This window comes from Prosthecobacter sp. (genome assembly GCF_044232965.1).
Lineage (GTDB): Bacteria > Verrucomicrobiota > Verrucomicrobiia > Verrucomicrobiales > Verrucomicrobiaceae > Prosthecobacter.
Genome location: NZ_JBIIKX010000008.1, coordinates 1 through 115,343, shown reverse-complemented (window position 1 = coordinate 115,343; position 115,343 = coordinate 1). Strand labels below are relative to the sequence as shown.

The 115,343-nt window shown below is 58.0% G+C and carries 101 protein-coding genes and 1 tRNA gene (1 of these 102 running past the window's edge); 36 read left to right on the top strand and 66 right to left on the bottom strand.

Annotated elements, in window-relative coordinates:
• From ACILSI_RS05730 to ACILSI_RS05715, 4 genes are all read right to left on the bottom strand, one after another.
• Positions 1-186 carry the 5' portion of a hypothetical protein gene (locus ACILSI_RS05730; protein WP_395720893.1) on the bottom strand. Its footprint begins 3 nt before the window's first position, so the window shows 186 of its 189 coding nt (coding positions 1-186); its start codon is at positions 184-186; the stop codon falls past the left edge of the window.
• 204 nt (positions 187-390) lie between these two features.
• On the bottom strand, positions 391-2,493 hold the full coding sequence (locus tag ACILSI_RS05725) for an acetate--CoA ligase family protein (RefSeq protein ID WP_395720892.1): 2,103 nt from the start codon (positions 2,491-2,493) through the stop codon (positions 391-393).
• 84 nt (positions 2,494-2,577) lie between these two features.
• Entirely contained in the window at positions 2,578-4,653 is a 2,076-nt protein-coding gene (locus ACILSI_RS05720; protein ID WP_395720891.1) for a prolyl oligopeptidase family serine peptidase, read from the bottom strand.
• Positions 4,654-4,707: 54 nt separating this feature from the next.
• The gene (locus tag ACILSI_RS05715) at positions 4,708-5,649 is read right to left on the bottom strand and encodes a sulfotransferase (RefSeq protein ID WP_395720890.1); all 942 of its coding nucleotides are present in this window, start codon (positions 5,647-5,649) and stop codon (positions 4,708-4,710) included.
• A gap of 153 nt (positions 5,650-5,802) precedes the next feature.
• Between ACILSI_RS05715 and ACILSI_RS05710 the strand changes: the two genes are divergently transcribed.
• Positions 5,803-6,519, top strand: a complete 717-nt coding sequence (locus ACILSI_RS05710; protein ID WP_395720889.1) for a class I SAM-dependent methyltransferase — start codon at positions 5,803-5,805, stop codon at positions 6,517-6,519.
• A gap of 26 nt (positions 6,520-6,545) precedes the next feature.
• Positions 6,546-7,361: a hypothetical protein gene (locus ACILSI_RS05705; protein WP_395720888.1), complete on the top strand. Its 816-nt coding sequence runs from the start codon at positions 6,546-6,548 to the stop codon at positions 7,359-7,361.
• A gap of 188 nt (positions 7,362-7,549) precedes the next feature.
• Here the strand turns inward: ACILSI_RS05705 and ACILSI_RS05700 are convergent, their stop codons facing one another.
• Positions 7,550-7,789: a hypothetical protein gene (locus ACILSI_RS05700; protein ID WP_395720906.1), complete on the bottom strand. Its 240-nt coding sequence runs from the start codon at positions 7,787-7,789 to the stop codon at positions 7,550-7,552.
• Here ACILSI_RS05700 and ACILSI_RS05695 point away from each other — a divergent pair.
• The gene (locus ACILSI_RS05695; protein ID WP_395720905.1) at positions 7,781-8,518 is read left to right on the top strand and encodes a glycosyltransferase family 61 protein; all 738 of its coding nucleotides are present in this window, start codon (positions 7,781-7,783) and stop codon (positions 8,516-8,518) included. The two genes, ACILSI_RS05700 and ACILSI_RS05695, sit on opposite strands and share 9 nt — an antisense overlap.
• Before the next feature lie 15 nt (positions 8,519-8,533).
• On the opposite strand, the gene ACILSI_RS05690 is transcribed toward ACILSI_RS05695, so the two are convergent.
• The 37 genes from ACILSI_RS05690 to rfbF form a co-directional block, all read right to left on the bottom strand.
• The gene (locus ACILSI_RS05690; protein WP_395720887.1) at positions 8,534-9,250 is read right to left on the bottom strand and encodes an FkbM family methyltransferase; all 717 of its coding nucleotides are present in this window, start codon (positions 9,248-9,250) and stop codon (positions 8,534-8,536) included.
• A complete protein-coding gene (locus ACILSI_RS05685) occupies positions 9,247-10,227 on the bottom strand; it encodes a glycosyltransferase (RefSeq protein WP_395720886.1) in 981 nt (326 codons plus the stop codon). Before ACILSI_RS05685 ends, ACILSI_RS05690 begins: the two co-directional genes overlap by 4 nt.
• Positions 10,224-11,240 carry a putative lipopolysaccharide heptosyltransferase III gene (gene rfaQ / locus ACILSI_RS05680; protein ID WP_395720885.1) on the bottom strand — a complete coding sequence of 339 codons (1,017 nt, stop codon included), beginning with the start codon at positions 11,238-11,240 and terminating at the stop codon, positions 10,224-10,226. Before rfaQ ends, ACILSI_RS05685 begins: the two co-directional genes overlap by 4 nt.
• A gap of 38 nt (positions 11,241-11,278) precedes the next feature.
• The gene (locus ACILSI_RS05675; protein WP_395720884.1) at positions 11,279-13,192 is read right to left on the bottom strand and encodes an ABC transporter ATP-binding protein; all 1,914 of its coding nucleotides are present in this window, start codon (positions 13,190-13,192) and stop codon (positions 11,279-11,281) included.
• Between the two features lie 246 nt (positions 13,193-13,438).
• Positions 13,439-14,776, bottom strand: coding sequence for a TIGR04372 family glycosyltransferase (locus ACILSI_RS05670; RefSeq protein ID WP_395720883.1), 1,338 nt, complete (start codon positions 14,774-14,776; stop codon positions 13,439-13,441).
• A 57-nt stretch (positions 14,777-14,833) separates the two neighbouring features.
• Positions 14,834-15,523, bottom strand: a complete 690-nt coding sequence (locus tag ACILSI_RS05665; RefSeq protein WP_395720882.1) for a nucleotidyltransferase family protein — start codon at positions 15,521-15,523, stop codon at positions 14,834-14,836.
• A complete protein-coding gene (locus ACILSI_RS05660; protein WP_395720881.1) occupies positions 15,520-16,998 on the bottom strand; it encodes a PfkB family carbohydrate kinase in 1,479 nt (492 codons plus the stop codon). The genes ACILSI_RS05665 and ACILSI_RS05660 overlap by 4 nt, the downstream gene beginning before the upstream one ends.
• Positions 16,999-17,056: 58 nt before the next feature.
• Positions 17,057-17,785 carry a hypothetical protein gene (locus tag ACILSI_RS05655; protein WP_395720880.1) on the bottom strand — a complete coding sequence of 243 codons (729 nt, stop codon included), beginning with the start codon at positions 17,783-17,785 and terminating at the stop codon, positions 17,057-17,059.
• 87 nt (positions 17,786-17,872) lie between these two features.
• Positions 17,873-18,874, bottom strand: a complete 1,002-nt coding sequence (locus ACILSI_RS05650; RefSeq protein WP_395720879.1) for a hypothetical protein — start codon at positions 18,872-18,874, stop codon at positions 17,873-17,875.
• 76 nt (positions 18,875-18,950) lie between these two features.
• Entirely contained in the window at positions 18,951-20,807 is a 1,857-nt protein-coding gene (locus tag ACILSI_RS05645; protein ID WP_395720878.1) for a hypothetical protein, read from the bottom strand.
• Positions 20,808-20,869: 62 nt separating this feature from the next.
• A complete protein-coding gene (locus tag ACILSI_RS05640; protein WP_395720877.1) occupies positions 20,870-21,949 on the bottom strand; it encodes a TylF/MycF/NovP-related O-methyltransferase in 1,080 nt (359 codons plus the stop codon).
• Positions 21,946-22,773, bottom strand: coding sequence for a hypothetical protein (locus tag ACILSI_RS05635; RefSeq protein WP_395720876.1), 828 nt, complete (start codon positions 22,771-22,773; stop codon positions 21,946-21,948). The genes ACILSI_RS05640 and ACILSI_RS05635 overlap by 4 nt, the downstream gene beginning before the upstream one ends.
• Before the next feature lie 18 nt (positions 22,774-22,791).
• Entirely contained in the window at positions 22,792-24,336 is a 1,545-nt protein-coding gene (locus ACILSI_RS05630) for a hypothetical protein (RefSeq protein ID WP_395720875.1), read from the bottom strand.
• 91 nt (positions 24,337-24,427) lie between these two features.
• Entirely contained in the window at positions 24,428-25,969 is a 1,542-nt protein-coding gene (locus ACILSI_RS05625) for a hypothetical protein (RefSeq protein WP_395720874.1), read from the bottom strand.
• Complete coding sequence (locus ACILSI_RS05620) at positions 25,944-27,380, bottom strand: MBOAT family O-acyltransferase (protein WP_395720873.1); 1,437 nt, start codon at positions 27,378-27,380, stop codon at positions 25,944-25,946. The genes ACILSI_RS05625 and ACILSI_RS05620 overlap by 26 nt, the downstream gene beginning before the upstream one ends.
• A 165-nt stretch (positions 27,381-27,545) precedes the next feature.
• Positions 27,546-28,865, bottom strand: a complete 1,320-nt coding sequence (locus tag ACILSI_RS05615; protein WP_395720872.1) for a putative sugar O-methyltransferase — start codon at positions 28,863-28,865, stop codon at positions 27,546-27,548.
• A 63-nt stretch (positions 28,866-28,928) separates the two neighbouring features.
• Positions 28,929-30,194: a class I SAM-dependent methyltransferase gene (locus ACILSI_RS05610; RefSeq protein ID WP_395720871.1), complete on the bottom strand. Its 1,266-nt coding sequence runs from the start codon at positions 30,192-30,194 to the stop codon at positions 28,929-28,931.
• 28 nt (positions 30,195-30,222) lie between these two features.
• Positions 30,223-31,098 carry a sugar nucleotide-binding protein gene (locus ACILSI_RS05605; RefSeq protein WP_395720870.1) on the bottom strand — a complete coding sequence of 292 codons (876 nt, stop codon included), beginning with the start codon at positions 31,096-31,098 and terminating at the stop codon, positions 30,223-30,225.
• Between the two features lie 24 nt (positions 31,099-31,122).
• A complete protein-coding gene (locus tag ACILSI_RS05600) occupies positions 31,123-31,809 on the bottom strand; it encodes a class I SAM-dependent methyltransferase (RefSeq protein ID WP_395720869.1) in 687 nt (228 codons plus the stop codon).
• Between the two features lie 78 nt (positions 31,810-31,887).
• Positions 31,888-32,403 carry a WbuC family cupin fold metalloprotein gene (locus ACILSI_RS05595; protein WP_395720868.1) on the bottom strand — a complete coding sequence of 172 codons (516 nt, stop codon included), beginning with the start codon at positions 32,401-32,403 and terminating at the stop codon, positions 31,888-31,890.
• 36 nt (positions 32,404-32,439) lie between these two features.
• Positions 32,440-33,645, bottom strand: a complete 1,206-nt coding sequence (locus tag ACILSI_RS05590) for a class I SAM-dependent methyltransferase (RefSeq protein WP_395720867.1) — start codon at positions 33,643-33,645, stop codon at positions 32,440-32,442.
• A gap of 12 nt (positions 33,646-33,657) precedes the next feature.
• A complete protein-coding gene (locus ACILSI_RS05585; RefSeq protein ID WP_395720866.1) occupies positions 33,658-34,320 on the bottom strand; it encodes a class I SAM-dependent methyltransferase in 663 nt (220 codons plus the stop codon).
• A 16-nt stretch (positions 34,321-34,336) separates the two neighbouring features.
• Complete coding sequence (locus tag ACILSI_RS05580) at positions 34,337-35,908, bottom strand: phosphotransferase family protein (protein WP_395720865.1); 1,572 nt, start codon at positions 35,906-35,908, stop codon at positions 34,337-34,339.
• Positions 35,905-36,831 carry a transketolase family protein gene (locus ACILSI_RS05575; protein ID WP_395720864.1) on the bottom strand — a complete coding sequence of 309 codons (927 nt, stop codon included), beginning with the start codon at positions 36,829-36,831 and terminating at the stop codon, positions 35,905-35,907. Before ACILSI_RS05575 ends, ACILSI_RS05580 begins: the two co-directional genes overlap by 4 nt.
• On the bottom strand, positions 36,828-37,652 hold the full coding sequence (locus ACILSI_RS05570; protein ID WP_395720863.1) for a transketolase: 825 nt from the start codon (positions 37,650-37,652) through the stop codon (positions 36,828-36,830). Before ACILSI_RS05570 ends, ACILSI_RS05575 begins: the two co-directional genes overlap by 4 nt.
• A gap of 5 nt (positions 37,653-37,657) precedes the next feature.
• Positions 37,658-38,686, bottom strand: a complete 1,029-nt coding sequence (locus tag ACILSI_RS05565) for a zinc-binding dehydrogenase (protein WP_395720862.1) — start codon at positions 38,684-38,686, stop codon at positions 37,658-37,660.
• A gap of 18 nt (positions 38,687-38,704) precedes the next feature.
• Positions 38,705-39,661 (bottom strand): NAD-dependent epimerase/dehydratase family protein, encoded by a 957-nt coding sequence (locus tag ACILSI_RS05560; RefSeq protein WP_395720861.1) that lies wholly within the window; start codon positions 39,659-39,661, stop codon positions 38,705-38,707.
• Between the two features lie 34 nt (positions 39,662-39,695).
• Positions 39,696-40,697, bottom strand: a complete 1,002-nt coding sequence (locus ACILSI_RS05555; protein WP_395720860.1) for a GDP-mannose 4,6-dehydratase — start codon at positions 40,695-40,697, stop codon at positions 39,696-39,698.
• Between the two features lie 35 nt (positions 40,698-40,732).
• Positions 40,733-41,314, bottom strand: a complete 582-nt coding sequence (locus tag ACILSI_RS05550; protein ID WP_395720859.1) for an SIS domain-containing protein — start codon at positions 41,312-41,314, stop codon at positions 40,733-40,735.
• 485 nt (positions 41,315-41,799) lie between these two features.
• Positions 41,800-42,993, bottom strand: coding sequence for a glycosyltransferase family 2 protein (locus ACILSI_RS05545; RefSeq protein WP_395720858.1), 1,194 nt, complete (start codon positions 42,991-42,993; stop codon positions 41,800-41,802).
• A gap of 24 nt (positions 42,994-43,017) precedes the next feature.
• Positions 43,018-43,785, bottom strand: coding sequence for a cephalosporin hydroxylase family protein (locus ACILSI_RS05540; protein ID WP_395720857.1), 768 nt, complete (start codon positions 43,783-43,785; stop codon positions 43,018-43,020).
• Between the two features lie 3 nt (positions 43,786-43,788).
• Complete coding sequence (locus ACILSI_RS05535; protein WP_395720856.1) at positions 43,789-44,820, bottom strand: class I SAM-dependent methyltransferase; 1,032 nt, start codon at positions 44,818-44,820, stop codon at positions 43,789-43,791.
• Positions 44,821-44,972: 152 nt separating this feature from the next.
• Positions 44,973-45,854, bottom strand: a complete 882-nt coding sequence (locus tag ACILSI_RS05530; RefSeq protein ID WP_395720855.1) for an NAD-dependent epimerase/dehydratase family protein — start codon at positions 45,852-45,854, stop codon at positions 44,973-44,975.
• Entirely contained in the window at positions 45,851-46,387 is a 537-nt protein-coding gene (gene rfbC, locus ACILSI_RS05525) for a dTDP-4-dehydrorhamnose 3,5-epimerase (RefSeq protein ID WP_395720854.1), read from the bottom strand. The genes ACILSI_RS05530 and rfbC overlap by 4 nt, the downstream gene beginning before the upstream one ends.
• Positions 46,384-47,634, bottom strand: coding sequence for a methyltransferase domain-containing protein (locus tag ACILSI_RS05520; protein WP_395720853.1), 1,251 nt, complete (start codon positions 47,632-47,634; stop codon positions 46,384-46,386). Before ACILSI_RS05520 ends, rfbC begins: the two co-directional genes overlap by 4 nt.
• Complete coding sequence (gene rfbG / locus ACILSI_RS05515; protein WP_395720852.1) at positions 47,622-48,716, bottom strand: CDP-glucose 4,6-dehydratase; 1,095 nt, start codon at positions 48,714-48,716, stop codon at positions 47,622-47,624. Before rfbG ends, ACILSI_RS05520 begins: the two co-directional genes overlap by 13 nt.
• On the bottom strand, positions 48,716-49,489 hold the full coding sequence (gene rfbF / locus ACILSI_RS05510; protein ID WP_395720851.1) for a glucose-1-phosphate cytidylyltransferase: 774 nt from the start codon (positions 49,487-49,489) through the stop codon (positions 48,716-48,718). The genes rfbG and rfbF overlap by 1 nt, the downstream gene beginning before the upstream one ends.
• A gap of 195 nt (positions 49,490-49,684) precedes the next feature.
• On the opposite strand from rfbF, the gene ACILSI_RS05505 reads away from it, so the two are divergent.
• Complete coding sequence (locus ACILSI_RS05505) at positions 49,685-50,842, top strand: glycosyltransferase family 4 protein (RefSeq protein ID WP_395720850.1); 1,158 nt, start codon at positions 49,685-49,687, stop codon at positions 50,840-50,842.
• Positions 50,835-51,680, top strand: a complete 846-nt coding sequence (locus ACILSI_RS05500) for an RsmD family RNA methyltransferase (RefSeq protein WP_395720849.1) — start codon at positions 50,835-50,837, stop codon at positions 51,678-51,680. Before ACILSI_RS05505 ends, ACILSI_RS05500 begins: the two co-directional genes overlap by 8 nt.
• 18 nt (positions 51,681-51,698) lie before the next feature.
• Here ACILSI_RS05500 and ACILSI_RS05495 read toward each other — a convergent pair whose 3' ends face one another.
• On the bottom strand, positions 51,699-55,346 hold the full coding sequence (locus ACILSI_RS05495; protein ID WP_395720848.1) for an ATP-binding cassette domain-containing protein: 3,648 nt from the start codon (positions 55,344-55,346) through the stop codon (positions 51,699-51,701).
• 135 nt (positions 55,347-55,481) lie between these two features.
• Positions 55,482-56,570 (bottom strand): hypothetical protein, encoded by a 1,089-nt coding sequence (locus ACILSI_RS05490; RefSeq protein WP_395720847.1) that lies wholly within the window; start codon positions 56,568-56,570, stop codon positions 55,482-55,484.
• A gap of 148 nt (positions 56,571-56,718) precedes the next feature.
• On the opposite strand from ACILSI_RS05490, the gene ACILSI_RS05485 reads away from it, so the two are divergent.
• From ACILSI_RS05485 to ACILSI_RS05465, 5 genes are all read left to right on the top strand, one after another.
• Entirely contained in the window at positions 56,719-57,192 is a 474-nt protein-coding gene (locus ACILSI_RS05485) for a GNAT family N-acetyltransferase (protein WP_395720846.1), read from the top strand.
• A gap of 10 nt (positions 57,193-57,202) precedes the next feature.
• Positions 57,203-57,517: a hypothetical protein gene (locus tag ACILSI_RS05480; RefSeq protein ID WP_395720845.1), complete on the top strand. Its 315-nt coding sequence runs from the start codon at positions 57,203-57,205 to the stop codon at positions 57,515-57,517.
• Between the two features lie 7 nt (positions 57,518-57,524).
• Entirely contained in the window at positions 57,525-59,153 is a 1,629-nt protein-coding gene (locus ACILSI_RS05475) for a PrsW family glutamic-type intramembrane protease (protein WP_395720844.1), read from the top strand.
• A 174-nt stretch (positions 59,154-59,327) separates the two neighbouring features.
• Positions 59,328-60,728, top strand: coding sequence for an MBL fold metallo-hydrolase RNA specificity domain-containing protein (locus ACILSI_RS05470; protein ID WP_395720843.1), 1,401 nt, complete (start codon positions 59,328-59,330; stop codon positions 60,726-60,728).
• A 640-nt stretch (positions 60,729-61,368) separates the two neighbouring features.
• Positions 61,369-62,679, top strand: coding sequence for a Gfo/Idh/MocA family protein (locus ACILSI_RS05465; protein WP_395720842.1), 1,311 nt, complete (start codon positions 61,369-61,371; stop codon positions 62,677-62,679).
• Positions 62,680-62,821: 142 nt separating this feature from the next.
• Here the strand turns inward: ACILSI_RS05465 and ACILSI_RS05460 are convergent, their stop codons facing one another.
• On the bottom strand, positions 62,822-63,223 hold the full coding sequence (locus tag ACILSI_RS05460) for a hypothetical protein (protein ID WP_395720841.1): 402 nt from the start codon (positions 63,221-63,223) through the stop codon (positions 62,822-62,824).
• Positions 63,224-63,351: 128 nt separating this feature from the next.
• Here ACILSI_RS05460 and ACILSI_RS05455 point away from each other — a divergent pair, with 128 nt between their 5' ends.
• The 3 genes from ACILSI_RS05455 to ACILSI_RS05445 all read left to right on the top strand — a co-directional run bounded on the left by ACILSI_RS05455 (position 63,352) and on the right by ACILSI_RS05445 (position 66,699).
• On the top strand, positions 63,352-65,373 hold the full coding sequence (locus ACILSI_RS05455; protein ID WP_395720840.1) for an ATP-dependent helicase: 2,022 nt from the start codon (positions 63,352-63,354) through the stop codon (positions 65,371-65,373).
• Positions 65,374-65,569: 196 nt separating this feature from the next.
• A complete protein-coding gene (locus ACILSI_RS05450) occupies positions 65,570-65,806 on the top strand; it encodes a hypothetical protein (RefSeq protein ID WP_395720839.1) in 237 nt (78 codons plus the stop codon).
• Entirely contained in the window at positions 65,803-66,699 is an 897-nt protein-coding gene (locus ACILSI_RS05445) for a DUF2971 domain-containing protein (RefSeq protein WP_395720838.1), read from the top strand. Before ACILSI_RS05450 ends, ACILSI_RS05445 begins: the two co-directional genes overlap by 4 nt.
• A 63-nt stretch (positions 66,700-66,762) precedes the next feature.
• Here ACILSI_RS05445 and ACILSI_RS05440 read toward each other — a convergent pair whose 3' ends face one another.
• Positions 66,763-67,563 carry a type II toxin-antitoxin system RelE/ParE family toxin gene (locus tag ACILSI_RS05440; RefSeq protein ID WP_395720837.1) on the bottom strand — a complete coding sequence of 267 codons (801 nt, stop codon included), beginning with the start codon at positions 67,561-67,563 and terminating at the stop codon, positions 66,763-66,765.
• 124 nt (positions 67,564-67,687) lie between these two features.
• On the opposite strand from ACILSI_RS05440, the gene ACILSI_RS05435 reads away from it, so the two are divergent.
• The 3 genes from ACILSI_RS05435 to ACILSI_RS05425 all read left to right on the top strand — a co-directional run bounded on the left by ACILSI_RS05435 (position 67,688) and on the right by ACILSI_RS05425 (position 69,425).
• Positions 67,688-67,909 carry a hypothetical protein gene (locus ACILSI_RS05435; protein ID WP_395720836.1) on the top strand — a complete coding sequence of 74 codons (222 nt, stop codon included), beginning with the start codon at positions 67,688-67,690 and terminating at the stop codon, positions 67,907-67,909.
• A 123-nt stretch (positions 67,910-68,032) separates the two neighbouring features.
• Positions 68,033-68,731, top strand: coding sequence for an alpha/beta hydrolase (locus ACILSI_RS05430; RefSeq protein WP_395720835.1), 699 nt, complete (start codon positions 68,033-68,035; stop codon positions 68,729-68,731).
• 478 nt (positions 68,732-69,209) lie between these two features.
• Positions 69,210-69,425 carry a hypothetical protein gene (locus tag ACILSI_RS05425; RefSeq protein ID WP_395720834.1) on the top strand — a complete coding sequence of 72 codons (216 nt, stop codon included), beginning with the start codon at positions 69,210-69,212 and terminating at the stop codon, positions 69,423-69,425.
• A 191-nt stretch (positions 69,426-69,616) separates the two neighbouring features.
• Here the strand turns inward: ACILSI_RS05425 and ACILSI_RS05420 are convergent, their stop codons facing one another.
• The 5 genes from ACILSI_RS05420 to ACILSI_RS05400 all read right to left on the bottom strand — a co-directional run bounded on the left by ACILSI_RS05420 (position 69,617) and on the right by ACILSI_RS05400 (position 73,040).
• Complete coding sequence (locus ACILSI_RS05420) at positions 69,617-69,745, bottom strand: FeoB-associated Cys-rich membrane protein (protein ID WP_395720833.1); 129 nt, start codon at positions 69,743-69,745, stop codon at positions 69,617-69,619.
• Between the two features lie 11 nt (positions 69,746-69,756).
• Positions 69,757-71,841 (bottom strand): ferrous iron transport protein B, encoded by a 2,085-nt coding sequence (feoB, locus tag ACILSI_RS05415; protein WP_395720832.1) that lies wholly within the window; start codon positions 71,839-71,841, stop codon positions 69,757-69,759.
• On the bottom strand, positions 71,838-72,068 hold the full coding sequence (locus ACILSI_RS05410; RefSeq protein ID WP_395720831.1) for a ferrous iron transport protein A: 231 nt from the start codon (positions 72,066-72,068) through the stop codon (positions 71,838-71,840). Before ACILSI_RS05410 ends, feoB begins: the two co-directional genes overlap by 4 nt.
• 149 nt (positions 72,069-72,217) lie before the next feature.
• Positions 72,218-72,913: a ubiquinone/menaquinone biosynthesis methyltransferase gene (locus ACILSI_RS05405; protein WP_395720830.1), complete on the bottom strand. Its 696-nt coding sequence runs from the start codon at positions 72,911-72,913 to the stop codon at positions 72,218-72,220.
• A gap of 42 nt (positions 72,914-72,955) precedes the next feature.
• Positions 72,956-73,040: transfer RNA gene (locus ACILSI_RS05400), tRNA-Leu, on the bottom strand.
• A 110-nt stretch (positions 73,041-73,150) separates the two neighbouring features.
• Here ACILSI_RS05400 and ACILSI_RS05395 point away from each other — a divergent pair.
• The gene (locus ACILSI_RS05395; protein ID WP_395720829.1) at positions 73,151-74,038 is read left to right on the top strand and encodes a prenyltransferase/squalene oxidase repeat-containing protein; all 888 of its coding nucleotides are present in this window, start codon (positions 73,151-73,153) and stop codon (positions 74,036-74,038) included.
• A gap of 57 nt (positions 74,039-74,095) precedes the next feature.
• Here ACILSI_RS05395 and ACILSI_RS05390 read toward each other — a convergent pair whose 3' ends face one another.
• From ACILSI_RS05390 to ACILSI_RS05380, 3 genes are all read right to left on the bottom strand, one after another.
• Entirely contained in the window at positions 74,096-75,430 is a 1,335-nt protein-coding gene (locus tag ACILSI_RS05390) for a DUF1501 domain-containing protein (RefSeq protein ID WP_395720828.1), read from the bottom strand.
• Positions 75,431-75,545: 115 nt separating this feature from the next.
• Positions 75,546-76,760: a hypothetical protein gene (locus tag ACILSI_RS05385; RefSeq protein ID WP_395720827.1), complete on the bottom strand. Its 1,215-nt coding sequence runs from the start codon at positions 76,758-76,760 to the stop codon at positions 75,546-75,548.
• A 75-nt stretch (positions 76,761-76,835) separates the two neighbouring features.
• Positions 76,836-77,708 (bottom strand): D-alanyl-D-alanine carboxypeptidase family protein, encoded by an 873-nt coding sequence (locus ACILSI_RS05380; RefSeq protein WP_395720826.1) that lies wholly within the window; start codon positions 77,706-77,708, stop codon positions 76,836-76,838.
• A gap of 220 nt (positions 77,709-77,928) precedes the next feature.
• On the opposite strand from ACILSI_RS05380, the gene ACILSI_RS05375 reads away from it, so the two are divergent.
• Positions 77,929-78,819 (top strand): peptidylprolyl isomerase, encoded by an 891-nt coding sequence (locus ACILSI_RS05375; RefSeq protein WP_395720825.1) that lies wholly within the window; start codon positions 77,929-77,931, stop codon positions 78,817-78,819.
• Positions 78,820-78,953: 134 nt separating this feature from the next.
• Here ACILSI_RS05375 and ACILSI_RS05370 read toward each other — a convergent pair whose 3' ends face one another.
• The gene (locus tag ACILSI_RS05370) at positions 78,954-79,505 is read right to left on the bottom strand and encodes a hypothetical protein (RefSeq protein ID WP_395720824.1); all 552 of its coding nucleotides are present in this window, start codon (positions 79,503-79,505) and stop codon (positions 78,954-78,956) included.
• A 51-nt stretch (positions 79,506-79,556) separates the two neighbouring features.
• On the opposite strand from ACILSI_RS05370, the gene ACILSI_RS05365 reads away from it, so the two are divergent.
• Complete coding sequence (locus tag ACILSI_RS05365) at positions 79,557-80,690, top strand: PQQ-binding-like beta-propeller repeat protein (RefSeq protein WP_395720823.1); 1,134 nt, start codon at positions 79,557-79,559, stop codon at positions 80,688-80,690.
• A 302-nt stretch (positions 80,691-80,992) separates the two neighbouring features.
• On the opposite strand, the gene ACILSI_RS05360 is transcribed toward ACILSI_RS05365, so the two are convergent.
• Together ACILSI_RS05360 and ACILSI_RS05355 are read right to left on the bottom strand one after the other, a co-directional pair.
• Positions 80,993-81,433: a type II toxin-antitoxin system VapC family toxin gene (locus ACILSI_RS05360; protein ID WP_395720822.1), complete on the bottom strand. Its 441-nt coding sequence runs from the start codon at positions 81,431-81,433 to the stop codon at positions 80,993-80,995.
• Complete coding sequence (locus tag ACILSI_RS05355; protein ID WP_395720821.1) at positions 81,433-81,669, bottom strand: hypothetical protein; 237 nt, start codon at positions 81,667-81,669, stop codon at positions 81,433-81,435. The genes ACILSI_RS05360 and ACILSI_RS05355 overlap by 1 nt, the downstream gene beginning before the upstream one ends.
• A gap of 189 nt (positions 81,670-81,858) precedes the next feature.
• Here ACILSI_RS05355 and ACILSI_RS05350 point away from each other — a divergent pair, with 189 nt between their 5' ends.
• From ACILSI_RS05350 to tatC, 9 genes are all read left to right on the top strand, one after another.
• Positions 81,859-82,329: a nucleoside deaminase gene (locus ACILSI_RS05350; RefSeq protein WP_395720904.1), complete on the top strand. Its 471-nt coding sequence runs from the start codon at positions 81,859-81,861 to the stop codon at positions 82,327-82,329.
• A gap of 148 nt (positions 82,330-82,477) precedes the next feature.
• On the top strand, positions 82,478-83,059 hold the full coding sequence (gene rsmD / locus ACILSI_RS05345) for a 16S rRNA (guanine(966)-N(2))-methyltransferase RsmD (RefSeq protein ID WP_395720820.1): 582 nt from the start codon (positions 82,478-82,480) through the stop codon (positions 83,057-83,059).
• Positions 83,040-84,362, top strand: coding sequence for a 3-deoxy-D-manno-octulosonic acid transferase (locus tag ACILSI_RS05340; protein ID WP_395720819.1), 1,323 nt, complete (start codon positions 83,040-83,042; stop codon positions 84,360-84,362). Before rsmD ends, ACILSI_RS05340 begins: the two co-directional genes overlap by 20 nt.
• Before the next feature lie 43 nt (positions 84,363-84,405).
• Positions 84,406-85,341, top strand: coding sequence for an amidohydrolase family protein (locus ACILSI_RS05335; RefSeq protein WP_395720818.1), 936 nt, complete (start codon positions 84,406-84,408; stop codon positions 85,339-85,341).
• A 31-nt stretch (positions 85,342-85,372) separates the two neighbouring features.
• A complete protein-coding gene (ruvB, locus tag ACILSI_RS05330) occupies positions 85,373-86,401 on the top strand; it encodes a Holliday junction branch migration DNA helicase RuvB (RefSeq protein WP_395720817.1) in 1,029 nt (342 codons plus the stop codon).
• Positions 86,402-86,406: 5 nt separating this feature from the next.
• Positions 86,407-86,895, top strand: coding sequence for a hypothetical protein (locus ACILSI_RS05325; RefSeq protein ID WP_395720816.1), 489 nt, complete (start codon positions 86,407-86,409; stop codon positions 86,893-86,895).
• Between the two features lie 69 nt (positions 86,896-86,964).
• Positions 86,965-88,332: an argininosuccinate lyase gene (gene argH, locus ACILSI_RS05320; protein ID WP_395720815.1), complete on the top strand. Its 1,368-nt coding sequence runs from the start codon at positions 86,965-86,967 to the stop codon at positions 88,330-88,332.
• Positions 88,333-88,338: 6 nt separating this feature from the next.
• Entirely contained in the window at positions 88,339-88,941 is a 603-nt protein-coding gene (locus ACILSI_RS05315; RefSeq protein ID WP_395720814.1) for an NUDIX hydrolase, read from the top strand.
• 37 nt (positions 88,942-88,978) lie between these two features.
• Entirely contained in the window at positions 88,979-90,124 is a 1,146-nt protein-coding gene (tatC, locus tag ACILSI_RS05310; RefSeq protein WP_395720813.1) for a twin-arginine translocase subunit TatC, read from the top strand.
• 78 nt (positions 90,125-90,202) lie between these two features.
• Here the strand turns inward: tatC and ACILSI_RS05305 are convergent, their stop codons facing one another.
• Positions 90,203-91,456: a hypothetical protein gene (locus ACILSI_RS05305; RefSeq protein WP_395720812.1), complete on the bottom strand. Its 1,254-nt coding sequence runs from the start codon at positions 91,454-91,456 to the stop codon at positions 90,203-90,205.
• Positions 91,457-91,534: 78 nt separating this feature from the next.
• Between ACILSI_RS05305 and ACILSI_RS05300 the strand changes: the two genes are divergently transcribed.
• The 3 genes from ACILSI_RS05300 (at position 91,535) to ACILSI_RS05290 (ending at position 94,599) form a co-directional block, all read left to right on the top strand.
• Entirely contained in the window at positions 91,535-92,257 is a 723-nt protein-coding gene (locus tag ACILSI_RS05300; RefSeq protein WP_395720811.1) for an isoprenyl transferase, read from the top strand.
• A gap of 57 nt (positions 92,258-92,314) precedes the next feature.
• Positions 92,315-93,787 (top strand): sigma-54-dependent transcriptional regulator, encoded by a 1,473-nt coding sequence (locus ACILSI_RS05295; RefSeq protein ID WP_395720810.1) that lies wholly within the window; start codon positions 92,315-92,317, stop codon positions 93,785-93,787.
• A 113-nt stretch (positions 93,788-93,900) separates the two neighbouring features.
• Entirely contained in the window at positions 93,901-94,599 is a 699-nt protein-coding gene (locus tag ACILSI_RS05290) for a DUF1080 domain-containing protein (RefSeq protein ID WP_395720809.1), read from the top strand.
• Between the two features lie 17 nt (positions 94,600-94,616).
• Here the strand turns inward: ACILSI_RS05290 and ACILSI_RS05285 are convergent, their stop codons facing one another.
• From ACILSI_RS05285 to ACILSI_RS05275, 3 genes are all read right to left on the bottom strand, one after another.
• Entirely contained in the window at positions 94,617-96,893 is a 2,277-nt protein-coding gene (locus ACILSI_RS05285; protein WP_395720808.1) for a bifunctional SulP family inorganic anion transporter/carbonic anhydrase, read from the bottom strand.
• Between the two features lie 113 nt (positions 96,894-97,006).
• On the bottom strand, positions 97,007-99,499 hold the full coding sequence (locus tag ACILSI_RS05280) for a YbcC family protein (protein WP_395720807.1): 2,493 nt from the start codon (positions 99,497-99,499) through the stop codon (positions 97,007-97,009).
• Between the two features lie 23 nt (positions 99,500-99,522).
• Positions 99,523-101,103: a proton-conducting transporter membrane subunit gene (locus ACILSI_RS05275; RefSeq protein ID WP_395720806.1), complete on the bottom strand. Its 1,581-nt coding sequence runs from the start codon at positions 101,101-101,103 to the stop codon at positions 99,523-99,525.
• A gap of 84 nt (positions 101,104-101,187) precedes the next feature.
• Between ACILSI_RS05275 and ACILSI_RS05270 the strand changes: the two genes are divergently transcribed.
• A complete protein-coding gene (locus ACILSI_RS05270) occupies positions 101,188-102,066 on the top strand; it encodes a LysR family transcriptional regulator (protein ID WP_395720805.1) in 879 nt (292 codons plus the stop codon).
• A gap of 63 nt (positions 102,067-102,129) precedes the next feature.
• Here ACILSI_RS05270 and ACILSI_RS05265 read toward each other — a convergent pair whose 3' ends face one another.
• The 5 genes from ACILSI_RS05265 to ACILSI_RS05245 all read right to left on the bottom strand — a co-directional run bounded on the left by ACILSI_RS05265 (position 102,130) and on the right by ACILSI_RS05245 (position 108,102).
• Positions 102,130-102,432, bottom strand: a complete 303-nt coding sequence (locus tag ACILSI_RS05265) for a P-II family nitrogen regulator (protein WP_395720804.1) — start codon at positions 102,430-102,432, stop codon at positions 102,130-102,132.
• A 6-nt stretch (positions 102,433-102,438) separates the two neighbouring features.
• Positions 102,439-103,344 (bottom strand): sodium-dependent bicarbonate transport family permease, encoded by a 906-nt coding sequence (locus tag ACILSI_RS05260; RefSeq protein ID WP_395720803.1) that lies wholly within the window; start codon positions 103,342-103,344, stop codon positions 102,439-102,441.
• 75 nt (positions 103,345-103,419) lie between these two features.
• Positions 103,420-104,973: a right-handed parallel beta-helix repeat-containing protein gene (locus ACILSI_RS05255; protein ID WP_395720802.1), complete on the bottom strand. Its 1,554-nt coding sequence runs from the start codon at positions 104,971-104,973 to the stop codon at positions 103,420-103,422.
• The gene (locus ACILSI_RS05250; RefSeq protein ID WP_395720801.1) at positions 104,966-107,026 is read right to left on the bottom strand and encodes a WD40/YVTN/BNR-like repeat-containing protein; all 2,061 of its coding nucleotides are present in this window, start codon (positions 107,024-107,026) and stop codon (positions 104,966-104,968) included. The genes ACILSI_RS05255 and ACILSI_RS05250 overlap by 8 nt, the downstream gene beginning before the upstream one ends.
• Before the next feature lie 116 nt (positions 107,027-107,142).
• A complete protein-coding gene (locus tag ACILSI_RS05245; RefSeq protein WP_395720800.1) occupies positions 107,143-108,102 on the bottom strand; it encodes a LysR family transcriptional regulator in 960 nt (319 codons plus the stop codon).
• Between the two features lie 88 nt (positions 108,103-108,190).
• Between ACILSI_RS05245 and ACILSI_RS05240 the strand changes: the two genes are divergently transcribed.
• The 4 genes from ACILSI_RS05240 to ACILSI_RS05225 form a co-directional block, all read left to right on the top strand.
• Entirely contained in the window at positions 108,191-109,651 is a 1,461-nt protein-coding gene (locus ACILSI_RS05240; RefSeq protein WP_395720799.1) for a DUF1501 domain-containing protein, read from the top strand.
• A gap of 8 nt (positions 109,652-109,659) precedes the next feature.
• Entirely contained in the window at positions 109,660-112,185 is a 2,526-nt protein-coding gene (locus ACILSI_RS05235) for a DUF1592 domain-containing protein (protein ID WP_395720798.1), read from the top strand.
• A 17-nt stretch (positions 112,186-112,202) separates the two neighbouring features.
• On the top strand, positions 112,203-113,516 hold the full coding sequence (locus tag ACILSI_RS05230; protein ID WP_395720797.1) for a DUF1552 domain-containing protein: 1,314 nt from the start codon (positions 112,203-112,205) through the stop codon (positions 113,514-113,516).
• 16 nt (positions 113,517-113,532) lie between these two features.
• Positions 113,533-115,343, top strand: a 1,811-nt coding sequence (locus tag ACILSI_RS05225) for a DUF1549 domain-containing protein (RefSeq protein WP_395720796.1), incomplete at its 3' end; no start/stop codon positions are given.

Here is a 115,343-nt window from a genome sequence, read left to right as displayed (position 1 = left end):
GTGCTTGGCAGCCTCTTTTTTCTCGCCGTGCGGAGCTTCCTTCGCATGCGCGTCACCGTGGCCTTCGCCGTGCGCTTTGTGCATGCCTTCATGCAGCACCTGAGTCTCTTTCCACGAGTGCTGGTCGCAGGACGTGGAGACACAGAGGATGGCGGCGGCGCAAAGGAGGATCGAGGCGGTTTTCATGGGGAATTAGGTCCGCCATCCTATCGCCCGAAGCCCCTCGCGCAAATGGCAATTCAATGCCTCAACACGGAGCACGAGTATGGCGAAGCCTACTCGCCACTTGCAGCACCCAGTGCCTTCAATTAGCCACGTCGTTCCCTTTTTCGCCCCTCTGGTGGCCTTCCACGCATCAGGAAAGTCAGGCGAGTAGAATACTCGCGCTCCTCAGGCCCGCACCACGATCCGTGCATCCAGCGCCACGATGCCCTCCGGCGACGCCAGCAGCGGATTGATGTCCAGCTCCACAATGCGCCGCTCGTGCTGCACCAGCCGCGCAAATTTCACCAGCACCTCGTCCAGCGCGGCCAGATCGACCGCAGGCTGGCCGCGCACGCCGCGCAGCACCTTCGCGATCTTCGTCTGCTCGATCCAGCGCCGTGCCAGCGCATGATTCAGCGGCGGCAGGACCAGCGCACGATCTTGAAACACCTCCACCAACGTACCACCGGCTCCAAACAGCAGCACGGGCCCGAACTGCGCATCCGTGCTCGCGCCGAGGATCAATTCGGTGCCTTTGCGTGTGATCATGCGCTGCACGGTCACGCCTTCAAAAGCCGCCGCGCCATGCAGATTCGTCACGTTGTCACGAATCAAGCGCCACGCGCGTCTCATGGCCATGGCATCAAGGAGATTAAGCTGCACGCCGCCGCAGTCGCTTTTATGCGTGATCGTGGGAGAGAGCAGCTTCGCCACCACGGGAAATCCCAGCGCCTCCGCCGCAGCGACAGCGGCGTCTTCGTCGTAAGCCCCATGCGTCTCCACAATCGGAATCCCGGCGGCAAAGAGCACCTGCTTGGCCTCCAGCTCAGTCAGCAACGTGCGCCCGCTCTTCAGCACAGCGTCGATCATGTCGCCGATCACCGAAGGCAGTTCTTCCACATCCGCCGCATGCGCGGCGAGCGATTCATTGAGCCAGAACAACCGCAGCCGCCGCTCCCGCATGCGCACAAAGGCCAGCGCCGCCTCATCGGGATAATCATACGTCGGAATGCCCGCCGCGTTCAGGAGTGCGCGTCCTTCATTCACGCTCTGCGCTCCCATCCAGCTCGCCAGCAGCGGCTTGCCGTTCTCTTGCGCGATCTTCACCACCTCGCGCGCAATCGCCGTCGGATTCGTCATCGCCTGCGGCGTCAGCACCGCCAGCACACCGTCCACATTGGCGTCATTTTTCACGACCCGCAGCGCGGTGGCAAAACGATCGGCATCCGCATCGCCCAGCACATCCACCGGATTGTGATGGCTCCAATGCGCGGGCAGCACCTCATTCAACGCCTCCAGCGTGTCGTCTGAAAGCTCCGCCACCTCGCCACCGCCGAGCACCAGCGCATCCGTCGCCAACGCACCGGGGCCGCCCGCGTTCGTCACGATGGCCAGACGTGGCCCCGCCGGCAGTGGCTGTTTGGAAAGCACCTCCGCCATGTCGAACAACGCCTCCACCGTGTCCACGCGCAGCACGCCGCTTTGCCGCAACGCTGCATCCAGCACCGCGTCGCTGCCTGTCATCGCACCGGTGTGCGAGGCCGCTGCTTTCGATGCCTCCGCAGTACGACCGACCTTGATCACCACGATCGGCTTGTGCGCCGCCACCTCACGCGCCGCCTCCAGGAACGAAGTCGCATCGCCACCCACGGACTCTATGTAGATCACGATGCTTTCCGTGTGCGGATCATTGCCAAAATGCCGGATCAAATCGCCCCAGCCGACATCCGTCATCGCTCCGGTCGAGACAAACGCGCTGAAGCCCACATGCTGGTCATGACTCCAGTCCAGGATCGCCGTGCACAGTGCCCCGCTCTGGCTCAAGAAGGCCACACGGCCCGGTCGCGCCATGCTGCTGGCAAAGGTGGCGTTCAATCCCGCATGCGGATTCATCAGCCCGAGGCAGTTCGGCCCGATCAAACGCACACCATGCCTCTTCGCGGCTTCGAGCACCTGCGCTTCGAGCTTGGCACCTTCCGCACCGGTTTCCTTGAATCCCGCCGAAATCACCACCACTGCCTTCACACCCGCCACACCGGCTTCTTCGACGATCTGTGGCACCGAGATCGCTGGTGTGACGATGATCACCAATTCCGGCACCTCCGTCAATGCTGCGATATTCGGAAACGCTTTCACCCCAAGAATTTCCGCACGCTTCGCATTCACCGGAAACACCGCGCCACCAAACCCACGCAAATTCTCCCAGATCGCCCGCCCCACACTGCCCACACGCTCCGTGGCTCCGATCAAGGCGATGCTGCGCGGTTGAAAAAACGCTTCAAGTGACATGAGGCAACCTACGCAGCAAGCACATGGCGTCTCATCGAGAGTTGCGCATCTCACGACTCAATCTGCCAATCAATCATTGCTCTTCTAGCGAGCGGCGGGCGGGGATTTCACCTGCCAGTGTTCGTCAAAGAAGTCCGCCGCCACGACTTTCCCGGCGCTTTCAGCGCTCGGAGGCTGGGTGATGTCGAGGATGGCCCAGTCGGGCAGTTTGGGGTTTTGCAGGGAGTTGGTGCGGTCGTGCGCCTCGCGGAAGGTGAGGCCGGAATTGATGACGACCTCAAAGCCGGGGGACCGGAGGCAGGGATAGGTGAGCAGCGGCACATGCGTCTTCGCATCAAAGGTCTGCCCGCCCATACCAACCTTTTCCGCGTTCCATTGGACCGGCAGCGCGGCGGCGAGTTGTTTGAGGCATGAGTTGGACTCCGGCGTGCCCCAAAGGATGAGACTTTGTGTTTTGCCGGCCTCAATCACGTCTTTGATCTCCGAAGCTTTGATCACGCGCGCATCACCGCGCATCAAACCACGCCAACGTGTGAGGAAATGCGCCGACTCGGCCGCCACCCAGGCATCCACCGCAGGCGATGATGATTTGCCATCTGGCAGCACCACGAGGAAACGCTTCAGGAAGGCCATGTCCATGAGACCTGGATGCGAGGAGGGCTTGCCACCGGCTGGCCCCTCGTGTTGAAACGGCTGGTCATTGCCAAAATCACGCCACACGCCGTTCTCTTTGATGAGCCGACACATGGAGCCGGCCACCTTCGGGCCGGGACTCATGAAGGTCTCGAACTTCGGCAATTCCGGCCCCACGGTGAGTTTCAACTCCGTGCCGTCCACGATCACCTTCAGCGCTCCCCTGCCCTTCCGCGCCTGCGGCGGCGGGTAGAAGACGATGCGCGTCACATTCTGCGTTTTGAACTCCACCGTCTGCCCGTCGAGCACTTTGGCGTCCAGCCGCGCTTCCTTCCAACTTTCCTCCAGTCCATGCAGATTCAGCCATTTCACGCGGCCATAGAACGGTGTCTTCGTCTGGATGTGAATCTCGTCGGGAAACAGATCGCGGCCCTTCGCAACGGCTTTCTCGATCCATGCCTGCACTTCCTTGATCACCTCGGGATGATACTTGTGCCCCATGCCGGGGCCGATGAGGTGCGGCGGCTTCAATCCCTCTTTGCCGAGCACCTCCATCATGTACTCGGCTGAATCACGCTGCGCATCCAACTCCCCGCTGTAGCTGATGAGCGGCACGTTGAAAAAATTCCGCGCGTAGTCCGGCACGTCATACACGCCCCAGAGCTTTTGCTCATACCATGAAGGATACTTGTCCGGCGTGAGCTTCTGGTAGCGCTTCACATCCGCAAATCCGGCCCCGGTGTGGACACAGGCCCACTGATCGGGGTAATGCGCGCCGAGATGCCAGGCCCCTGCCCCGCCCATGCTGAAACCAGCCAGTGCGACGCGGTTGGTGTCGATGTTGAAACGCTTCATCGCATCATCGCGGCATTCAAAGACATCCGCCTCCCCCGCGCTCTTCCAGCCGTTGCAGTAGCGACCGAAGGGATGAATCACAATCGTCCCCGTCGGCTGAAACTGCCCCGGTTTCTTCGCCATCAGGCGTGAATAGACGAAGGGCAAGTCGGTCGCCGTGTCTCCCCGGCCATGCAGCCAGATCCACATCGGGGTCTTCTTCGCCTTGTAGTCGAGTCCTTCAGGAATCTCGACGCCGTAGGGCTGCGGTGAGTCGTCGATCTTCGAGTAAAAGCCCAGCACCTTCATCCCGCCGCCGTTCATCCACGGCGTCTCATTTTTCGACAGCGACGCGATGCGATTCTTCGCCTCATCGAGCAGCGCCGTCGCCTTCTTCACGCCGTCCTCGGGCTTCTTGTCATACCACTCGTCAAACTCCAGCGCATAGCGCACCGCTTTGATAAAAATCTCCGCGTCCGCCGCCCGTGCGTGCTTCTTCACTTCGGCAAAGGATTGCGTCACCGCTTTCAAATCATCTTCGATCACCGCTTCCTGCTCTGTAGAAAGCGCCGCAGTTGGTTTCGGCGGCAGACTGCCTTTGAAAGAGGCCGTGGCACCAGTGGGGCTGAGCTGCGCATGAGCCGGCAGCATCGCCGCGGCAAACAGGATGGAGTGGAAAAAGAGTGGTTTCATCAAAGATGAGCTTAAACGCAGCCTCAGACTGTTTTTAACCACTCACTTGAGCGATCACTTCTCACCAGCCAACCGGTTCAGCTCGGCGGAGAGAGCCGTGTAATCACGCATTTTCCATTTCCCGACCTTGAACGAGTAATAATTGTTCAACACCCAGTAAACCAGGGACATCCACAAGATGTGCATCATTCCCAGACCAGTCTTCCAGTCCTTCTCCGGCTCAAAGACCTCCGTGGTTTGCTTGGAAGAGGTGCCGACCACGGCCTTCTCACCAAACAGAGTCGGACCAAGCACCACCGGCTCGAATTCGACACCCAGAAAATCGCACAAGTGCTGCATCAAGTCCTGCTTATCTGGTGAGGTGAGTTTTTCATACACGACCGGAAACGCCCATGGCTCACTGGCACGGCTGGCACAGTCCCAGGTGACACGCAGCGTGTCATTCAACGCCCTGTAAGTGCGATGCAGGCTCATGCTCTTCCCCGTTCTCAGACGCAGCAGCACAATGCTGCGCACCACATGCAAGGGGTGCCGCAGAATAAACACGACTTTGCCATCATAAAACAAATGCCTCCAGGCGTTGAGCACCGGCCCGGTTCTGCCTCCCACCTCCTTGGCCAGCCACATCTGAGGTTGTCGTGGTGCGACAGCCGCGCATTGCCAGGAGACCCAGGCCATTCCCTGAATGTAGCCGCCCAGCCCTATGCAAGTTTCATACAGGTCCTTTTGCAGGTTCATGAATTTCTCACCGTCCCATTTCTCATGGGCAAAACCTTGAAGCTGGCAAAATTTTTGGTTCGCCACCGCCGCATCAAGACGCGAAGCAGGCGGGGCCAGCGTCATGAATTTGAGTTTTAACTCCATCGGGTAGCACCAAATGGAGGAATGGCCGTCCAGCAGCCGCTGCAACAGTGTGCTGCCAGACTTGTGCGGTCCATAAATCAAAACCGGACGAGCGGTCCAAAATGGCAACGAATTTTCGTGTGTGCTCAACATTTGTCTCCCGTTATTCAAAAAACCAAACTACGCCCCCCTTAAAGCATTCATCAAACCATGTAAAAAGCGATTTTCGAGGCGGTGCCTCATGCAGCTTGAGAGGTTGACGGTCCGGCATGTTGATGCAACCTGCGCAGCTTATTTTAGCAACGCATGAAACACAGCTCCCCGATCGCCTACTCTCTGAGACACCCAGGAAAAGCCGCCTGGAAGCTCCTGCGCATCCTGCGCGGTCAGGTGGCCCCTGCTCACACCGTGGCCCAGTCGAAGCTGCCCGAGGGTTTGGAACCGCTTTTCCTCCTGAATCAACAACGCCAGTTCAACCAAAACTGCGAAAACATGTACCTCTTCGGCGGCAGCCTCCAGCGTGAGCGCCTGGACAACTTCGCTCGCTGGTCCGCCGCCCACTATCCAGGCGATTTTGTCGAGATCGGTGCCTTCCGTGGGGAAACCAGCAAACTGCTGGCCAAAGCAGCGGCGGAGACCGGACGCAGGCTCATCGTCATCGACCCGTGGATGACGGGCTCCCAGGACTGTGACGGCACGGAGCATGAGCAGTTCCTCGCCAACATCGCTCCCTGGCGCGATAGTGTGGATGTCTGGCGTGAATCATCTTTGAACGCGGACATCATCGCCAAACTCAAGCCCCGCCCCCTTTGCTTTGCCTTTGTGGACGGGCTCCACACGCTCAGCGCCTGTTTTTCCGATCTCATGGCCGTGGGACACGCCAAAGGCATCATCGCCACCGATGACGTGCGGTACAATCAAGACCTGGCATTCGCCCACCAGCATGCCGCCCGCCTCCTCGGGCGCGAACCCATCATCGACCCGGACATGCGCGAGGCCTACATCCTGCCTGCCAAAGCCTGATTTCAGTCCGCCGCAGCCACCACGACATGCCCTTATCCAACCAGTCCGTGCCGCCATGTGCCGTGGTCATCTCGTCCTGTGACGCCTACAGCGATTTGTGGCCGTATTTCTTCCACTTCTTCTTCAAACACTGGCCCACGGCTCCCACGCCCGTGTATCTCATCGCCAATGAGCGCACCTATGGCGATCCACGCGTGAAGACGATCAATGTGGGCCCAGATCAGCAGTGGGGCAGCAACACCCGACTGGCCATCTCACAGATTGACGAGGAACTCGTCGTCCTGCTGCTAGATGACTTCTTCTTCGATGCTCCATTCCCCACTGAAACCTTCCGGCAAACACTGGAGCAATTTACTACCGCCAAAGGACGCCTGCTGGAATTGCGCCTGCATGGTGAGGCTGGCGAGGCCGTGCACGGAACCGGCTTCCGACGTGCGGATCCACAAAATCTCTGTGCTGGCATCAATTCCAACCTGTGGCGGCGAGATCTGCTGCTGGAGATCGCCGAGCCGGGACTGAACATCTGGCAGTGCGAGAGCCTCGTGCGCAAAAAGCTGCGGGAGGGGGAAAAGAACTTCTTTTTCATGGACCAGCAGGCACCGAAGCAGATTTCATTCGTCGAAGGGGTTCGCGGTCGCTTCTGGAAGCCCGAAGGCCTTGCCTACATGCGCAAAAACGGCATCGAGCCTGACCTCGGCTGGCGTCCCTGCCCTCCTCAAGGGAACAGCTTTTTCGCCAAACTCATCCGAAGCTGGCAAAAACGCGGCATGGACCGCCGCCGGGCTGCCATGGTGACACCTTCCTCTTTGGAAATTCTTCCACTCGCGAGCTTGGAGTCATGAAACGCCGCAGTTTGGCCCATCGCACCGAACGTGCCCTGCACGACGCTAACACAAGCATCCGCAAGCCGCCGCCTATGCTGGGCGACCCAGCGCAGGTTGGAGTTGAGCAAATCCCCCTCATCAAGGCAGGTTCCACAACGGTCATGCTCGACGATGAGAGCGAATTTCATCAGATGGAGCTGCCCCCTTCAGTGACGAGCTGGGGTGATGCCAGCTGCCATGTCATCAATAACGCCTTTGTGGTGGGTGATCAGGGCCATGTCTTCACGAGTGACGGCCACTTTGTGAATCTCTGCCCAAGCCACAACCGGCTGGATCCGGCCAAAATAAGGCACCCCATCCCACTGCTGGCAAAACACCTCTCTGGGCCGGTGTTTCACCTCACCGGACGCGATCACGAAAATCACGGCCACTTCCTGATGCAGCATCTGCCTCGGCTGATGGCGGCGCGTGCTTTTCTTGAAAGCCGAGGAGTGAAGCCTGCCATCCTCGTGCCCCCCGGTCATGAAAAATGGCAGGGACGCTATCTGCGCACGCTTGGCAGCCTTGGCGAAAGTGTCATACCCTGCCGCAAAGGCACAGTGAGTGTCGAACAGCTTCATTATGTGCCGATGCTTTGGAAGGAAGGCTTTCTGGGACCTCCACTGTACTACCAGCAGATGCAGGCCAGCTTCCGCTCTTTCGCAGGCGTAGATGACGCAGCTCCGCCATCAGGCAGACCTATTTTTGTGACCCGTCAGGACGCCCCGACACGACGCCTGATCAATGAGGCTGAGATTATTGAGATCTGCCGCCGTCAGTTTGGCGACATCGACGTGATGAGCCTTCCCAAGGTGCCGTTTGCAGAGCAGATCCGCCGCTTTGCGGATGCGCCGCTTGTCATCGGCCCTCAAGGCCAAGGAATGACTAACATCATCTTTTCCCGGCAGACACGGATGCTCATCCTTGAGGCTGGCGAGTCCCCCATCACATATGGCTGGGTAAACTCCTACCGTGATTTTGCGCTCATGACCGGCAACTCGGCCCTGCGCCTCTTCTCAGGCCTTCCCTGGCCCAACGATGGCGACTGGGCTTTCCCGTCCGAGTTATTTGCCAAACAACTCCAGCGCATCGTGTCGCTGGGTTTTCATCTGCACCGTCCTGCGGTTGTTAGATGAACAATTTGCGTATTCTCAAGCCCTGAGGTCGGGCCTGAAATAAAAGGCGTTCGCGTAAATCATGACGCCTTCCTCGTTACGACGGACCTCTTGCATGAAGCCAAGCTTGAAGCCCGCTTGCTCCAGAAAAGTGTGTGTGTCGCAAAATACCGCACCGTCCTTGTAGAGAGAACAGAAATTCACTTCGATGTAAATGGACTGGATGCGCTGCAACAGATCGCCGCAGCCACGCAGGACTTTGAGTTCGGCACCCTGCACGTCAATTTTGGCGATGTCGAATCGCTCAATCTCCGACATGCCTGGCACCTCGTCGAGCCTTCGCACCTCAATCTGAGTCTGCTGCACGGCATGGAAGGGCTTGTGAAGCAGATCGCCGGCCTCGCTATCGGGATCAAGCAGAGAGCTGGAATCGGCGTTGTTGAGCACGCGGAGCGTGGAAGAGCCGGACTGATCCGAAAGGGCGAAGGGGAAAACTTTGCAGCGAGGCTCGGCACGATAGCGCTGTTCCAGAAACGCGATGGAGTCGACGAAAGGCTCGAAGAGAAAGACTTTCTCCACCGGATGATGACGCAACACACGGTCCGCGAACTCTCCGTGGTAGGCGCCGATGTCGAGAATGGTGCGTAAGGGGACGCGAGGGAACTGGCGGAAGAAGCGGAAGTCTCGGCGGCTGTTTTTTTGAAGACAGAGTAGGGCCTTGCGGAGCGGAGACGCGTCGATTTGAGGTTTCATGACCTTGAAGAGGCGGTTTGCTGAAAAATCACCGCCAGCCGCCGCGCTGCGGCCTCGGCAGTAAAATGGGATTCAAATCGCACACGACCTGCCCCGCCCATTTTTTCTCTCAAACCGGCATCGCCAGCCAAGGTTAGCAGATGTTGCGTCCATGCGGAAGTATCACTAGCAAACAAGGCACTGCCATGCTCGCCAAGCATTTCGACAGTGCCGGAAAGAGCGGCAGCCACACAAGGGATACCAGCCGCCATGTACTGCAGGGCCTTGATGGGTGATTTACCATGATTGAAGGCCGTATCAGGCAGCGGAAGCAGTCCGATAGAGAAGGAATTGAGCACCTCGACCTGCTTTTCGGCTTGGAATGGCACAAAATCGATCTCCGCTTTCATATCAGGCCGCTTTCCACTGAAGATGCGGATTACGACCTCCGGCATTGCATGCTTCACCTCGCATAATGCCTCATCGATGGTGCGAAGCTGGAAGTGGTTACCTGGAGCACCAGCCCATCCAATCACCACAGGTCCTCGTGAGGGCGGAGCGGAACGCCATTCCGAGAGGGGAAGAGTCATCGGCATCACTTCAACATTGCCAACGTGCTTTCGCAAATGCCGACCAAGATATTCATTGGCAGGCAACGCCAGCGTTGAAAGCCGCAAACTAGCGACGAGGCGGCGGTTCGTGCGCCAGCTGGTAATGAAACTGTGCCTTTTCTCCAGTGGATGCCAAGTGGCATCGTCGATGTCGAAGATAACTGGCAATCCAGAGCGGGCAATACGGCGGCGGCGAGACCAGGAGAGGAGCTTTTTCTGAAGTAGAATGCCGTCGTAGCCTTCAAAAGTCGTCATGGCATCTAATAGCGACGCAGGCTGGCATTCCAGTTCAATGCCAACCACGCGCAACATCGGCATATACTGCATCACACGAAAATGTGTGCTCGCACAAGAGTCGTCCCCAAAAGTGAGCGCAAGCCATTTCATGCGGAGCAAGCGAGCATACGCCGACAAGCGGATATCACCTCCTCAGTTTGAATGTCCAGCATGGAGCGCTTTTCAGCGTCATATAGAAATGCAGGATAATTACGGTGCAATAAACCTCCAGAGCTTACTATTTCATAAGGCGATTTCCATGGATGCCAATGATGCTCGATGGAAGGGCCGAACAAAGCCACCACCGGACACTGACAAGCAGCCGCTAGGTGCATTGCAGCCGTGTCTAATCCGACAAAAAGTGACGAATGTTTAATCAACCTTGCTAATTCGCTCCAAGATCTAGACCCTTGTATTGAAATGGACGATGGCCCAAGCTCATCAGTGATGCGTTTTACTATCTCTATCTCGCCTGGGTCCGGACCTGCGGATACGATTAAAAACAAACCGCAAGAAATCAATGCCCTGCCTGTTTCGATCCAACGCTCTACCGGCCACCCTTTGCGTTTCCAACGTGAAACCGGATGAATAATTGCATATGCCCTGCCATCACCAACGAGAGGATCCAACCCTGCAGGAACATGAAAGGTGAGAGGGGGGATCTCAGTTTCGAGATCAATGAATTCGGCAACTAAACGATAATCTTTCTCCACTCTGTGCATGAGGTGCCAGTTTTGCGCACTGTAAGCGGTGAAGCATTTGCGAAAGTACCATGGAATAGGCCTCCCATGGGAGGTGGTGATTCTTTTTTGCGCGCCACTTAACCATGCCAGCCATCTACCATGGTTGCTGTCAGTCAATTCAAATACCCAGTCATACTGTTTAGCGCGAATTTTACAAATACTCGTCAATTCAGACAGTACCCCCTGACTCCTAGCTTCCTCTAATGCTGAGACAATATGAACTTCATCAAGCTCTGAGCACCCAGCAAGCATCGCCTCAGTTCCTGAGCGCACAACCACCGAAACATGGGATTGCGGATAACGCTTTTTGATACCACAGATAACAGGAGTAAGGAGCAGGGTGTCTCCAAAATTTTTAAGTTTGATTAAAAGTACCCTCATTAATCTTTAATAAGAACGCGTATCAACAAAAATGCGCATCAAGCAATTTCTGGAATTTTCTCATCCGCGCTGAACTGTAGATGATATAATTTCTGGTACATTGGGTTTCTAACCAAGAGTTCGGAGTGTGAGCCACAGTCAAGAATATATCCATGATCCATGACCACAATTTGATCGGCCTCAAGGATCGTGGAGAGGCGATGGGCAATTGCCACCACCGTTTTACCTTCAGAAAGAACCTGAATAGCATCCTGAATGATTTTCTCACTTTCAGTGTCTAGCGCAGACGTAGCTTCATCAAGCAGGAGAATTGGCGCATTGCGCAATATAGCACGCGCTATCGACAGTCGCTGTTTCTGCCCCCCTGAGAGCTTGCAGCCCCCCTCCCCCACAACCGCATCATATCCACCGCCAATTTGCTCAATAAATTCATGTGCATGCGCTTTTTTTGCAGCCTCAATAATTTCCTCCCTCGAAGCATCCAAACGACCGTACCGAATATTCTCCAAAATCGTTGTGTGAAACAGAAACGTATCTTGGTTAACCACCCCAATATTTCCGCGCAAAGAAGTTTGGGTCAATTTGCGAATGTCACAACCATCAAGGAGAATGGAGCCTTTATCGGGATCATAAAAACGTAAGATTAGGGAATAAAGGGTGCTTTTGCCAGCACCGCTCGGACCAACAAATGCATAGAACTTGCCGGGATCTAGTTTTAGGTTAATCGAATTCACAGCTGGCACTTCCTTTTTGATGCCATCGCTTTCAAGATAGGAAAATGTGACATCTCGAAACTCGACAGCACCTCGGGCTCGCCCACTGTCAACTGCATCAGGTGCGTCCAAGATGTCTGGGACCTTTTCCAAAAGTTGAAATACCAACTCCGCCGCCAATCCCGCCCGCTGCATGAGCATTTGTACGCGGCTGAGCTCTTTTACTGGTGGATAAATCTGCGTCAGAGCCATCACAAGAAGAAAGAAGTTCTCGGCCTCAAGTCCACGATACCATGCATACACCAAACCAGCACCAATCCCTATGGAAGCAACTGATTCAACAATAGGTCCAACAAGCTCTAAGAGCCTAGTCCAACCAAGGGTATTCCGAACAACATTTGCATTTGTCACCTCGAATAATTCACATTGATGCTCCTCACGTGCATAAGATTTAACCAAACGACTACCTGCAAAAGATTCCTGCAAAACGACCATCAAATCAGATGATCCACTGACTTCATTCTGACCAACAGCACGTGCTGATTTCCCAATGCGCATGATGGGCCACACACATGCAGGAAAGATAAGCAAAGCTACCGACGTGAAAACCCAGTCCTGAGCAAAGAGAACGGTAAGTATAGATATGATGGTTAGTGGCCGCTGAGCTAATGTCTGAATCAACAACATTGCGTTTTGATGCACGGCAGTTGTTTGCATGACAACTGTCTGCATTAACTCTCCAGTCCTTGCATTGCTAAAAAATGCAGGGGACTGGCGCATCACACTTCGAAATGTATCATTTCGAATCTTATATACCACCTTGCTAGCAATAACGGCCTGCATGTATATAGATAAATAACTCAGAAAGCCCCTTATAAAAATGAGGATGGGTATAAATGAGCACGCTATTATGACGCCAACAAGTCCAACCGGCGCATCCTGTTCGAATCCCAACATGTCAGCTAAATTTAACTTTCCAATAAGCGGCAAGCGCACAGGCTCCCCCATAGTTCGCGTCTGCCCCTTCAAAACCAAAGAGAAAATCAACTGAAAGCCAATTAACATCAATCCATTGAACGTGGCACTTGCCATACCCAATAGCACACTGAAAAGTAATCTCCATTTATAGGGAAAGACATACTTGCCTATAGATGCAACGGTACGCTGAAGCACTCGATGCAGCTCCGCACCCAGAAAGTAGTGGCGGCGATCCAGGAAACTTAGAACACTTGCAATCATTGTTTTTTTAAATCGCTATTGTGAAAAAATAATACAGCCATGGCTCGCCCAGCCTGTAGGGCGATGCAATTTGTTTTCTGACGCGATTACGACCTCTGGCATCACTGATGTTATAGAGATCTCTGACGAGAACCCCGCAAAGCTTTGGCGAGAGGAATCAAGGAAGAACATAATTATAGCGAACCGCTTTTGGAAGGCCATTCGTTATAAGCATGTTCCAGCTGCGTGCGGCCAGTTTCGTAGTCATCAGATTTGGGAGTCGCTGAGTAATGCTGCATGTTTTCGTAGAAAACACTGACTGACCTGCGCACTTGTGCCGTAACCATAGTGCCCAGGCTTGAAGAGAGAGCGGAACACCTCTTGTCTCCTCTCGTTCTCCGGGTCACGGAGGTAGGCGTTGGACGTACGATCAAGCATTTCTCGAACTAGATCGGTAATCTCGTCGGATGAATTATTAATGATGCCAAGACCTGAATCTTTATAGTCTGAGGAAAAGCGGAAATTTGCGGCAGGAGATTCCATAACCTCTCGGAATGAAAGCGCGCGCTGCTCGCGTTCAAGATATAGCAGTTTAGGGATCCCAACATCCTTTCCTGTATACGGCAGGGATGACATGGGGATACAGTTGACACTTGCAACGGGAACGCCAAATACTGTAGCAAGAATAAATAAGCCAGATGTGCTTCCAAGAAAAAATCTTGCAGAAGCGCATAACAGAACATCGAGCCTTGGGCTTTTGTGTGGCGAATTCGCATAATCAATGACCCTGTCCATTGGCGGCAGAGCTTTCATCTTGCTGTCCCCCATGCGGATCACCCAGCCTCCGTGCGCAACAATCTCTTGGATTGCTGGAACAAAGTCTCCAAGACTTGCATTGCGATATTCGTGGAGGTCGTCATCCCTTGGCGAGTAGCCGCGCTCCCTGTTGTGAAGACAAACATACCAGTCATTTTCACCAATCCCCCAATTTTCCCGCAAGAATCTAATTAAGAATTCCCTGTCATCATGGCTTAATTTGAATAATGGCTCACGGCTTTCCCAACGTCTATAGATATCGTAACACTCCGCAGTCCTGCCAAACGCGTGAAAATAGTCGTGCCGCAAATGGTGCAAGGACGCAACCTCTGGAATAGATCTCAGCAGCCACAACCATAGCTGCTTGCCAATAACGAAGCTGAAGATCTGTTTGCAGTAATAAAGAAAGTGAGGATTAGCCGCCTGCGCCTCGTCCATCACCAAGACGAGTGTCTTTTGGGGCTTGCCTTGTAGAATTCGTTCTTTTAACCACAGATCCACCTCCCCAACCTGATGACCGATACGCCCAGGAATAGTGATTTCAAAGAACTCAACATTTCTTTTTAGTAGATCGAACAGCTCCTGCTTCAGTTTTTTGACTGAGGTAATTTTATGTCTCCATGTCTTTTGTTCCCCTCGCGGAGCACCGGATTCCCCCAAAAGAAACTTCTTGGGATAGCGATATACAAAGCCCAAAACCTCTTTTGGATGCTGAAACAACAAAAGCACAAATGCTCGAATGTGACGTAACGCCCATTTCAACGTGAGTTGCTTCTCGTTATCTAGCAAGGCCAGAGCAGTTGCGATTTTAGAATGCGAAGGGAAACCACACCAATGCCTTCATGTTCACAGGAGGCTGGCACGACGCAGGCTTTCGGGTGTGCCAATGTCAATGACCGTGTCTGTATTTTCCCATGTATTGATTTTACCAAGCAGTTTCGGAATAAGCTCGGTGCTGATGTCTGTCATGGGCGGACTGGCTGACAACAGGATTTTCATGACTGGCGGTTCGATGAGATAGATGGCTGCGTTTGCAAGATTGCCTGGAGGGGTTGCTGATTTCTCATAAAAACGCTCAACCACGCCCTGTGAATCTAATTGCAGAATTCCGCAGGTCTGTGGTGTAGGTGTGCGGAAAGTCATCATCGTCATGATCGTGGCACTCGGCCTTTTGGCATGAGCTTCGAAGAACTGGCTCCATTCGCACAGACATAGATTATCGGCATGAGCGATGAGGGTCGTGTCCTGGGAGCAAAATTCCTTATTCGCAGTGAGCGTGCCGGCTGTGCCTAACAATTCAGGTTCGAAGACAGTCTTAACCACCTTTTGGAGAGGATGTGTCGCAATATAGTCTGTCACAATGCCTGCGAGGTGGTGTGTATTGATTAAAAAGCGGTCAATCCCCGCCTTCGACAAATTCGAGAGCCAAATATCAAGCAAGACCCTTGTGCCAATTCTAACGAGGCACTTAGGTGTATGCTCAGTCAAGGGGCGCAATCGCGTACCTTTGCCGGCGGCAAGAAGAAGAGCATTCATGAACGCAGTGCGTGTATAAGTTCATCAGTCGTCAACGGTGTGTTGCCGATACGCGAGATCTGGCAGGCTGCTGCAAGCGAGCCGAGGAACGCAGCCTGCCAGATCCCAGCTCCAAGGGCGATTGCCAACGCAGAAGCAGCCAATAGAGAATCACCTGCACCTGCTGTATCCATTGGCAGGTGATTGAAACTAGGTAATTGATCTGTGAGCCAGCCGTCTCTGCCTTTTTCGGCGTGGACGAGGACGCCTTCGGCTCCGAGCTTCAAAAGCACGCTCCTGGCACCTGCTTGTTGGCGAAGCTTTTCCGCCAATACCACGAGACCGTCTTCATGGTTCCGTGTACTGACACGGGCCTCCATTTCCGTGGGAGTCAGAATATCTGCGTTCTTAAACCGCGATACGTCGCCGATCTGAGAAGAGCATTGGCTGTCGGCCATGAGTATCACGCCGCGTCGGCGTGCCTCGGACGTGACCCTGTCCACCAAAGCCTGAGGCAGGCATCCGTAATTAAAATCTGAAAATAGCAGCACATCGACTTCATCAAGAATTGGCAGCAATTTTTTGAGCAATTGTTCCTGTAGTTCAGTGCGAATACCGTGTTGACGCAGATGGTTCACCCGCAGTAACGTTTTTCCGGAGGCACGAAATCGTTGTTTCAGCGTGGTTGGCCGTGTGTCGTCCATGATGAGATGGCTCGTGACCTTATACTCGCTCAATTTCTTCTCAACAAATTCAGCGAGCGCATCCTCTCCAGAAACGGAGAAGTATGTCACCTGTGCACCGAGCCCGGCGCAGTGCGCTCCCACGATTGCTGCACCGCCCAGGAACTTGTCGGAACCGACTGGTGTGACGACGATGGTTGGATCCTCCTGTGACATTCCGAGGGGGTCGCAGGTGATATATTCGTCGATGATAACATCGCCAATGACGCAAATGCGAACCTTCCCCGCGTCACGAAGAATGGCTTCCAGCGACGCATGAGTGAAGCCGTGCCGTTTAGAAAAATCATGAGGCAAGTCCAGTACGGACTTTTCCGCCTGCGCAAGTTCCTGCCGCAACAAAGTCGAAGCTGAGAACACGGTGTCGCCAGAGCCGAAGAGTAACTTCCCTCCATAGGATGCGAGAATCTCGGACTCGCTGTTCGCTCGGCTCTCATGCTCCTTGCCTTTGACGACAACGGCTGGCTTGAGTGTCGCGATGAATTCTTCCGGTGTTGAATCCAAAAGAAATGCGTAGCCAACGCCATTATTGGCTTTGACGGAGTCCAAGCGAAGGGCCTCATCGAGCAGGGCTGAGCCTGCGGCAATGCGGTTGCTTAAAACACCGACGACAAGAAAGTCGCCACATTCCTTCGCGAACTGTAAAAGCCGTAGATGGCCGGGATGTAAAATATTGAAGTTTCCGTAAACTAGGACGACGGCACCACCCGCAGGGGCCTTGCCGTTAATTTCTGAAGCAATTTCGATGGAGGTCATTATTAAATAAAGTCCGCAAACAAGGAGCAAAAACTTCCCCGGGCGCAGTGACACAGTTTTATGTCGGTTTCACAAAATCGACATCCCTCGATTTCCTGAGTATGACATTGATCGATACATCTGGCACCTCTAAGGCCGATAAGTCTGACTTCCCGTATTTCTTGATGTAGTCAGTTAGAATTGGGAAATAGGATGCATAAGATTTGGATGAATGCAATAGATCGTTCACCTGACCAGGGCCATCATACCAAATGTCAATGATCTCATATTGATTCAGCTTAGCCATATCAAGGAAGAACTTCGCCGTATAGGTGAAGTAGCAATGATCCACATAGCCGACCGAGGGTAGCTGGTGAAAGATGTTTCCTCCAGGCTTTGTTGCATCGTGAATAATCTCAAAACTGTTGCTCTGGTTGAGAATATGTTCCGTTGTCCCGAAATTCAGTGTCAGATCCCAAGCCCCAACATGTTGTTTTGGGAGCGTGCGGCTGTTGAAGTCCAAAATCTCTGTCTTATAGCCTTTGGCGATGTCGAATGACAAATACTCCATGCCAGATGCATCAACAACCTCGCCTAAAAATGCCTCGTTGGTGCCTCCCTTGCCGACGACGTAAGTCGAGCCCGCTGCTAATCTTTCGGCCGTCGGCCGGGTGTTCGAAGCGCCCGGATTGTACCGTTTAATAAACTCTTCAACGCTGTCCGCGTCAGCTCCATACAGGTTTGAGGAGCCGATATCCAGAAACCTTGAGCCGCTTTTTAGAAGCCCGTAGTGTTCTATTTTTTTCATGTATTGCCATGCAAAGCCCATAATAAATGATCTCGATTATTTACGGTTGATTCAGATCCCTGTCTGATTCAGAGCATAATTTCAGCTCTATTTTCGATTGGCGACCTTGTTAAGTATTCCACTCAGGATTGGCAAGGATCTGAGCTTGCGCAGCAGTTTTGGAATGGCCCCTTTCGAATATGCACGCCCGGTCCTCGCCATACCCTTCGGACCGTAGCTGGATGCAACCTCAGCTGGAATTTCACCTACTGATGTCTGTAGTTCCACGGCTCCTAGGAATGGTTCATTTTGAGTCTTGAGACAGGCAGCCAGCATTGAAATGCGAGGAATTCTCAGATTTTGAATGAGCAGATTGCTAGACACCTTGGCTGGGCCCGCCCCCTTTTTCTCGAAGACTGGATGATCAATGGCTTCAAGATCTTCTCCTCGCTCCATGCTGAATGCAATCAACTCATACTGATTGAAATACCCGATGTCGAACAAAAGGCGACCTGTGGATGAAAGCCAATAATGACGTCCTCCACTAATCGCCGGAAGCCAGTGAACAATGACGCCCCTCTTGCGGGCCGCTTGATGCATCAGTTGGGTGAAATGGAGTTGGTTCATCAGTCGCGAACTCGTCCCCAGATTCAATACGACATCCCATGCTCCGACCTCTGATGAAGGCAGTGAATCTCGTTCCAATGAAAATGTGGGCGAATTAGCCCCCCCAGCCTGCGCCAGGCTTCTGTAGGTCATCCCCGCAAGCTTCAGAAGTTCCCCGACAGAAGGAGACTGGTCGAAGTCAGAGCTTTCCGAACTTGCTATCAATTTTTTGAGCGCCTGCTGATCTACTTCCGACAGTGACTTCTTGCCTTGGAGGCGCAGCAGCCAAGGAGAAAGTTCCGAGGCAGGAATGGGCCCCAGTTTCGAATGTCCCATCTCCAAGACATTTCGACGCTTATCGAAGACTCCACTCTCTAACATCTGTAGCACAGCTTTCCAAGGCACCAGTTCCTCCATAACCTTTTCATCGAGGAGTTTAAGGCTATCGCCCTGCAATGAGGGCAAAGGCACAGGACTAGCAGGCGACAGAGATTGCTTTTTCATGTAGTTGAAATGAATATAATAGGCTATGAATATTTAGCCCGAGCCATGATTCAGGTAAACGAGAAAGAAGCGTAATTCAAACTGAGAGTGGCTCGGATTCCTGACTGCGCTTCCTGATTTTGAATGACAGGGCGATGGTCATCGCGTTCGTATGATTTTCATGGTCTCCACAGGCCACGCCTTTGGTGCGCCAAATGAGGTAGAGATTGAGGAGGGCAAAGGGGACTAATTTGAACAGATGCCGCACACGCCGGATCGAGAAAAGGGACCGGTTGCTCTTGAAGTATCGTGCGACCTTTCCAGCCAACTTACGACTAGTCCAGAACAGAGGGCCGCCGATTGATGATATCCGCAGAGAGAAATCACCAGAACCTTGGCAAGTGTCTATCTGCGCAATGATACAATCTCGGATATGCTCCGGAGATCCCCCCAGATGACTTTCGGGATGGAGGATGAGAAGGATTTCTGCGCCATCCGCTGCGTGCTCATGAGCCTTGGCAATCACTTGTGTGACATTGCAGGGATGCACATCGGTCAGAAACACAAGACATTTTGAGAACATCTGATTTGGGCCGGGGACTGTGTGAAAGGGGGCCTTGCCGTTCTTGTTTTCATTACCAGAAAGCGCCGCACGCTGATAATATCGTGACAAGACCAAACCTAAGAGGCAACTGAGTTCGCCGAGGAGCAGTATGTCCGTGTTGTCCGAGGCATGTTGGGAAACCAAGTTCTCAAGAAACTTGAAGTCTGCCCAACACCCTGACTGCCTGAGAAAGGTCACCGCTGTCTGGTTGAAATCCAACCAACGAAAGCGCAGGATCTTTGGCAATGGTTCCAATTCCGGTGGGGGGACAGGCAAGACTCGATGACTCAGCCAAGCCACGACACCTGGTGCCCAGTATCGGTGAAATGCGTGCGCATGTACTGGCCCGAGGTGTGCAGTTAATTCGTTGATGAACCGATCGGCCTCCACTTTGCATCCTTCGACAGGTGCTGGAAGATCTTCCGAATGGAAAACAATGTTATGTTGAGCGGCTCGGCGATGCTCATGGGTTGTCCACTCGGTCAAGCTACGCACGATTTGTTTTGTTGACTGCGATCCAAAACTGAGAAGATTTGATTCCTTGTCCCGTTCCTGTAGCTCGAGCATAAAGAAGTCGTCTGAATCACCCATGGCCATCTCGTCCCCAGAAGGGCACATTTCAGGGATGAAACCATAGTCACAGTACGAATTGATGGTCTTGATTACCCGCTCCGGCTTTAGGCAGAGCATGAAGATGAGAAAGTAACGGCCGAGCAATGTCTGCTTGTCCACCTGCCAAAAGAACTGATTTGGGTGGGAGCTATGTATATACTGCTGGTTACGGATTTTGGCCACAGTCGTCCTGTGAGGGTGAGGGAGGGCCATGCGGACCATTTCACGGCAGGGCAGGCTGAGGATCCCATGACCTGTATCCACCTTCTGCTGAAGCAAAGGCTCAACGTCCTCTGAAATCGCTCGGAAACTTGGGCCCAGAACAATGGAACGTCCTTCGGTGATCGGTTTGATAAGGCTTCTGAGCGAGCCATCCCCCAGAACAAAGTCGGCATTCATGAAGACAAAGTGGATATTCACCATGTCTGCTCCACACGCGATGATCGGACGGGCATACGCGAGTGTAAGAGTGACGCCGTAGACCACTGTATTGAAAACGAGGTCGTCGATCTCAACAAATCGCACTGGGCAAGTTTCACGCAAACGGTGGAAGGCGGGATAGTCCTCAAAACAGGTGAAATCAGCCCTGCAAGTCATGATGAGGACCTCGAGGTCGGTGGCTGCGGCGAGGGCGGGGAGGTTGCCCTGGGCCATAAACGAGGGCAGCGACAGATTGCAGAAGCGACGGATATAATCGCGACCCCAAACCACGGTGAGAAATTTAGTTTTCTTCTTCATTCGAAGCGCCTGATCAAACAGGAAAATATTGCAATTCGCCGCTAAAGTTATCGAAACCTCGATCAGATTGGTTTGATCATCAATCGCCCCGTGTAGTCAATTCTACACAACAGGCCCGCTATTCGGTTGGTTTCAATGTATTCATCTACGGCTTCCTTGGCGCCCTTAAAGTGGCCATAGTCATCAATGATCATCACGCCTTGGGGTGCGAGGCGAGGGTATAAATGTTCGAGTTCGTGCTTGGTTGATTCATACCAATCCGTATCAAGCCTCAGCAGGGCGATATCTTGTGGGGCTTGTTCTGGGATGGTCCGTTCGACCATGCCCTTGACAAAATGGATGCGTTCCGCAGGGTAGCCTGTTGACAATAGATTCTTGCGGACCTCATCCAGGTCGGCATTGGCCCAACCGCTTTTCTCATCATCCTTGCTGAGTGGGCGCCATCCATCAATCGCACGATTACCCCAGAGATCGATGTCTTTGGATTCGTCGGGCTTTGGCAGGCCCTCAAAGGTGTCAAAAAGGTAGAGATCACGATCCTTAATTCCTTTTTCCAAGAGCGCCTGAGCTACCACCATCATACTGCCGCCACGCCAAACTCCACATTCAACGAAGTCGCCCGGTATCCCTGCTTCAATAACGTAGCGTGCTGCTTTATACAGTGCGTACATTCTCTCGGCAGAGGTCATTGAGTAGCGACGGCAGTTCTCAAAAATAGGAAGAAAGCACTCTTCCACATCCATCAGTCCGCTGCGGGAGTTATATTCAAAAGCATCCTTTTGATGATCACGTTCCCATTCCTGCTTATTTGAGAGCTTCTGAAACGCTTCCTCCAATTCGGAGGGAACGGCTTTCCCCTGAGCCTTGAGAACGTGCAGTAGTCGCGAAACAAGGTCTTGACGATCCGGCATGTCTTTCATAGAAAGCACTAATACCTTCTCTTCCCATTCGATGGGAAATGCAGCACCACGTTCTGTCATGAGCGTGTACAACCGCTGCCCCTGTGTCGACGTGGCCGCCCCCTTCAGGAGGAGTTCTCGAAGAGTCTGTTCTTCGCTGCTCACTTCCATTGGAATTTGATCACTTCTGGATTCAGAATTAAGACGCGCCTTGAATGATGATAAAATTGAGAGTAATTTCATTGAGCTGAATATTGTGAGGACACAGAACTGGGGACACGGCCTACAGATGTAGTCGTCTCCAACGCCCCAAAAAAAGGCTTGTCATTAATTTTTCGATACACGACAAATAATGAAATATCAGGAAGTTTGAAGTCTTGAAGCATACGCCCTATTGCCGTACTGTCTTTTTCTGCAACAGTTTGCGCAAGACTTGGAAAGTAGGAAGAGTAATCTCTCACTGGACTGTACAAGTCGTTATTAGCTCCTGGGCCATCAAATCGAAATTCAACAACTTCGTATAAATTATAACCCGCCATGTCGAACATGCACCTAGGAGTATAAGTGAAGTAACCATGATTGGAATAACCAACGCACGGAAGAGAATGAACCATGTATCCTCCAGCCTTGGTCGAATCGTGGATGACCTTGAAGGCATTGTATTGGTTGAGCAGATGTTCCGTGGTCCCATAATTGATCACCAGATCGAACGCCCCGACAAAATCACGAGGGGCCGACTGATGATTAAGATCCAAAATGGTTGTTCGGTAGCCGTCGGCGATGTCAATCGCATCGTACCGCAACCCCGCTTTTTCAAACAACTCTCCAGCAAAAGATTCGTTGGTTCCTCCTGTAATACTATCATAGGCAGAACCTTTGGCTAGTTTAGCGGCAAAAGAGCTGATTTGTTCGGATGCTTTGACCCCATGTTTGGTCAGAAATGAGAGAATCCCTTCCATCGAAGCTTGATAAAGGTTGGAAGAACCCACGTCTAAAATTCGAGTTCTCCCAGTTCCAAAAAGGCCCATGTCTTGCATCTTCTCGATCATTCCAAGTGATAATCCCATAATATTGTATTTTATGCGCTACTGCTGCGGTTGAATTTGGATCTCCGAAAAGCCTATCATTTTTGATGAATTCCTACGCGAGAACTTTAGCACCTTCCAGCCTAGATATTTATTAGAAACAGTTTCTGGCAATTCCCATGTTATGGTGCGTGCCAAGGAATCTTGTTTGAGGACACTTAGCTTGGATTCATTGCAATCGAGGGCCATTTGTTGCAAATCGTCCAATTCCATTTCTTTATCAAAAGCGACTTTTATTTCCATGGGATGCAGAGTTGGTGCCACATCAGCAAAAATAAATGCTTCCGCCCCCTTCATATACCTCAGTGGGAAGGCTAGGGTCTGTTGGTTAATATCTACAAAACCATAGCCCGCGTAAGGTTTTGAAAAATCCACTTTAAAGCTGGAAGTGTGCAGGCTGTTGCCAGTCGATGTCACGTCTTTGTCAGAAGTGGCTTTTGGTGAAAGCAAAGGCTTTATTAGATTTGCGACCCTTTGTGATGACAACACAGCAGACGGCGTGGCGACGTGAGAAAATACAGAAAACCTTTCTCCTGGCCAGAAATCAAAGGGGGTAACAGTTACTTCGGGGTGGCGCTTTTTAACCCTGTCTAATCCATTTCTAATAGCATTCCAGTCCATTAACGGCTCAAACATCGGGTCTCTGATCCCCTCTGGCATCGGATTAAAAATGAGAATAAGTTTTACATTGTGCTCTCTAGCTAGACTGGCGAAGGCATCATACGCCACATCGAAGTAAGACTTTTCAGAAAGCGTCAACCAGTCAAAGAATTGCTCATCGGTCACTCTGGGGGCGTCTCGCAGAGCGCGTACTGCTGGGGGCTCATCGATAGAAGCTTTATCACTCTTGCGCAGAAACCGGAAAATATCATTAGGCACGTCTCCTTCAACATCCGTCTCCCTTGTCCACCCCAAACTTGCTTGGTAAATTGAGTTAAATACCTGATACCCCCTGTTACTTGTGTAGAGAATATCCTTCGACTTCATCCAATAATCAATATAATAAGTTCTACCGAGAATATCTGGGCGAATCTCAAGTGTTGGAAACTGGATTGCGTGGCGTATTGGGCGCAGAAACTCTCGATAAATTCCTTCGGACATTAGGACATTGGTGTCATGCCAAAGCAGTTTTCTGGGCACCGCACCAATCATGCTAGTGTATAAAATTAGATAGCTTGCATTCGGGTTTTCTCGCAGTGCAATCCTTGCAATGTTCAAGTATCCAGGATAGCCAACGTTTGTCGCGACTCCTAAATTGATGTACTTATATCCAGGAATTTGCGACATCACAACCTTAGGCATCACCCCATGTAATCCAGAGCTATCGCCAACGTGAATAATATCTGCATTTTGCTCAGCAAGGTTGCAAATTTTGTGGTGGGCCATGAGCCTTTGAACCGTTTCATCTTCGGCAAAATTGAGGTCCAAGAAACTGTTCCAAGTGAGTCTAGGCGGCTGGACACGCGAGTAATATAGCGTCTCTATTACAACCAGAAGAAAAAGCGCTAAAATCCACGCTTTGAAATGTGCTAGAATTTGTTTCACAAAATTGCCGCAGCTAACTAATTTGAATATTTTATAGGATGTTTGCAGAGGGAAAAACTTTGATTTTGATCAGATGTGGGCGCCCGTATTATTAATTTGACGGTGCAATTTTCAGTTTTGCGAAGCCGATCATTTTAGAGTTATTCTCACGGTAGAACCTGACGACCAGCCATCCCAAATACTTTTCCGCCGCAGCCGTTGGCAAGGCCCATGTCAACGTTCTGGATTGCATATCCATGCTGATGATAGGCAATTCAATTCCATTGCACTGAGCATGCAAGTCTGGAAAGGCATCCGAGCCGCTAAAGTGATCAAAACTGACTTTCATTTGTAGGGAGCGCCCGGTGGGTAGAATGTTACCAAAAACCAACGACTCTTTCCCGCGCATCAACCATAGAGGAAATTCCGGAGTCTGCTGGAGTTGGTTTACAAAGCCATAACCCGCGTATGGCTTTTCAAAATCCACGGAGAACTCGGGTGAACTTTGTTTGTGTAGTTGGTTGAGATCTTGTTCGAGTACTGACCTAGGTGGGAGATGTTCCTTGAGGAGATCAGCGACCCTCTGAGATGAATGAACCGCGAACGGCGTTGCCACATGGGAGAAGACTGAAAATCTTTCACTGGGCCAATAGTCAAAACTCGTGACGATCACCTCCGGATGACGAGCTTTAACCCTCTCCAAACCATTTTTGATTGCCGCCCAATCCATCAAATTGTCAAAAATCGGATACTTGATCTCTTCCGGCATGGGGTTGAAGACGAGGACTAGTTTAACCTTGTACTCCTTGGCCAGATCAGCAAAGGCATCATAAACGACATCAAAATAGGACTTGTTAGACAGTGTCCACCAGTCAAAAAAATGGTCATCGGTGACTCTTGGAGCGAGTCGCAGGCCAGCGAGTGCAGGGGGCTCGTCCGGGGGCACACTGCCATCTTTCCGGAGGTATGAAAACACATTGTTTGGTACATCTCCTTCAACGTCTGTTTCCCGCGTCCAGCCTAAGCTTCCCTGAGCAATCGAGTGAAAGGCAAAATATCCTCTATTATTGGTAAGCAAACCTTCGCGCGTCCTCAAAAAATAATTGAGGTAATAAGTAGAGCCCAGAACACTCGGACGTGCTTGGAGCGTTGGAAACTGAATGGCGTGACGGGCGGGACGAAGAAACTCATCATTGATGCTCTCCGACATCAGTGCCTGGGTGTCATGCCAAAGCATTTGCCTAGGTACAGCACCGATCATACAGGTGTACAACACGAGGCATTTAGCCTGAGGGTTCTCCCTGAGACCAATTCTTGCCATGTTCAAATAACCAGAATAGCCTAAATTTGTCGCCACCCCAAGGTTAAGATAGGTGTAGCCAGGGAGAGATGCCATGACAACTTTGGGCATGACTGCATGCATGCCCGAACTGTCGCCTACTTGAATAATATCGGCTTGCACGTTTCCCAGGGTACTGATCTTATCATGTGCGACCAGTCGCTGAAACGTTTCGTACTCTGCGAAGTTAACCTGAAGAAAGCTGTTCCAGGTGAGCCTAGGCGGATGATTGGCCAAATAATAAGCCCCTTCGATAAGTCCCAAAAAGATGAGAGCCGTCACCCAAGGCCTAAAATGCAAAATAAATGAATTCATTCGAGTCCCTCCTTCCGAAAAACTGAATCGCATAAATGAAAAACAAGATGAGAGAAACCTTCGCCCATGTTGGCAGGGTTGGAAACAAATCTGCAAACTCGGTCTTACGGCGCCAGGCGTAAATATCCGTTAACACGATTGTGCCTGCGAAAAGGATGAAACCCCAGCCAAAAACAGTGAGATACCAATTCTGTGTGAGCCAGCCCATGAACATACTCTTGAGCGACTCAAGAAACCCAAAGAAGTCCACATTCTCAAAGTAGGGCAGGTAGTCGCGTATGTGATGACGAATAGCGCGTGGCAGCGCAAGGATGGACGACCAAATGGGAACAAACTGCGCGGGAGTGGCGCGGAAGAAGATCCATCCGATACAAGTGAGGTGGAACATCAGGAAAATTGACAGAAATTTACCCAACTGTGGACCAAACCAGCGAGTCAAATAGCGATCAACTGGGAATGCCCGGTACATGATCAAGAGGAGCCCGTGATAGAGCCCCCAGATGATAAAGAAGAATCCCGCACCGTGCCAGATACCTCCAAGAAGCATGGTGATCATGAGGTTCCGCATGGTCATCCATTTACCCAGTCTGTTTCCGCCGAGGGGAATGTAAAGGTAGTCACGAAGCCAAGTGGAGAGCGAGATGTGCCAGCGCTGCCAGAGTTCCGACGGATTGGCGGCGAGATAGGGGGTAAGAAAGTTGTGCATCAAATCCACATTGAAGAGCTTGGCCGAGCCACGGGCGATTGTTGAATAAGCCGAAAAATCACAATAGATTTGAAAGGCGAAGCCATACATGAAAATAAATCCCAAACCCGGCGCGAGGCTGGGGTTCTTGGGATCGATGAGTTTCGAGATTGTTTCGACGATTGCGCCTACATTGTCCGCGACAACGGTTTTCTGGAACAGGCCAAAGAGAATCATGAAGAATGCCAAACTTAACTCCTGGTAGCTGGGCACCTTGCGATAAGACGCCAACTGGTCCAGCAAGTCCTTCGCACGCATGATGGGACCGGCCACAAGTTGTGGGAAGAACGCCACGAAATCCAGATAGTCGATAACGTTTCGATGCGGCTTAAACTCACGCCGGTAAACATCAATGGCATAACTCATCGATTGGAAAGTATAGAACGAGATGCCAGCTGGTAATGGCAAGTGAATAGTGCTGATCCCAATACCAAAGAAACCAAACAGGGCTGCCACTTCAGCGCTGAGCCAGCTGGTATACTTAAAGATAGAGAGAAAGCCGAGATTGACGACAACACTGAAAATCAGCAGACGTTTCCTGCGGGCGGGATCATCTGAGTCTTGAATTTTTTGCCCCACAAAGTAATCCACCAATGCAGAGAACATCATCGGCAGCAAAAACCAGATGGCGCTTGCTGCGTAAAAGAAAAGGCTTGCGACCAGCATGAAAGCACTGCTGAAGCGGGTGCCTCTTAATAAGTAATATCCAACAACCGTAATGGGCAGAAAGATAAAAACATAATTAATTGAATTAAAAACCATACAGTTTTATTTTTAGATCGAAATTTTGCTAGTCACTAAATACTATTCGTGTTTTACAATGAAATCACATCAATAGTAAGCTTCAATCCCACGTGCACGGATCGCCTCAAGCTTTGCAGTGCCATCGGCAATTTCGGAAGTAAGTGATTCGTGACCATCACCGTGAAGAAACTTAGCCATCCAGAGCGCCTCTTTAGGCGCAAACGGCATTGCCATGGCATGAGCAAGAGCCTTTCGCATCACGTCGGCAGTTGGTTGACGGCGGACGAAATCCATGACTTCAACAAGACTTTCACCACATGGGGACCTCTCCAGAAACTGCCGAAAAATTCCTTCTGCCTCCGCCATTGGGGGATGGACAGCGTCACGCTCATAAAATGCTTCGAGGAAGTTTCGTTCGGACTGCATTCGAACAAGAGGAGGGTTCCACTTCAAGTGAAGGGCTTTCCAAGCAGGCGAGAGGCGGGGGCTCCATAGGTTGCAACTTTCATACAGCGCATTGAGAGGCTGGGCAAAGTAGTTAAGCGTGTAAAAAAAACGACAGTGTAGTCCATCAAGCCACTGCTTATAAAAATCCACCCAGTCTTCTTCCATTTCCTGAAGTGATCCTGTGTTGATGGCAAGATCAATTTTTAGCTGGCGCAACTGGGCGTGTAGTTGGAGGGGGACGAGGATAAACTTAAACTGGCCCGCCCTCTCGCAGGTAATTTGATCACTTTTGTCTGAGACATACCAAACCGAGTCCCCCCCAAATCGGGAGCGCAAAAAAACCTCCGCGAAGAAGAGCGACTCTGGCATGTCCAAAATCACGTACGTCCGAGGATTATGAATGGGATTCTGCATCCACAGGCGCGCTGGAGCACCATAGCCGCCCCCAATTTCCAGGATCACTTCTGGCCTCTGCGGCAGGCAGGTCACGCAGGACATGATAATCCTCGTGTAGTAAAAAAGAACATTGCTTATCAACCTGCCTTTGTGTTGATAAACGTATTTTGGATCGGAACCCTCAATGTCGCCAAAGCTGTCGATTAGGTGGGCGAAGTGCGGATAAGATGCCGCGAGTTCGTTTTCGTACATCGGAGTGAACTTTCCCTCATGATCTTTGTCAATTCGGTGTTCAAACCCAACTTTGGACTGGGCAAAATGCAAAACCTCCAAGGGAGTTTGCAATTCGGCTATGTTTTTCCGGATCCTCTCTGCGTATGCTGCCCAGCGAATTCCATGGGCAGGCAAATCCTCCGCCGTAAGGCAAATGGATCGCGCGAGATTTCCCTTCGCATTGTCAACAAACTTTTCTTGCTGAACATGGTCCTCGCTCTGCTTAAGGGGCGTCTTGCATTCGATGGCAACAGCAGAATTTGCGGCGGATTGTTCGACCCGTGGTTTCATGAAGTGCCGAAAGATTCTGCGTAAAGACATTGGGAGGAATGAGTATGGTGCGGAGGGGACGTGTTAGACTTGGACGTTACCTGCCGCGCCTATGATTCTTGTCTCGGGGCAAAGCGCGACGAAGTGCCCTCCCTTGTCCAGATATTCCTGATTAGATTCGATAATCTTGGCAGCATGAACCCAAGCGAGGATGACCGTGTAGGCGGGCATTCGTTTGCAGAGTTCAGATGTGGGCAGAATGGGAATGCCGTCACCGGAGGAAAACTTTCCCACTTTCTGGGGATGGTCATCAACGATGTATTCGATGATCCCGGTGAGGCCGAGTTGGGAGATCAGGGTGGGACCGCTTCTGGCGGCACCGTATCCCGCCACAGAAAGGCCCTTGCGCTTCCATTCGGACGCTAGGTTGGTTGTGCGTTCACGAAGCTGCTCGATTGTGGCACCAAACTGCTTGAGAGTCTCTATCTTGTCCAACTTCCGGACAGCTTCGAGGTCGAGCAACTGTTGCACCGAGGCATCAGGTTTCCGCCTGCCGCCTTTCAACTGCACGACTCCCACCAAGGAGCCATGCTGTATCGGCACGCGCTCGACACTGAGCAACTCGAGTCCGTGGCGTTCAAAGAAGATGGTGAGCGCCTTGACCGAATGATGGCTCATATGCTCATGGAAAATGGTGGCGATGAGCACCCGGTCAATGATATCGAGCAAGTACTGGGCTTCGAAAACGAAGATGCCATCATCTGCAAGCATGGTGCGGATGCTGTCTGCGATCTCACCCATGTTGTCGGCGTGAGCGAAGGCGTTGAACATGCAGACGACGCTGGCAGGTCCGCGTTCGTTTCGAATCTTGGACGCCAGCGGCAGTGTCATCAACTCGGGGTAAGTCTCGATGCCAGACTCGGTGGCCATGCGAGCAATTTCCGAGGCAGGGTCGATGCCAAGCACTGAATAACCCGAGTCCTTGAAAGGCCGCAGGAGCGAACCGTCGTTGCTGCCGATGTCGATGATCAGTGAACCAACCGGAGGAGCGTAGGTCTTGATGATTTTTTGAGCGACTTCACGAAAATGTTCTGGCATGCCTTTGGCGTCGCCAGAGTAATAAGTGTAGCTGTCCCAGAGGCTTTTGGAATCGATCACGTCAAGCTGGTGAACATGACCGCAATCAGCACACATGTACAAATCAACCGGATAGCGGTCCGCAGAGAGGCCGGCTTCAGCATCATTGCAGTAGTTCTCAGAGAGAGGAATGGGCTTGAGTTTGACGACGAGCTCGACATTTGGTGAATCACACAGGCGGCAGGTGGTTCGATGGAAGACTTGGGCGCTCATAAGTTTCGGAAATGGTTTGGATGAATCATCAGGCAATATCAGCCACAACAGCCTCAAGGTTCTGTGGACACACACCTGTGAGGCGTGTGGTGCGCTCCATGCCAAGACCACTGAAACGCGGCTTAAAGGCAATATGAATGCCTTTGGCAGTAGCTGAGGTAGGCTGAATTAATGAGGGGTTGATTCCCAACCGCGCAGCCAATGCCATGGCAAGATCGACGTATGAGATATTTTCAGCCCCCGAAAGATGCAAATTTCCAGAAACTCGCTTTTCGCCCACCGTGGCAAGCGCCTCGCCAACAAACTGAACAGACATCGGAGCAAAGACGAGATCGGAAAAGGGGTGGACAGCCTCCTGTTTCTTCCATGCCGAAAACCAAGCAGGCAATGGCGAGGTATTTGGGTCAAGGATTTTGGTCAAACGCACAATATTTAGCCTGTCTTCTGCCCCAGTCTCCTTGGCCGAAACTCGCACCACCTCCTCGGCACGACTCTTCTGTGCAGCATAAGGAATTTGCGGATCATGGGGAGCGTCCTCATTCGGCCAGGCACGCTCACCTCCGAACACCGAATTCGTCGAGATAAATGTCACGAAAAGCCCTTGATCCAGAAGGCTGGTGATTGTGCGGGGGGTTAATTCCTCATTGATCACACGGGCCTGGGGGTCTTTTTCACAGCGGTCATAGTTGGTGGCAGCTGCAACGACGAACGCATAACCGGCATCAGGTGGAGCTTCGAAAGGCTGAGCTTCCTCGAAATCGAGGAAGAGGCGCTGTGGCCCCGTTTGATCACGCCGCCGGGTTGTTCCATAGGCATGATGCCCTCGGCGAGCGAGAGCCTTCAACAAACCACCACCCACGAGGCTGTCCGCCCCGACCACGATATAAGAACTACGCTCAGACATGAATTCAGGATGGAAGCAACGACCTTATTTCTTCCCACAGCACAAGGTGAAGATATAATGGGACATAGGGTAGAAACCCGTGTGAAGCACTTCGTCGTTCATCGAAAAGAGAAACACATGACGGAAGTACTTTTCCATCAAAGCCTTGAAGTTTTTCGCCGATTTGCAGTTAACATGACCTGCCTTGCTGGGAGGAGATGCGTAAATCTGCGACTCAAGCGAGGGCATGCCGAAAATTAGACTGCCATCGTCTTTCAAGGGATGGATCGCGTTACGAATGAACAAGTCCTCGTCCGCAGGCTTGATGTGCTCCAGCACATCAAGGGCGTAGATGCCGTCATACTGACCGGCCACGGGTCCTTGCAGCATGTCATGCACGCCAACTTCGAGAGGCCAGTCCGGATCTGCGCGCTGCTTCAAATCCTCAATGAAGAGCGCATCAAAATCCACAGCCGTGACATGCCCCACCTCCTGCTGAACCATGCGTGTACCAATGCCGTCACCGCAGCCGATTTCGAGCACCTTTTCAAAGCCCGTGAACATCTTTGCCACAAATTTATAGCGCGAGAGGATGAAGAGCAAATGCTTGGGATCGTCAGTCCAGACCTGTGTGCCTCTCAGGCCCATGGTTGCCAAGCCTTTGCGGTCCCGGATTTCGAGACAGCTTTGATATTGTGGTTCTTTGGTTTGGGGAGTTGTGTTGTCAGCCATGGGTTAATTTGGGGTTATAGACGGGATAATTCTCGTGGCAAAGTTTTTCAGTGGTGTGTTTAGCTCATGACACTTGCCTCACGGACGGAAAAAGCGCGTTTTTAATGCGGCAATGTAAGCTGCCGCTTCGTTGCTGCCTTCCTCAGGGGCCCAGGAGGCAAACTCTGTCTCCTCCTTCAGAAAAGGCCCGCGTGTGCATTCGTAAAAAACGATGTGCTCCGACCATACGAGCTGCGTATGAAACACAGGATGCGTCACACGGTAGATAAAAGGTTCACCAGCCTTTCTACCGAGCCGTTCTTCCCGCACCGGCAGGCCATCGTCGTCGAAGAAAATCGCTGAAACCTCACCTTCAAGCAGGTGAAACGATTCTGGTTTGTTCAGATGCCGATGCGGGCGGATATACACCTCGCCAGAAAGCACTATCAGCATCTCATGCACAGGATCGTCACTATTTCGATGCAGGCAAAGCCGTGCGCGCTTCAGCGGGCTCGCATCCGCCGCCCTCTTGAGTTCTTCGATGATTCCGCTGTCAACAACATCGGGACTTTCGGTCAGGACAAAAACATTGTTGCTGCGCTGAATGACTGGCATCGGATGAAGGAAATCGGGTTAAGAAAGGGGGAGCGTTCAGGCTTTCAGTTGCTCCCAGGCAAGCAAGCTGCGGGGATAGATGCTGGCAAACCGTCCTCCGTTGTCTGCGTAAGCCTGGTTTTTTCCCACGATGGCTTTTTCACTGTCTGGGCTAGCGGCAAGGAGGCAGAGCGTGGGACGCTCGGAATGAAGGTGGGCAGAGGTCACGATGGGAAGCTGGCAGCCGGGCAGGTGAAGACCCGCCTTGCGAGGATCATCATCGATGACGCAGGAGATGAGTTTGTCGAGACCAAGCAGGTTCACAAAGGTGGCCGCGCGGTGGCCGGCACCAAAGATGACCGTGGAGCCGCCGGCATCACGCACCTGCTGCAGAGCCTTCTGGCAACGGACGGCAAGCAACTGCCAGCCCGCCTTAAAATTGGCACCGAGATCCAGTTCCTTGCGCAACTGGTCTCCAGCCTCAGGCAGCGAAGAGGAGGCGGGACGATTTGCCACGATGGCCACCAGGCAATCCTCGAGTGTGTAGGGATAACGGATCACCTCAAGTGCGTTGGTCTCGAACGGTTCGAATGCACGCCCCAGCGTGAACGCTGTGAAGTAACAGACGTGCTCTTCCCAGATTGTGCCAAAATCGAGATCCTTGAAGGTTTGCTCACTGTCTGGCACCTCCAGGATCAGATAGCCGCCCGCTCCTGCCCACGCCTTGAGGAAAGTCATCGTGCGTGAAACCGAGTTCGAGTGCTCCAAAAGATGCCTCACCACAATCACGCCTGGCGTTCCCTTCATATTGCGCAGCCTCTCCCCAAGGTCAGCAGAAAGCACATCCTGGATCGTTTCCATGCCAGCTCCGGCATGGCGAATACCTAGTTCCTCCAGGCTGACGTTCCATGTGCGGGTGAAACCTTTTTTCTCCATCCGCGTGAGCACAGGCTCATCCTTATAGCTCAATCCAGCGATCAATGTGTCTGGCCCCACACCGGGCAGGGCCGCAATGCGGTCACAAAGGTCGTCCAGATGACGCTCCGGTTCTTTGTAACTAATCCAGTCAAGGCGCGGACGAACCTCGTCGCTCGGCCATGGACGACCGAGCTGGAGCAGACCGTCGTTCGGGCATTGGGAAAGAATCAAAGGATGCCGGTACTCATGCGTGTCAGGATCGGCGAGGTATCGGTTGCAGACAGGCTGCGGACCAAAATCAATCAGTTCGAGCAGCGATGAGGAGCAGATTTGGCAGGTGGACATGAGAATATTGAATCAAAAGTAAATGAACTCGTAATCACCTTCGTAACCGAAGTGCTTGTAGAGCCAAAGCCACTCATCCACATCAAAGAAGGACTCACAGGTGAGTGCCCAGCACTGTAGATTGAAGAGTTCCTCCTCGTTACGATAGCTCTCAACGAGCAAATATCCCTGTTTGCCAACGCGGCTGATCTCAGAAATTGCCGCCTGCAGTTCAAACAGACGCAGGTTGTGAAGGGTATTCAGCGAGATGACGAGATCGAAGTGCTTGTCGGGCCAAGGATAGGGATCCTGGGCACGATGGCGCACAAGTCTGGCCTTCAAATCGGGATGCACGTTCGCCAGCCCATGCTCAGACACATCCATGCCGTGGATTTCGAGGCCTGGCTCGATGAGTTGCATCTCGTAAAGCAGGAAGCCTTTGCCGCAGCCGACGTCTAGCACGCGTGATCCCGCCTTCAGTCCGTAAGTTTCGATCAACACTTTTGCAACGGGAGCCCAGCGCCCGGCAAGGTATTTGTAACCTCCGTAGCCGAATCGACGGTCACCATCCCAGTAGTCGAACTCATACTCTTTAGCCTTGAGCATGCAGGCGACTTTGTCGTCGCACATGCGTTCGATGTATTTGCGGGAGGTGGCTTTGTGTAGCGGGGTGACGAAATTGCGGAGCTGGGACATGAGAAATGAGGAGACTTTAGCAAAAAGAGATGCTCTTGGCGAGCATCGCGCGGGCTTTTTCGAGCTGGGCCACACGGCGATCCTGCAATCCAGCAAAGCGACGCCGTTCGGCATCGGGCTTCAAGAACTCGTTGAGCAAGATGCAGGCCCATTTGGCTGCATGAAGAGGCAGAAGCATCTTGTAGCGGGCTGGAAGATCTTCATCCCCAACGGCCATCTGCAGGGTCTCTAAAAATCTGTCGGCATGCTCGATGGAAACCGGCACCTGCGGCTGACAGAAGAAATCACAAAGCAGCTTTGCGGGATCATCCCAGCCGGCGTACTCAAAATCGAAGAACCAGAGCTTCCCGGCTTCATCCTTCAGCGCATTGTGAAAGCCAAAATCGGACGGTGAAAGCACCCGGTGCTCCATAGGTAGCGGCACATCGAGCAGCGCTCCGGCTACTTCGCGGAGACGGGCGGCCATATCCTCCACATGAGGAGCGAGAGCCTCCGATACAAAAGAACGAAAGTCTCCGTGATCCTCTCCAATATCCAAAAGACGTTTCACACGCCGTTCGACGAGGGAGATGTGATCTTCGATCGAGAGACAGGCATCCGCCGCCAAGGCCACATCAGCCGCCTCGTGATGCTGGCGGGCTTTTTGGATACCACTGATCCACTCAATGCATTGCTGCACATCCTCCGCGGTGACTTCATCCGTCGTGAGTTTCCTCCCATGGATCACGCTGAAGGCTCCTAGCCGATTTTCGGCATCCCAAGCGAGCGGTTGCGGCGTGGCGGGCAGGTCCAGATGGTAAAAGTGCTGCTCCGCTGCAAAGCGATCCCGCTGATCCGCCGTGCTGTGGTGGTAGGCCTTGATGATGACCTCACCAGATGCAGCCATGGCATGGAAGATCCGGTTGTTAGCACCGCCACTGACAGGCTTGAAATTGATTTCAGCACCCGATAAAACCGAGCATGCCAGATCAAGCACCGAAGGGTTGACCAAAAGCTCGCCGGTAATCTGCGACCAACTTTGAGCGGAGCGCAGGCCGTTTTCAGGCCTCGCAGTACCGCAGGGATCGAAATGAATGCGTTCGACGCCAACCGGGAAACCGGGATCAAGGAGGAACTCGGGCAGATCGTCGATGAAGTGTGTGCAACCAAGTGTGCCAATACGCTGGTGCTTGGATTCTTTGGTGAGCTCGAGGAAGACCTGGTCACGCCGCATGCCGATGCGGGCTGGATCGAAGAACCCATTGGCCTCCAGCCACCCCCAGGCGGCAGCATGAAGATCGTGCTGCTCTCCGAGGAAGGGATGCTTGGTTTTGTGGCTTACGATTCGCACTTCGACGCCTTGTTTCACCGCCGCCCGGAAGAAATCGAGCACGGCTGGGTAGGCTTGAGCGTCGATGAGACGTGGACCATAAACGTAGCCCTGCATCTCGGTCCAGTCAGGCTCCTGACCGATCTGGCGCAGGTGATTGCGAATGGTTGTTTTATCCTGTGGCAGATCAGCGGGGATAAGACCACGCTCCAAGGCCACGCGGTGAAAGATACCGTCGTAGCAGACAATCGTGTTGTCGAAATCGACGCCGATGATCATGCGGGGCGCAGGAGCGTCTCGATTCGACCAGCGACACCTTCGGCGGTGAGGCCGTAGTGCTCGCGGGCCTCTTCTTGCTCGCAGGTAAGGTGCAGGAACTCATCTGGCGTGCCGAGGCGAACCAGACGAGCATTCAATTCGGGGTGATCGGCCTTCCACTCCGCCACGGAACCACCGAGTCCGCCGAGAATGCTGTGCTCTTCGAGCGTGGCGACGACCTTAAAGCACGAAAAAGCCTCATGGAGGCATTTTTCGTCGAGCGGCTTCAACGTCGGAAAAGTGACAACTCGCGTCGAAATGCCGCTGGAGGCCAGTTTTTCCGCAGCGGCCATGGCGACAGGCAAAACGGTGCCGATACTCAAAATGCAGGCTTCAGTTCCTTCGCGAAGAGCAACGGATTGCCCAAATTTCAACGCAGGGACATCACTGTGCATCTGCGGTTCGCCTTTCTTGCCGATCCGAAGGTAAACAGGGCCGTTTTGATTCAACGAGTCGCGCAGCAAGGCACGCAACTCCGATGCATCAGCCGGGCCGCAGACGGTGAGACCAGGAAGCAGACGCAGCATGCCCATTTCCTCACAGGAATGGTGTGTGCCGCCAAGCGACGCATACGACAAACCAGAACCTGTGCCCACGACGGTGACAGGCAGGTGATGGTAGCAAAGATCCACGCGGATCTGCTCCATGCAGCGGTAGGTGATGAACGGCGTGATGGTGTAGCAGAACGGGCGCAAGCCGCTCTGGGCCAGGCCAGCAGCCACACCGATCATGTTCGCCTCAGCTACACCACAGTTGTAAAAGCGGTCAGGGAACTCCGCCTTGAGCTTGTCAAAGAGGCGGTTGCCGATGTCGGCGGAGAGCAAGACCACACGCGGGTCCTGCCTAGCGAGGGAGAGTATCTCGTCTGCAAAAGCGTTTCTCATAGGAGTCCGAGTTCTTTTTTAGCCGCCTCCACCTCGGCGGCTTTGGGCACGCGGTAGTGCCAGTTATTGTCGTCCTCCATGAAGGAGACGCCCTTGCCTTTCACCGTGTGAGCGATGATGGCGGTGGGCTTGTCGGCATCCTGCTTGGAGCGGTCGAGAGCGTCAACGAGGGCGGCAATGTCATGCCCATCGACTTCGACGGCCTTCCAACCAAAAGCGGCCCATTTCTCACGCAGCGGGCTGAGCTGCATGACCTCGTTTGAGCGGCCAGTGGCCTGCCATTTGTTGTAATCAACGACAACGGTGAGGTTTTGCAGCTTGCGAGCTGCCGCAAACATCGCGGCCTCCCAAACGGTGCCTTCATTGCATTCGCCATCACTCATGCAGACGAGGACCTGGTAGTCGTGCTTTTGGATCTGCGCCGCGAGAGCGTGACCCGCGCCAACCGGAAGCCCGTGCCCCAAAGAACCCGTGGCCAGTTCGACGCCTGGCGCACAACCAGGAGCAGGCTGCTCAGCGAGAGGCGCACCATGCGTGGCAAAGGAATCCAGCCAGTCTTTGCTGAAGAAGCCCCGCTCGGCGAGCACCGCATAGAGGGCGCTGGCAGCGTGGCCTTTGCTGAGGATGAAGCGATCACGCAGCGGATCAGCCGCAGTGGAGGCATCAAGCTTTAAAATGCGCCAGTAAGCTGCCACGACGATGTCGAGACACGACATGGCGGAGGCGAGATGAGCTGCGCCAGAGGCAGCGACCATCTCGATGACCTTACCACGCATCTGCGCGGCGATTTTGTTCAAGGCAGCTATGTCGGTGTCGGCCATGCGAATCAGAGGTGGATAATGCTGTGGATCGTTTCGCCGCTGCGCATGCGGGCGATGCCGTCATTAACCTCTTCGAGCTTCAGGCGGTGCGAAACCATGCCTTTGGGGTCAAAACGACCGTGCTGGATCATGCGGAGCTGGCGCGGGATGTCGATGGCGGGCTGGCTGGAACCGCCTTCGGAGCCAGTGAGTTCCTTGCCAAAGTGAAATTGAAGCGTGTTGATGGAAATGGTGCGGTCGTAAGGCATGACGCCGATGCCCACGCAGCGTCCCTTCGGTGCGGTGAGGGCTAAAGCCTCCTGAAGCACACTGGGATTGCCCGTGCCGTCGATGACGACATCGGCTTTCCCCTTGAGTATTTCCTCAGCGGCAGCACGGAAATCCGTGGTCTTTGAATTGATGGTGTGGGTAGCGCCATACTGCTTCGCTTTATCGAGTTTGTGATCCACGATGTCCACCGCGATGACCGGGCAAGCACCCGCCAGCGAGGCTCCAAGCACGGCACCCAAGCCGATGCCGCCACAACCGATGATGACAACTGATTCGCCAATGCGGACGCGGGCATCGTTGGTGATGGTGCCAAAGCCTGTGGTAAGTGTGTCAGCCAGCAGGCAGCACAATTCGAAGTCAGTGTCCGCAGGTACCACGGTGAGGCGGTTTTCCGCCACAACGCTGAGGCGCTGGAAGGTGGTGATCGGGCCGGCGTTGGTGGCCTTTCCGTTCCAGTCATACACAGCAGGTTTGGGCTGAAGGCCCAGCCCCGGACGCCAATGCATCACAACGCGATCTCCGGGCTTCACATGCGTGACTTCGGGGCCGACTTCGAGCACCGTGCCGCCGCCCTCATGACCGAGGAGATGAGGCAGCCAGCGATCTGGACCTTTGACGCCTTCGATCTCACCGAGTTGCGAACCGCAGATGCGGGTAGCGGCGATCTCCACAAGCACCTGGCCAAAACGCAGCGGCGGGATGCCCACCTCATCGAGGATGAGAGGCTTTTTTTGTTCGACCAGGATGGCAGCGAGAGTTTTCATCGGGCAGGAAGCGGTTCTTTAGACAAGGTCACCTGTCTTGATGAGCTGCTGCATCCATTTCACGGTATGAGACTTTTCGTTGTCTGTGAGGATACCCTTCTGATAAAGCTCGATCATCTCGCGAATCGCCTGGCCGACAGAACGCTTCGGCTTAAAGCCCGTCGCGAGAAGCTTGCTCGAATCGAGGCGGTAAGAGCGGGGATCATTGGATTCACTGACAACAACCTCGGCAGGAATGATTTCAGTCACGCGATTGGCAATCTCCAGGATGGTGATGTTTTCAAAGCCCGCGTTGTAGCAGCCAGAAGCGATCTGAGGATTGGCGAGAAGATGCATGTACACATCCACAAGATCCTCAATGTGGATATTGGGACGCGTCTGGTCGCCACCGAAGACGGTGATGCGCTTGTTCTTCAGGGCTTGGAAAGTGAGCATGTTCACGGCCACATCGAGGCGCATGCGGGGAGAGTAACCGCAGACCGTGGCAGGGCGCACACACAGCACCTGCATTTTGTCCGCATAGCTAAGAAGCACACGCTCGGCGACCATCTTGGTCTTGTTGTAAACGGAGATGGGCACGAGTTCGAGATCCTCAGTGACGCAATCTTCATCTTTGAGGCCGTAAACGCTGCCGGAGGAGGCAAAGACGAACTGCTTCACACCTTTGCGCACGCATTGATCAGCCATTTGCATGGCTGCAAGGACGTTCACTTCCCAGGAGAGCGTGGGCTCGAGATCCACGGCAGGATCATTCGCGATATTGGCGAGGTGAAAAACCGTCTCGATGCCATCAAGTGGGATGCTCTCCAGATTACGCACGTTGCCTTTCACGACAGTGAGAGCGGGATGAGCTTCGAGGTGGTTGCCGAACCATTGCGTGTCAAAAACGGTGACCTTGTGGCCAGCGGCAAGGAGCTGACGTGTCAAAAGAGTGCCCGTGTAGCCGCAGCCGCCGGTGACGAGGATGTTTTTCATGCGTGTTTTGTGTGGTGGTGAAGAAAGCGGTAAATCAGGACTTGTGGATGTAGTGCAGCGGAAGATTTTTGAGCATCTCAAAGTGCTCTTTGGCCCAAGCAATTGTCTGATCGACACCTTCTTCGAGCGAAATGCGGTCCTGCCAGCCGAAATCGGCCCTTACCTTGGCAGCGTCGAGCAGGTAGGCGGCGTCTTTACCGTCGCGCTCAGGGGCTTCCTCAACGTGTTTGTCAAACTGTTCGCCCATGCGCTCGCACACGAGCTTCACGAGATCACGGATGCTGACAAAACGATCAGTGCTGATGTGATAAATGCCGCCAGGCTTGGCATTCTGCGCAATAGTCCAAGTGGCGGACGCCACATCGTCGATATGAATAAAAGAACGTATGGAATGCCCGCCTCCATGAAGTTGAAGCTTTTTCCCGGTTAGGATGGCCATCACCATGCGTGGAATGACACGGTAAAGCTGCTGGCCAGGGCCATAGACATTAGCCGCACGCGTCCACACCACTGGGAAGCCGTAGTTTTCTAGAAAATTGTGCAGGCTCATATCGCACGCGGCACGAGATGTGGCATAGGGGGTACTGGGATTGTAGTTCCGCGTCTCCTTCAAGAGCCCAGCCGTGCTGCCATAGACCTCAGGTGTGGAAATATGCACATATTTTTGTAAACCGCGCAGCTTCCGAAGCCGGTCATGAAGCATGATGGTGGAGACGGTGTTTGTTTGATACCAATCTTCGGGCTTGAGCCAACTCTCCGCCACCATTCCCTGAGCGGCAAAGTTAACAACATGCGTGGCACCAATGTCCCCCGCTATCTGCACGACCTTGCCGAGGTCACGACGCAGATCAAGCGAGTGAAAAGTGAAACGCGACTGGCGCCCATCCTTGTCCCATCGGTGAGGAGCGAAGGCAATATCAGGCTCACCGGAGCGGCTGACACCGACGACTTCAAGACTCGGCTGAGCTAGGAGGTAACGAACAAAGCTGGCACCTGAGAAGGAGTTGCTGCCAATAACAAGGATTTTTTGACTCATGGAGGTTGAATTGAACAAATTGGCACAAGGAAGGACTAGTAGCCGCAGCCTTTGCCGTGCTTGGCTGTGATGCTGCGCATGATCATGTGACCCACGACAAGTTGCAGATCCTCGACAATCTGCATGTCATGGATCGGGAAATGAACCGGCAAATCACACATGGAAAGCGCCTTGCCGCCGTCGAAGCCAAGGATGGCTATGGAATGCACGCCAAGCGCGCTCGCCTCCTGAAGCACGGCGAGAATATTTGGCGAATTGCCACTACCTGAGAGAACGATGAGCAGATCCCCAGGCTCCGCCAGCACGCGAAGCTGCTGAGAGAAAATTTGCTCGTAAGAAAGGTCGTTGCCAATACAAGAGACCACACCAACATTGGCAGTAAGAGCATTGGCACGGATCGCTTCGCGTGTACCCTTGAACATAGCAGCGCAGAAATCGTTAGCCATGTGCAACGCATTTGCCGCGCTTCCGCCATTGCCGCACAGAAACACTTGACGACGCTCCAATCGGGCTTTTTCCAATAAATCCACAAGCTTTTGCACGGGAGACCAGTCAGTCGTGGTGGCCGCTTGCGCGAGATTTTGGGCGTAGTTTGCGATGATGCTTGCAGTCTTCATGATGAAGGTTTTTTACTAGGTGCATTTAGTTGCCGCAGCGCATATTCACCTAGCTGTGCTCGCCGATGATTTAGCTGGCGGCACCCTGCACCTGTGGGCTGATAGATGCGTTCGAACCCGAATGCTCGTTGCGCTCGTGTGCAGTTTTTCATGCGGGCCTTTTGAAAAGCCCAAGGTATTAATGAAAAACTTCCGAATAGCTTCTGGTGTTGGCTGCACTTGCGAATGCTGCCAAGCAGACACTGTAGAATCCAAGAGCAACGCACGTCAAAACTTCTGCCATTCTCAACATTCAGACTCAGAATCTCAATGGGCATTTCCAGACAAGCTACCGCCCTCGGTAAGGAAACCGACAGATATTTAGTAAAGACAGTGTAAAACTGCTCACTGAAAAACGTGGAGCAGGTCATGGGAAACGAGCGACTTCTTTGATGGCGATTTCGCAACGTGTCAAGGTCTTGCATCCAAATGAGGCTCCACGAATCCTAGTCCTTCGACACGGACGTCAAACAATGCCGTTGTGAGAGGTACGCACGCTTCTGCTCGGCAATGTATGAGGCTGCGGTTGCGTGACACCATTCGGGCTGCCGTAGCACCCAAGTTTTCCATGCCCCCTTGAGTTGGTTCTCGACTCTTTTGGCGAGCGCCGACAGCTTGTCTCCCCGTCGCGCGGGCTTGATTTGACACAACACGTTCTCACGAACCTCAGGAGGCTCCAAGTCCAATGCACTCCGCCAGGCAGCCAATTCACCACGCATGTCAACGCCTTCTTTCAGCGAACTGGAAATGGAGGCATGAATGGCCAGGTAGAAACGCACCATGTCAACTGGGTGCTGCTCAAGCCTGCCGCCAAGCATCTTGCGCAAGCGGATGTAGTCGTTGTATATGGCACCAGGAATGGTCATAACCTTCACAGGGATCTGGTCATAACCGATGCTGTCCTTGGACTTTAGTTCATCGAAAAATGAAGAACTGCCGGGGAGCTTCAATTGAATGGCGCGGCCATTGCTGTGTTTTTTGGTGCAATATACGACCAGCGCCTCCGCCAGACAGGCAACTTTGCCACCATGAGCCAGCCATTGAAACGCGGAGGTATAATCCGGACTCATCGGAAGGAACTGGCGACCAGTGGTCGACCTTTCCACCTTCTCCGCCAAGGAGCGTCGTACCGCGCTGAGATGTGCAATGGGCAGAAAATGGCTCCATTCACTTGATTTTCCGCATAAAAAACGGTCGAGCACCTCGTCGCAACTGAGCATCTCGGTTCTTCGTGATGCAGGGGGCGTCCAAACTCGTCGAAACCGTCCCAAATCATCAAAGGAGTCACTTCCCCATGTGACCACATCAGTGGCTGAATCCTCAAAATACCGCACCAGAGTCTCGACGGCATGATGCTTCAAGAACTGTTTGTCCTCGAGCATCATGATCACATCCCCACGCGTGGCACGGAAGGCCGCGTCCCAGTTGTCCGGCATGGACAGTCCACCGGTCTTCACATAGCGGAGACGCGAATCGCTAAAGCGTGACACAACCTCATGTGTGGCAGTGGTTTCATCATTATCTGCCACAATAAGTTCAATGTTTCCATAGGACTGATCAAGGGCTAAACGTATGCAATCATCGAGCAAAAAAGCTCGGTTTTTGGTTGGCAGGGCGATGGAGACAAGTGGGGCGGGCATGGAAGTGAATCGAATCCGTGCGGCTCAACGGCGGCGCAGCCATGCATCAGGCCAGTGGGTGATCTGCGTGTTCAACGAGCTTTCATTGAAGACGTAGGGAATCTTTACCAGCTCAAACTCCGGGTGCGCTGTGGCGAATTGGTGCGCTGCGGCACTGGGATTGTCGTCGATCCAACTCGGCGCACCGCGTGGCACATCCGCCACCTCCTGCATGACGCCGTCCGTGGCCACGATGTAGGAGCCTGGACAAACGAGATCGCAATACGCCTCTAGCTCCGCCCGCACATGGTCGCGAAGATGGTTTGAATCTAGGATCACGAGAACTTTCTCTCCAGGGGCGATGAGGGCTTTCGCCTTCGCCACCGTATCTGGATCAATAGACGAGCCTTCAATGAGCGTGATTCTGTCGAAAAGCGGGTGCTCCTCAATGGCCTGACGGTTGTGCGGACGGATCTCGATGTCGATGCCGATAACTCGCCCCTTGGAGCGCATGGCCTCAAACAAGGAGGCGTAAAATACCAGCGAACCGCCGTGCGCGACACCAGTCTCAATAATCACATCCGGCTTGAGTTGCTGGATCACTTCCTGAATGCGGATCACATCCTCAGGCAGTTGGATCAAGGGCCTGCCGAGCCATGAGAAGGTGTATGGATATTTGGCGTTCCACCCCAACTTCACCCAAAGTGAGGAGACAAGGTTAAATGCCTCCACGCTGTAAAGGTTCATGGATCGCTCGCCGTCGGATGTCTGGTGGAGCAGTGTTTGCGCGTCAGTGTCAATGTGCAGTTGCATGGTTCAAAGAGGTACGAGGCATGGGGTAAAGCCATGCTGCCCAAGCGTGGCGTGTATTTCAGAAAGGTAGTTGGGATTCGCCACAAGGATCACTGGGATGTCCGCGATCCTTGGATCGTGTGGGGCGATGACTGGAATGCCGCTTCCGGGGATGAACTTGCCCTGCTTGGAAGGGTTGGAATCGATGATGAAAAGGGGATGTGGCGTGGACAGCACGCTGGCCAGGGAGACGCCTTTCGCGCCAGCGCCCCAGATGGCCCATCCGCCAGCGGCTCCGGCCTTTTCCAGATTCGCCGCCACAGCCTGTCGTGAACGCTCGATGTCCTCGGCAAAGTTTCGCAGCACCAAGCCCGCAGGCTTTAGGACTGGTGTGAAAGGATTCTTCGGCGGCACGGGTTTTAATTCGAGAGCTTGATACTGGCCGCTGAAGACCAGCCGCTGGTCGATCACCCCAAAGCCTGCCTGCTCTGCCAGTTGGCAGAGGGTGTCGGTCTTGAAGTAATTGCAGTGCTCGTAGAACACATCGTAAAAGGCGCGCTTCTCCACGATCCATTCCAGCGCCGGTGTTTCGATGTAAACGGCAGTTCCTCCGCCTGCGACGGCCATAGCATGCAGTGAGCGGAAAAAATCCCCGATCTCGGAGACATGCTCCACCACATGCCGACACACCACAAGATCAACGTGCCCCTTCACATCCGCAGCGGTGACATAGCGTCTGAAGAGGGTCACGCGCTCGTCGCTGTCGGAGACATCACAGGCGGTGTCATAGCCGGTCCCCGTGGCACCGGCATGCTCGCAGATCTGCTTGAGGAAGTCACCCCGGCCGCATCCGACTTCGAGCACGGTGCCACCCGGCTTCAGATAGCGTTCGGTGAGGGTCTGGGACAGCTCTTCCAGCAGTGACCGGAAACCCGTGGAAAAATGCTGGCAGTTCTCGTAGCGCTCATCATACGGGATTGCCCCGGCATCGAAAACGGCATTGAAAATGAGCCCACAGGCAGTGCATTCACACAGATCCATATCACGGCGGGTCACGGCCCTGGCCTCAGCACTTGAGGCAAAACGGTAGTTTGAGATCACGGGCTGCCGCGCCAGGAAATACCTCTCGCCAAGCGCTGCCGAACCGCACCCCGGGCAGGACGTCAAAGTCTCTGTCTGGTTGGTTTCGGCGGTAATCATCAGGCTCTCTATGCCGTCACCAGCAGACTGTCAATGAGGTGTTGCAGTCCGTCCTTCAGACTGGTTTTGGGGCACCATCCGGCCTGCTTTAACCGACGCATGTCTGCGACTGTCACAGGACTGGAATCATGCGCCAACTCTGCTGCCTGCCGCACGAGCTGGGGGGAGGCATTGGTGAGTTCCGCCATGAGCGCCGCTAGGTCGCGGATCGCCACGCCACGCCCGGAACCGATGTTGATCGCGCCTGTGTGGCGGCCCTCCATGGCCACGCACAGAGCCTCTGCCAGGTCGTCAATGTAGAGATAATCCTTCACACTGTCAGGAGTGCGCAGCGCCAGCGGCCTGCCAGTTCGCAGGCTTGTCAGCAGGGAGGTGCAGACTCGGTTTGCATGCTCGCCAGGACCATAAGGATAGAAGATGCGAAACCAGGCCCAATCGCCAGTTGCGTGACCGCGCAACCACTCGCACAGCGCCGCCTTGGCTTTTGAATACGGAAACTGCGGTGCCAAGGGGGATTGCTCTTCGTTCAGCGGCTCTGTGGAAGGCGCGTATTCGATACATGTTCCAGTTCCGGCTAGGTAGGGCACGCCAAGTTCCATCAGCTTGCGAAACCATGCTTTGCTCTGTTCGAGCCAGACCTCGTTTTCTGGGGACTTGAGATACACGCCCGGCTCGGCAATCCACGCGAGATGCAGAGCGGCTTCAGGTGCAAAACGTGTCACCTGATCCCATGGCGTCTCCGAGAGACTGCCGATCGCGACTTCGACGTCAGCTGCGATCTGCGCTGCAGGATCGCGGGTAAGTGCGAGGAGCCTATGACCACGCCGGATGGCCTCTGCACAAAAAGCGCGTCCAATGAAGCCCGTGGCACCGGTGACGAAGATTTTCATGCGAGTTCGCTCAATCCAGGCAGGACCGCGTCACGCGGCGAAAGGTTCAAAACGGGCAGCGGCCAAGCGATGCCAACCTCAGGATCATCGCAGCGCAATCCACGAGCCATCTCCGGCTGATAAAACTCCGACATCAGGTAAAAAAGCTCGCAGCTCTCCTCCTGGCACTGAAAACCGTGCGCAAAGCCCGCCGGGATGTAGAGCGCCCTCATGTTTTCGGCGGAAAGCTCTTCCGCATGCCATTTTCCAAAGGTGGGAGACCCCGGGCGCACATCGACGACCACATCCAGCACGCGTCCCGCCAGACAGCGGACGAGTTTGATCTCAGGCAGCGGCTCAGCCTGCCAATGCATGCCGCGGACGCTGCCTTTTTGCCGCGTGGCGGTGTGATTCTGCTGCACCCAGAGTGTGTTGAGCCCCTGGGCGGCGAATTCACGGTCACAATAAGTCCGCGCCAGGAAGCCGCGATCATCTCGGCGAGGTTCTGGCTCGACGATTAGAACGCCTTCGAGTGCCGTGGGGACAAATTTCATGCCACAGTCAGTTTCGGCAGTGGAATGACAAAACGACCGCCTTGGGCGCGGAACTCATGCTGCTGAGCCATGACTTCCTCGGCAAAGTTCCAAACGAGCAGCACGGCATAGTCCGGGCGGTGGGCAGCCAGTTCCTCGGCGGCCACGACGGGCACATGCAGCCCAGGACTGAGACGCCCTTGCTTGTAAGTACTCCGATCGGCGATGAAGGCGAGGTTCTTGGCCGCATCGCCAACGTAGTTGATCAGCGTGCTGCCCTTCGCAGAGGCTCCGTAGGCCGCGACGGTCTTGCCGGCCTGTTTTTGCTCCTCGAAGAAGGCGATCAAGTCCGCCTTCACGCGGGCGGCCTGCTCGCTGAAGCGTTGATAATACCCTGCGCTGCTGACTCCCTGGCTGGTTTCGGCATCCAAGGTTTGTTTCACCGTGTCGCGAATGGTCTCGACGTCTTTTTTGCAGGCGTAGAGGCGCAGCGATCCGCCGTGGATAGGCAGGCGCTCGACGTGGAAGACCTCCATGCCGTGACGAGCAAACAGCGGGATGAGCGGCGTGAGGGTGAAGTAATAGACGTGCTCGTGGTAGATCGTGTCGAACTCCACCTTGTCGATCATTTCAACGCCATAAGGGAACTCGAAGACCACCCAGCCATCCGGCTTGAGCAGTTCCGCAGCACCGGCGACGAAGTCATTCGTGTCCGGCGCATGGGCGAAGACGTTGTTGCCCAAAATGAGGTCGGCCTGGCCTTTTTGGCCGCGCAGAGCCTCTGCCGTGGCTTTGCCGAAGAACTCACAATGCGTCTCCACGCCGTTTCTGCGGGCCACCTCGGCAATGTTGGCCGCCGGCTCGAATCCGAGGCAGGGAACTCCCGCCTCAACGAAGTTCTTGAGCAGGTAGCCGTCATTGCTCGCGATCTCGATGACGAAGCTGTCCTTGCCGAGTTTCTTCTCAGCGATGTGCTTTTGCACGGCGACACGGGCGTGACGCAGCATGGCATCGGAGAAGGACGAGAAGTAGATGTAATCGCTGAAGAGATCGACGGGCGGCACGGTATCCGTGATCTGCATCAGCCAGCAATCACCGCAGACAAAGACGGCCAGCGGGAAGCGTGGCTCCGGCTTTCCGAGGTCTTCGGGGCGGAGCAGATTGTTCGCCAGCGGCTGAAGGCCAAGGTCGATGACTGGAAGGGAGCGGGTGGAGCCGCAGGAACGGCAGCGATAGGCGGCGGGCATGTTCGGAATCAGTTGGTCCACGCAAGGCCCGCATTCCGGGCCTGCTCGGCGTATTCAATGATTTGATGTCGGGTGAAAGCCAGCATGTCCGCCTCTTTTTCCGTGTGGCGGGTGCGATACCAGGCTGCGGTGGCCTCGGTGGCCGCCTGGAAGTCCCACACGGGACGCCAGCCGAGCAGGCGCGTGGCTTTTTCATGGCTCAAAGTCAGCCTTGTGGCCTCTGGCAGGGCGTTGGGATCGGGTCGAGCTTCCCAGCGGCCCGGCCAGGCTTCAAAGAAGGCCTTCACCACCTCACCCACGCTGCGTTCAGACTCGGGCGCGGGGCCGAAGTTGAGGTTAAGCAGCTCTTTCGATGAGGGATCGGCAAAGAGATGCTGCCCAACGCTCAAGTAACCGCTGAGGCACTCCAGCACATGTTGCCAGGGCCGTGTGGCGTTCGGATTCCGTAGAATGACCGGCTCTCCCGCCACCTGCGCCCGCACACAGTCCGGCAGGATGCGATCCGCCGCATAATCACCGCCCCCGATGACGTTTCCAGCCCGCACGGACGCGAGGCGTCCCCTGCCCTCTTCACGTGCGAAGAACGAGGCATGCCACGCCGCGACGACGAGCTCCGTGGCCGCTTTGCTCATCGAATACACGTCATGCCCGCCGAGCGGATCATCCTCGGAGAAAGGACGTCCGAGGTTTTGGTTGAGGTAACATTTGTCACTAGTGACGACGATGACCGGCGCGGTGCAGTTCGTGGCACGCACGGTTTCGAGCAGCAGCGCCGTGCCCCAGGCATTCACGGAAAATGTCTCCAACGGCTCCGCATACGACAGGCGCACCAGCGGCTGAGCGGCCAGATGCATGATCAAGTCCGGCTTGGCGGTCTCGATGGCCTTCGTGAGCGATTCGCGATCCCGCAGATCGGCGATCCATTCGTGCTCCAGCACGTCACGCGGGATGAAGTGCTTCAAATCCTCCGCATGCAACGGCGCGAGAGAATAACCGCTGACCTTCGCGCCGAGGGCGTGCAGCCAGAGCGTAAGCCAGGAGCCTTTGAATCCGGTGTGACCGGTCATGAGCACTCGTTTGCCTTGATAGGTGGAGCCGAACATCACCAGATTTTCCAGGGGGCGTTGCCGCTGTCCCACATTTTGTTGAGCATCTCAAACTCACGGTAGGTGTCCATGCACTGCCAGAAGCCGTCGTGGCAATACGCTTTCAACTGCCCGGTCTCCGCCAGCTTTTGGAGCGGTTCACGTTCGAAGATGCAATCGTCACCATTGAGGTAAGTGCGCACGGATGTGTCGAGCACCATGTAACCACCATTGATAAAGCCGGATTCCTGCTCCGGCTTCTCATTGAAGGACTGCACCGTCAGACCATCGAGCCCGAGCTCGCCGAAACGTCCGGCAGGACGCACCGCCGTCATGGTGACGAGCGCCTTTTGCTCATAGTGAAAACGCACTGAAGCGCTGATGTCGGAGTCTGTCAGCCCATCGCCATAGGTTAGCAGCACATCCTCGTCGCCGACATGCTGCATGGCGCGGAGCAAACGCCCGCCAGTCATGGTGTTCATGCCGGTTTCCAGCAGCGTGACGGTCCAGTCCTCCTCATCGTGAGCATTGTGATAGATGATCTGAGGACTGCGTCCGAGCTTGAGTGTCACATCACTCCGGTTCCAGAGGTAATTGCGGAAGTAGTCCTTGATGCTCTCCCCTTTGTAGCCCAGACAGAGGACGAAATCCTTGAAGCCATGCTGCGCATACGTCTTCATGATGTGCCAGACGATGGGCTGGCCGCCGATGGGCACCATGGGCTTGGGCCGGTATTCGGTTTCCTCGCGCAGACGGGTGCCCAGGCCGCCGCAAAGAATGATGACTTTCATGACAAGAGACGGGGCTGCTGGCAGGTGACTGCCTGGGGTTGTTGGGAGGGCATGTCGGTTTAAACAGGAATCAAGGCGCGGGGGACAGGAAGAAAAGCCAAAGTGGAATTTCCCACACGGGTGCGCAACCAAGAATCACAACTCTTTGGTAGACAATGAAACCGCCTGCTATTTCCCCTTTATTTTTCGGCAGGCATGGGCCAGAACCGTTGCTTGCAACCGAGCACTCCCCTGCCCTCCCGCCCCACCTGGCGCATCCTCCATTCCGAAGCCTCCCGCGGCTGGGGAGGCCAGGAGCATCGCGTGATGGCCGAATTGAGTGGTTTTCAAAAGCGCGGCTGCCCGGTGTGGCTGGCGGCGCATCCGCAAAGCCAGGTTCTCAAGCGTGCCCGGGATGCCGGGATGGGAACACGCGAATGTCTGTTTGATCGACGGATGCTGCCGCTGGACGCGATGCGGCTGGCGTTGTGGCTTCGACGCGAACGGATTCAGATCGTGAATACGCACAGCTCGCGTGATGGATGGCTGCTTGGGATTGCGGCGCGACTGGCGCGGACACCTCTGCTCATCCGCAGCCGCCACATTGATGTGAGCTATCCCAATCCGCGCGTTAGCAGACATGCCTTCACCACTTTTGCCGACCATGTGCTGACCACGAGCCAGAAGATCACCGATCACTTTCAAGAAATATTCCATCTGACCGGTGATCACATCACAACACTCCCCACCGGCATCGATGTGACGCGCTTTCATCCCAATGGAGCCAAGGCAGAGCTGCCTGTCCGGCAAGAACCGGGCGCGCCGCCGGTGATCGGCATGGTGTCAGTGCTGCGCTCGTGGAAAGGACACTTGGTGTTCTTCGAGGCGGTTCGTAAACTCCGCGAGTCTGGACTGGACTTTCAATGCGTCGTCGTCGGTGGTGGCGCGCCAGTGGAAGTTTTTGCCGGCATGGCACGGCAGCATGGCGTTGAGGACCAGGTGAAGTTTGCCGGACATCGCGAGGATGTGCCGGAGATCCTTCGTGCGCTGGATGTGCTGTGCATTCCCTCGGTGAAGCACGAGGGCGTCCCACAGATCGGACTTCAGGCCCTGGCCTGTGGCACCGCCGTGGTCGGGAGCGACTGCGGTGGCATTCCGGAGATCATACAAGACGGAATCACCGGCCGTATTGCCCCGGCGGGCGACGCAGACGCGCTCGCGGCGAGAATCGTCGAGGCAGTGACTCAAAAAGAGGCCACTGTGCGCATGTCCCGAGCGGGACGCGAGATGGTCGAGCAAAAACACAGCCTGGATTTCATGCTGGACCGGCTGGAGGAAATTTATCAAAGATACCTGGGAACACCGAATGGCTGAAAATGAACTGAATGTCGAGGATTACGCGCTGCTGGATAGCGGCGGTGGTCGTGTGCTGGAGAGATTGGGCAACATCGTGACCTCGCGTCCCTGCCCTGCCGCCTGGTGGCGACGCAAGCTGCCGGGCTCCGAATGGCGGAAGGCGGTGGACCTGAAACGTGAGCCACAGACACCGCAGCGTTTGAAAATCGGCTCCGTGCGCTTTCAGATGCCGCGTGGCGGCGCTGTGCGCGGCCTGGCACCGGAACTTCGTCCGCACTGGGAACGTGTGGGCGCTTTGTGTGCCGCCTTTGCGGAAAAAAACCGGTTACCGGCCCGGGTTCTGCATTTGTTTGGAGGCGCTGGCGGCATCACGCTAGCGGCGGCACAGGCGGGCGCGGCGGTCACGCATGTGGATGTGTCAGCAGAGGCGATCCAGCGCGTGCGCGAAAGCGCGGCTATCAATACGCTAGCCAACCGCGACATCCGCTGGGTGGTTGATGATCCGGTGAAGTTCGCGCAGCGCGAACGCACGCAAACAGTCCGCCACGATCTGATCGTGATTGATCCGTTCGTGCCTAAGGACGCGAAGCGTGGCAGTTTTGAGCTGGAGCGCGATCTGGGACCACTGCTGGGCACGGTCAGCGGCCTGCTTTCGGACAAGTCGATCGGAGTGATGCTGTTCTGCCGCCAGGGCAGTGTTTCACCCACGACGCTGCTCAATCTGATGCGCCAGGAGTTCAACGTCTTCGGTGGTGGAGTCGAAAGCGGCGAACTTCTGCTCAAAGGCATGGAAGACATGGCTGCGGTGCCTTGTGGCACATTCGCCCTGTGGCTGTCCAAACGAGACAAGGCCTGAGCGAAGCGGCAAGAATCATCAAACCTTGGTGAGCTGGCGGCGCAGGCTGATCTGCACAGCGGCGATGAGCACTGCGAGAGTGAAGAGAATCACAACGCTGTTAATCCACAGCGTGTTGTATTTCGTGTCCAGGTAGGTCTTGCGCGTGCCAAAGAAGACATTGGGGCTGGTTTTGCGCCGGTAGTCCTCACGCTCCATCTCCGCCTTGGTCACGAGGTCGAGCACCTTGCGGTTCACATAGACCTCCTCAGCGCTGACTCCGTCGTCCTGGGACAACATGCCTTCGAGCAGCGGAGGCTCGATGCGCCCGCTGAGCACGGCCTCGCGGATGGAGCCGAGCCGTTTGGAGATTTCACGCGGGTTTTCGGCGTAGAGGCCGGAGACGACGGCCAGCGACTGCTTGGTCAGTTCCAGTTCGTGGCGCTGCAAATCGGTCATGTCCGAACCAACCGGCGGCAGAAGCGACTGAATACGCTCATCGAGGAAATCCTGGTTCCGCGTGAGCGGATTGAGCTTCGACTGTGCGATGATGACACCCTCGTACGACCACCGCAGCGGCATGAACTGGCAGATGAAGGGCACCTTGAGCTTGCTGGCGGAATCTTCGTCGTTGCCGGCCTTTTTGAGCCAGCGCCCCACGGAATAGACGAGGTCGAGGTTCTTGTTCATCTCCTCGTATTTGATCAAGGCTCCGCCGAGGATGATCTGCGGGATCAAAATAAGCGGGATCGCGTTAACCGCAGTGCGGTTGTCGGTGACGATGCTGGAGATGAACAGCCCCAGGCACACGCCGGTGAGCGCGGTGAGGAACATCCACCAAAGATGGATCAGGAACATGTCCCGGATCTCGAGTACCCAGTTGCCGATCAGCAGGTAGATCACACACTGCGCCAGAGCGAAAGCGGAGAGAGAGATGATCTTGCCGGAAAGGTAGTAAAAGGTGCGCAGGTTGTGATTGCGCTCACGGTTCAGCGTGTGGCGGTCTCGGATGATCTCGTCAGCGCTGTTGGTGAGCCCCAGAAACATCGCCACCACGAGGCTCATGAACAAATACGTCGGGATGTGGAAGGCCGTGGCGAAGGTGTAATGCTCCTCCTCGGAGTACTTCAGCACACTGGAGATGAGATAGGCCAGCACCGGTGCCTCCAGCAAAGTGGTGAGCAGATTGGTGCGGCTGCGCAGCTTGCTGAGGAAGGCACGCTTCAGCAGCGTAGCAAACAAGATGCCCTCCTCGCGGAAAGTGTGCTTCGGCGGCTTCGGTGCCTGCCTCACGCGGTTCAAGCTCTGGCTGTCATCCCGTTTCGGCCGGGCGATGACGTTGGTGCTGCCCGGCGCGAGCTGCTGCTTCGCCATGCTTTCCATGATGAGATGCCTTTGATAAGCATCCCGCCAAAAATTCGGAGGGAAGCGGCGCGCGGCCACAAGATGGCCGTCAGCGCTGCGCTCCTGGATGATGTCGCCGCTGATGTCACGCAACGGCGTCTCCAGCACATCGAAGACGAAGTCAGGTGTGAGGTTGTCCGGCACTTTCGTGTCCGCGTCTCCTGCGTGGCCGGTTTCCGTGTGATAGACGCGCCAGAAATACTCCAGCATGCCCTGCGGCGTGCCGAAGAAGGCCATCTTGCCGCCTTTGTCGAGCAGCAGCGCCTTGTCGAACATGGCCAGCAGGCGTGAGCTGGGCTGGTGGATCGAGGTGAGAACGATCTTGTTGCGCGCCAGGCTGCGGATGATCTCCAGCACATGCTCGCTGTCCTTCGAGGACAGTCCAGAGGTCGGCTCGTCGAACAAATACACGTCGGAGATACCGATCATGTCGAGACCCGCATTGAGCCGCTTGCGCTCACCGCCGCTGAGGAATTTCTGCTGCGGCGTGCCCGCCAGGCGCTTGCGCAAGTCGGCCAGGCCGAGTTCCGCCAGTTTGGCATCCACACGTTTGCGGCGCTCCTCCGTCTTCAAATGCGGGCAACGCACTGCCACGGAGAAGTCGAGGTTCTCCTGCACCTTCAGCAGCGGGTCGAATGCATCTTCCTGCGGGATGTAGGCGATGTAGGGCGTGAGGTTGTGCAGATTGCCGTAGAGCGGCATGCCATTCATCAGCACCTCGCCGCCACGCGGCTTGAGCTGGCCGCCGAGGATGCGCAGCAACGTGCTTTTACCACAGCCGCTCGGCCCCATGACGCAGATCATCTCACCACGACGGGCGATGAAGCTCACGCCGTCCTGCGCGGTATCACGACCGTCGAAGCGATGACTGAGTTCACGCACCTCGATCTGGCGGATCGTGTTGCGCTCCTCCTCGATGATGCGGTCGGAAAAGTGGCAGCGGAGGTACTGGCCCTCGCCGAGGGTGATCGTGTCCCCGTCGTTGAGGGAGATGCGGTCACGCACCGGAATCTGGCCGATGTAGAGAGGCCGTGAAGAACGCAGCACCTCCAGCGTGCCGGTTTTCTGCGCGTAGTTGCACTCAATGCGCAGCAAAATCTCGCCATCGGTGTCCTCGGAGAGCAGAATGTCCCCTTCATCCAGCAAATCAGGCTTGTTGGAGACGAGATAGGTGTTGCGGCTGCCTTCGAGACGGAACTGGCCGCCAAACTCCTGGGCGCGCACGCGCAGATCACGCAGGGAGATCTCCACCTCGCCGTGCGCGATGATGCTATCCTCGATGGACGCCTCCACCACAGTGCCGCTGCTGAGTACGACGCCATTCAGCGTGGCCGGAGTGGTGCGCAGCGCCTCCACCGTGACGCCGAGGCCGAAGGTGAGGCGCAGGTTCGTGCCCCGCGCGCGCTGCGGGGCGATCTCCGCGTTGCCATTCTCCGAGAGCGTGAGGTAAATCTGCGTGCCGGAGAGCGTCTTCTTGGCGTTGAAGTAGGAAATCAGGTCGTTGTAGTCGAGCGTGACATCCTCCAGCACGACGCGCTCACCTGGATAGAGACGCGAAAACTCACCAGGCGGCTGACGGCGGCTGCGCACGAGAATTGAGATGCTGCCGGTGTTTTTCAGCAGCACGAGATTTTGGAAGCGAAACGCCACCACCGAGCAGTCGGCGGACAAGGACCGCAGCAACACGTCGCAGTTCTTCGAGGAGCCGATGCGCAGGGTGTCCAATGGCTGGACCCCCTTGCTGGAAAAGCCCTCCTCGGGCGGTTTGTCCCCCGCGTTGAGCTGATAGACGATGTCGATGGCCTGGGCGGCGATGCCCAGGTTCGTCATGAAAAGATAAAACTCCACCATCTGACGCTGATTCTGCTGCGAGCGCGAGATCAGCAGGTAGAGCTGCACCCCGAGCAGGATTTTCTGCTCTTGCGAGAGCTTCTGGCCGAGCTCCTTCGCCCGCTGCGTCAGATCCTGCGGGTGCTGCAACGCCTCGAAGTAAAGGCGGCGCATGTCGGCGTAAATGGCCTCGGGATAGTCGTAGCGCAGGTAGCCGAGGCTGGACTCGACTTCCTCCTCCTCAATGTTGCCATCCAGTTTGCTGAACGCGGCAAAGACCTCGATCAGCACCGGCAGCATCGTGTTGGCCGTGGCCGCAGAAGCGGCGGACAACTCAGGCTGGCCGTTCAACAGCCGTGCCCAGCGCTCCAGCGACCACCAGGATGACTTCGCAGCGCCACCTGAGGAGGTGGTCGTGCCTTGGGTGGTGGCGGACTTGTCTGGCAGGCTCATCAGGGGAGTTTCGGGCGCGATTATGGAGGCCGTTTCAACAAACACAACCCGCGAGACGAAAGGATCACTCCTACGACACAAAAAATGCGGCCCGGTTTTCGGGCCGCATCGAATTCGAGAATGCATCAAACTAGATCAGACGCCACGCCAGTCACGAGGCGGCGGCCCTTCACGACCGCGCTCATGACCCTGCGGCGGGCGCTGCGGACCTGGCCGCTGATCAAACTGCGGACGCGGCCCCCGAAGTTCCTCATGACCACGCGGCGGTGGCGGGCCACGCATGCCCTCTTCACGCGATCCCTGTGCCATCGGCGGCGGGCCATGGCGCTGGAAGCGAGGGTTAAACTGTGGACGTGGGCCGCGCGGTTCTTCACGGCGGTCATCCAAGCGCGGGCCGCTGAAACGCTGCGGCTCCTGCAAGCGCCCTTCAAAACGACGCTCAGGCCCCTGCCCCATCATCTGCGGCCCATGACGATGCTCTTCCCCGCGCGGTCCACCCTCGAACTGCGGACGAAAACCTCCTCCGCCACCGCGCTGCCCGGAAAAACCACGCTGGGCAAAGTTCTGCGGGCCGTGGCCGCGTGAATGCGGACCACCCAGCTGCGGACGATCCCCGTGAGGCCTTCCCACCTGCTCACGGCGTCGGTCTTCACCACGCGGAGAGTTGTTCATCGGGCCACGATCGCCATCACGGCCTTGCATCTCGCCGCGAGGGTGATCCCCCTCGGGTCTGCCTGCCTGATCACGGTCACGATGCTCAGCACGCGGAGGGTTCATCGGGCCACGGTCGCCGTCGCGACGATCGGGTTCACCACGCGGGCGCTCTCCATCGGGACGCCCTGCGTTCTCGCGGCCAGGTTGGTCGCCACGCGGATGGTGCATCTCTGCTTGATGTTCTTCACGTCGGGGCTGCTCACCACGAGGACGCTCCCCTTCCCTGGGATTCTCCGCCTGCGGGCGGCGTTGCGGCTCACGCGGATGGTTCTCACGCGCGGGCGGAGGCATCTCGCGGCGCTCGCCTTCACGCGGTTGGTCGCGCCGGGGTTCCCCGCGTTCCGGTGCTGGGTTGGCGCGTGGCTTTTCTTGCTCACGCCGTTCGACGGAGGGTTGGGGAGTTTCAGCAGCGGGCGGGGCCGCCGGTGGGCTTTCCTGGGCCTGCAAGGATGTGACGCAGAGCGCCACCAGGCCGCAAAGCCGGTTCAAGACGTAGGTTCGTGGTTTCATGGGCTGAGTGTTGAGTTCGGGAGCGGGGTTCAACCGTCTCAACGCCACCACCACCGGTTCTTGTGTGAATCTGCGGAAAAAAAAAGCGTGGCGCAACCTTTGCATCGAACGCATTGCCTTTGGCCGCGCCCCCGTTATTCTGCCGCACATGTCCGCCACCGACACCGAGCCGCGCATCGAGCCGGCCACCATTGAAGACCTCCCTCAGCTCGTGGAGCTGCTCGTCGCCCTCTTCAGCGAGGAGGAGGACTTCCGTCCGGACAAATCGAAGCAGGAGCACGGCCTGCGTCTGATTTTGGAGCAGCCAAACCGCGGCCGCATCTTCGTGCTGCGCACGGACCACAAGGTCATCGGCATGGTGAACCTGCTCTTCACCATCAGCACGGCCGAGGGCGGCCTCGTCGTTCTCATGGAAGATGTCATCGTCCATCCGCAGCATCGCCGTCAGGGCTACGGCGGTCGTTTGCTGGAGCACGCCATCGAGTTCGCCCGTGAGAAGCGCTTCCGCCGCATCACCCTGCTCACCGACCGCATCAGCGCCGAGTCGCAGGCCTTTTTCCAGAAGCACGGCTTCCAGTTCTCCAAGATGATCCCCATGCGCCTCGTCTTTGACGGTGCCTGAGCCCGCCGCCATGCCTCCCCACCTCCTCGCCTTTCTACCACGGCCCGAAGGCGGCACGAGCAAGATCCCGCGCGAGTGGGCGGCGGCCTCCGACTGGTTCGTGCTTTTCACCCTCGGCACGCTGCTTTTTCTGCTGGGCGCCTTCGCTGCCTGGGCCTGGCTGATCTGGCGCCGCACCACGAAGCCAGAGCCCCATGTCCGGCTCCTCATGGAGCTGGAAGACGCGTCCGAACGCGAAAAACACACCACCCCACGCCCCGACGATGCGGAGACCGCCGCGCCCTGGGAAAAATCCGCCGACTGGTGGAAGAAAGCGCACGATTGAGCCACGCATGAGCGATCAGCGCCCATTTTTCCACGGCTGGCGTGCCCGTGCGCACTACCTCACGCGAAACCGCCGCTTCCTGCTGCGCACCTCCGCCGTCATCATCGCTCTCGGCATGATCGCCGCCAGCGCCATCGTGCTCGTCCGTCACCAGGAGGAGGACCACGGGCCGGGATTCACCGTCTCCCCGGCCCTGAACCTCGTGCATCAGGAGTATCACCAGCTCCGCCACGCGCAGGAGCCGCGGCCACGCCAGCTCTCCGTCTGGCTGCGCCGCCTGCTCGCGCAGCTTCCCAAACTCCTCGATGGCGACGAATCCGGCGAGTACCAGGGCTTCATCACCACGGGCGTCCTCACCGGCTATCACATCGCCGAGCTCATCAACCAGCACGCCACCACCGACGCGCCCGCTGGTCTGTTCCGTGATTTCCTCGCCACAGCGCTCGGCGCGGATGAGGCGGCGTTTGAAAAAATCGAGCGAAAAGCCAAAACGCAACCGCCACCGATGCTCGCCGCCGAGCTGTTTGGCAGCATTCAAAAGCGCCGGGGCCACACCGCCGCCGCCATGCAGGCCTTTTATCTCGAAGGTCTGCACTTCACCGATGCCACCGCCGCCCGTGAGGAGGCGCTGCGCCTCGCCGTTACTTTGCGAGATCTCAACATGCTGCGCAGCATCGCCACCCAGCCCGGCTGGGTCGAAGCCTGTCATCCCCTGCTCCAGCACCACGCTGGAGCATTGCTCGGCGACGTGTGGATGCAGTGGCGCGGCCTCATTCATCACCGCATCAGCGCCATCCCCTACGGCATGCTCGCCCTGGCCTTCTTCGTCGCCGCGCTGTGGTACTTCATCCTCGTGCAGCACAGCGACCACGCCCGCTGGCGCTGGGCGCGGCCCATGCCCGCCCTCATGGCCGGCGTGTGCAGCGTGTGGCCCACGCTCACCATCCTGGCCTACCAGGAATACAACCAGGGCATGACCCCCGACGCGCCATTCCCGCACGATCTGATCTACTACCTCGTCGGCGTCGGCTTGCGGGAGGAAGGCTGCAAGCTCCTGCTCTTCTCCCTCTTCATGCCCTGGCTGCTGTGGCGGCGGCAGCCCGGCCTCGCCCTGCTCACCGGCGCGTTTGTCGGCCTTGGCTTCTCGCTGGAGGAAAACATCGGCTACTACCAGGACTACGGCGGCACCATCGCCTGGACGCGCTTCCTCTCCGCCAACTTCCTCCACATCTCCCTCACCGGCCTCTGCGCCCACAGCCTCTATCGCATGCTGCTCACCCGCTTTGCCCATGCGGAGGAGTTCATCGGCACCTTCATCGCCGCTGTCGCCGCCCACGGAGCGTACGACTGGCTCGGCACCGGCAGTCTTGATGACAACGGCTGGCTCTCAATCGTCGTGCTCGTCCTCACCGTCTCGCGTTTCATCGACCAGCTCGCCTTGGAGACCCGGCCCACCCGCCTCACCATCTCCCCCCGCGCCGTCTTCACCTTCGGCTCCGCCGCGTTGATCGCCCTCTCCTTCATCCTCGGCGCTTGGACCACCCGATCCATGGAAGGCGTCGCCACCGCCGGCCAGGAATGCCTCAGCATGGTCCCCATCGCCCTGCTCTACTGGCGGAAGTTTGAGAACGTGTGAGGCGAGGGATCAATGCCACTGCCTTGAGAATGCGGACATCAGTAACCCACAACCAATCCTGCCGGAGATCGCGGGTTATGAGACAGAGACAGGTCGAATGAAGCAAACCGTTTGCTGTGCGAGGTGTCCCGAACCACCAGTTGCGCAGCAACTGGCCTCCTTCCCCAACCCACCATGAAACTCACTTTCTGCGGTGCCGCCGGCACCACCACCGGCTCCAAGCATCTCATCGAGGTCAACGGTCAGCGCATCCTGCTCGACTGCGGCCTGTATCAGGGACGACGGCACGAGTCCTTCGAGCGCAATCGCGATTTCCCCTTTGATCCGGCCAAGATCGACGTGGTGGTGCTCTCCCACGCGCACATCGACCACAGCGGCAATCTCCCGCACCTCTGCAAACGCGGCTTCACCGGCAACATCTTCGCCACCCCCGCCACACGCGACCTGTGCAGCATCATGCTGCCGGACGCGGCACACATCCATGAGAGCGACATCAGATGGCTCAACCGCCATCGCAAGCAGGACAAACTGCCGCTGCTCGAAGCCAGTTACTCAATGATCGATGCGGAAAAATGCCTGCGGCAGTTTGTTTCCATCGGCTACCACCGGCCCATGATCATCGCCGACGGCGTGAAGATGACTTTGATTGATGCTGGCCACGTTCTTGGCTCCGCGCAGGTCATTCTCGACATCGACGACAAGCAGACCGGCAAAAAGTCACGCCTACTGTTCTCCGGCGACATTGGCAGGCCTGACAATGACCTCCTGCTCGATGCCGAGCCCTGCGAGAACATCGACCACGTCATCATGGAGAGCACCTATGGCGGGCGGCATCACGAACTCTCCACCAACGCCAAGGAGCACCTCTGCCAGATCATCCGCCGCATTTTGCAGCAACGTGGGAAGCTCATCATCCCCGCCTTCGCCGTCGAGCGCACGCAGCAGCTCCTCTTCACGCTGGATCATCTGCGGCATGAGCAGAGCTTCCCGCCCATCCCCACCTTTGTGGACAGCCCGCTGGCCGTGAAGGCCACGGAAATCTTCCGCCTGCACATCGACGACCTCAAACCCGCCGTGCGCGACGCCATCTTCATGCGCAACGACCCCTTCGGCTTCGAGGGCTTGCAACTCGTGCGCAGCGTGGATGAATCCAAGAGCCTCAACAAGATCAAGGGTGCCGCCATCATCATCTCCGCCTCCGGCATGGCCGAGTCCGGCCGCATTTTGCATCATCTGCGCAACAACGTCGAAAACGAGCGCAACATCCTGCTCTTCGTCGGCTACTGCGCCGAAAACACGCTCGGCTGGAAGCTGCGCGAAGGCCACAAACACGTCAGCATCCTCGGCGACGAGTTCCAGGTGAACGCCGATGTCGAAATCCTCGACTCCTTCTCCGGCCACGCCGACCACGACGAGCTCCTCGGCTGGTTCGACCGCGTCCAAGGCCCAAAGAAACGCGTCTTCCTCGTCCACGGCGAACCCGAACGCTCCAGCGCCCTCAAAGCCGCGCTGGATGTGAAACACACCACAGGCAGTGTGGAGGTGGCGGTGATGGGACAGCAGGTGGAGCTGTAAACTCAGCTCCCAGCATCTATGAACCACGCGAAGAATAGCAAATGGCGGGCAGGGCGAATAGCCGCCACGATCCTTTTTACTGGGGGCATATTTTGGGTGTGGCGCTTGTTTCCTCGAAACGATCCAAAGGAATCCATCCCTTATCTGTTGGGTCTCGTTGTTTGGCTTTTTTGGGCAGTGCGAGCAGCGGGTTACGGATCACCAAGGTTTCATCGCTGTATCTGGATATTGTCTCTCTTGTTCCACCTTGGATGGGTGTGGCTAGCAGCAGCAGGCACCGTGTTGTCGGGAGGGTTCTTGCTGGCTTCGAATGCCATTCATATTCTTTGGTGCTTATTTGCATCCATGTTGTCATTCGCCTTCGCAGTAGGCGGAGACAAACCATGAAGCACCTCTGATGAAAGGCGACGCCTTGAGCGCGAATGCCGTGCTTGCTTGGAATTCTCAGTTCCAGCGCTCCGTAGGAGCGCTGCATTGAGCAGGATGCTATCCGCCACAAAACCCAGGGCTGCGCCCTGGGCTGAATCCTACGGGCCGTTGGCCCGATAAAACACCTTATCGAGTTTGGAGCCGCCATTTCCCGCAAGCCGCTCGAACCGGTGGCGTTTTCTCGCCTCGCATGCTTTCATCGCCCCCAACCATGACCTCCCGCCGCCATTTCCTTTCTGCCACCACGGCAGCCTTTGCCGCCTCGTCGTTTCACATCTTCGGCGCTGATCCGGCGAAGAAATACCGCACGGCGTTGATCGGTTCCGGCTGGTGGGGGATGAACCTCTTGAAGGAGGCGCTGGCTTCAGGACGCGTGAAGGTCTGCGCCCTCTGCGATGCGCATGAGGACGTAGCCTCGAACGCGGGTGATGATGTGAATGGACTCTCCGGTGACGATCCGAAGCTGTACAAGGACTACCGTGAGCTGTTGGAGAAGGAGAAACCCGAGATCGTCATCATCGCCACGCCGGACCACTGGCATGCGCTGCAAACCATCGCCGCGTGCAAAGCGGGCGCGCATGTGCTGGTGGAAAAGCCGACGGGACACACGATCAACGAGAGCAAGGCGATGGTGAAGGCCGCACGCGAGGCTGGCGTCGTCGTGCAGGTGGGTTTGCACCGCCGCATCGGCCCGCATCACGTTGAGGCGATGAATTTCCTCAAGTCCGGCGCTGTCGGCAAGGTCGGCATGGTGCGCGCTTTTGCCATCAGCAAGGGCGGAGCCGAAGTGCCGAAGCCGAACAGCAAAGTGCCCGAGGGCATGGACTGGGACATGTGGTGCGGCCCCGCGCCAATGCGCCCCTTCAACACCAAGCTGCACCCCGGCGGCTGGCGGCATTTCCTCGATTACGCGAACGGCACCATGGGCGACTGGGGCGTGCATTGGCTCGACCAGGTGCTGCTGTGGAGCGGCGAGAAAGGCCCGAAGAAAGTCTTCTGCACCGGCGGCAGAAACATCGCCGGACCCGCCGTGCTCAATGACACCGAGCAGACCACCGACGCGCCGGATCATCAGATGGCCACGTTCGAGTTCGAACAGTTCACCGCCACCTGGGAGCACCGCAAATTCGCCGACAACAACAACGAGAAGCACAAGATCGGCTGCTACTTCTACGGCGAGAAAGGCGTGCTCCACATCGGCTGGCGCGACGGCTGGACCTTCTACCCCGTGAATCCGAAGGAAGGCGAAAAGCACGGCAATCACCAGCTTCAAGAGCCCGACGGCCACAACATCGCCCTGCTGTGGGCCGATTTCATCGACGCCATCGAGAAAAAGCGCAAGCCCGTCGCCGACATCGAAAGCGCCCACCGCTCCTCCTGCCTCCCCATGCTCGGCATGCTCAGCTACAAAGCCGGTCGCAGCATCCAGTGGGACGCGGAGAAGGAAGAGATCGTTGGGGATGCTGAGGCGAGCAAGTTGCTGAGCCGCGAATATCGCGGCGAGTGGAAGTATCCCGTGTAGGCGAAGCCAATCCTACTCGTCCTCCTACTCGTCCTCGATTCTGCCACGCCGCGGCATCATGAACGATCACTCCATTCCATCGTGCGTTTTCACGATGTTCGACTTCTCATTTCGCCACCACACGCAATGATCGCCAAGGCGCTCACGCCCGGTTGATCTTCCATGCCGAGTAAGTCGCCACGATGAACACCACGGCCACCACACCCGCCTTGAGCCAGGCTGGGCCATGATCTGCGCCGGGCTCCAACCCACCGGAGAATACGAACGTCACAGCCGAGTAAAAAAGTGTCTCAAAGACACCACACAAGAGCCCTCCCTCTCCCAACAAGCCGATCGTCAAACCCAGCCCCACCAAACCGCCGGGTATCCCGAGCCAGGGATGCAATCGCGCAGCAAGCAAGCCTCCAGCGATCGCACCGACGATGATCATCGGGAACGCACCCAAGACCAGCAAACCCTGCCCCAATCCTCGCGGACCCGGCCCTCCCGGAGAAGGCGGCAGCTTGGGTGGATTCAGGCGTGTCCAGTCTGGAAGAGGAATCATGAGCTTGCCCGCACTCAAAGGCCGGGCACGGAATACGGCAACACCGAAGAAGACTCGTTCCTGCCCTCAAAACTCAGGCTTCCTCAATCCATTCTTGCCCTCCGCCCTCGTCCATCCTACCTCCCCTCATGCCCCGCAACTACACGCTGCATCACGCTCCCGACTCCGCCCCCCGCATCGACTATAAAGCGGAGCTGAACGAGCAGCAGTATGCCGCCGTCACCAGCCCACCGGGGCAGGCGCTGGTCATTGCGGGAGCAGGTTCGGGCAAGACGCGCACGCTCACCTACCGCGTGGCCTGGCTTCTCGATAACGGCATCCCGCCGGAGTCCATCCTGCTGCTCACCTTCACCAACAAAGCCGCGCGGGAAATGCTGGAGCGCGTGCAGGCGCTCGTCACCACGGACACCACGCGCCTGTGGGGCGGAACCTTCCACTCCATCGGCAATCGCATCCTGCGCTACAACGCCGAGCGCCTCGGCTACCGCAAAGGCTTCTCCATCATGGACCGCGAGGATCAGAAGGACCTCATGGAGACCGTCATCGGCGCCAGCGGCATCGACGTCACCAGCTACAAGTTCCCCAAGGCCGAAGTCCTCGGCGACATCTACTCGCTGGCCGACAACACGCTCACCAAGCTCCCGGAGATCATCACCTCACGTTATCCTTACTTCGAGCAAGTCGCCGAGGGCATCCTGAAGCTGCGCAAGCTCTACCAGGACAAGAAGCGCGAGACCAACTGCATGGACTTCGACGATTTGCTGTCGCTCACCGTGCAGCTCCTGGAGGAAAACGAAGATCTGCTGGAGCGCTACCGCCGCCAGTTCGAGTTCATCCTCGTCGATGAGTATCAGGACACCAACAGCCTCCAGTGCCGCTTCATCGAGCTGCTCACCGGCCCGCAGGGAAACCTCACCGTCGTGGGCGATGACGCGCAGTCCATCTACTCCTGGCGCGGCGCCGATGTCTCGAACATCCTCAACTTCGAGGAGCACTGGCCGCGTGCCCGCACGCACAAGATCGAGATCAATTACCGCAGCGTGCCCGAGGTGCTGAATCTCGCCAACGCCGCCATCGCCATGAATCGCGGCCAGGTGCCGAAGACGCTGCGCCCCGCCCGCGAGTCCAGCGGCACGCTGCCCGCCCTCGTCGCGCTCGATTCCTCCTCCGCGCAGGCCGCCTTCATCGCCCAGCGCATCCTCGAGTTGCAGGACGAGCAGGGTCTCGACCTCAACGACATCGCCATCCTCTACCGCGCCCACTTCCACAGCATGGAGGTGCAGATGGAACTCACCCAGCGCGGCATTCCGTTTCAGATCACCAGCGGCTTGCGCTTCTTCGAGCAGGCCCATGTCAAAGACGTCGCCGCCTTCATGAAGTTCGCTGTGAACCGCCAGGACGAGGTCAGCTTCATGCGCATGGTCCGCCTCATCCCCGGCATCGGCAACGCCAGCGCCGTCAAACTCTGGACCGACTGGCTCAAAAGCGACGCCGCCAAATCCGAAGCCATGCCCGCCAGCTTCTCCGAGATTCTGCTGCCGCTCAAAGTGCCGAAGAAGGCCAAGGAAACCTGGGATCAGGTCGCCTACGTGCTCGATGAAATGATCGGAGCCGAAGGCCGGCCCGCCGCCCCTGCCCTGATGATCCGTAGCATCGTCGAAGGCGTGTACGAGGACTACATGAAGACCAAGTTCAAAAACTACGAGCAGCGCCAGCAGGACCTCGAACAGCTCAGCAACTTCAGCGACCGCTTCACCGATCCCCTCGAATTCCTCAGCCAGCTTTCCCTGCTCAGCGGTGTCGATACCGACAACAAACCCGACCAGCAGCCGCAGGACCGCGACGCCGTCACGCTGACGACCGGCCATCAAGCCAAAGGCCTCGAATGGAAAGTCGTCTTCGCCATCTGGCTCGCCGACGGCATGTTCCCCCACAAACGCGCCATCGATGAAGGCGGCGACACCGCCCTCGAAGAAGAACGCCGCCTCTTCTACGTCACCGTCACAAGAGCCAAGGACGAACTCTACCTCACCTACCCCGTCATCAATCACCAAGCCCGCGACGGCGACATCATGATGCGCCCCAGCCGCTTCATCACCGATCTGCCGAAGGATCTCGTCGAGGTGTGGAATGTGAAGAGCGGGTGGTGAGCGGAGCCGCAGGCAATCCTACTCGTCCTCCTACTCGAACTCGTCCTCGATTCTGCCGCGTCGTTCCAAGTTTAAGGTTTTAAGTTCCAAGGCACGGAGATCCCAAGGAGAGACACTTGCCAAGTGCCGCAGCCCCCACGGGACTTGGCAAGTCCCGCTCCTTGACCATCCAGCTGCTTATGGTCATCCTCTGCCCATGAATGCGACACCTGATCCAGCCGGTTCCTCTGCTTGTGCGTCCCCAGACACCCGCGATGCCGAACTGGAGGCCATCGCAGACGACCGCGAGATCGAAATGGACCGCGACCCGTCCGCCTCGTTCTCCCACGAAGACATGCTGGCCTACATCCACCGCCGAGCAGCCCGAGGCAGCGCCCAACAGATGCTAGAAATCCTCTCCCAAGCACCAATCAATAGATCGTTGAGAAAATGAACCCAAATCGCCTCCATGATCGGCACTCATTTTACAAGCATGCTAACGCAGACACCTCCAAAATAATTCTCGCCGGTGGAAAGCTGCGATGGAGCGTGCCGTCGCTTTTTAATGATCCATTCGATGTTCCGAAGGAGATACTGGACGGAGTTGACGAGAATCGCATCAGTAATGCGCTAGTTGATCGCATGAATGCCCTGGTGATTACCCCCAATCTCCCTCATCCAGAGCATCACTCCCCAATGACGAAGATGTTGTTGTATGGAATCTCGAAAACGGACGATGAATTAAAGAGGCAAATACTCGCGGCGAATGAGGAGTCTCGGCAGGATCCGAGCATCACCAGCGAAGGGCTTGAGATTCTTCGAAAGGAATGGCGCTCGATGTATTGCGAACAACGAATACTATGCTTCACGGAAAGCTGGGATTCAGCCTCCATGTGGGATCGTTATTCCCAAGGACACCGAGGTGCTCTACTCGAATTCGCCTGCCTTGACCACTTGGATAGCGCATGGCTAACGGCAAAGCCGGTAAACTATACCGATGACCCGCTAAGTGTTAACACTCCAGCCGGATTGGCTGACCTATTGTTTTATGAGGTGCAATATGCCATGACCAGAATCATGGAGGAGTACATGCATACCAAGACAACCGATTGGGCGTATGAGAAAGAGTGGAGGCTTGCTTCATGGAAGCGCTCCCACGAACAGGGCGAATATTCAGATTATGAGTTTCTCGTGGAAGAATTGATAGGCGTCACCTTTGGAGCCCTGATGTCGGAGAATGATAGAACTGAGTTGCAACAGCTGGTCAAAACCAAGTATCCACATGTTAAGCTTTGGCAGGCATCAATCGACAGTGGTCGTCACATGATCCGCAGGGAAGTTCAATAAGAGTACTCAGCTCATGCCTAGTCCCCAAACATGGATTTGACCCAGGAAGGAGATTCAGAGGATTCAACCATAGGCTGAGCCACGAGGCGCGAGCGCAAGAAGAAGAACATGCCGCTTCCCGGGCAATGGTTGATAAATGAGCCTAAAGTCGCCAAGGCGATAACGCCAGAGACCCGCAAACTCGTGAGAAAGAGGTTTTATCGTGTCACCTTTTACCGTGATAGGATCCTGGGCAATGTCACCCAACGCCTCCAAGATGCGCCCCTGCAACTTGCGGTCTATTTGGGCGATTGACTTCATGAACTCCCTAGTGAGCGCCACAAGCCATTCACCATGCGATGTCTCAGGATTCGAGCTTCCTGAACGCGCGAAACGAACGTTAGAAGTAACCAAAACTGCATCGCTTGGTGTAACGATGTCACCAAACCAGAGAGACATGAACTTCGCCGCAGATTCCTTCGCTTGCCAAAAACGCTGTATCTCTTGCCTCAAGAGAGAGTTCGCAAATGTTTCATAGCTGCCCTTTTTGAAGGCATTCAAATAAAGGCTGAGGGCAGTTCGCTCCTCGGGCAATATCTCATTCGACTCCTCAGCACTCCGAAGGCCTTGGTTGATGGCGGTTTCCAAGATTTGTCTCTCCTCTTCTCGTTCCTTCCGAAAACGCGAGTAATTGGCCTCATGTCGGAACTGGTTTCGCACTCTGCAAATAACAAAGAAGAGCGTCATCGGCCAAAGAATCAGCAACACTGCAATCGGCCAGAATGGCTCCTTTTCTTCGCACTTGAGCTGCCAACTCCAAACACCGACCAGTATGAGCATGTAAATGCCCGTGTAGATCAGTAATATATGTTGAGCGCTGCTCATCTCTGTTGTGTGCATCAAACACGCCGTCTTTATCCCCCGCAACACATTCTCATCTGCCCGGCTTCACGCTGCGGCATGCTGCCGCGACCTAAACCACCCCGGTGAAGGACTGGCACGCGCTCACTTGGAGCCATCGCCGCTCCGACGACGCCATCGCCGCTCCGACGACGCCCTCGCCACCCGCGTGACCCTCGACATCGAGTCCCAAACCACCGACACGATCACCACCGTCCTTTGCATCGGCCACCCGTCCCCGAACCTCACCCAAGTCCGCCACACCTGCCGCCGCCAAGGCTCCGCATGGACGCTCCTGCGACGGGAGGCAGGCCCGGAGATCAGGATCTGAGCCACCACGCTCCTTGATTCTGCTTTTTGATTTTCTCACACCGCAGAGTTTAGAAGACCGCAGAGAAAGGCATTTTGTATTCTCTGCGGTCTTCTCATCTCTGCGGTGTTTCTAACCCCAATCATGACTGAACACGAAATCCCCAGCGCCATTCTCCCCGCACCGCGCAAGGCGTGGATTCACCGCGCCACCATCGGCGAGGCGAAGGACTGCCTGCTGTTTCTGGATGGGGAGCTGTACACGGAGCGCGTGAAGGCTCCGGTCATCCTACGCGAGCCGGAGGCGGCGGGTGCGTTGCCACCAGTGACCTGCGTGTATCTGCCGAATGCGAGCGCGGCGGGGCGGCATCCGGATTACACCTGCAACGAAGCCTTCGCGGACTTCCTGGCGCGGGAGATGCCGCCGTGGATCGAGCGGGAGGCGGGGCGGTTTGAGCGGGTGTTTCTGTGCGGGCTGAGCTTGAGCGCCTTGCAGGCCGTGTTCACCGCGCTGCGGCATCCCGGCGTCTTTGCCGGTGTGCTGGCGCAGTCGCCCTCCGCGTGGTGGCAGGACGAATGGCTCGCGCAATCCCTCCCGGCGATGCCAGCGACGCCGAACCGCTTCTGGCTGAGCGTGGGCACGCAGGAACGGCAAACCAACGTCTCCCATCCGCCCACGCCGCTGGTGCAAACGACCAGCCAGCTCGATTCCGTGCGCCGGCTCTTCACCGCGCTCACCGCCGCCGGTCACACCATCCACTTGAACGAATACGACGGCGGCCACGATTCCGCCTGCTGGGGCGAGGAGTTGCCGGAAGCGTTGGCGTGGCTGATAAAGGACTGAGAGCCAGAACCGAAGGACTAGGAGACTTGGAGAGGAGGAGACCTGGAGACGGGGAGAAAAGGCAGACCTGCACGAGAAAAAGGTGAGCATTTGCCGTGAAAAGGCATGCCCGAACGAAAATAAGGAGAGCCTTTGCCGCAGAAAGGCATGCCTGGACGAAAATACGCTCCTTCCTTTCGCCAGAAAGTTCCTCCTGAACGGAAAAAAGGAGTGCCTTGGTGGCGGAAAGGCATGCCTGAATCAGAAAAAGGCACGCCTGAATCGGAGAAAGGCGTGCCTTAATCTGAAAAGGAAGAGCCTTTGCCGAGAAAAGGCTCGCCTGAACGGGAAAAAGGCAAGCCTTGGCCGTGAAAAGGCACACCTAAATGGAAATAAGGCAAGCCTTGCGGGCAGAAAGGCTCGCCTGCGGCGGATTTCCGCGTGCCTATTGGGCGTGTCCGAGGGCGTGTCCGAAAGTTTGTGTTTCGGGTCTTTGGTTATGTTTTGCCCTTGGTGGAGCCATCGCCGCTCCGACGACACGCTCGCCACCCGCGTGATCCTCGACAGCGAGTCCCCAACCGCCGACACGATCACCACCGTCCTTTACATCGGCCACCAGTCCCCCAACCTCACCCAAGTCCGCCACACCTTCCGCCGCCAAGGCTCCTCATGGACGCTCCTGCGACGGGAGGAAGGCCCGGAGATCAGGATTTGAACTGAAGCGTTCTGAAATGCATTCCTCTGTGCCTCTCCTTGGTGGGATGCAGGTTCTCCGGCGTCACTTGGGCCAGCAAGTCATCCAGATTCGGATGCTTCGACAGCGGCTGGGTGATCCGACGCAGAGTGATGGTGTTCTCATCTTCCATCGAAACCTCGAAGTCATCCCCGCATGCAGGCGCTTGAGAATCACTTCACACACCCGCAACCGCCACCACAGCCGGGCTTTTTGCGGCGTTTCGCGGCCCGCACGGCGAACAGCACCAGGGTGAACAAAACAACCGCGATGGCGGCGATGGATTGCCAGTTTTCGTTCATGAGAGTTGGAGTTAGTAGCCCAGCGCGGTGCCGATTTGGAAGATAAGCAGGCTCAGAACATATGCGGTGCCGGTCATGTAGCCCAATTGAATCAACGCCCACTTCCAACTGCCGGTTTCACGTTTCACGATGGCGATGGTGCTGACGCACTGCATGGCGAAGACGTAGAAGACAAGCAGGCTGATGCAGACGAGCGGGGAATAGACGGGCTTGCCGTCAGGGCGGCGCTCGGCGGCGAGCTTGTCGCGCAGCGGGTCGAGGTTTTCGTCGTCCTCGCTCTCGACGGCATAGACGACACTCATGGTGGAATTGAAGACCTCACGCGCGGCAAAGCTGCCGATGAGGCCGATGCCGATCTTCCAGTCGTAGCCGAGGGGCGCGATGGCGGGCTCGATGAAGTGGCCGGCCTGCCCGGCGAAGCTGTTGGCGAGCTGGAGGGATTTGTCCTCGGTGTCGGTCTTCGGATAGGTGGAGGCGGCCCAGATGAGGATTGAGATGCCGAGGATGATGGTGCCTGCACGAACAAGGAAGGCCTTCGCACGCTGCCAGACGAGCAGGAGGATGGATTTGAGCGCGGGCCGTTTATACGGCGGCATTTCGAGGATCATCGGGCTGCTATCGCCCTTCATGACGCATTTGCTGAAGATCCACGCGAAGACAAACGCGCCGCCGGTGCCGAGCGCATACAGCGCGAGCATCAATCCGGCCTGCGTCCACGCGCCGACCTGCCCGAAGGGAAACAAGACGGCGATGAGCAGCGAGTACACGGGCAATCGTGCGGAGCAGGAGGCGAGCGGCGCGATGAGGATGGTGATGAGCCGGTCCTTCGGGCTGTCGATGGTTCTCGCGGCCATGACGCCAGGGACGGCGCAGGCGTAGGAACTCAGAAACGGCAGGAACGACTTCCCATTGAGTCCCACCTTGCTCATCAGCCAGTCCATGATGAAGGCGAGACGCGACATGTAGCCGGTGTCCTCCATGATGCCGATGAAGAAGAACAGGATCAAAATTTGCGGCAGGAAGATGACCACGCCGCTGACGCCGGGCACGACGCCATTGACGATGAGATCCCGCAGATCGCCGGGAGACATCAAACCTTCCACCCAAGATCCAAGCTGTCCGAATCCTGACTCGATCCAGCCCATCGGCCCCTCGGCGACGCGGAAGATGAGGTAGAACAGGATGCCGAGCACGAGCAGCAGGTTCACAAACCCGAGCACGGGATGGAGGAAGAAGCGATCAAGCTTCGTGGTGAGCGTCTCTTTCTCCTGATCGGGGCGGCGCAGCACCTCGGCGCAGAGTTTTTCGATGCTGCGGTAGCGCTCGGCCACGAGATCGTCCTCCCAGCCGGGGAAAGCAGCGTCGATGCTCTTCCGCAGCTCATGCACGCGGTTCATCTGCGCATCGGCGAGGCCGTAGTGCGTGGGATCGTGGTCGGAGAGCAGGTAGAGCGGCTCCAGCAGCGAAGCCTTGGCATGAATGGCCCCCATTTCACACAAGGGGCCGCGGCTTTGCTCCAACGCGGCACGAACACCGGCGGGAATGACGGCGCTCTGCCATTTCGTGGCGGGCACGTCCTCGCGACTGAGGGCGAGTTTCAATTCGATGAGCCCCTGCCCTGTGACAGCCTGCGTTTTGACGACGGGAATGCCCAGAAGGTCGCTCAACTTCGCGGCGTCGATGCGCCACTCGCGCTGCTCGGCCACATCGACCATGTTCAGCACCAGGATCGTCGGCAGGCCGAGTTCGAGCACCTGGCTGACCATGTAGAGATTGCGCTCGATGTTCGCCGAATCGACCACGCACACGACGCGGTCTGGGCGCGGCGTCTCAGGGCGGCGGCCGAGCAAAACATCACGCAGCACGGCCTCGTCGGGCGAGCGGGCGTTGAGGCTGTAAGCGCCAGGGAGGTCGATCAGGCGCAGTTTTTTGCCGTGCTGGCTGTAGCACTCGCCGATCTTCTTTTCGACGGTGACGCCGGGGTAGTTCGCGACCTTCTGCTTGAGGCCGGTGAGCAGGTTGAAGAGCGTGGTCTTGCCCGAGTTCGGGTTCCCCACGATGGCGATGAGCGGCGTTTCGGAGACGGGGGCACTCATGCGGCAGAGATGGCGATGAAGGCCGCCTCGTGGTTGCGCATGGAAAGCTGCGATCCGCGCACGCTGATCTCGATCGGCTCGCCCAGCGGGGCGCGGCGCGTCACACGGATGCGGGTGCCAGGAACAATGCCCATTTCCCGCAGACGGGTGAGGCAGGACCGGCCGGTAGGCATGGCCTGCACGATGGCGTCGATGCCAACGGGAAGTTCAGCAAGGGTGGAAGGCATTGGAATGGTGTAAACGGGTTGAAAAGGCATACGAGCCTGCAAATGAGACTCTGTCGCACACTTGTGCGCAAGATTAACAAGCCGCGATTCTTTGGCAACGATGACTTGGCGATTGCCTCAAGAAGTGACGCATCACCACCAACCCTAGCTCAGCCAAGGGCAGAATCGGCCGCTTTCCGGGCCTCATAGAGGGAGGCGATGCCAAAGGTGAGCGGCGTGGTGGTGGCGGATTGGAAGCCGTTGGCGCGAATCAGTGCCTCCATGTCCTTGCCAGAGGGGAAGCGCTCAATGGAGCCGCAGAGATAAACATAGGCCTCGCGCTTGCCCGTGATCCAGCCGGCGATGCGCGGCATGACCTGCTTCAAGTAGAAGAGGTAAAGCTGCCGGATGCCGGGAAAACGCGGGATGGAGAAGTCGAGCACGAACAAACGGCCGCCTGGGCGCAGCACACGACTCATTTCCTGAAGAGCGGCAGGCCAGGAAGCCATGTTCCGCAGGCCAAAGGCAACGGTGAGCACATCGAAGACACCGTCTTGAAATGGCAGGGCCATCCCGTCTGCGGCGATGAGGGAGTGGAAGCGGCGGGCCTGCGCCTCCCGCATCATCGGCACAGAAAAATCCGCGCCGAGCACCTTCGCATCGGGACAAGCCGACTGCACAGCCTGGGCGAGATCACCGCTGCCGGTGGCGAGGTCGAGAATGCGCCGAGGCTTGAGCGTGGCGATGCGCTTCGCGGTGGTGCGACGCCAAAGGCAGTCGATGCCAAGACTCAAAACATGGTTCGCCAGCACATAACGCGATGCGATTCCCGCAAATGCCTGCCTCACGAATCCTGCGTCTTGCATGGTGAACGAAAACCGGCCCCCCGAGGCGAACTGCCAAGGGGATGGTGCTCACGACTGGACTCGAACCAGCACGATGTTACTCACTAGAACCTGAATCTAGCGCGTCTACCAATTCCGCCACGTGAGCACATGGGGTCGGGATGACCGGATGGCGAGTTTTGACCAAGGCAGGAATATCTCAAGCGGGAAAATGAGTTTCTTCTGGCGATGCCCCGATGCGCGGTTTAGTCGCACCGCATGTCTTTTCGTCTTGAGATGCTGCAAGTCGCGCGCCTAGCCCCCAAACTGCTCGGGGAATCGGCGGAGTTGGTGGAGGCGTTTTATCGCTCTCGCATCGCGCCTGAGGGCGGCTTTTTGGACCGCAATGACAAGCCCGACCTCTACTACACCGTGTTTGGCCTGGAGGGCTTGCAGGCGCTGTCTTTGGATGCGGCGAAAATCCCGGACGTGAGGCCATGGCTGGCAGGTTTTAATGACGGGGCGGGTCTTGATTTCGTGCATCTATGCTGTCTGGCACGCTGCTGGGCAAACGCGGGTATGAACGATTTCCCCATAGCATCACGCGAGGCATTGGCGGCGCGTGTGGAGGCGTTTCGCTGCGCGGACGGCGGGTATCATCAAGCTCCCAACAGAAAAAAAGGCAGCGCCTATGGCTGTCTGCTCGCCTGGGGGGCCTATCAAGACCTCGGCGGGCTGCCACCTGAGCCCTGGCGACTGGCGGAGTGCATGGGCGGCCTCCGAACACCGGATGGCGCCTGGTCGAACGAGCCGGGAATCCCTGTGGGCTCCACCACCGCCACGGCGGCCATGGTAGCGCTGCACCGGCACATGGACATGCCACCACCGCCCGAGGCGGTGGACTGGCTGATGCGCCAATGCCTGCCGCAAGGCGGTTTCCTGGCCCTGCCTGCCGCTCCCCTGCCCGATCTGCTCTCCACCGCCGTGGCCTTGCATGCGCTGGACGCGGTACAGGCAGACTTTTCACGCCTCAAGGAGCCGTGCCTGGATTTTGTCGATTCACTCTGGAACGCGGCCGGGGGATTCCACGGCAACTGGACGGATGACATGCTGGACTGCGAGTACACCTACTACGGACTGCTGGCACTCGGACATCTGAGCCTCTGAAAACAAAAAACCCGGACATCGCTGTCCGGGTTTCTCGTTGGAACTTTCTTCGTCGGTTTAAGCGAGGGCTTCCGTGAGGATGCGACCACCGTTGACGATGTCGATCGGGCGGACGCCGTCGGCCATGATGCGCTTCTCGCCGTTGATGCCGAGGAGGCGATACATGGTCTTGGCAAGATCTTCCGGGCCGACCGCATCGCGATCAGGCTCACCACCGAGGGCGTCAGAGGCACCATGAATGTAGCCTTCTTTGACACCACCACCTGCCATGGCGACGGAGAACACGCGAGGCCAGTGGTCACGACCATTGGTGCCGTTGATCTTCGGCGTGCGGCCGAATTCGGAGCTGACAATGACGAGGGTCTTCTTGAGCATGCCGCGATCCGAGAGATCGGTGATGAGGCGGGCGAAAGCCTGATCGAAGTTCGGAGCCTGGCCGTCGAAGGCGCTCTTAATATTGGAGTGGTGATCCCAGCCGCCGTAGTTGACGGAAACCATGCGAACACCGGCTTCCACGAGGCGGCGGGCCAAGAGGAAACGCTGACCGGCGGAATTGCGGCCGTATTCATCACGAAGTTTGTCGCTTTCCTTCGAGATATCGAAGGCTTCGCGGGCTTTCTGGCTGCTGATCAGGCCGTAGGCGGACTGGTAGAAGCTGTCCATGGCGCTGATGGCGTCGGATTTTTCGACGGCCTTGAAGTGCTCGTCAACAGCGCCCAGGAGATTGCGACGACGGTCGAAACGCTTCTCATCCACGTCTTTGGGAGTGAGCAAATCGCGAACGCTGAAGCCCTTGTCAGCAGGATCACTGCCCAAGGCAAACGGCCCGAAGGCGCTGCTCATGTAACCGGTGCCCTGCTCAGGTGCAAACACGCTCGGCACGGCCACATAAGGCGGCAGGTTGTTACGGCTGCCCTGCTCGTGCGAGATGATCGAGCCGTAGCTTGGGAACTTGATCGCCGGGCTTGGGCGGTAGCCGGTGAACATGTTGTGTGTGCCGCGCTCATGGGCAGCCTCACCGTGGGTCATGGAGCGGATGACGGTGAGCTTGTTCATGATCTGGGCGATCTTTTCAAACTTGGCGCCGACGTATTCGCCCGGAATGGAGGTCTTGATCGGCGTGTAAGGGCCGCGGTAGTCCGGGGAGGCAAAGGGCTTCGGATCCCAAGACTCATGCTGGGCCATGCCACCAGGCAGATAAATGTGAATCACTGAATCAGCGATCGGCTTGAAGGTTTCCACCTCTGGCATGACGGCCGCAGCCTGAAGACGCAGCATGTCGGGAAGCGTGAGGCCGAGACCGCCGAGCATGCCGACGTAGAGGAAGTCGCGGCGGCTGGCACCGGAGCGCAGATCAAGGTGGTTGCCTTGGCAGAGAGGATGCATTTTCATTTTAGAGGCAGTGGGGTGTTGTTGCTGGAATCGTGAGGAGTTACGAGGAGCGCCCCTCGATCTTGCATATCTTGCGAAAAATTTCATTAATCGTGGGATTCAGGCAAGGCCAGTCTTATTTGACCACCCAACCGGCCTGAACCACCTGGTGAATCCAGACTTGGAAGTCCACCGGCGCGTCCGGGGGGAACTTCAATCGCAAAATCATCGGCACCGTGGCCTCGCTGCTTTGCTCCAGCCAGTAATTCAACTCCTTGGCCAGCGGACCTTGGCGATCCACATAGCCGTAAACCACCTTGGCCCCAGGTTCGGAGATGCTGCGCAGACTGTAGCATTGCAACGTGGACGGATCTCCGAACTGGTTTTCAAAATGACCGGCAGGAGACACCAGAACACGGAACAACCGCGCGGAGGGAACTTTCGTTTCGAGGAAACTGGACCAGGCCATTTCTCCCGCGCCAACAAACGACTCCCAGTCCACCCGTGGGCCTGAGGGAGTGTGCTCCACGGTGGCCAGCCTTCGACCGCCCCCCTCGAAGACGACGACATGCTCGGAAAACCGCGCGGAAACCTCGGCCGCCTCGACGATGGAATCAAACATCACCGGGCCGTCGGCATTCTTCTCGTAGTAGAGGCTCATCAAGGGCGCCACACGAAGCTGGTCGCGCACCAAAAGCGCGCGCTGTTTCCAGTTCGGAGCCTGCAAAAACTGACGCAGCGTCTCCTCGGCAGACGCCAGACGAGCAAGATTGGCAGACGCCACGTCTCCGGCTGACTGTACGGTGGCAGTCTTGAGCTGGTCGCTGCCCGTGGGACGAAAGACGAGGTTGCCAGTAGTCACAGGAGGCAAGGATTCCTCCGGGGTGATCATGGATGCTTCCAGCCCCGTAGCGCTTTTGTCTTTGGAGAGCAGGCTGCCGCCCTGAACTTTTTCAGTGCCAAACAGCCTGAGCATGGCCTCTTTTTCACGATAAGACTGATACAAGCTGGTCGCGAGAAGCACGATGACGATGAAGGCCACAAAACCACCCCCAAAAACCAACCGTTGACGGAAGTGCCGCACCTCGGGGTCCATGCGCATGCGATCAAAAGCATCGCCGGGCAGAGGCTGCGGTTCCTGGTCAGGCTCAGGCTGCGCCGGAGTGTCTGCCGCCGTCGGCTCGGCCTGGTTCATCAGCAGCGCACGACGCTTCGTTTTCGTGCTCTTCTCCGCCATCTGCAACATCACCATTTCCCCGCACTCCGGGCACGGGCGTGAGCGCGTGACGGCCGAAACTTGGATTTCGACAGTTTTTTCGCAGTGGGGGCAGACGAGTTTGGTGGCCGGCATGCGGACGTTTTTTGGGGACTCAGACTTTGTCTATGTTCATACACCTCCGCAACTGGCGCATCGTTCATTTTTTACTCACCAGTTAAACGCCACACCTCCGCGTGAACGGAGACGTTGCAACCCCCAGCTCATCATCAGGCGGGCATCGTCCCAGATGTATTTGGTCTTGGTCCCAAGCTGAACCAGAATCACCTCGCGCCCGCCGCTGGCGGCACTGGAGATGAGGCAGCGTCCGCTGGCGACGGTGTATCCCGTTTTCATGCCGTTGCACTCGGGCATGACACCCAGCAGATCGTTCGTGTTCTCCACCGTGACACTGCGACCGTCCGCCCGGTGGAAGGTGTAATACTTGCGCCGCACCACGTCGCGAATGACGCCGTTGCGATACGCGGCCATCGCCACCCGTGCCATGTCACGGGCGGTGGAGTACTGCCCTGGAACCGTCAGACCGTGCGGATTTTTGAAATTCGAGTTTGTACAGCCCAGAGACCGCGCCTTGGCGGTCATTTTCGCTGCAAACGCGCTGATGCTGCCAGCGTTGTCTCGTGCGAGAACGTTGGCGATGTCGTTGCAGCTCTTCACCAGGAAAGCGTAGAGAAGCGTGCGCCGCGAATAGACCTCGCCGGGCTTCAAGCCCATTCGAGTCGGCTCCACGGCCACGTCGGAGGCCTGAACGCGCACCATCTTGTCCAGATTGCCCGTGTCCAGCACCACCAGCGCGGTCACCAACTTCTGTGTGCTGGCCACAGCACGGGCGGTTTCGAAATTACGTCCCGCCAGATGCTGACCGCTGCGCGCGTCCAGCAGCAAATAGGACGCGGCGCGGATCGTCGGCCCGGAACTCACCACCGTCATCGGACTCTCGGGCAGCATGACGTTCTGAGCATAAGGGTTGCCGTCGCCTTCCGGCGTGGTGTCGGCCAGGTACTGGGTGGGGCCAGCTGGCACAGGAATCGCTCTCGTCACCGGTTCGCTGGCACAACTCACCAACGACCAAGCGGTCGCCGCTGTCATCAATAGCTGGGTCAATTTCATCATCATGGAAGGCAACGCAGCGCAAATCCGCAGTTTTCATGCCGATCTCAGACACGGCACGCAGGGCATCTAGGCCACCACGCTCTTGTTGTCAAACCTTGCGCCCTTCCACACCCGCTCCATGGTCGCCACCATGGCTCTCATCATCAACGGCGAACACATCGACGAAGAAATCATCGAGGCGGAATTCCGCCAGATCAAAGGACACTACGAACGCACCCTTCAGGTCGCCTGCTGTGAGCGTGACCCTGAATTTCGCGGCATGGCCAAGGACAACCTCATCTCCCGTGTCCTGCTCAATCAGGAAAGCCGACGCCGCTTCCCGGAAATCGCCGAGGAAGAGGTGACCGCACGACTCAACAAGCTCATCGAAGAGGCCGGCGGTGAGGCGCAGTTCTACATGAACATCGGCGTCCCCGTTAAAGACGCCGCCCTCATTCGTGATAACATCGCGGGTGGCGTACGGCTCGACAAAACGCTTCAGGCCATCTACGCCCCCGAACCCGAGCCCACCGAGGCCGAGCTGCGGGCTTGCTACGAGGCCAATTTGAAGCACTACATGACCGACGAGCAGATCAAGGCCTCCCATATCACCAAAAGCCTCCAGGGAGCCACCAGCCGCCAGGACGTTTATCAGGCCATGCGTGATCTCCGCTCCCAGCTCCTCGCCGGAGCTGAATTCGCCAAGCTGGCCGAGGAGCACCGAGCCGACGAACAGCAGCAGATCGACCTCGGCTGGTTCAAGCGCGGCGAATTCATGGAAGAGTTCGAGACCATCGCCTTCTCCATGGGCGAGGGTGAGATCAGCCCTGTCTTCACCACTCAGCTCGGCTTCCACGTCTGCACCGTCACCGGTCGCAATCCCTCCGTCGCCCGCCCGTTCGACGAGGTGAAGGAAGACGTAAAAAATCGCTTCCTCGAAGAGCACCGCGACAAAAAGTTCAACGCCTTCCTCGAAGAGCTCAAAACCGCCGCCAAGATCGAGGACACCGATCCTGAAGAAGGGGCCAACTGCGGCCATTGAACGGTTTGGAGAATTACCAAACGTCTTGGCTCATCGCCGTCATCAAATGACGAAAGAATATCGAAGGCCGAATGCCAATGGAGTCACTGGGGCTTCGGCATTCCTTCGTCATTCGTCATTCTGATTTCGTCATTTTAATGCGCCTTCGACATCACCGGCACCGGCGTTCGGAACACCTCCTCCGGCTCCGGCAGTGAATCCTCCGGCGGCGGACCAGGAAAATTGTCATCTACAAAACGCCGCCAAGTGTCCCGTGTCTTTTGCGAGATCATCCCCTGCACCGTGTCACCGCATTTCCCACAGATCATGACGCTGTGCAGCAGCGCCAGGCCCTCGCACACGCCGGTGATCACGAAATCATCCATGCCCTTCGCGTGACGAGGCGCATTGCACACCGCGCACGATTCCAGGCCGCGGTCCAGCGTCACCTCCTCGTCCTGAAACTGCGCCAACCGCTTCTTCGACTCCTGGGAGAACTCCTCCATCATCTTTGCCCGGCAGTGATCGCACAGCGCGTACTCCATCACGCACTCGCCACGCTTGTAGGCTTTCGAGATTTGGAACCCGCCTGGAAAATCCGGCAGCGACTCGCCACAGCGCGTGCAGTGCTGAAACGGACGCTCCTCGTACTCGCACCGCAGGTCAGGCGGGATCGGCGGCGGTTGCTGGAGATCGTGATCAGGCATCGGCTTGTTTGAAACAAAGCGTATCCCAGGCCAGTTTCACAGTCCAAACTCATGCGCTTCACGATTTTCCTGTGCCTTCTCCTCGCCACCGCCGTCCAGGCTCAAAACGCCGACTGGATTCACTCGCGTGGCGATGAGGCCATGACCGGCACCTCGCCCGTCGAGCTGAAATTCCCCCTCGAACTCGCCTGGCAGTTCAAGCTCATGGACAAACCCAAGGGCCAAAATGAAATGCTCGTCTCCAGCGCCGTCGTGCGTGCAGGCAAAGTCTATGCCGGCTGCAAAGACGGCAAATTCTTCTGTCTCGACCTCACCACCGGCAAAGAGAAGTGGAAAGCCGAGGCCAAGGGCGCTTTCGACGGTGCCGCCGCCTTCGCAGCCGACCTCGTCGTCGCCGGGTGCCAGGACGGCTTCGTCTATGCCTGGAACGCCGACACCGGCAAAGAAGCCTGGAAGTTTGAGACCCAGGCCGAAATCCACGCCGCCGCCAACGTCTGGACCGATCCCGAAACCAAGGCGCAAAAAATCATCATTGGCTCCTACGACTACAACGTGTACTCCCTCGACGCGAAGACCGGCAAAAAGGAATGGTCCGCCGAAACTGGCTATTACATCAACGGCGGTGCCGCTGTCGGCGAAGGCAAAGTCGTCTTCGGCGGCTGCGACAGCGTCCTGCACGTGCATGACGTGAAGACCGGCAAAGAAGAAAAGCAGATCGAAGTCGGAGCCTACATCGGCAACAACGTCGCCATCGCCGACGGCGTCATCTACGTCAGCCACTACGGCAATCGCGTCGGCGCTTACAGCATCGCCGACGGCATGCGGGTCTGGGAATACGGCGAGCGCGAGTTCGAATACTACGCCGCCCCCGCCATCTGGGAAAAAGCCGTCTATGTCGGCGGCAGAGATAAGCGCTTCCACGCCATCGACCGCGTCACCGGCAAGCAACTCTGGGAATTCCGCGCCCGCGACCGCATCGACAGCAGCGCCGTCATCTGCGCCGGCAAAACCGCCCTCTTCGGCAGCGACGACGGCTATGTGTACGCCCTCGACCTCGCCAGCGGCAAAGAAGTCTGGCACAACGAACTCGGTGCCCCCGTCAAAACCTCACCCGCCATCGCTGGTGACTACGTCATCTTCGGTGCGGATGATGGCGTGCTTTACTGCTTCAAGAACGGGAAGTGACCAGACCGCACTGAGACCCCCGGATTTTTCCGCTCAATATCCTTGCCGTTTCATCGGGGGTGTATAGTTGATGCGGCGATGAAAACAAAACCTCGCCCTTGGACACCTGAGCAGCACCGGCGCTACATGGAAACGCTGGGGCCACACCTGCCAGCGATTCTCCGTTCGCTTGGCTTTCTAGTTTTGGCTGCGGGAGCTGCCATCGGCCTCATCGCCAACAACGCTGAAGCCTCTGCTTGGGTTACCAAACTCCTGACATGGCTGCGATAGCTTCCCGCCTTGCATCATCTCGAGCAAGTCGTTCACACAGCTTCCACAATCACCGCCAACCCTGCCGCTTCGGCCATTCGGGACTGTCGTTGGTCAAAAGTGCAAAACTCCGTGGCTCCGAGTTCAACTGCCAAGGCCACATGCAGCGTGTCCAGCGAACGGCACAGCGTCGTCACTCCATGCGTGGCAGAAAGGGACTCCGCCGTGGCAAAAACATCCTGCCAGACTGCCGTCAGCCGCTCATGCACACCACTGGCGAGATCGGCTTCCATTTGGGAGATCAACACCTCGCATTCCGTCAGAGTCAGCTCACCACGTCCCACTTTTTGGCGTAGAGCAGAGCGCATTTCCAATTCATGCAGCAGCGTGATGGGAGGAAGATTGGGACTCGCATTCACCAGAGCCACCGCCTCAGCCGTACGCGGCTCAGGCAGGTAGAGCCTCAGCAGTACTCCGGTGTCAAAGTAACGCATCAGAAGCGCTCAGCTCGCAGTTCATCCAGCACCACCTGGGAATCAGCCACCACACGGTCGCCGAACAGGATCTTTTGCCGCGCCAGGAAATCAGGCTTTGCCTGCGGCGCAGTTGCGACTGCCGCCTGCTCCTGCCCGCGCTGACTTTTGCGCGACTGGATGAAATCATAGGTCTCACGCACCAGCGACTCGGGGGCGAGCTTGATCTCGTTGATGATGGCATCTCTGGCGCTCATGGCTGGAGATTAAGACAAAGTGGATGTCATGGCAAGAAACCTTGAATCCCGAACCTTGCCCCGCTAAAGGAAACAGGTGCGCATCATCTCCGGCACGGTGGAAGCCACCCAGCATATCCCACCACTCGTCACACGATGATTGCAGAAGAGCCTGCGGAGCCATGATTCACGTCTAGAAGTTCAGCCATGATGACCGACAACGACTTCCTGAAGAACTCCATCGAACTCTCCCGGCAACACATGGAAGCCGGTCATGGCGGCCCCTTTGGCGCGGTGATCGTGCATGAGAACCGGGTCATTGCCGAGGGCTGGAACCAGGTCACCAGCATCAATGATCCGACCGCCCACGCGGAAGTCATGGCGATCCGTTCTGCGGCCTCACGACTCAGCCGGTTTTCTTTGGAGGGTTGCACCCTCTACACGAGCTGCGAGCCCTGCCCGATGTGCCTGGCCGCCGCCTACTGGGCCAGACTGGATCGACTCGTGTATGCCGCCAGCCGGGAAGATGCGGCGGCCATCGGTTTTGATGACGCGCTCATTTACCACGAACTGGCGCTGCCGATCTCTCAGCGACGCCTGCCCATGCAGCAAATGCTTCATGATGAGGCGACACAGGTCTTTGCCTCCTGGCACGCCAAGGCGGACAAGATTCTCTACTGAACCCAAGCTTGTCTGACGGACATGCCGTCAAAACCTGACCGCCGCGGGAAGGCAAGGATCGGATTCATTCCCTGCCATCCTGCTTTCATCATTCAAACCTCTGGCAAGAAACCTTGAACCCCGAACCTTGCCCCGCTAAAGGAAACGGGTGCGCATCATCTCCGGCACAGCAGGCGGGCTTGCCCTTGAAGTCCCGAAAACCGTCACGCGACCCACGCAGGATCGTGTGCGGCAGGCTGTGTTCTCGATGCTCGGCGAACTCGTTCCTGGTGCGCACGTGCTCGATCTTTTCGCTGGCACGGGCGCCATCGCCCTCGAATGCCTGAGCCGGGGGGCCGCGTCTGCCATGATGGTGGATGAAAACAAAGGCGCGTGTGAGGTGATCCGCCGCAACATCGCCAAAACCAAGCTCACCGGGGCCACCGTGCGTCAAAGCGATGTTTTCCGCCTGCTGCCGCTGCTGCAACGCGATGGCAAGCAGTTCGATCTCCTCTTCGCCGACCCGCCGTACACGCATTGCGATGCGGACACGGATTTCGTCGCAAAACTGCTCGCCGACGAGGCCCTGCCCGCGCTGCTGCATGCAGAGAGCCACCTCATTCTCGAAAGTCACCACTTCAACCGCGAAACGAAAAGCTGGCCCGGCTGGGAGGTGCTGACCGACCGCAATTACGGCTCCACCCGCATCGTCTGGCTGCGCAAACTCCCGCATGGCATCGAAAGCCCTTAGCCTCACTCTCTACAATCTGGCGCTGCCCCTGGGTCTCGTCTGCATGCTGCCCGGTGCCATCGTGAAAATGCGCCGTCGCAACGGCCGCTGGCGTGATCTCGCGCAACGCGTGGGTTGTTTCGATGAGGACACAAAAAAGGCGATCGACGCGCTTCCTCAACGCGAACGCTTCTGGGTACATGCCGTCAGCGTCGGTGAAGTCGGTGTCGCCAAAAAACTCATCACACGACTGCTCAAAACACACGCCGATCTCGGCATCGTGCTCAGTACCACCACGCCCACCGGCCATGCGCTCGCTGCTGAGCTTGCGGCGCAGCATACTGGTCGAGTCGTCGCTATTTTCAGCCCCGTCGATCTTCCTGGCGTCGGCCGACTCATGCTGGAGCGCATCCAACCCACGCAACTCGTGCTCGTCGAGGCCGAAGTGTGGCCGAATCTGACCTCCGCCGCCGAACGCCTCGGCATTCCGGTCTCCCTCGTCAACGCGCGTCTTTCGCCGCGCAGTGAGCGCCGCTACCGCAAGTTCCGCCGTCTCGTCGGCCCCATCTTCGGCATGCTGAAACAGATTCTCGTGCAGGAAGAGGACGACATCGCCCGCTGGGAGAGCTTTGACGTCGAGCGCGGCCGCATCCACCTCACCGGCAGCATCAAGTACGATCCTGAAGGATCCACCGTCCCCGCTGCGAAGATCGACGAATTGCGCAACGTGCTCACGCAAACCGGCATCGCATCGACACAGCCCATCCTCCTTGCCGCCAGCACACACGCAGGCGAGGAAATCGAGTTCGCCCGCGTCTTCCAGCGCCTGCGTGAGAAAATCCGCGATCTCGCGCTGCTCATCGTGCCACGTCATGTCGAGCGCCGCGCTGAGATCACCGCCGCGCTCAAAACCATCGGCCTTTCCCCTGCCCTGCGCAGCATTTCCGGCTCACGCGTCGATTCAAACGCCCCCGTCTTCGTCATCGACACCACGGGCGAACTCGCCGCATGGCAGCACCTCGCCACGCTGGTTGTCGTTGGCAAAAGTTTCCTCGCTGAAGGCGGCCAAAACCCCGCCGAAGCCGCGCTGGCGCAGAAGCCCGTTCTCTTCGGCCCGCACATGGAGAACTTCACACCGCTCGTCGAGTTGCTGCTCAAAAAAGGAGGCGCGCAGCAGGTCGCGGACTTTGATGCACTGACCACCGCCTGCCTCGCGTTGCTGCAAGACAAGACGAAAGCCGCCCACATGGCCCAGGCAGGCCACCAGGCGCTGCAAGCACACGAAGGTGCCACGCAGCGCAGCGCAGAACGCCTGCTGAGCTAAGAGCGACAAACCTTCCTGGCTGGCGGCGTAGTAAGCGCACGCCATGAACATTCTCAGCCGCCGCTCCTTCCTCGCCACCAGCCTCAGCGCCCTCGCCTCACGCGGTTTCGCGCAGACCGACGCCCCCGCCGAGCCGGTGATCGACATCCATCAGCACATGAACTACCACCTGCGCACGGATGCGCATCTGGTGCTGCATCAAAAGGCGATGGGCGTGACGAAATCCATCATTCTGCCCGGTGGAACGATGGTCAACCGGCCCTCCACCCATGAAGGCCGCTCCAACGGCCTCGCCGCCAAATGTCTTGGAACCGCCTGGGCGCGTGACTTTGCCCAAGCGCGGCCTGAGTCTTATCTCTGGGCCTGCAATGAGGTGACGGACCTCGGCTCCGCCCCGGCTGAAATCGAGATGTGGCTCAAGCAGGGCGCGTGCATGATCGCCGAGCAAAAGTTCAAGGTGGAGTGCGACTCGCCTGAGAGCCAGAAGCTCTACGAACTGGCCGCCGCCTACAACGTGCCCATCCTTCTGCACTTCCAGCATCAAACCTACAACCTCGGCTACGACCGTTTTCACACGATGCTGGCCAAGTTTCCCAAGACCATCTTCATCGGCCATGCGCAGGCGTTCTGGGGCAACATCGACAAGAATCACGACGCGAAAGTGAACTACCCGAAAGGCAAGATCACCCCCGGCGGCCTGACGGACCGCTACCTCGCCGATTACCCGAACATGTTTGCCGACATGTCCGCAGGCAGCGGCCTGCTGGCGCTCACGCGTGACGAGGAGCACACCACCGCCTTCTTTGACCGCCATCAGGACAAAGTCCTCTACGGCAGCGACTGCGCCGACCACTTGGGCCGCGGCCCCGGCTGCCAGGGAGCCGCCACCCTCGCCGCCATCCGCAAACTCGCGCCCAGCAAGGCCGTGGAGCGCAAAATCCTCTTTGAGAACTCGAAGAAGCTCTTCCGCTTGGCTTAAAACAGCGCTCCGGCTTCTTGCGCCCCGCGCTGTGCTCGCTCTACATGCTGCGGTGAACCCCGCGCTCAACGAACCTGACTCGCCTTTCGATCTCGCCCTGCGTCCGGGCGATTTTGCCGAGTTCCACGGCCAGACGAAGGTCAAGGAGCAGCTCCTCGTCATGGTCGAGGCCGCAAAGATGCGCGGCGAGTCGCTCGACCACGTCCTGCTCTGCGGCCCGCCCGGCCTGGGCAAGACCACGCTCGCCAATCTTATCGCCAACTCCGTCGGCACCAAGCTGCACACCACCAGCGGCCCTCAAATCGAACGCGCGGGCGATCTCGCGGGTATCCTGACCAATTTGCAGGAGCGCGACATCCTCTTCATCGACGAAATCCACCGTCTGCATCCCAGCATCGAGGAGTACCTGTATCCTGCGATCGAGGACTTCCGGCTCGACATCATCATCGACCAGGGGCCCAAAGCACGCACGATCCGGCTCGATCTGCCTCCCTTCACCCTTGTCGGTGCCACCACCCGTGCCGGAAAACTCACCGCACCGATGCGTTCCCGCTTCGGCATCCCGAACCGGCTCGATTACTACACCTCCGAGGAGATCCAGCACATCCTCATGCGTTCCGCCCGCCTCATGAATGTGCCCATCGAGGCCGCGGGCGCGCACGAGATCGCCCGCCGCTCACGCGGCACGCCGCGCATCGCCAATCACCTGCTGCGCTGGGTGCGTGATTTCGCGCAGGTGAAGGCGCAGAACGTCGTCACCGAAGAAGTCGCCCGTCTGGCGCTCAGCATGCGCGACATCGACGAGTCCGGCCTCGACGAGATGGACAGCCGCATCCTGGAGACCATCATCGGCAAGTTCGACGGCGGTCCCGTCGGCATGGGCAGCGTCGCTGTCGCCGTGGGCGAGGACACCAGCACCCTGGAGGACGTGCATGAGCCCTACCTCGTCATGCAAGGCTACCTCAAACGCACCCCGCGTGGCCGCGTCGCCATGCCTGCGGCCTACAAGAAGCTCGGCCTGCCACCGCCGGTCAGTGCCCAAAAGGAACTCTTTGAGTAAATGTCATGTGGCAGGAACTCACCACCCTCTGGCAAAACATCCGCGATCCGGAGTACCTGCACCTGCTGCTGGAGCCGCTGCCGCTCTACGGACTGGGCCTCGGGCTGGTGTTTGTGATCGTCTCGCTCGTGTTCGGGGAAATAAAGAGCCGCATGCTGGCCCTGGCGGTCATCTGCGTGTCCTGCGCCAGTGTGTGGCCCTACATCGACCTGCGGGATAAGGCCACGCCGCGCATCCTCGCCACCCGTTCCCCGGAATTCGCCCCGCTCATCCAGCAGCAGACCCAGCGGCGGAAGGACTGGTCCTGGCCCTACTACGCGATGACGCTGTTTAGCGGCATCGCTCTGCTCTCCGCCAGATCCCCCAAAGGTCGGCCCGTGTTGTTTCTCGTGGTTCTCTTCGGCGCCCTGCTGTTCTGGTTCAGCATCTGGCTGCACAAAAAGGAGTGCGAGGTCTATCACCGCAACATCGTGCGCTTCGTGCCGGTGCGGTGAAAAACTGCTCCTGCCGCCGGGGTTGCGCCCGCGCTGAAAGCCGCTAGTCTCCGCGCCCCTCGAATTTTTATGTGGAAAGGCCGCTTTGCCCAGGAAACCAGCGCTCTCGTGCAGCGCTACGGAGAATCTGTGTCGTTTGACTGGCGTTTGTTCGCCCATGACATCGCCGGTTCCATCGCGCACTCGAAAGGTCTGCTCAAGGCGGGTATTTTGACCACCGAGGAGCAGGAGAAGATCGAAACCGGGCTGCTGGAGATCCGCCACGAGGTCGAGAAAGGGAACTTTGAGTTCAAAGAGTCGCTGGAAGACGTCCACATGAACATCGAGTCCGAGCTGACGAAGCGGATCGGCCCCGCCGGTGCCAAACTGCATACCGCACGAAGCCGGAACGACCAGGTGGCGACCGATGTGCGGTTGTACTGCCGCTCGACGATTGATTCAATCCTCCAACACACCCGCGCCATGCAGGCGGCGCTGATTGAATGCGCCGAACGTGGCAGCGATGCGGTGATGCCGGGCTACACGCATCTGCAACGCGGACAGCCGGTGCTGTTTGCGCATCATCTGCTGGCCTATGTCGAGATGCTGGATCGTGACGTGGCACGTCTCGCCGACTGCCGGAAGCGTCTGAACGTGATGCCGCTGGGTTCCGGGGCGCTGGCAGGCAGCACAATCATCCTGGACCGCGAATTCGTAGCGCAGCAGCTTGGTTTTGACGGCGTGACGCAGAACTCGATGGATGCGGTCAGCGACCGTGACTTCGTCGCGGAGCTGCTGTTCGCGATCTCATTGCAGGGCGTTCATTTGTCTCGGCTAAGCGAGGATGTGATCCTGTGGGCGAGTGCCGAGTTCGGTTTTGTGACGTTGAGCGACGCGCACACGACGGGTTCGTCGTTGATGCCGCAGAAAAAGAACCCGGACGTGGCAGAACTGACGCGTGGCAAGTCGGCGCGGCTGATTGGCAACCTCATGAGCATCCTCACGCTGCTCAAAGGCCTGCCGATGACCTACAATCGCGATTTGCAGGAGGACAAGGAGCCGTTGTTTGACTCCATCGACACGATCTCTCTCGCGCTAGAAGTTTTCACCGAAATGATCAGCGGCATGGATGTGAACCGGGGCAAAACCACCGCAGCGGCGAGCGATCCGATGCTGCTGGCGACGGATCTAGCCGATTACCTCGTCAATCACGGCATTCCCTTCCGTCAGGCGCATGAAGTGATCGGCAAGCTAGTGGCTTACTCGATTGAGCAGAAGCGCGGCTTTGGTGAGATGACGTTGGCGGAGTTTCAGAAGTTCTCGCCGGCCTTCGAGGCCGATGTGACGGCCTGTTTGAACCTCGAAACGGCCCTGGCGGCCCGGAAGGGCATTGGCGCGCCTTCGCCACAGAATGTGAAGGCCCAGCTCGCTCGCTGGCGGACGACTCTGAACGCGTGACTTGGCATGCAGATCCCGGAATTCGACCTCTACACTCCCGGAGCCGAGCCTGGCTGGCGGAAGACGCGCAGCGAGATGGCGTTTGAGAACCCGCATGTGAGCGTGGAACGCGCCTGGTATAACACCCCAAGCGGACGCTCGGACGTGCCGTGGATGGTGGTGCAGCGCAAGGCCGCTGTGGCTGTGATTCCCGTGCTAGAGGACGGTCGTTTCGTCATGGTGCATCAGGAGCGTCTGCCGGTGATGCAAACGATGTGGGAGTTTCCCGCCGGACAGATCGACACCGAGGTGACGCGCGAGTCGATCATTCATACCGTGCTGAACGAGCTGCGCGAGGAGTGCGGCTGCGTGCTGAACAACGAGCACGGCACCCTGGAGCCCCTGGGCTGGTATTTTCCCTCGCAAGGTTTCACCGACGAGGTCGTTTATCTTTTCACGGCGAAGCCCGTGTGTGTCGTCAGCCGTCCTGAACCGGATGGAAGCGAGCACATCAGCGACGTGCGGTTTGTCAGCGCGGGAGAACTGCGTGGGATGATTGCTGCCAATGCGATCACCAACGCCCTGACGCTGGCTCTCTACGCACGGATCGCGGCCCTAGGACTGCCGTAGCCCTCTGCATCCGCAACCCCCTTCCCTTTTCACTCCCATGTGGTCCGGCATTCTTCAAAAAGTCTTCAAAGTCCGCGAAAAAGTCGCGCTGAACCTCAGCGGCGGCACGGATGAGGAAAAACCCTTCATTGAGCACCTGGAAGACCTGCGCACGATGATCGTGCGCATGGCGATCACACTCGTGGTCTCGACCATCGGCACGTTTGTCTTCTACAAGGAGCTGTTCCGCGCCATTCAGCTCCCGCTGATCTTTGCCGGACTGGCCAAGGACGAGGCCAGCGCGAGTCTGCTGTTGCAAAACATCGATGTGGCCGGCCCGTTCATGATGGCGATCAATGTGTCGCTCATCACGGCGATCATCATCTCCTTCCCGCTGCTGCTCATTTTCCTGCTGCAGTTCATCCTGCCCGGCTTGAAGCCAAACGAGAAAAAGCTGCTCTTCCCGGCCATCGGTATCGGCACCGGCTTGTTCCTCACCGGCGCCGCCTTCGCTTACGCGGTGGTGTTGCCGAAGGCTCTGAGCTTCTTCGACGAGTTCGCCAAAACGGTCGGCTCACGGCAGGACTGGACGCTTTCCAACTACGTCACCTTCTCCACCCGCTTCATCCTGGTCTTTGGTATCTCCTTTGAGCTGCCGGTGATCGTGATGGCGATGGTGAAGCTCGATTTCCTGAACTTCAAGATCATGAAGTCCACCTGGCGGCACGCTCTGGTCGGCATCATGCTCTTCGCAGCCGTCATCACGCCCACGCCGGATATTTTGACGCTCCTGCTCATGTCCGGGCCTCTCTATGTGCTCTACGGCATCTGTGTGTGGCTGGCCTACTTCATGGAGAAGAAGGACAAGGCCGCCTACCCGGAATACTACGCCCAGCTCGAGAAGGACGAAAAGGAACTGGATGCAGCCGTCAGCGATGACTGGGACAACGAGAACTACAATCCGTGGTCAGCCGCCGACGATGACGACGACAAGGACAAGGACGACGACTACAAGACGCCTGCCGCCACTCCGTCCGCTCCGCCGCCCGAGGTCGAAAAACCCACCGAGGAGGAGGAAGACCACGGCGAGGACCAAAGCTCCCAGATGCCTGACGAGGACCCGGCCGAAATGCCTACCCGCGAGATGACCCTGGAAGAACTGGCCCGTGAGGACGAGAAGCGCTCCGGTGACGCGCCAAAGTGAGTTTGAAGGCCAGTAGCGGCAGACGTGAGTCTGCCGCTTGCCCGGCGAAAGGCTCACGCCTTCCCCTACTTCAGCCGCTCAGCGCTCGGTAGCGCCCTCGCAATCAACGATGACCAAGCAGGGCGCATCTGCTTCGATGTCGAGGCGACGCACGAGCAGGCGCGAGAGGTAGGCCCGGCCCCAATCTGTTTCGCGATCCATAAACCGGCCCAGCGGCGTGTCTCGTTCCACGCAGGCCACGAAGCGCGGTTCGCTCGTGGCGGTGGTCTGTATGTCGAAAGTGAGGTATTTGGCCCGGAGTTCGGCAGGAATATCCAGACCGTGGTTGGGACGCAGGCCGACGTGAAACCATGCGGTCTCAGCCCCTGGCTGTTTGAGAAATGCCTCCAGGCTGCCCTCATGCGTTTCATAAAATGTCGGCCAATGGATGCGACGCCTGCCATCCACACCGGTGGCCAGGCGGATGATGGCCCCTGCCGTGCATTTGGAGGTGGCGAGCTTGAAAATCGGCACTGGCTGGCCGCCTGGAAGCATCAGCGGCAGCCCCGGAATGCGCGCCAGCAGCCGCAGCTCGATTCGTTCCACCACGTTCGCGCCAAACAACGCCTCCATCTCCGCCGTATGCTGTCCGGCCTCGTGAACACATGCGGCGCGGCGCTCAGGTGTGTCGGCGGCGAGCAGCTCATTGACCAAAGCCTTCGCATCCGCAGCGTAGGCCGCCGTGTCAGGCAGATCGATCTTAGCGGCGCTTGTTTCCGCCTGAGTGGGCTGCTGCCCCCTGCGCACCTCGGACACAGCAGGCGGTATCGTGGTAGGAGCGGACACTTTGGGCACAAAGGCAGGCGCATGAGCTTGATCCCACCAAATCCAGCCCGCCGCCCCGCAGACGATCACCAGTGTCAGCAGGATAAATGCGCCTCGCCACGACATGCCATTCATTTGCGAAGACACAGTGTACTCCATCTCAGGTGGCGGCTCCCCCAATGGCATGAGCGCTTCCGAATGCTGCAAGGTGTTGCGTGTGATGAAGGGTGAGTGCGCTGGCACCTGTGCGGGTGCTGATCCAGGCCAGGCCGCCGGTGTAGGCGCGGCAAACAGGGACGATGGTTGAACCGCGGGCAACGGGCTGCTTTGTGGCGGCTGAGCCTGGGCAACACGTCGGCGCACCTGCGTCACACCCGCCACTTGGGACTGCGTGCCGAAATGCGCGCGTGGAGCGCTGTGCGCGCAGTGCGGGCACTGTGTCACCCCCTCCATGCTGTGCTGCATGGTGAGAAATGCCTGCCCGCAGGCCGGGCAAATCAGGCTGGCGGTGGTGCCGGGATGGTTCATGCCGAAAAACTAGCGCATGCGCCTGAAAACCGCGAACTGGTTGTGCGGAGAACACACCACGGTAGATTCAGTGCCCGCATGAGCCGTCCCCCCGATGATCTAAAGCCCGTCCCCCGCCATATCGCCATGATCATGGATGGCAACGGCCGTTGGGCGAAGGAACGCGGCCTGCCACGCACTGAGGGGCATCGCATGGGTGCTGAGACCGTTCGGCGCGTCGTCGAGTGCTGTGGCGAGATCGGCGTGGAACACCTCACACTTTACGCCTTCTCCTCGGAAAACTGGAAACGCCCGAAGCGTGAAGTCGAGGCGCTCATGAAACTACTGGAGCTTTTTCTACGCGGCGAACTGCCCCTGATGATGAAGCAAAACGTGCGCCTCCAGGCCATCGGCCGACTGCACGATCTGCCGGAGTCCTGCCAGAACGAGCTGCACCGTTGCATCCAGGCCACCGCGCAAAACACCGGCCTTACACTGATTCTTGCCCTCAGCTACGGCGGACGGGAGGAAATCATCGACGGGGTGAAAAGCCTGCTGCAGAGCATCGAAAGCGGCCACCTCGACAAGGCCATGATCGACACCGAGGTCTTCAGCAAACACCTCTACACACGTTACTACCCCGACCCTGATCTCATGATCCGCACCAGCGGTGAGATGCGTCTGTCGAACTTCCTGCTTTGGCAGCTCAGCTACACGGAATTTTACGTCACCGAAAAATACTGGCCGGACTTCTCCAAAGAAGATTTAAAGAACGCCATCCGCGACTTTCACCAGCGCCAGCGCCGCTTCGGCGGCGTATGACGATGGTTGACCTACCCCACTATTTCTGCGATAAGCCCCGCCACCCAACAAGCGCCAATGCCTGAACTCCCGGACACCCACCTGATCATCGTGGATCCAGATGCCGACTTCCTTGCCTGGGCAGCAGCACACCTAAAAGCCCCAGGTGTTTCCATTAGCACCTTCGAAAGAGCGGAGGAAGCTCTCGCATCCTACCTGAAAAAACGGGCGGACCTGCTGCTCTGCGAAGTTCGTCTCAACGGCACCACCGGCATTGAGCTCCTCAAACGCCTGCGCCAAAGCGACCCGCAGTCCATGGTCATTCTTTTCAGCGGCACTGCTACCACCAGTCACGTTATTGAGGCCATGCGTCTCGGTGCCTACGACGTGCTTGGGAAAGAGCGCCTGCCCTACGAGCTCCGAACCGTGGTGGAAAGCGCCCTGACCTCCATTGAGGCCCGCCGGGCCACCCGCGCCCAGACCGCCGAAGTGCCCACGGAGTCCATTCAGGAGACGATCATCGGCCGCTCCATCCCGATGCAGGAGGTCTTCAAGCTCATCGGACGCGTCTCACGCTCCGACGCCCCGGTCATGATCACCGGAGAGAGCGGTTGCGGCAAGGAACTCGTCGCAGGAGCCATCCACAAGTTCAGCCCCCGTGCACAGAAGGATTTCGCAGCAATCAACGTTACTGCCATTCCCGACAACCTCATTGAAAGCGAAATTTTTGGCCACGAGAAAGGCTCCTTCACCGGCGCGGTGAACCAGCGTGTCGGTCGCTTCGAGCAATGCGACGGCGGCACGCTCTTCCTGGACGAAATCGGCGACATGCCACTAGCCGTGCAGAGCAAGCTGCTGCGCGTGCTGCAGGAGGGGCAGTATTCCCGCGTCGGCAGCAATCAAACGCTGAAAACCGACGTGCGCGTCCTCGCCGCCACCAACAAGAACCTCGAAGAAGAGGTCGCTAAGGGGACTTTCCGCGAAGACTTGTTCTACCGCCTCAACGTCGTTCGCATTCACATCCCACCGCTGCGTGAGCGCCGCGAGGACGTACGCCTGCTCGCCGAGTTCTTCCTCCATCGGCTCTCCGCCCGCCGTCGCGGTCCGCAGATGCGCTTCACCGACGATGCGCTCGACATTCTCGACGCCTATGACTGGCCCGGCAACGTGCGTGAGCTAGAAAACACCATCCAGCGCGCCTGTGCCCTGTGCAATTCCGACGTGCTCCTGCCCTCCGACATCCCCCTCGGCAGCAAAGGTTCGCGTCATCACTCCCCCACCAGCACAGTCACTCGCATGCGCGATGCCTTGAGTATGCTCGTCAGTGTGGCGGAAAAAACGCCCGACATCGAGTTGCTGCCCTGGGTCGAGCGCGAGCTTTCCCGGCTGGCCTACCGTCACTTCGAAGAAGATGCGGACCGCACCGCCAAATTTCTCGGCGTGAACACTGCCGCCCTTGAGGGACACCTCAGCGCTCCCGCCGTGAAAAAAGCCGCTCTCGACGGTCAGACCATTACGCCCGTCTTGAAGAAGACCAAAAAGGCCAGTTGAGTGTTGGCCAAAACCGCCTCTGCCTGACGGAGCATGCAGGGACCGTCACGACGTCCGTCTTTCCAATTCACCCGCTAGACAGCCTTTCCCGTTCACGTTAAAACCGCCTCTCTATGATCAAACAACTGACACTCACCGCCCTCGCGGCCTTCACCCTTGGATCCGCTCTCGCTGCCGATAACGACGGCTGGAAATCCCTCTTCAACGGCAACGACCTCACCGGCTGGAAATCCAACGAGGAAGTCCCCGGCTGCTTCACCGTCGAAAACGGCCTCCTGAAAGTCAGCGGCGGCCGCGCCCACCTTTTCTACGTCGGCGAAAACGGCGAGGCCAAATTCCAGAGTTTCGAGCTCAAGCTCAAGGTCAAAACCACCGCTGGCTCCAACAGCGGCGTTTACATCCACACCAAATACCAGGACAAAGGCTGGCCTGACGCCGGCTACGAGTGCCAGGTCAACAGCACCCACACCGACCCCAAGAAAACCGGCAGTCTCTACGGGGTCATCAACATCCTCGCCCTGCTCGAAGGCCAGAAGGAACCCGAAGGCGGCAAGCACATCAAAGTCCCGCTCGCCCCGAGCAAGGACGACGAATGGTTCGACTACCACATCAAGGTCGAAGGCAAGCACATCACCCTCAAGGTCAACGGCGAAACCACCGTCGATTTCACCGAGCCTGAAGGCTGGGATCCCGCCAAAGAACTGAAAAACATGCCCGGTCGCAAGCTCGCCGAAGGCACCATCGCCCTCCAGGGCCACGACCCCAAGAGCACTGTCTTTTACAAGGACATCTTCATCAAACCGATCCCATGACGGAGTTTAGTCACCACTCATACAGTGGTGACCATTGGCACTGGCAGTGGCGAGGCGCTTGATTCAGAGGTCTGGAAGAAACTCACCTCTCCACTGCTTACATCATAGAGTGCCCCCACGATGGCGATTTTGCCTTCCTCAACTAGCTTGTTCAGCGTGCTACTGCGCTTGCGGATGGCGTGGATGGTCTGGATGACGTTGAGGCGGGAGATTTCGTTCGTGTAGGCGGCTTTTTCGCCGGGGACCCATTGATCGGGCTTCTTGAGCGTGGCGGGATTGATGGCCAGCTGAATCTCGGTGACGAGGCCATCAAGATTCGCGCAAGGTGTGGCCTCGCTGGCTTTTTTCGCCGCCACGAGCAGATCGACGGCGGCATTGACAGCGCCGCAACTCGTGTGACCGAGCACGACGACGAGCTTTGCCCCCACGACGGCGCAGGCGTATTCCAAACTGCCGAGCAGTTCGCTCGTGGCGATGTTTCCAGCCACGCGGGCGCTGAAGATGTCGCCGAGACCGAGGTCAAAGACGACTTCCGCTGGCGCACGCGAATCAATGCAGCCAAGCACCGCCGCCATCGGGAACTGACCTGACGATGTGCCGGTGATCTGGCGGCTGTAATCACGCTCGATGCGTTCTCCGCTGAGGAAGCGCTGATTTCCAGCGCGGAGAATTTCCAGCACAGCTTGAGGTGTGAGGCCACTCTGCACTTCGCGGGTGGTGTAATCGACGAACTGGATCTGATCGCCGCTGATGTTGTGCTCCTTCAAACCGAGAAAGCCCACCTCGACGCCGTGCGCCTGGGAAGTCTTGTCGCGGAAGTCGGCGATGAGATCGCGGATGTCCGGGTCGATGTAGTCGGTGTTGCGTGCGTCGATGAGCACGCGGCCACCGCGCGGGACTTCGTGCAGGGCTTTTTCAAAGGAGGCACGGTTGAGGAAGCTCACCTGGTTCGCCAGCTCGATGCGCAGCACATCGCCCGAGCTGTGTTTTTCGATGATCTTGCGCAGCGGGCGGCGCAGGTTGCTGTGCAGGATGAAGAGAACGCTGATGCCGAGGCCGATGAGCACACCGGTGAGCAGATCGGTGAGGACGATGGCGGCGATGGTAATCGCAAAGGGCAGGAACTGGCTGCGGCCCTCGCTCCACATTTGTTTGAAGAGCTTCGGACTGGCCAGTTTGAAGCCCGTGACGATCAAAATGGCCGCCAACGCCGAAAGTGGAATCTCATTGAGCCAGTGCGGCACCGTCATCACGCAAACGATCAGCAAAACGCCGTGCAGGATGGCGCTGAGTTTCGTGCGGCCACCCGCATTGATGTTCACGGAAGAGCGCACGATCACGCTTGTCATCGGCAGGCCACCAATGAAGCCCGCGAGCATATTTCCCACGCCTTGCGCCACCATTTCGCGGTTCGGTGGTGCCTGGCGCTGATCGGGATCGATCTTTTCGACGGCTTCCAGATTGAGCAGCGTCTCCAGCGTGGCCACGAGCGCGATGGTGACCGCCGCTTTGAATACGAGTGGATTGCTGAAATGCTCCACATCGGGGAACTGAAGGAAGCCGAGGAAGGCCTTCACATCCGCCGCCACCGGCACCTGCACGAGGTGGCTGGCCTTCACCTCCCACGCGTGACCCATCTTCCGCAGGATCAAATTGATCGCCACACCCACGAGCACCACGATCAGTGCGGAGGGCACCGGCAGCTTTTTCAGCACCTTCACCTTGTCCCATGCCAGGAGGAACAAGACCGAGGCGATGCCGATCAGCGCCGCGCCGGGCAGAATGTCGGAAAGCGTCGCAAAGAGCTCGGTGAAGGTATTTTCATGGTCCGGCTGGTCAAAGCTCATCTCGCCCTCCGCGTCAGAGTCATGGCCGAAAACGTGCGGAATCTGTTTCAGGATCAAAATGAGACCGATCGCCGCCAGCAGCCCCTTAATGACACTCATCGGGAAAAATGAGGCAATGAAGCCGAGGCGGAAGGTGCCCATCAAAACCTGAATCGCGCCCGCGATGACCACCGCGGCCAAAAACGCCTCAAAACTGCCCAGCGCCGCGATTTGCGCCGCCACGATGGCGGTCAGACCGGCGGCCGGGCCGCTCACGCTCTTGTGAGAGCCACTGAGGATGCCCACCACAATCCCGCCGACGATGCCGGAAATCAAACCTGCAAACAGCGGTGCATTCGACGCCAGCGCGATGCCGAGACACAGCGGCAGTGCCACGAGAAACACCGCGATGCTCGCAGTGATGTCTTTGGGCAGAGTAACGGAGAGAGGCGCTTGGTTGTGTGGCATGATGGAAGGTACACTGTGGACGGTCTGTTTGACTATTCCACTCTTTCAAAGCGTCACTTCGATCATCTCTAACCATGCCTAAGCGCCACAAATGATGCCTGTGGCGGCCGCCACTACGCGTCCAACCAGCCAGCAGCTGCCGTGCGCCGCACAATCACCCGCCCCTCGTCCTCGATGGCGAAGAGGTGGAGCCAGCCGTTTTCGACGAGCTGGCGGACGCTTTCGTGATTCGCGATGACGGCGTCGATGTCGGTGCGGGGGGCTTCGATGAGGACGCTGAGGCGCACAGGCTCGTGCATCCAGGTTTCGCCGTTGTGGACGCTTTGCAGCGGCAGGCCGGCCTGGAGGTCGCCGCCATTGCCTTGCTGGATGCCGAAGGTGCCGACGACGTTGTGCGTGACCTTGTTGCCGCTGCCCCAGAGGCGGTTGTTCACCGTGCTGGCGTAGTATTGGAGGTTGATCCAGTTCGCCACGACCATGGGCGCGGTCATGATGAGCTCGAGCGTGCTCTTGGTGGTGTCGGCGCTGTGGCGGTAGTTGTGCAAAAAGACGCGTCCGCCGAGGTTGAGGTGCCGGGTGCGCTCGCGGGGCGCGGCGATGAAGGCGGCGTTGCCGGCGAGGCCCCACTCGGGCCGCACCTGCGCCCAGTCGCGGCTGCGCTGGTGGATGAGCTGGTCGAGCTCGGCCTCCTCGGCGCTGGCGAGGCCGAGACTGGCGGCGCGTTGCTGGCGGCAGCGTTTCGAGCCTTCCTCAAGCCAGAGCTGGAGCTGCAAAAGATCGGTCTCATGCGAGAGCGGCACTTTGTCGGCATCAAAGATCGTGATCGCATCCGTGGTGGTGTCATGCAGCGCGGCGATGAAGCGCGTGTCCTGCGGAATGCGGATGCCGTGACCTTCCAGCGCGCTGCGGACCATCGGTTGATTGAGAATGGCGGCGGCGACGCGGGCATTCGAATCGCCGGCGTGACCTCCGCAGGCACCGCAATCGAGCCCGGCGGCATACGGATTGTTCGTGGTATTGCTACCGTGGCCGCAGAGCATGACGAGGCGGCTGAAATTTGAGGTGAGGCCCATGTTTTTCAGCGCACCGAGAGCGAGCTGCACCTGGTCCTCCGGCGGGATGCCGGCCTCGGCCTGCGTGTCATCGAGCGGATCGGGGATGAGGCGTTTGTGTTCGTGCAGATTCGGCGCGGCGCAGGAGGAGCAGCTGTGTGAGTCGTGTTTGCCGAGTTGAAAGCCGTCCTTCACCAGTTTCCACGCGAAGCCGACACCAGCGGCCTCGACGAAGCTGAAGCAGCTCACCGCCGAGGTTTTGAAGGCATTCCACGAGTGCGCCACACGGCGACCGACCTGCAGCTTCCGCCGCGCGTCTTTTTCCTGCTCGGGCGTGGCCTGCGGCAGATGCTCGCGGATGCGATACTTTGGCGTGAAGAGCACCGGCACCTGCGAGCTGCCATGCCGCTGGCCGAAGGGGATGTATTCGATGGGCATGCCAAAAAAGCCCGCGAAGCCCATCGTCTCGATTTCAGGCGATGCGGCCTCGAGCGAGCGCCGCATGACCTCGGAGCGCACGTCGATGCAAAACACCGCCTGCACCGCGGGGCGCACTTTGGGCTCGCTCGGAGCCTGCGCGGCGCTTTGCGTGATCTTGGTGCAAAGCTCACGCTGGAAGCCGAGTTCGAGCGCGGCATGCCAGAGGAGTTGTTTATCCTGCGACACGGCTTTTTCGAAGGCGAAGCTTTGCAGCCACTCGCCTTTGAGGTCGGCATCCTCAAACTGCCGCGCGAGCTGCGTCTCAAACGCGAGCCGCACCGCGAGCAGGTCGAGCAGCGATTCATCGTGCGTGCCGTGCATCGCTTTGTCACGCACCTGATACTGCACGTAGCTGCTCCAGCCGGGCAGCGTCATCAAAAGACGGTGCAGGTAGTCCTCCACCTTCGCCGCGGGCACGCCGAGCAGGTCGAGCATCATGCTGACCGCGTCCGCGGTGCTCTCCGGCAGGCCGGTGACGACTTTGCGGAAGCCTTTGAAGCCGACGAGCTCCGGCGTGGCGTCCACCAGCGCCGCCTGCCGCCACGCAGCGAAGAGCGACTGCTTCTTCCACGGCATGCGCCAGGCCGATTGACCTTCGTCAAAGTAAGCCGCGCACCATTTCGAGATCTCCTCCGTAATCAGCGTGCTCCAGCGACCGCCAAACCGCGTCGTGGCGATGTCGGCCAGGCTTTGCAGGCCCGCGAGCGGCTGCGGCTCGGGATTTTTCATCCAGGCGAGCAGATCGGCGGTGCTGATCTCCGCGCCGCTTTGCTGGATCGCGGCGGTGAGGTCCTGTGACGTGATCCGGCCACTGGCGAACTGCTTCCGGAAGTATTCCACGCTCATCAGCATGCTCTCGTGCGTGACGCGCTGCATGAGGCCGCACACCTCCGCAAACGGCCGGCCGGTGAGACCCACGAAGGGATTCACGGCCACAAAACTGTGCAGCGGCCACAGCGGCGGCACGCGCAGGCAGGCATTGCGAGCATGCCGCAGCCAGTTCGGCTTGTCCGCGAGGACGACGGGCTTGTTGATGGCGAGAGCTTCGGTCGCGGCGTCGAGGGTGGTGTTCATAGAAAGGGGAGGCGTGAGGTGTTTCAGGCGATGAGTTTCTGCGTGATCCGGTTGAAGAGCGTGCCGAGGTAGAAGCCATTGCTGGCATGCACGTAGAGGCGCTGGAAGGCCGGGCGTGAGGCCCAGGCGGGCAGTTGCGACTGAAACACGAGCACCGCGAGGAAGAGCAGCGCCACGAGGATCATCACCGCGTGCTCCACGCCGCTGCGCAGCGGCGCGTAGGCCGGCACGCTGGCCGCGAGCAGGTGCTCAAAGCCCGCATGCAGCGCGAAGCACGCTGCCGTGGCCACCGCGACGAGGCCGATGCCGCGCAGGATGAGCCTTTGCCGCATGCTGCTGCTCCAGAGCGTCCACAGCAGGTGAGACATCGCCATGATGAAGACCGCGATGAGCAGCACCTGGCCCGGATCATTCGCCAGATCAAAGCTGAACGCCGCCGCGACACCCAAACCGATCGCGATCGACACCGCGAGCGAACCGAGCACCACCAGCGGATGCGCCGCCGGCCGTCCGACCGGCGTCCACGCCGACTTCGCGAGATTCACCACGCTGCCGCTGCTCAGGAAGGCATGCGCTTTGTAGAGCGAGTGCGCCACGATGTGCATCATCGCCAGCGCGAAGGCGCCGAGGCCGCATTGCAGCATCATGAAGCCCATCTGCGCCACCGTGGACCATGCGAGCGACTTCTTGATGCTCGTCTGCGTCATCATGATCACACTCGCAAACAGCGCGGTGAAGGCTCCGAGCAGCGCCAGCGTGTTCAGCGCCGTGGAGGATTGCGTCACCAGCGGGCTCAGCCGCACGATGAGGAAGCCGCCTGCATTGATGATGCCTGCGTGCATCAGCGCGGAGACAGGTGTGGGCGTCTCCAGCGTATCCGGCAGCCAGGAGTGGAAGGGAAATTGTGCCGACTTCAGCATCGCCGCCGCGACGAGCAAACCGGCCACCAGGCCCGAGTGCTGCCCCGCAGGATTCGCGAAGAGCTCATGAAACTCCCACGTGCCATGACCGCGCAACACCAGCACCAGCGCCGTGATCATGCACACGTCCGCCAGCCGGCTGATGATGAATTTTTTCCGCGCTGCGATCACTGCCGCCGGCCGCTCGCGGTAGAAGGTGAGCAATTGATGCAGACTCAGGCTCGTGGCGATCCACGCCGCCGTGAAGAGCAGCAGATTGCTCGAAAGCACCAGCACCAGCACGCTCGTGAGCGTCAGCACCAGCCAGCGCGAGAAGGTCGCCTGCCGCGCATCGCCGTCGAGGTAGTTCACCGCGTAGCGTGTCACCACGATGCCGAGAAAGCTCACCAGCAGGAACATCAGCGAGGACAGCGGATCGACCAGCAGCGCGAGCTTTGCCGGGCCCCAGGCCGCAAACTCCAGCCGCATCGGCCCCGCCAGCGCCACACCGCCCGCGAGGATCAGCGCCGTCACAAAAAACAACCGCGCCACCCACGTCGCGCCTTCCGCAGCCTGACGTCCCTGCCGAATCATCGTTCCCGCGATCACCGCGGCCACAAAAACCAGCGGCGTCATCCATTCGGGGGCTTCGAGCATCTGTGGCGAGGTCTGGGCGAGGGTCGTCATGGGGAGAGTGGAGTTCACGGGCGCAGTTTATGCTCCCCGGCCTCGCTTCTCTCCAATTCATGTTTTGCCAGGAATCGTTCGCTTTGCTAAAAGCATGCCGTCATGGCCTTTTTGAACTACCATCACCTCCGCTACTTCCGCGCCATCGCCCATGAGGGCAGCCTCACGAAGGCCGCGAAGCACCTGAAGCTCTCACAATCGGCCCTCAGCGTGCAGCTTCGCAGTTTGGAGGAAAATCTCGGCCAGCCGCTGTTTGAGCGAAAACACAAGGCCCTCATGCTCACCGAGGCCGGTCAGATCGCGCTCGAGTATGCCGACTCCATCTTCCGCAGCGGCGAGGAACTCACCGACCTGCTGCAAAACCGCGCCAAACGCAGCCGTGGCTTCCTCCGCGTCGGCGCGGCGTCGAATTTGTCGCGCAACTTCCAACTCACCTTCCTGCGACCGCTCATCACCCGCGACGACGTCGAGCTCATCATCCACTCCGGCACCCTGCGCGAGCTTTTGGCCCAACTCCAGGCCCACACCCTCGATGTCGTGCTTTCCAACACGCCCGTGCGCCGCGATGCCGAGACCGGCTGGCACAGTCATCTGCTCGATGAGCAACCCGTGAGCCTCGTCGGCCACAAAACCCGCGGCATGAAGCCGTTTCGCTTCCCCGAAGACCTGCGCAAAACGCCCATCGTCCTCCCCAGCCTCGAAAGCAGCATCCGCGCCGCCTTTGACGTGCTCATAGATCAAACCGGCATCCGTCCCATCATCGCCGCCGAAGTCGATGACATGGCCATGCTCCGCCTGATGGCCCGCGAAACGAATGGCGTCACCCTCGTGCCACCCGTCGTGGTGCGCGATGAACTCGAAAGCGGCACCCTCGTCGAGCGCCACCGCTTCCCCCAGATCAAAGAAAGCTTCTACGCCATCACGCCGAGCCGCCGCTTCCCGAATCCGATTCTCCGCGAGCTGATGACGAAGAAGCGCTAAATGTACGTTGTTCACGCTTTAGCGTGCAGAACGTGATCCCACGCTAAAGCGTGAACAACGTACTCAAAACTTCTCCGGCCGCATCACCTGCACCTCGCTCTCATACGCGACCATCGCGTAGTCTTGGAAAAACTCCCGATGCAGGCGCGAAAGCAGTGCTTCCGCCACCGATGGCTTCACGATGACCTCGATCTGCACATTGCCGCTCTCGACGAGATCGGCGCTGCGCGAGCCTTGGCGACCGCTGCCACGCACATCGAAGGCGGTGTGACCGTGCGCGCCGCATTCGTGCAGCACCTCGACGATGCGCTCCTCCAGCACGGCTTCGCAGATGATGGTGACGAGTTTCATGGGATGCAGGTTCATGGCGGATCAGGCGTGGAGGAGTTTCGCGGCCTCGTAGAACAACGGAATGCCGAGGCTGATATTAAACGGAAACGTGATGGCCAGCGCGGCGGTGAGCGAATAGGTCGGATTCGCCTCCGGCACCGAAAGACGCACCGCCGCCGGAGCCGCGATGTAACTCGCGCTCGCGGCCAGCACGCCGAGCAAGGTCGCCCCGCCGACACTCAGCCCCACCCAGCCGCCGAGCAGCACACCCGCGAAACCATGCACCAAAGGCGCGGTGACACCGAACAGCAGCAAAAACACCCCGACCTTCTTCAAATCACCGAGCCTGCGACCCGCCACCATGCCCATTTCGAGAAGAAACAGCGCCAGCACACCTTGAAACGGCGTCACAAAGAAGCCCTCGACCGATTCCATGCCGCGCTTCCCGCATAGCGAGCCGATCACCATCGCGCCGATGAGCAGCAGCACGCCCTTGCCCAGCATCACACCGACGATGATCGCAGGCGATTCCATCACCGCGAGAAAGGCCGACGCATAGTTCTCGAACGGCTCATGGATGCTTTTGAGGAAGTTCGTCGCCGCGATGAAGGTCACCGCGCTCACGCTGCCGTAGTGCGCCGCGATCGCGCCCGCGTCCGCCACGCTGAATTTGCCCAGTTTCCGCAGCACCGGGTAAGTCCACAACGGAATCAACCCTCCAAGCCCCATCGCCGCCAGCGCCGGCAACCACACCGCTCCGAGCCCCGCCTCATGGATCGCCACACCGCCTTTGAACCCGATGGCGGTGAGCAAATAGATCGTCAGCGTCGTGTAGAGCGACTCGGGGAACTTCAAATCGCTCTTCGACACCGCCGCGAAGACTCCGAGCACAAAAAACAAGACGGCAGGGCTGAGCAAATTCGATTGAATGGCAGTGAGGAGGTCCATGAGCGCGTTTTCATGCCTCCAGAGCAGGATTCTTTCCAATTCATGTTTTGGGCCGAATCGTTCGCTTTGGTCAAATCAAGATTTCGGGCCATACACCGGCACTTTTTCGCCTGCATAGGCTCCGGCTTCCGTGAGCGCGGAGAGGTCTGGAGCCTCGTAAAGCTTTGCGGGGTCTTCGGGGAGTGAAACGGGCACTTGGACCTCGCGGCCGTGTTTTTCGAAATCGGTGCCGGGGAGCTTTTGGAAGGTCCAGGAGCGGATTTTGCCTTCGAAGGGCATGCCGAGCACGGCGTAGGCATTGTGGTCGATGACGCAGTGATCGCCCAAGCTCTGCGCATCGACGGCGCGACCTCTTCCGGGACCATAGCCGCCGTATTTCACGCCTTCGGGTGGTTTGCCGCCGATGAAGAGGTTGTGGGTGATCACGGCATGATCAAACGGCTCGCTGGTGTGAATGCCGAGGCCGTCGCCGGCTTTCACGACGGTGTTGTGCTGGATGACATCGCCCTGGCTGAAGCGGTGCAGTTTGAAGGGCTCGAGGATGATGTTGAACATCACGTTGCGCCGAAAGTAGTTCGGGCCGCCGAGGCCGGGCTGCGAGGAGATGCCGACAAAGCAGTTCGTGAGGCGATTCCGCATCACGCGGCAGTTGTTCAGGGCGAAATCGGCCTCGATGCCGTCATCGAGGCCAGCGCTGACATCGTTGTTGAGGATGTCGTTGCACATCTGCGGTGCTGCGCCGTCGTCTTCCATGTGGCTGATGCAGTCGCGGAAGCCGCTGACGCGATTGTGGCGGATCACATTGCCGCTGCCGGTGAACTGGATGCCCTCGCCCTCGTTGTCACCGCCCGCGCCCATGATCTCCGGCTTCCATTCGCGGATGCCGGTGATGACATTGTCCTCGATGCAGCAATTCACCATGCCGGGTTTGTAAGCCTTGACGCCAAACTGCGCGTTGATGCGGCAACGCCGCACCACGCAATGCTCCGAGCCATTCAAGCGCACCGGGCCGTTCACGGTGACGCCTTCGAGATACACCCACTTCCGATTCGTGAGGCTGATCTCGCTGAAAACAGCCTTCCCGCTCGTGCTGCGATACACAATCGGCCTTCCAGGCTCGCCATCGCGATTGAACGTGGCCGCGCCGTAATCGCCATCGGCCAGCAAAAGCACTTCGCCGGGCTTCACGGCATTCAAATCAGCCTTCGAGCCGTTTTTGAGCACCGCATCGGCTTTTACGATCGGTTCCGGCCGAGTCGAGCAATTCACGATTTTCGTCGCCGAACCGCCATCGGGATCACTGAGCTTCAATTCGATCTCGTAGCTCGTTCCGGCTTCCAAATCGAACACGCTGCCGCTGAGCCGATTCGTCCAAGTGAAGATCGGCGAGGTCTTTTGGCTCTTCCCCGCGGGAACGCGACGCAAGGGCTCGGCATCGCGCCAGGCCGTTTCGCCTTCTTTTCGCACTTTCACCTCACAAGTCGCGTCGAGATCGTCATCGCCCTCAATCTGCCATTCGACAGCGAGATGGTTGATCGTCGGAAACGGCGTGGTGACCTCACCGGGTGTGGTGGTGTCCGATGCGGCGAGCTTCGTGACGAGCAGGAGGAATGGAAGTGCCTTATTCATGAAGATGTGTCGTGCGGGCCATGTTGCCGAACATGTGGTAGATCACGCTGCCGGGCGTGCCGCCGTAGGTGAAGCCGCGGGCGGTGTAGCTGGGGGCGTCGTGATGGAAGTCGTGCCACGTCTGGCCGCCATCGGTGCTGCGGAGGATGCCTTTGCCGCCGTGGAGGGTGCTCATGAGCATGATCTCGGGCTTCACGGGATCGATGTAGAGCGGGCCGCTGTCGAGTGCGGCGAGTTGTGTCCATGTTTTGCCTGCGTCGGTGCTTTTGAGGAGCTTGGCGGGGCGCGAGCCTTTGTAGCTCCAGTAGTTCTCGTGCTGGCCGTCGCTGATGAAGAGGGTGGTTTCGTCTTTGGAATGATGGGCGAGTCCGTCCACGCCATCGGCGGCGTGGGCGAATTCCCACGTCTCGCCGCGATCATGGCTGGCGTAGAGGCCGGTGCGTTTGAGGCATTGCAGATACACATGCTGGCCGCTGGGGCTGGTGACGAGGCTGAGGCCGTTCTTCGTTTTCAGCGTGTGCTTCCACGTCTTGCCACCATCGATGCTTTTGAAAACACCGAGCTGGTAGTTGCAAAGGTGCATCACATCGGCGTTCGAGGGATCGAAGCACAAATCGCCCATCTCGCTGTCGTCGAGCCACTTGCCCCATTCGCCGCCAAACTGCTCTTTGATGTCCAAAACGAGCTTCCACGTCGCGCCACCGTCATCCGTGCGATGCAGACGCGGATGCCGTGTGCCTCCGTGGCCGTGGATGATGGCAAACCAGGTTTTTGGCAGCTCCGGATGCGCTTTGACGACGCTGCCGTCGTGGTTTTGCCAGTCGTCGTTCCACCAGTCGGTTTGAATGCGCATCGGTTTCCATGATGCGCCACCATCTTCGGTTTTGAAGACGCCTTGATCGAGCGCTGCGACTATCGCCTGCTGCGGATCATGCGGGCTGATGGCGGGGCCTTGGAAGTAGCAGAGGATCTGCAAGCCCACGGTGCTGCCCGTCCAGCTCACGCCGAAGTCCGTGCTGCTGCACATGAGGGAGCTGTCGCACTTCAACCATATCGAACCATCGGCGGTGACGGCGAGCGCGCTGCATTTGCCCTCCGGCGAGGCGTAGCGATTCATGCCTGGATAGCTGCCGCGGTTCCAGTTCGTCTCGATGCGATGGCGCGTCCATGTCTCGCCGTTGTCGCTACTCACCACAAGCTGCCCGAGCGACCAAAGCATCACCTTGCCGCCTTTCGCGACCGCCAGGCCGCCTGCGAATCGCAAGCCCGGCTCCCATTTGTGCGGCACCTCTTTGATCATCGTGAAGCTCGCTCCCGCATCGACACTGCGATGCAGTTTGCCGTTCGAGTCGAACGCAAACACGCCCGCGCCTTCCGGTGTGGCCTGCGCATTCAAAATGATGCTCTCGGTGAGCTGAAGCTGCCACGTCTTGCCGCCATCACGCGACACCGCGAGGCCTGGCGAGGGTCGGCACGAGACGCAGAGCGTGTCATCGGCGAGGAAGAGCGGAAACGCGGGCGTGTCGGCGGAGTTCTTTGCCACCGGCGGCTTCGACAACTCTGTCCAAGTGGCACCGTGATCGCGTGAGAGGCGCAGGATGCTGTCGTGATCGAGCGCGACGACCTCGCCCTTTTTCGAAACGGCCATCGCATGGCCGAGATGCGGCGTTTTGTCGTCGCCCACCTTCGGTGCGGTGCCAAACACGGCCTGCCATGACACGCCGCCATCGTGCGAGGCCCAGATCATGCCGCAGACGCCCCAATACAGGTGCTTCGAGTCCACCGGATCGATGGCGAACTGCCGGTTGTGCGACGTGATTTGTTTTCTCGCGACGACACCACGCTCCACGTCGGCGGACATCTTCCGCCAAGTGACTCCCGCATCCTCCGAGCGAAACAAGCCGCTGAGATCTGTCATGGCCCAGACTTCCTTCGGGTTCGTGGGATGAGCGACGACATCTTCAATCCAGCCGCCGCCGCCGGGGCCAAAAGGGTGCCAGGTTTCCACCGCCAAGGCTGAAGTGGTGATCAAGAGAAGAGAAAGCAGACGCATAAGCCTGATCAAACGCCTGAGAAACCGTCGTCACTCTCAGCAATCGGCTGACGAAGCCTTCTTGGCGAGCGGGCAGGCCCAGAGCAGGGGGCTTTGCGGAGTTATGGAAGTTAAACTCAAGTCGGCGCCCCTGAATTCATCGCCTTCACTAGGATCTCACGAAACGCTCGTTGATGTGGCAGCTCGACTTTGGCTTTGCGATGGAGCACCACGACCTCCTCACGGCCAAAGAGTTTCGAAAGATCGCGGAAGGCGACGCCGCGATAGCTGCTGTGGCCTTGGGCGGCTTCTTTGAGGATCATGGGGCTCACGGAGGTGACGCTGATGCCGAAGCCCATGCGCACATAGCCGACGACGATATCGAAGGTGCTCGCGGTGAGGGCGACGTTGGCCTTTTGCCAGAGTGCAGCGGCTTCAAAGACATCTTGAACGTGGCGGCGTGAGTTGGCGCCTGTGCCCGGCAGAACGAGCGGCTGTTTGATGAGGTCAGCGAGCTTTAGGGTCTTTGCTTTGAGGAGGGGATGGCCTTCCGGGCAGACGAGCACGAAGGGATAGGCAGTGACGGGCGCGGCTGCGATGCGTGGATGTTGTGGCGCGTTGATCTGGCCGACGACGGCGACATCCGCTTCGCCGTCTTCGAGATGTTTGCGCGCCATCGTCGACGGGCGGTCAATGAAGGAGAGTTGCACATCAGGATGGCGTTTGCGGTAGAGTTCGAGCGGCTTTTGTAGTTCGTGCAGTAGGAGGCTGGCCGTGGTGGCCACGGTGATGCGGCGGGCGAGTTTTTGGTTCTGATCGGCAAAGAGTTCGCGAATTCGGTCGAAGCTCTCGACGAGTGGCTGCGACAATTGCACGAGCAACTCGCCCTGCGGAGTGAGCACAGCGGTTTTGCCGGACTGCTGCACCATCGCAGCACCAAACTCATCCTCCAGCGCCTTGATCTGCTGCCACACGGAGGGCACGGACATCTGCAACGTCTCAGCCACGGCGGTAAAGCTGCCTTTGCGGGCCAGTTCGACGAGGGCGCGGAGCTGGCGGAAGCGAAGTTCTTTAAAGTAGCGGCGTGGAGAGGACATGATGGCTTTAGGCTGGGACTAAAGCACGTTAGGAAGTTTTGGCGCATGGTCACGAAAATCATGGGCCACCGCAGCGTATTGTTCGATCATGAATCCCCGTCTCTGCTCCAGCACCCGTCCCATCTCCACGCGTCGTGATTTTCTCACGCGCAGTGCTTTCGGCCTCGGCGGTCTTGGTTTGGCCTCGATGCTGCAGGAACTCGGCATGGCGGCGGAGGCCGCACCCTTGTCCCCGCTGGCACCCAAGAAGCCGCATTTTCCCGCCAGAGCGAAGCGCGTGATCCACATCTTCTGCGAGGGCGGGCCTTCGCAGGTGGACACCTTTGATCCCAAGCCCGCACTGGAGAAGTATCACGGCAAAATGGCCGATGAGGTGATGAAGGACTATCAAAAAGCCGCTGGGGAAGTCGCCAGCGGCATGGGACGGCTCAGCGGAAAGCTCCAACGCTCCCCCTTCAAGTTCACGAAGCACGGCCAGAGCGGCATGGAGATCAGCGAGCTGTTCCCGAAGCTCGCGCAGCATGCGGACGAGCTGTGCGTCATCCGCTCCATGCATACGAAGACGAGTGTGCATGAGCCAGCGCAGCTCGTGATGAACACCGGCGAGTTTGCCAGCGTGCGGCCCAGCGTGGGATCGTGGACCGTGTATGGCCTTGGCACGGAAAATCAAAACCTGCCGGGGTTCGTGTCGCTGTCGCCGAATGGCACGACGAGCAGCGGGGACAAGCAGTGGAGCAATGCCTTCCTGCCCGCGTGGTGCGGCGGCACGGGCATTCCGACCAAAGACCCCTCGGTGACTAAGATGATCGAGCACATCCGCAGCGGCACCACCTCCCTGCGTGAACAGCGCCGCCAGCTCGACCTCATGCGTCAGATGCACGAGGACTTCGCGCAGAAGCATCCGGGCGATGCCCTGCTCGAAGGTCGCGTGAGCGCCTTTGAAACGGCCTTCCGCATGCAGGTCGAGGCCACCGATGCCTTCGACCTCACCCGTGAGCCGAAATCGGTTCGCGATCTCTACGGCGACACCGAGATGGGCCGCCAGCTCATGCTCGCGCGTCGCCTCGTCGAGCGCGGCGTGCGCTTCGTGCAGGTTTATCACAACAACTGGGACACGCATGATTTGAATGACGAACGTCATCGCGAACTCTGCTCTGCCGCTGATCAGCCCCTGCACGCCCTGCTCACCGATCTCAAGCAGCGTGACATGCTCAAGGAAACGCTCATCATCTGGGGCGGCGAATTCGGCCGCACACCGACGAGTGACAACAACGACGTCGCAAAGAAGAAAGGCATCGGCCGCGATCATAACGCCGGTGGCTTCAGCATGTGGATGGCCGGTGGCGGCTCAAAGCCCGGCACCGTGTATGGCACGACGGATGATTTCGGTGCCCTAGCCGTGCATGACAAAGTCGAGGTGCATGACCTGCACGCGACGATTCTGCACCTGCTCGGCTTTGATCACGAGAGGCTGACGTATCGGTATGCCGGTCGCGATTTCCGCCTCACCGATGTGTATGGGCATGTCGTGAAGGGTGTTTTGGCATGAAACGATCCATGTTCCCTCACCGTCATCCATTCGCGAACGGCGGACCTCTCTTGGTTACCAGCGTCCTCGCCTTACTCTCTCTCGGCTCGTTGAGTTGGACCACCGTGCATGCGGCGCCGACTCCCAACACCCATCAATTCCTTGAAACGAACTGCTACGACTGCCACGACTCCGACACGCAGAAGGGCAAGTTCCGCATGGACAACCTCGAATCGCTCGACCCTTCCGAAGCAGCTAAGAAATGGGGCCGCATTCTCTCCAGGCTGGAGGCTGGGGAGATGCCGCCGCCTAAAAAGCCGCGCCCGCCACAGGCAGAAACCGCTTATGTGCTCAAGGAGATCAAAGTCACGCTCGCAGCGGAAGCCAAGGCCCGCCGGGCCGAGGGGCGTACGCACATCCGCCGCCTGAACCGGCTGGAGTATGAGAACACCGTCCGCGATTTGCTCGGCATCACCACGCCGCTGCAGGACTTGCTGCCGGAGGATGACACCGCCGATGGCTTCGACACGGCGTCCGCGGCGTTGAGCATCTCGCCGGTCCACATTCAGCGTTACATGGAGGCTGCGGAGACGGCGCTGCAAGCCGCCCTCGTGCGCGGTGCCCGGCCCGAGGTGGTGACGCGGAAGTTTACGTTCTCGGATGAGAAGGAGCAGAAGGGCGGAGCGCTCAGCCACCCGAACAACAAGCCGATGATTCATGTGCGCGATGGCAGCCTGCATTTTTTCTCCGAGCCGCACATCGAGGTGCCGATCCAGTCATTTCAATTTGCCGAGATGACTAAGGCCTCGCCGGGCCGCTATCGCTTGCGCGTGTCGGCTTTCACGCATGACGCGCAGGGCCGCAGTCTGGCGTTTGCCATGAAGACGACGCGGAGCAAAAAGCTTCTCGGCTACTTCGATGCACCGGCGGACCAGCCGGGTGTCGTCGAGGCCGAGCATTGGTTCGGTCCGGGCGACACGGTCATCATCGCGCCGTATCTGCTGAACAAGGCGCGGCGCGAGCGGAAGCTGGGCCAATATGCGGCCAAGGATGGCACGCCACCGCAGGGACTCGCGCTCGGCATCGAGTGGATCGAAGTGGAGGGCCCGCTCCAGGACACGTGGCCGCCGGTGGGGCATCAGCGACTGTTTGGCGACGTGGAACTGAAGCCCTTCAAGTCACTGCCGAAGGACACCGTCCTGCCGTTGCAGCCGTTGCGCTACTCCGAAAAGCTCACGCCTGTGTCGGGCAATCCCGAGGCCGATGCTCGGCGACTGCTCACCGGATTTCTGGCGCGTGCATTTCGTCGTCCCGTGACGGCGGAGGAAGTGGCACCCTACCTCGCCATCGCGGCGCGTCATTGGGAGCAAAAGGAATGCTTCGAGTCGGCGATGCTGGAGGCGTATCAGACCGCGCTGTGCTCGCCGGATTTTCTGTTCCTCGTCGAGGAGCCCGGCCCGCTCTCGAATCACGCGCTGGCCTCGCGGCTGGCGTATTTCCTCACCCGTTCCGCGCCCGACGATGCGTTGCGCGCGGTGGCTGACCGTGGCGAATTGCGCAAGCCCGAGGTGCTGCGCCGCGAGACGGAACGCCTGCTGACCTCGCCGCGCTCGCAGGCGTTTGTGAACGACTTCCTCGACCACTGGCTGCACCTGCGCGACCTCGATGCCACGATGCCCGACAAGGAACTTTTCCCCGAGTATTACGAGATCGTTTACAGCTCCAAAGTGGACGGACTGCTGCGCGAATCCATCGCCTCCGAGACGCGCCTTTTTTTCACCGACCTGCTCAAGACGGATGGCAGCCTGCTGCAGCTCATCGATTCCGATTTCACCTATCTCAACAGCCGCCTCGCGGAATTCTACGGACTGCCAGCGGTGGACGGCGTTCAGATGCGGCGCACGGCCCTGCCGGCGGACAGCGTGCGCGGCGGTGTGCTCACGCAGGCGAGTGTGCTGAAAGTGACCGCGAACGGCTCGCGCACCTCGCCGGTGCTGCGCGGCGCGTGGGTGCTGGACAACATCATCGGCCGTCCGCCACCGCCGCCGCCGCCGAACGTCGGTGCCATCGAGCCCGACACGCGCGGCTCGACGACCATCCGCGAGCAACTCGCGAAGCATCAGAACAGCGAGACCTGCGCCTCGTGCCACCGCCAGATCGATCCGCCGGGGTTTGCGCTCGAAGCCTTCGACCCCGTGGGCCAATGGCGCGAGGCCTACCGCACCACCGAGACGGGCACGGAGGTGAAGGTGCTGAACGTGGAGGGCGGCAAGGTGAAATACCGCATCGGTGCCGCCGTGGATGCCAGCGGCAGTCTCCTCGATGACAGCCGCTTTGTGGGCCCGAAGGAGTTCAAGAAACTCACGCTCCGGCAATCGGATGCGGTGGCACGCTGCATCGCCGCGAAGCTCGTCACTTTCTCCACCGGCCATCACACCGAGCCCGGCGACATCCTGGCGCTCGACGCCATCGTGGCCTCCGCAAAGAAAAACCACTACGGTCTCCGGACGCTGCTGCACGGCGTGATTCAGAGCGAACTATTCACCCGCAAGTAAACCGCCGACCCATCCTCATGAACGCACCACTCAACCGCCGCACCTTCCTGCGCACCACCGGCATCTCGCTCGCGCTGCCTTTCCTCGAATCCATGACGAAGGCCATCGCGACCGCCGCCGCACCCGCCGTCGCGAACCCGCGCCGACTCGTCGCCATCGGCACGCCGTTTGGATTCGATCCGCAAGTCTTCGTGCCGACCTCCGCGGGCCGCGACTACGCGCTCACGCCGCATCTGGAGCACCTCAAGGCGGTGCGCGACGACTTCACCATCATCTCCGGCCTCAGTCATCCGAACACCGGCGGCGGCGGGCACAAGGCCGAGGCCGTGATGCTCACCGGCGCGCCGTATCCCGACTACTCCTACAACCTCAAGAACACCATCTCGCTCGACCAGGAGTTCGCCACGCACTTCCGCGGCCAGACACGCTACGACAGCCTCGTCCTCACCACTTACAACGGTAGCCTTTCCTACACCGGCAATGGCGTGAACATCCCCGCCGTGGACCGGCCCTCGCAAGTGTTCGCCAAACTTTTCCTCGCCAGCACACCCGCGCAGCAGACCGAGGAACTCCGCAAAATCGGCACCGGCCGCAGCATGCTCGACTTCGTGGGCGACCAGGCGAAGCGGCTGGGCAACCGCGTCACCGCCGCAGACCGTGCGCGGCTGGATGAATACTTCGAGTCCGTGCGCGACGTGGAGCGGCAGCTCCAGATGTCCGGCGAATGGGTGAACCGTCCGAAGCCGAAAGCGCCCGGCACCGCGCCGGCGGACATCGCCGGTCCCGGCCAGCAACAGAAGAAGCTCCAGCTCATGTTCGACATGATTTACCTCGCGCTCGTCACCGACTCCACTCGCGCCATCACCATTAAGACCTTCGGCGACCACCACGACCTCTCGCATCACGGCAAAGAGCCGAAGAAGCTCGAAGCCTGCCGCCAGGTGGAGGTCGAGCTTTTGCAAGCCTACGGCGGACTGCTCACCAAGCTGAAAGCCGCGCAGGAAGGCTCCGGCGGCCACATGCTCGACCGCACGATGGTCCTCATCACGAGCAATCTGAAAGACGGCAATTCGCACTCGACCGCCAACCTCCCAGTGCTTCTCGCCGGTGGCGGCTTCAAACACGGCCAGCACCTCACCTTTAACAAGCCCTACATCGAAAGCATAGCCGCCGCCGTGATAGAGCCCGCCGCCAAAACACCCGCCCCCGTCGTCGGCGCTGGCTCCACACCCTTGTGCAATCTCTACCTCTCGATGCTCCAGCGCGCCGGGATCGCATCCGACCGTTTCAGTTCCAGCAGCGGCACGCTGACGGGGCTCGAGTTCGCCTGAGTAATCTATCCATCGTATGCTCCGACTCGCCACATTCATCGCACTCATCGCCACTGTCTCCGCTCATGCCGATGATGCGGCCTTGTTTGAAAACAAGATTCGCCCCATCCTCGTCGAGCACTGCTACGAGTGCCATTCCGCGGACAAGAAGCAGAAAGGCAACCTCCTCCTCGACACCGCCGAAGCCACCCTTAGGGGTGGTGACACTGGCCCTGCTATCGTCCCTGGAGATCCCACGAAATCCCTCCTCCTCAAAGCCGTCAAATGGGAGGACGAAGACTTCCAGATGCCGCCGAAGAAGAAGCTCAGTGACGCGCAAATCGCCGATCTGGAGGCCTGGGTCAAAGCGGGCGCACCTGATCCACGCTCCGGCCCACGCACGCTCACGAAAATCGAGCAGCACCTCGAAGACGCCAAAAAACACTGGTCGCTGCAACCCATCATCGACCCCAAACCCGCGTCGCTCGACGCCCTCATCGGCACCACAGGCAAAGCACCTGCCGACAAGCGCACCCTCATCCGCCGCGCTTATTTCGATCTGATCGGCGTGCCACCGACCTACGCGGAAGTGAACGCTTTCGCCGCTGACAACGACCCGAAGGCCTTCGAGAAGCTCATCGACAAACTCCTCGCCGACAAACGCTACGGCGAGCGCTGGGGACGCCACTGGCTCGATGTCGTGCGCTACGCTGACAACATGGGCAGCATCTACAACGGCGATGACACCTATCCGAACGCCTTCACGTATCGCGACTACGTCATCGACGCCTTCAACACGGACAAGCCCTACGACCGCTTCCTGCTCGAACAAATCGCCGCCGACCAGCTCGACACCGCCAAAGACACGCGCACGCTCGCGGGCATGGGATTCCTCGGTATCGGACGCCGCAAAGACCGCCGCCTTGATGACGACATGCTCGATGATACCATCGACGTCATCGGTCGCGGATTGATGGGCCTCACGATCAGTTGCGCCCGCTGCCACGATCACAAACTCGAGCCCATCACCACCAAGGACTATTACGGCCTCTACTCCATCCTCAAGAGCAGCAAAGAGCCCGAGATTCAGCCCGCTTTGCCGCAGCCAGACAGCCCGCAGGTGCGTGAATACGCCGAGAAGAACAAGGCCGCCCGCACCGAATACATCCGCGTCGTCGCCTTCGAGGCCGAGCGCTCATTCAGTGCGCTCCGCTCCCGTGTCGGCGATTACCTCCACGTCGCGCACGATTCGAAGCTCACCAACAGCTACAAAGACAAAAACGTCTCACCAGGCATCCTCGATCCCCGCAAACTCAACAACGGCATTCACAATCGCGTCGTCGCCAACTGGGACAAATGGGTCAAAGGCCATCCCGAGTTCTTCACCCCATGGCTCGAACTCTCCGCTCTGCCAGAAGCCGATTTTGCAGCCAAAGCACCCGCGCTTTGCGAAGCCTACGCCAAAAACGCCGACAAAAAACTCATCCCCTCCGTCGCCCGCAGTTTCGGCAAAACCAAGCCCAAATCCCTGCGCGACATCGCCGACATCTACAATCATCTCTATGCCAGCGAGGTGGACGCGCTGTGGGCCGAGAACTGGCGCGAGCACCTGCGCAAGCTCTGCGTCCCCACCGCTGACGAACTCAACCTGCCCATCTCCGAGCTTGAGAAAGTCAGCATCGATCGCGTCCACACCGCGCAAAAGAATCCACTGCCCGACGCCGAAGGCCAGCAACTCCGCGCCATCTTCATCGAAGACAGCTCGCCCTTCGTCCTCACGGGCAAAGACTTTCTCTCCAACAAACTCTACGCCAACCGCGATGTCGCCGAAGGCCTGCGCCGCAATGC

What these genes read in the sequence shown, in the direction of transcription:
- ACILSI_RS05385 (WP_395720827.1), bottom strand. Translation starts at nt 76,760, where the DNA reads ATGCCGGCCACCAAACTCGTCTGCCCCCACTGCGAAAAAACTGTCGAA.
- ACILSI_RS05300 (WP_395720811.1), top strand. Translation starts at nt 91,535, where the DNA reads ATGAGCCGTCCCCCCGATGATCTAAAGCCCGTCCCCCGCCATATCGCC.
- ACILSI_RS05340 (WP_395720819.1), top strand. Translation starts at nt 83,040, where the DNA reads ATGGCATCGAAAGCCCTTAGCCTCACTCTCTACAATCTGGCGCTGCCC.
- ACILSI_RS05650 (WP_395720879.1), bottom strand. Translation starts at nt 18,874, where the DNA reads ATGAAAAAGCAATCTCTGTCGCCTGCTAGTCCTGTGCCTTTGCCCTCA.
- ACILSI_RS05390 (WP_395720828.1), bottom strand. Translation starts at nt 75,430, where the DNA reads ATGAAAATGCATCCTCTCTGCCAAGGCAACCACCTTGATCTGCGCTCC.
- ACILSI_RS05285 (WP_395720808.1), bottom strand. Translation starts at nt 96,893, where the DNA reads ATGCCACACAACCAAGCGCCTCTCTCCGTTACTCTGCCCAAAGACATC.
- ACILSI_RS05715 (WP_395720890.1), bottom strand. Translation starts at nt 5,649, where the DNA reads ATGTTGAGCACACACGAAAATTCGTTGCCATTTTGGACCGCTCGTCCG.
- ACILSI_RS05455 (WP_395720840.1), top strand. Translation starts at nt 63,352, where the DNA reads ATGCCCCGCAACTACACGCTGCATCACGCTCCCGACTCCGCCCCCCGC.
- ACILSI_RS05635 (WP_395720876.1), bottom strand. Translation starts at nt 22,773, where the DNA reads ATGGGATTATCACTTGGAATGATCGAGAAGATGCAAGACATGGGCCTT.
- ACILSI_RS05655 (WP_395720880.1), bottom strand. Translation starts at nt 17,785, where the DNA reads ATGAAAAAAATAGAACACTACGGGCTTCTAAAAAGCGGCTCAAGGTTT.
- ACILSI_RS05245 (WP_395720800.1), bottom strand. Translation starts at nt 108,102, where the DNA reads ATGTCCTCTCCACGCCGCTACTTTAAAGAACTTCGCTTCCGCCAGCTC.
- ACILSI_RS05250 (WP_395720801.1), bottom strand. Translation starts at nt 107,026, where the DNA reads ATGCGTCTGCTTTCTCTTCTCTTGATCACCACTTCAGCCTTGGCGGTG.
- ACILSI_RS05590 (WP_395720867.1), bottom strand. Translation starts at nt 33,645, where the DNA reads ATGTCCACCTGCCAAATCTGCTCCTCATCGCTGCTCGAACTGATTGAT.
- ACILSI_RS05420 (WP_395720833.1), bottom strand. Translation starts at nt 69,745, where the DNA reads ATGAACGAAAACTGGCAATCCATCGCCGCCATCGCGGTTGTTTTGTTC.
- ACILSI_RS05665 (WP_395720882.1), bottom strand. Translation starts at nt 15,523, where the DNA reads ATGAATGCTCTTCTTCTTGCCGCCGGCAAAGGTACGCGATTGCGCCCC.
- ACILSI_RS05410 (WP_395720831.1), bottom strand. Translation starts at nt 72,068, where the DNA reads ATGCCTTCCACCCTTGCTGAACTTCCCGTTGGCATCGACGCCATCGTG.
- ACILSI_RS05570 (WP_395720863.1), bottom strand. Translation starts at nt 37,652, where the DNA reads ATGGCCGACACCGACATAGCTGCCTTGAACAAAATCGCCGCGCAGATG.
- ACILSI_RS05705 (WP_395720888.1), top strand. Translation starts at nt 6,546, where the DNA reads ATGCCCTTATCCAACCAGTCCGTGCCGCCATGTGCCGTGGTCATCTCG.
- ACILSI_RS05365 (WP_395720823.1), top strand. Translation starts at nt 79,557, where the DNA reads ATGCGCTTCACGATTTTCCTGTGCCTTCTCCTCGCCACCGCCGTCCAG.
- ACILSI_RS05395 (WP_395720829.1), top strand. Translation starts at nt 73,151, where the DNA reads ATGTCTTTTCGTCTTGAGATGCTGCAAGTCGCGCGCCTAGCCCCCAAA.
- feoB (WP_395720832.1), bottom strand. Translation starts at nt 71,841, where the DNA reads ATGAGTGCCCCCGTCTCCGAAACGCCGCTCATCGCCATCGTGGGGAAC.
- ACILSI_RS05405 (WP_395720830.1), bottom strand. Translation starts at nt 72,913, where the DNA reads ATGCAAGACGCAGGATTCGTGAGGCAGGCATTTGCGGGAATCGCATCG.
- ACILSI_RS05265 (WP_395720804.1), bottom strand. Translation starts at nt 102,432, where the DNA reads ATGAACCTGCATCCCATGAAACTCGTCACCATCATCTGCGAAGCCGTG.
- ACILSI_RS05260 (WP_395720803.1), bottom strand. Translation starts at nt 103,344, where the DNA reads ATGGACCTCCTCACTGCCATTCAATCGAATTTGCTCAGCCCTGCCGTC.
- rfbC (WP_395720854.1), bottom strand. Translation starts at nt 46,387, where the DNA reads ATGAAATTTGTCCCCACGGCACTCGAAGGCGTTCTAATCGTCGAGCCA.
- ACILSI_RS05545 (WP_395720858.1), bottom strand. Translation starts at nt 42,993, where the DNA reads ATGCCCGCCCCACTTGTCTCCATCGCCCTGCCAACCAAAAACCGAGCT.
- ACILSI_RS05565 (WP_395720862.1), bottom strand. Translation starts at nt 38,686, where the DNA reads ATGAAAACTCTCGCTGCCATCCTGGTCGAACAAAAAAAGCCTCTCATC.
- ACILSI_RS05360 (WP_395720822.1), bottom strand. Translation starts at nt 81,433, where the DNA reads ATGCGTTACTTTGACACCGGAGTACTGCTGAGGCTCTACCTGCCTGAG.
- ACILSI_RS05640 (WP_395720877.1), bottom strand. Translation starts at nt 21,949, where the DNA reads ATGAAATTACTCTCAATTTTATCATCATTCAAGGCGCGTCTTAATTCT.
- ACILSI_RS05575 (WP_395720864.1), bottom strand. Translation starts at nt 36,831, where the DNA reads ATGAGAAACGCTTTTGCAGACGAGATACTCTCCCTCGCTAGGCAGGAC.
- ACILSI_RS05235 (WP_395720798.1), top strand. Translation starts at nt 109,660, where the DNA reads ATGTTCCCTCACCGTCATCCATTCGCGAACGGCGGACCTCTCTTGGTT.
- ACILSI_RS05710 (WP_395720889.1), top strand. Translation starts at nt 5,803, where the DNA reads ATGAAACACAGCTCCCCGATCGCCTACTCTCTGAGACACCCAGGAAAA.
- ACILSI_RS05350 (WP_395720904.1), top strand. Translation starts at nt 81,859, where the DNA reads ATGACCGACAACGACTTCCTGAAGAACTCCATCGAACTCTCCCGGCAA.
- ACILSI_RS05475 (WP_395720844.1), top strand. Translation starts at nt 57,525, where the DNA reads ATGAGCGATCAGCGCCCATTTTTCCACGGCTGGCGTGCCCGTGCGCAC.
- ACILSI_RS05695 (WP_395720905.1), top strand. Translation starts at nt 7,781, where the DNA reads ATGCAGCATCTGCCTCGGCTGATGGCGGCGCGTGCTTTTCTTGAAAGC.
- ACILSI_RS05370 (WP_395720824.1), bottom strand. Translation starts at nt 79,505, where the DNA reads ATGCCTGATCACGATCTCCAGCAACCGCCGCCGATCCCGCCTGACCTG.
- ACILSI_RS05675 (WP_395720884.1), bottom strand. Translation starts at nt 13,192, where the DNA reads ATGATTGCAAGTGTTCTAAGTTTCCTGGATCGCCGCCACTACTTTCTG.
- ACILSI_RS05645 (WP_395720878.1), bottom strand. Translation starts at nt 20,807, where the DNA reads ATGAAGAAGAAAACTAAATTTCTCACCGTGGTTTGGGGTCGCGATTAT.
- ACILSI_RS05595 (WP_395720868.1), bottom strand. Translation starts at nt 32,403, where the DNA reads ATGCCAGTCATTCAGCGCAGCAACAATGTTTTTGTCCTGACCGAAAGT.
- ACILSI_RS05585 (WP_395720866.1), bottom strand. Translation starts at nt 34,320, where the DNA reads ATGTCCCAGCTCCGCAATTTCGTCACCCCGCTACACAAAGCCACCTCC.
- ACILSI_RS05450 (WP_395720839.1), top strand. Translation starts at nt 65,570, where the DNA reads ATGAATGCGACACCTGATCCAGCCGGTTCCTCTGCTTGTGCGTCCCCA.
- ACILSI_RS05480 (WP_395720845.1), top strand. Translation starts at nt 57,203, where the DNA reads ATGCCTCCCCACCTCCTCGCCTTTCTACCACGGCCCGAAGGCGGCACG.
- ACILSI_RS05280 (WP_395720807.1), bottom strand. Translation starts at nt 99,499, where the DNA reads ATGAACACCACCCTCGACGCCGCGACCGAAGCTCTCGCCATCAACAAG.
- ACILSI_RS05720 (WP_395720891.1), bottom strand. Translation starts at nt 4,653, where the DNA reads ATGAAACCACTCTTTTTCCACTCCATCCTGTTTGCCGCGGCGATGCTG.
- ACILSI_RS05425 (WP_395720834.1), top strand. Translation starts at nt 69,210, where the DNA reads ATGTTTTGCCCTTGGTGGAGCCATCGCCGCTCCGACGACACGCTCGCC.
- ACILSI_RS05700 (WP_395720906.1), bottom strand. Translation starts at nt 7,789, where the DNA reads ATGCTGCATCAGGAAGTGGCCGTGATTTTCGTGATCGCGTCCGGTGAG.
- ACILSI_RS05240 (WP_395720799.1), top strand. Translation starts at nt 108,191, where the DNA reads ATGAATCCCCGTCTCTGCTCCAGCACCCGTCCCATCTCCACGCGTCGT.
- ACILSI_RS05620 (WP_395720873.1), bottom strand. Translation starts at nt 27,380, where the DNA reads ATGCTGGTCGCAAGCCTTTTCTTTTACGCAGCAAGCGCCATCTGGTTT.
- ACILSI_RS05685 (WP_395720886.1), bottom strand. Translation starts at nt 10,227, where the DNA reads ATGAAATGGCTTGCGCTCACTTTTGGGGACGACTCTTGTGCGAGCACA.
- ACILSI_RS05230 (WP_395720797.1), top strand. Translation starts at nt 112,203, where the DNA reads ATGAACGCACCACTCAACCGCCGCACCTTCCTGCGCACCACCGGCATC.
- ACILSI_RS05430 (WP_395720835.1), top strand. Translation starts at nt 68,033, where the DNA reads ATGACTGAACACGAAATCCCCAGCGCCATTCTCCCCGCACCGCGCAAG.
- ACILSI_RS05625 (WP_395720874.1), bottom strand. Translation starts at nt 25,969, where the DNA reads ATGAATTCATTTATTTTGCATTTTAGGCCTTGGGTGACGGCTCTCATC.
- ACILSI_RS05440 (WP_395720837.1), bottom strand. Translation starts at nt 67,563, where the DNA reads ATGAGCAGCGCTCAACATATATTACTGATCTACACGGGCATTTACATG.
- ACILSI_RS05505 (WP_395720850.1), top strand. Translation starts at nt 49,685, where the DNA reads ATGGGCCAGAACCGTTGCTTGCAACCGAGCACTCCCCTGCCCTCCCGC.
- ACILSI_RS05660 (WP_395720881.1), bottom strand. Translation starts at nt 16,998, where the DNA reads ATGACCTCCATCGAAATTGCTTCAGAAATTAACGGCAAGGCCCCTGCG.
- ACILSI_RS05470 (WP_395720843.1), top strand. Translation starts at nt 59,328, where the DNA reads ATGAAACTCACTTTCTGCGGTGCCGCCGGCACCACCACCGGCTCCAAG.
- ACILSI_RS05690 (WP_395720887.1), bottom strand. Translation starts at nt 9,250, where the DNA reads ATGAAACCTCAAATCGACGCGTCTCCGCTCCGCAAGGCCCTACTCTGT.
- ACILSI_RS05540 (WP_395720857.1), bottom strand. Translation starts at nt 43,785, where the DNA reads ATGCAACTGCACATTGACACTGACGCGCAAACACTGCTCCACCAGACA.
- argH (WP_395720815.1), top strand. Translation starts at nt 86,965, where the DNA reads ATGTGGAAAGGCCGCTTTGCCCAGGAAACCAGCGCTCTCGTGCAGCGC.
- ACILSI_RS05335 (WP_395720818.1), top strand. Translation starts at nt 84,406, where the DNA reads ATGAACATTCTCAGCCGCCGCTCCTTCCTCGCCACCAGCCTCAGCGCC.
- ACILSI_RS05255 (WP_395720802.1), bottom strand. Translation starts at nt 104,973, where the DNA reads ATGAATAAGGCACTTCCATTCCTCCTGCTCGTCACGAAGCTCGCCGCA.
- ACILSI_RS05725 (WP_395720892.1), bottom strand. Translation starts at nt 2,493, where the DNA reads ATGTCACTTGAAGCGTTTTTTCAACCGCGCAGCATCGCCTTGATCGGA.
- ACILSI_RS05270 (WP_395720805.1), top strand. Translation starts at nt 101,188, where the DNA reads ATGGCCTTTTTGAACTACCATCACCTCCGCTACTTCCGCGCCATCGCC.
- ACILSI_RS05490 (WP_395720847.1), bottom strand. Translation starts at nt 56,570, where the DNA reads ATGAAACCACGAACCTACGTCTTGAACCGGCTTTGCGGCCTGGTGGCG.
- ACILSI_RS05500 (WP_395720849.1), top strand. Translation starts at nt 50,835, where the DNA reads ATGGCTGAAAATGAACTGAATGTCGAGGATTACGCGCTGCTGGATAGC.
- ACILSI_RS05610 (WP_395720871.1), bottom strand. Translation starts at nt 30,194, where the DNA reads ATGAGCGCCCAAGTCTTCCATCGAACCACCTGCCGCCTGTGTGATTCA.
- ACILSI_RS05485 (WP_395720846.1), top strand. Translation starts at nt 56,719, where the DNA reads ATGTCCGCCACCGACACCGAGCCGCGCATCGAGCCGGCCACCATTGAA.
- ACILSI_RS05295 (WP_395720810.1), top strand. Translation starts at nt 92,315, where the DNA reads ATGCCTGAACTCCCGGACACCCACCTGATCATCGTGGATCCAGATGCC.
- rfaQ (WP_395720885.1), bottom strand. Translation starts at nt 11,240, where the DNA reads ATGAGGGTACTTTTAATCAAACTTAAAAATTTTGGAGACACCCTGCTC.
- rfbG (WP_395720852.1), bottom strand. Translation starts at nt 48,716, where the DNA reads ATGTTCGGCTCCACCTATCAAGGCAAACGAGTGCTCATGACCGGTCAC.
- ACILSI_RS05550 (WP_395720859.1), bottom strand. Translation starts at nt 41,314, where the DNA reads ATGAAGACTGCAAGCATCATCGCAAACTACGCCCAAAATCTCGCGCAA.
- ACILSI_RS05305 (WP_395720812.1), bottom strand. Translation starts at nt 91,456, where the DNA reads ATGAACCATCCCGGCACCACCGCCAGCCTGATTTGCCCGGCCTGCGGG.
- tatC (WP_395720813.1), top strand. Translation starts at nt 88,979, where the DNA reads ATGTGGTCCGGCATTCTTCAAAAAGTCTTCAAAGTCCGCGAAAAAGTC.
- ACILSI_RS05355 (WP_395720821.1), bottom strand. Translation starts at nt 81,669, where the DNA reads ATGAGCGCCAGAGATGCCATCATCAACGAGATCAAGCTCGCCCCCGAG.
- ACILSI_RS05530 (WP_395720855.1), bottom strand. Translation starts at nt 45,854, where the DNA reads ATGAAAATCTTCGTCACCGGTGCCACGGGCTTCATTGGACGCGCTTTT.
- ACILSI_RS05495 (WP_395720848.1), bottom strand. Translation starts at nt 55,346, where the DNA reads ATGAGCCTGCCAGACAAGTCCGCCACCACCCAAGGCACGACCACCTCC.
- rfbF (WP_395720851.1), bottom strand. Translation starts at nt 49,489, where the DNA reads ATGAAAGTCATCATTCTTTGCGGCGGCCTGGGCACCCGTCTGCGCGAG.
- ACILSI_RS05580 (WP_395720865.1), bottom strand. Translation starts at nt 35,908, where the DNA reads ATGATCATCGGCGTCGATTTCGACAACACGATTGTCTGCTACGACGGT.
- ACILSI_RS05560 (WP_395720861.1), bottom strand. Translation starts at nt 39,661, where the DNA reads ATGAAAAACATCCTCGTCACCGGCGGCTGCGGCTACACGGGCACTCTT.
- ACILSI_RS05615 (WP_395720872.1), bottom strand. Translation starts at nt 28,865, where the DNA reads ATGAAACCACGGGTCGAACAATCCGCCGCAAATTCTGCTGTTGCCATC.
- ACILSI_RS05600 (WP_395720869.1), bottom strand. Translation starts at nt 31,809, where the DNA reads ATGGCTGACAACACAACTCCCCAAACCAAAGAACCACAATATCAAAGC.
- ACILSI_RS05555 (WP_395720860.1), bottom strand. Translation starts at nt 40,697, where the DNA reads ATGAGTCAAAAAATCCTTGTTATTGGCAGCAACTCCTTCTCAGGTGCC.
- ACILSI_RS05445 (WP_395720838.1), top strand. Translation starts at nt 65,803, where the DNA reads ATGAACCCAAATCGCCTCCATGATCGGCACTCATTTTACAAGCATGCT.
- ACILSI_RS05375 (WP_395720825.1), top strand. Translation starts at nt 77,929, where the DNA reads ATGGCTCTCATCATCAACGGCGAACACATCGACGAAGAAATCATCGAG.
- ACILSI_RS05290 (WP_395720809.1), top strand. Translation starts at nt 93,901, where the DNA reads ATGATCAAACAACTGACACTCACCGCCCTCGCGGCCTTCACCCTTGGA.
- ACILSI_RS05465 (WP_395720842.1), top strand. Translation starts at nt 61,369, where the DNA reads ATGACCTCCCGCCGCCATTTCCTTTCTGCCACCACGGCAGCCTTTGCC.
- ACILSI_RS05325 (WP_395720816.1), top strand. Translation starts at nt 86,407, where the DNA reads ATGTGGCAGGAACTCACCACCCTCTGGCAAAACATCCGCGATCCGGAG.
- ACILSI_RS05460 (WP_395720841.1), bottom strand. Translation starts at nt 63,223, where the DNA reads ATGATTCCTCTTCCAGACTGGACACGCCTGAATCCACCCAAGCTGCCG.
- ACILSI_RS05605 (WP_395720870.1), bottom strand. Translation starts at nt 31,098, where the DNA reads ATGTCTGAGCGTAGTTCTTATATCGTGGTCGGGGCGGACAGCCTCGTG.
- ACILSI_RS05315 (WP_395720814.1), top strand. Translation starts at nt 88,339, where the DNA reads ATGCAGATCCCGGAATTCGACCTCTACACTCCCGGAGCCGAGCCTGGC.